This is a genomic window from Ekhidna sp., from assembly GCF_965227465.1.
GTDB lineage: Bacteria > Bacteroidota > Bacteroidia > Cytophagales > Cyclobacteriaceae > Ekhidna.
The window spans coordinates 1,518,087-1,633,429 of the sequence record NZ_OZ245746.1 but is presented as its reverse complement, the minus strand read 5'-3'; the positions used below and the strand labels follow the sequence as shown (position 1 = coordinate 1,633,429).

The 115,343-nt window shown below is 40.1% G+C and carries 79 protein-coding genes (2 of these 79 cut by a window edge); 38 read left to right on the top strand and 41 right to left on the bottom strand.

The window, feature by feature from the left end; translation table 11 throughout:
- The 3 genes from ACO05G_RS07245 to ACO05G_RS07235 form a co-directional block, all read right to left on the bottom strand.
- Positions 1-765, bottom strand: the 5' portion of a protein-coding gene (locus ACO05G_RS07245; protein ID WP_421765350.1) for a hypothetical protein. 207 nt of this gene lie to the left of the window's left edge; 765 of the gene's 972 nt are visible here — the first part of the coding sequence; the start codon lies at positions 763-765; the stop codon falls past the left edge of the window.
- 22 nt (positions 766-787) lie between these two features.
- Positions 788-1,972, bottom strand: a complete 1,185-nt coding sequence (locus ACO05G_RS07240) for a hypothetical protein (protein WP_421765349.1) — start codon at positions 1,970-1,972, stop codon at positions 788-790.
- Positions 1,973-2,273: 301 nt separating this feature from the next.
- Entirely contained in the window at positions 2,274-2,876 is a 603-nt protein-coding gene (locus ACO05G_RS07235; protein WP_421765348.1) for a hypothetical protein, read from the bottom strand.
- A gap of 128 nt (positions 2,877-3,004) precedes the next feature.
- On the opposite strand from ACO05G_RS07235, the gene ACO05G_RS07230 reads away from it, so the two are divergent.
- The 3 genes from ACO05G_RS07230 to ACO05G_RS07220 all read left to right on the top strand — a co-directional run bounded on the left by ACO05G_RS07230 (position 3,005) and on the right by ACO05G_RS07220 (position 4,343).
- A complete protein-coding gene (locus tag ACO05G_RS07230; protein ID WP_421765347.1) occupies positions 3,005-3,778 on the top strand; it encodes a DNA/RNA non-specific endonuclease in 774 nt (257 codons plus the stop codon).
- Positions 3,779-3,880: 102 nt separating this feature from the next.
- Positions 3,881-4,060, top strand: coding sequence for a hypothetical protein (locus ACO05G_RS07225; protein WP_421765346.1), 180 nt, complete (start codon positions 3,881-3,883; stop codon positions 4,058-4,060).
- 46 nt (positions 4,061-4,106) lie between these two features.
- Positions 4,107-4,343, top strand: a complete 237-nt coding sequence (locus ACO05G_RS07220) for a type II toxin-antitoxin system RelE/ParE family toxin (protein ID WP_421765708.1) — start codon at positions 4,107-4,109, stop codon at positions 4,341-4,343.
- Between the two features lie 291 nt (positions 4,344-4,634).
- On the opposite strand, the gene ACO05G_RS07215 is transcribed toward ACO05G_RS07220, so the two are convergent.
- Positions 4,635-6,170, bottom strand: a complete 1,536-nt coding sequence (locus tag ACO05G_RS07215; RefSeq protein ID WP_421765345.1) for a M20/M25/M40 family metallo-hydrolase — start codon at positions 6,168-6,170, stop codon at positions 4,635-4,637.
- A 149-nt stretch (positions 6,171-6,319) separates the two neighbouring features.
- Positions 6,320-6,982, bottom strand: a complete 663-nt coding sequence (locus ACO05G_RS07210) for a DUF4386 domain-containing protein (RefSeq protein ID WP_421765344.1) — start codon at positions 6,980-6,982, stop codon at positions 6,320-6,322.
- 165 nt (positions 6,983-7,147) lie between these two features.
- Here ACO05G_RS07210 and ACO05G_RS07205 point away from each other — a divergent pair, with 165 nt between their 5' ends.
- From ACO05G_RS07205 to ACO05G_RS07185, 5 genes are read left to right on the top strand one after another with little or no spacing between them, the layout of a single operon-like run.
- Positions 7,148-9,754: a sensor histidine kinase gene (locus ACO05G_RS07205; RefSeq protein WP_421765343.1), complete on the top strand. Its 2,607-nt coding sequence runs from the start codon at positions 7,148-7,150 to the stop codon at positions 9,752-9,754.
- Positions 9,744-11,894 carry a sensor histidine kinase gene (locus ACO05G_RS07200; protein WP_421765342.1) on the top strand — a complete coding sequence of 717 codons (2,151 nt, stop codon included), beginning with the start codon at positions 9,744-9,746 and terminating at the stop codon, positions 11,892-11,894. Before ACO05G_RS07205 ends, ACO05G_RS07200 begins: the two co-directional genes overlap by 11 nt.
- 10 nt (positions 11,895-11,904) lie before the next feature.
- On the top strand, positions 11,905-13,926 hold the full coding sequence (locus ACO05G_RS07195; protein WP_421765341.1) for a tetratricopeptide repeat-containing sensor histidine kinase: 2,022 nt from the start codon (positions 11,905-11,907) through the stop codon (positions 13,924-13,926).
- Between the two features lie 5 nt (positions 13,927-13,931).
- Positions 13,932-14,309 (top strand): response regulator, encoded by a 378-nt coding sequence (locus ACO05G_RS07190; protein WP_421765340.1) that lies wholly within the window; start codon positions 13,932-13,934, stop codon positions 14,307-14,309.
- Entirely contained in the window at positions 14,306-15,445 is a 1,140-nt protein-coding gene (locus ACO05G_RS07185) for a response regulator (RefSeq protein WP_421765339.1), read from the top strand. Before ACO05G_RS07190 ends, ACO05G_RS07185 begins: the two co-directional genes overlap by 4 nt.
- Here ACO05G_RS07185 and ACO05G_RS07180 read toward each other — a convergent pair.
- Positions 15,437-15,814 (bottom strand): LytR/AlgR family response regulator transcription factor, encoded by a 378-nt coding sequence (locus ACO05G_RS07180; protein WP_348282423.1) that lies wholly within the window; start codon positions 15,812-15,814, stop codon positions 15,437-15,439. The genes ACO05G_RS07185 and ACO05G_RS07180 overlap by 9 nt on opposite strands.
- Positions 15,815-15,898: 84 nt before the next feature.
- Here ACO05G_RS07180 and ACO05G_RS07175 point away from each other — a divergent pair, with 84 nt between their 5' ends.
- On the top strand, positions 15,899-16,957 hold the full coding sequence (locus tag ACO05G_RS07175) for a hypothetical protein (protein WP_421765338.1): 1,059 nt from the start codon (positions 15,899-15,901) through the stop codon (positions 16,955-16,957).
- An 11-nt stretch (positions 16,958-16,968) separates the two neighbouring features.
- Here the strand turns inward: ACO05G_RS07175 and ACO05G_RS07170 are convergent, their stop codons facing one another.
- Complete coding sequence (locus ACO05G_RS07170; protein ID WP_421765337.1) at positions 16,969-17,448, bottom strand: CIA30 family protein; 480 nt, start codon at positions 17,446-17,448, stop codon at positions 16,969-16,971.
- Between the two features lie 283 nt (positions 17,449-17,731).
- Between ACO05G_RS07170 and ACO05G_RS07165 the strand changes: the two genes are divergently transcribed.
- Positions 17,732-19,237 carry a tetratricopeptide repeat protein gene (locus ACO05G_RS07165; RefSeq protein ID WP_421765336.1) on the top strand — a complete coding sequence of 502 codons (1,506 nt, stop codon included), beginning with the start codon at positions 17,732-17,734 and terminating at the stop codon, positions 19,235-19,237.
- Between the two features lie 67 nt (positions 19,238-19,304).
- Positions 19,305-19,772, top strand: coding sequence for a DUF4199 domain-containing protein (locus tag ACO05G_RS07160; protein ID WP_421765335.1), 468 nt, complete (start codon positions 19,305-19,307; stop codon positions 19,770-19,772).
- Positions 19,773-19,820: 48 nt separating this feature from the next.
- Here ACO05G_RS07160 and ACO05G_RS07155 read toward each other — a convergent pair whose 3' ends face one another.
- Positions 19,821-21,194 carry a hypothetical protein gene (locus tag ACO05G_RS07155; RefSeq protein ID WP_421765334.1) on the bottom strand — a complete coding sequence of 458 codons (1,374 nt, stop codon included), beginning with the start codon at positions 21,192-21,194 and terminating at the stop codon, positions 19,821-19,823.
- A gap of 89 nt (positions 21,195-21,283) precedes the next feature.
- Here ACO05G_RS07155 and ACO05G_RS07150 point away from each other — a divergent pair, with 89 nt between their 5' ends.
- Positions 21,284-21,640, top strand: a complete 357-nt coding sequence (locus ACO05G_RS07150) for a DoxX family protein (protein WP_421765333.1) — start codon at positions 21,284-21,286, stop codon at positions 21,638-21,640.
- Here ACO05G_RS07150 and ACO05G_RS07145 read toward each other — a convergent pair.
- Positions 21,628-21,990 carry a DoxX family protein gene (locus ACO05G_RS07145; RefSeq protein WP_421765332.1) on the bottom strand — a complete coding sequence of 121 codons (363 nt, stop codon included), beginning with the start codon at positions 21,988-21,990 and terminating at the stop codon, positions 21,628-21,630. The genes ACO05G_RS07150 and ACO05G_RS07145 overlap by 13 nt on opposite strands.
- 84 nt (positions 21,991-22,074) lie before the next feature.
- Between ACO05G_RS07145 and ACO05G_RS07140 the strand changes: the two genes are divergently transcribed.
- Positions 22,075-22,287 carry a hypothetical protein gene (locus ACO05G_RS07140; protein WP_421765331.1) on the top strand — a complete coding sequence of 71 codons (213 nt, stop codon included), beginning with the start codon at positions 22,075-22,077 and terminating at the stop codon, positions 22,285-22,287.
- 91 nt (positions 22,288-22,378) lie between these two features.
- Positions 22,379-24,244: a hypothetical protein gene (locus ACO05G_RS07135; RefSeq protein ID WP_421765330.1), complete on the top strand. Its 1,866-nt coding sequence runs from the start codon at positions 22,379-22,381 to the stop codon at positions 24,242-24,244.
- A gap of 3 nt (positions 24,245-24,247) precedes the next feature.
- Here the strand turns inward: ACO05G_RS07135 and ACO05G_RS07130 are convergent, their stop codons facing one another.
- Positions 24,248-25,171 (bottom strand): SRPBCC family protein, encoded by a 924-nt coding sequence (locus tag ACO05G_RS07130; protein ID WP_421765329.1) that lies wholly within the window; start codon positions 25,169-25,171, stop codon positions 24,248-24,250.
- Between the two features lie 71 nt (positions 25,172-25,242).
- On the opposite strand from ACO05G_RS07130, the gene ACO05G_RS07125 reads away from it, so the two are divergent.
- From ACO05G_RS07125 to ACO05G_RS07115, 3 genes are all read left to right on the top strand, one after another.
- A complete protein-coding gene (locus ACO05G_RS07125; RefSeq protein WP_421765328.1) occupies positions 25,243-26,145 on the top strand; it encodes a histone deacetylase in 903 nt (300 codons plus the stop codon).
- A 217-nt stretch (positions 26,146-26,362) separates the two neighbouring features.
- The gene (gene hutH / locus ACO05G_RS07120; protein ID WP_421765327.1) at positions 26,363-27,925 is read left to right on the top strand and encodes a histidine ammonia-lyase; all 1,563 of its coding nucleotides are present in this window, start codon (positions 26,363-26,365) and stop codon (positions 27,923-27,925) included.
- Positions 27,926-27,937: 12 nt separating this feature from the next.
- On the top strand, positions 27,938-29,938 hold the full coding sequence (locus tag ACO05G_RS07115; protein WP_421765326.1) for a urocanate hydratase: 2,001 nt from the start codon (positions 27,938-27,940) through the stop codon (positions 29,936-29,938).
- Here ACO05G_RS07115 and ACO05G_RS07110 read toward each other — a convergent pair.
- Genes ACO05G_RS07110 through ACO05G_RS07085 form a run of 6 tightly spaced genes read right to left on the bottom strand, consistent with a single transcriptional unit; the run spans position 29,935 to position 35,771 of the window.
- Positions 29,935-30,516 carry an EF-hand domain-containing protein gene (locus ACO05G_RS07110; protein ID WP_421765325.1) on the bottom strand — a complete coding sequence of 194 codons (582 nt, stop codon included), beginning with the start codon at positions 30,514-30,516 and terminating at the stop codon, positions 29,935-29,937. The genes ACO05G_RS07115 and ACO05G_RS07110 overlap by 4 nt on opposite strands.
- A gap of 44 nt (positions 30,517-30,560) precedes the next feature.
- Positions 30,561-31,631 carry an alanine racemase gene (locus ACO05G_RS07105; protein ID WP_421765324.1) on the bottom strand — a complete coding sequence of 357 codons (1,071 nt, stop codon included), beginning with the start codon at positions 31,629-31,631 and terminating at the stop codon, positions 30,561-30,563.
- Entirely contained in the window at positions 31,631-32,785 is a 1,155-nt protein-coding gene (alr, locus tag ACO05G_RS07100; protein ID WP_421765323.1) for an alanine racemase, read from the bottom strand. The genes ACO05G_RS07105 and alr overlap by 1 nt, the downstream gene beginning before the upstream one ends.
- On the bottom strand, positions 32,778-33,914 hold the full coding sequence (locus ACO05G_RS07095; RefSeq protein WP_421765322.1) for an amidohydrolase: 1,137 nt from the start codon (positions 33,912-33,914) through the stop codon (positions 32,778-32,780). Before ACO05G_RS07095 ends, alr begins: the two co-directional genes overlap by 8 nt.
- Positions 33,899-34,345, bottom strand: a complete 447-nt coding sequence (locus ACO05G_RS07090; protein WP_421765321.1) for a GNAT family N-acetyltransferase — start codon at positions 34,343-34,345, stop codon at positions 33,899-33,901. The genes ACO05G_RS07095 and ACO05G_RS07090 overlap by 16 nt, the downstream gene beginning before the upstream one ends.
- Positions 34,329-35,771 carry a sodium:solute symporter family protein gene (locus ACO05G_RS07085; RefSeq protein ID WP_421765320.1) on the bottom strand — a complete coding sequence of 481 codons (1,443 nt, stop codon included), beginning with the start codon at positions 35,769-35,771 and terminating at the stop codon, positions 34,329-34,331. Before ACO05G_RS07085 ends, ACO05G_RS07090 begins: the two co-directional genes overlap by 17 nt.
- A 265-nt stretch (positions 35,772-36,036) precedes the next feature.
- Between ACO05G_RS07085 and ACO05G_RS07080 the strand changes: the two genes are divergently transcribed.
- Positions 36,037-36,837, top strand: coding sequence for a hypothetical protein (locus ACO05G_RS07080; RefSeq protein WP_421765319.1), 801 nt, complete (start codon positions 36,037-36,039; stop codon positions 36,835-36,837).
- Positions 36,838-36,880: 43 nt separating this feature from the next.
- Here ACO05G_RS07080 and ACO05G_RS07075 read toward each other — a convergent pair whose 3' ends face one another.
- A complete protein-coding gene (locus ACO05G_RS07075) occupies positions 36,881-37,444 on the bottom strand; it encodes a carbonic anhydrase (protein ID WP_421765318.1) in 564 nt (187 codons plus the stop codon).
- 399 nt (positions 37,445-37,843) lie between these two features.
- Positions 37,844-38,218 carry a rhodanese-like domain-containing protein gene (locus ACO05G_RS07070; RefSeq protein WP_421765317.1) on the bottom strand — a complete coding sequence of 125 codons (375 nt, stop codon included), beginning with the start codon at positions 38,216-38,218 and terminating at the stop codon, positions 37,844-37,846.
- Positions 38,219-38,361: 143 nt separating this feature from the next.
- Between ACO05G_RS07070 and ACO05G_RS07065 the strand changes: the two genes are divergently transcribed.
- Positions 38,362-38,892, top strand: a complete 531-nt coding sequence (locus tag ACO05G_RS07065) for a hypothetical protein (protein ID WP_348282450.1) — start codon at positions 38,362-38,364, stop codon at positions 38,890-38,892.
- On the opposite strand, the gene msrA is transcribed toward ACO05G_RS07065, so the two are convergent.
- Complete coding sequence (gene msrA, locus ACO05G_RS07060) at positions 38,889-39,416, bottom strand: peptide-methionine (S)-S-oxide reductase MsrA (protein ID WP_421765316.1); 528 nt, start codon at positions 39,414-39,416, stop codon at positions 38,889-38,891. The two genes, ACO05G_RS07065 and msrA, sit on opposite strands and share 4 nt — an antisense overlap.
- A 107-nt stretch (positions 39,417-39,523) precedes the next feature.
- Here msrA and ACO05G_RS07055 point away from each other — a divergent pair, with 107 nt between their 5' ends.
- Positions 39,524-40,744, top strand: coding sequence for a cation:proton antiporter (locus ACO05G_RS07055; RefSeq protein ID WP_421765315.1), 1,221 nt, complete (start codon positions 39,524-39,526; stop codon positions 40,742-40,744).
- Positions 40,745-40,774: 30 nt separating this feature from the next.
- Positions 40,775-41,230: an SRPBCC family protein gene (locus tag ACO05G_RS07050; protein WP_348282453.1), complete on the top strand. Its 456-nt coding sequence runs from the start codon at positions 40,775-40,777 to the stop codon at positions 41,228-41,230.
- Between the two features lie 3 nt (positions 41,231-41,233).
- Here the strand turns inward: ACO05G_RS07050 and ACO05G_RS07045 are convergent, their stop codons facing one another.
- The 3 genes from ACO05G_RS07045 to ACO05G_RS07035 are packed head-to-tail and all read right to left on the bottom strand — an operon-like array spanning position 41,234 to position 44,109.
- Positions 41,234-41,947, bottom strand: a complete 714-nt coding sequence (locus ACO05G_RS07045; protein ID WP_421765314.1) for a tetratricopeptide repeat protein — start codon at positions 41,945-41,947, stop codon at positions 41,234-41,236.
- Between the two features lie 35 nt (positions 41,948-41,982).
- Positions 41,983-43,434, bottom strand: coding sequence for a CCA tRNA nucleotidyltransferase (locus ACO05G_RS07040; RefSeq protein ID WP_348282455.1), 1,452 nt, complete (start codon positions 43,432-43,434; stop codon positions 41,983-41,985).
- Positions 43,435-43,446: 12 nt separating this feature from the next.
- On the bottom strand, positions 43,447-44,109 hold the full coding sequence (locus tag ACO05G_RS07035) for a TetR/AcrR family transcriptional regulator (protein WP_348282456.1): 663 nt from the start codon (positions 44,107-44,109) through the stop codon (positions 43,447-43,449).
- Between the two features lie 81 nt (positions 44,110-44,190).
- Between ACO05G_RS07035 and ligA the strand changes: the two genes are divergently transcribed.
- The 4 genes from ligA to ACO05G_RS07015 all read left to right on the top strand — a co-directional run bounded on the left by ligA (position 44,191) and on the right by ACO05G_RS07015 (position 48,966).
- Positions 44,191-46,272, top strand: a complete 2,082-nt coding sequence (gene ligA, locus ACO05G_RS07030) for an NAD-dependent DNA ligase LigA (protein WP_421765313.1) — start codon at positions 44,191-44,193, stop codon at positions 46,270-46,272.
- Complete coding sequence (locus tag ACO05G_RS07025; protein WP_421765312.1) at positions 46,265-46,747, top strand: DUF6913 domain-containing protein; 483 nt, start codon at positions 46,265-46,267, stop codon at positions 46,745-46,747. The genes ligA and ACO05G_RS07025 overlap by 8 nt, the downstream gene beginning before the upstream one ends.
- The gene (gene dapA / locus ACO05G_RS07020; protein WP_421765311.1) at positions 46,747-47,637 is read left to right on the top strand and encodes a 4-hydroxy-tetrahydrodipicolinate synthase; all 891 of its coding nucleotides are present in this window, start codon (positions 46,747-46,749) and stop codon (positions 47,635-47,637) included. Before ACO05G_RS07025 ends, dapA begins: the two co-directional genes overlap by 1 nt.
- A gap of 99 nt (positions 47,638-47,736) precedes the next feature.
- A complete protein-coding gene (locus ACO05G_RS07015; RefSeq protein WP_421765310.1) occupies positions 47,737-48,966 on the top strand; it encodes a carboxypeptidase-like regulatory domain-containing protein in 1,230 nt (409 codons plus the stop codon).
- Between the two features lie 58 nt (positions 48,967-49,024).
- Here ACO05G_RS07015 and ACO05G_RS07010 read toward each other — a convergent pair whose 3' ends face one another.
- Positions 49,025-49,201 (bottom strand): histone H1, encoded by a 177-nt coding sequence (locus ACO05G_RS07010; protein WP_089355656.1) that lies wholly within the window; start codon positions 49,199-49,201, stop codon positions 49,025-49,027.
- An 89-nt stretch (positions 49,202-49,290) separates the two neighbouring features.
- Positions 49,291-50,553 (bottom strand): aminotransferase class I/II-fold pyridoxal phosphate-dependent enzyme, encoded by a 1,263-nt coding sequence (locus ACO05G_RS07005; protein ID WP_348282461.1) that lies wholly within the window; start codon positions 50,551-50,553, stop codon positions 49,291-49,293.
- Between the two features lie 96 nt (positions 50,554-50,649).
- Here ACO05G_RS07005 and accC point away from each other — a divergent pair, with 96 nt between their 5' ends.
- The 3 genes from accC to ACO05G_RS06990 are packed head-to-tail and all read left to right on the top strand — an operon-like array spanning position 50,650 to position 54,001.
- The gene (accC, locus tag ACO05G_RS07000; protein WP_348282493.1) at positions 50,650-52,146 is read left to right on the top strand and encodes an acetyl-CoA carboxylase biotin carboxylase subunit; all 1,497 of its coding nucleotides are present in this window, start codon (positions 50,650-50,652) and stop codon (positions 52,144-52,146) included.
- Entirely contained in the window at positions 52,147-53,451 is a 1,305-nt protein-coding gene (locus tag ACO05G_RS06995) for a DUF1015 domain-containing protein (RefSeq protein WP_348282462.1), read from the top strand.
- Entirely contained in the window at positions 53,435-54,001 is a 567-nt protein-coding gene (locus tag ACO05G_RS06990) for a Maf family nucleotide pyrophosphatase (protein WP_348282463.1), read from the top strand. The genes ACO05G_RS06995 and ACO05G_RS06990 overlap by 17 nt, the downstream gene beginning before the upstream one ends.
- Here the strand turns inward: ACO05G_RS06990 and ACO05G_RS06985 are convergent.
- The gene (locus ACO05G_RS06985) at positions 53,998-54,840 is read right to left on the bottom strand and encodes a reprolysin-like metallopeptidase (protein ID WP_348282464.1); all 843 of its coding nucleotides are present in this window, start codon (positions 54,838-54,840) and stop codon (positions 53,998-54,000) included. The genes ACO05G_RS06990 and ACO05G_RS06985 overlap by 4 nt on opposite strands.
- Before the next feature lie 91 nt (positions 54,841-54,931).
- Here ACO05G_RS06985 and ACO05G_RS06980 point away from each other — a divergent pair, with 91 nt between their 5' ends.
- Positions 54,932-55,507: a hypothetical protein gene (locus tag ACO05G_RS06980; protein WP_348282465.1), complete on the top strand. Its 576-nt coding sequence runs from the start codon at positions 54,932-54,934 to the stop codon at positions 55,505-55,507.
- Here ACO05G_RS06980 and ACO05G_RS06975 read toward each other — a convergent pair.
- Positions 55,495-57,015, bottom strand: a complete 1,521-nt coding sequence (locus tag ACO05G_RS06975) for a GH3 family domain-containing protein (RefSeq protein ID WP_421765309.1) — start codon at positions 57,013-57,015, stop codon at positions 55,495-55,497. The genes ACO05G_RS06980 and ACO05G_RS06975 overlap by 13 nt on opposite strands.
- A gap of 55 nt (positions 57,016-57,070) precedes the next feature.
- Here ACO05G_RS06975 and ACO05G_RS06970 point away from each other — a divergent pair, with 55 nt between their 5' ends.
- On the top strand, positions 57,071-57,433 hold the full coding sequence (locus ACO05G_RS06970) for a DUF5615 family PIN-like protein (protein WP_421765308.1): 363 nt from the start codon (positions 57,071-57,073) through the stop codon (positions 57,431-57,433).
- Here ACO05G_RS06970 and ACO05G_RS06965 read toward each other — a convergent pair.
- Positions 57,430-59,352 carry an OmpA family protein gene (locus tag ACO05G_RS06965; protein WP_421765307.1) on the bottom strand — a complete coding sequence of 641 codons (1,923 nt, stop codon included), beginning with the start codon at positions 59,350-59,352 and terminating at the stop codon, positions 57,430-57,432. The genes ACO05G_RS06970 and ACO05G_RS06965 overlap by 4 nt on opposite strands.
- A 103-nt stretch (positions 59,353-59,455) precedes the next feature.
- Here ACO05G_RS06965 and ACO05G_RS06960 point away from each other — a divergent pair, with 103 nt between their 5' ends.
- Positions 59,456-60,019: a hypothetical protein gene (locus tag ACO05G_RS06960; RefSeq protein WP_348282469.1), complete on the top strand. Its 564-nt coding sequence runs from the start codon at positions 59,456-59,458 to the stop codon at positions 60,017-60,019.
- 37 nt (positions 60,020-60,056) lie between these two features.
- Here the strand turns inward: ACO05G_RS06960 and ACO05G_RS06955 are convergent, their stop codons facing one another.
- The 5 genes from ACO05G_RS06955 to ACO05G_RS06935 form a co-directional block, all read right to left on the bottom strand.
- Positions 60,057-62,885: a M16 family metallopeptidase gene (locus ACO05G_RS06955; RefSeq protein ID WP_421765306.1), complete on the bottom strand. Its 2,829-nt coding sequence runs from the start codon at positions 62,883-62,885 to the stop codon at positions 60,057-60,059.
- Positions 62,886-63,018: 133 nt separating this feature from the next.
- Positions 63,019-64,377, bottom strand: a complete 1,359-nt coding sequence (locus ACO05G_RS06950; protein WP_348282471.1) for an efflux RND transporter periplasmic adaptor subunit — start codon at positions 64,375-64,377, stop codon at positions 63,019-63,021.
- Positions 64,378-64,409: 32 nt separating this feature from the next.
- Positions 64,410-65,843, bottom strand: a complete 1,434-nt coding sequence (locus ACO05G_RS06945) for a TolC family protein (protein ID WP_421765305.1) — start codon at positions 65,841-65,843, stop codon at positions 64,410-64,412.
- Positions 65,844-65,917: 74 nt separating this feature from the next.
- Positions 65,918-66,595, bottom strand: coding sequence for an L-serine ammonia-lyase, iron-sulfur-dependent subunit beta (gene sdaAB / locus ACO05G_RS06940; RefSeq protein ID WP_421765304.1), 678 nt, complete (start codon positions 66,593-66,595; stop codon positions 65,918-65,920).
- Positions 66,596-66,637: 42 nt separating this feature from the next.
- Entirely contained in the window at positions 66,638-67,432 is a 795-nt protein-coding gene (locus ACO05G_RS06935; protein ID WP_421765303.1) for a thymidylate synthase, read from the bottom strand.
- A 106-nt stretch (positions 67,433-67,538) separates the two neighbouring features.
- On the opposite strand from ACO05G_RS06935, the gene ACO05G_RS06930 reads away from it, so the two are divergent.
- Both ACO05G_RS06930 and ACO05G_RS06925 read left to right on the top strand, forming a co-directional pair.
- The gene (locus ACO05G_RS06930; protein WP_421765302.1) at positions 67,539-69,734 is read left to right on the top strand and encodes an efflux RND transporter permease subunit; all 2,196 of its coding nucleotides are present in this window, start codon (positions 67,539-67,541) and stop codon (positions 69,732-69,734) included.
- Positions 69,724-70,170, top strand: a complete 447-nt coding sequence (locus tag ACO05G_RS06925; RefSeq protein ID WP_421765301.1) for a peroxiredoxin — start codon at positions 69,724-69,726, stop codon at positions 70,168-70,170. The genes ACO05G_RS06930 and ACO05G_RS06925 overlap by 11 nt, the downstream gene beginning before the upstream one ends.
- Positions 70,171-70,175: 5 nt before the next feature.
- Here ACO05G_RS06925 and ACO05G_RS06920 read toward each other — a convergent pair whose 3' ends face one another.
- Positions 70,176-72,626: an ABC transporter permease gene (locus tag ACO05G_RS06920; protein WP_421765300.1), complete on the bottom strand. Its 2,451-nt coding sequence runs from the start codon at positions 72,624-72,626 to the stop codon at positions 70,176-70,178.
- 211 nt (positions 72,627-72,837) lie between these two features.
- Between ACO05G_RS06920 and ACO05G_RS06915 the strand changes: the two genes are divergently transcribed.
- Positions 72,838-75,345: a DUF7151 family protein gene (locus ACO05G_RS06915; RefSeq protein WP_421765299.1), complete on the top strand. Its 2,508-nt coding sequence runs from the start codon at positions 72,838-72,840 to the stop codon at positions 75,343-75,345.
- A gap of 82 nt (positions 75,346-75,427) precedes the next feature.
- On the opposite strand, the gene ACO05G_RS06910 is transcribed toward ACO05G_RS06915, so the two are convergent.
- Positions 75,428-76,183 (bottom strand): hypothetical protein, encoded by a 756-nt coding sequence (locus ACO05G_RS06910; RefSeq protein WP_421765298.1) that lies wholly within the window; start codon positions 76,181-76,183, stop codon positions 75,428-75,430.
- A 124-nt stretch (positions 76,184-76,307) separates the two neighbouring features.
- On the opposite strand from ACO05G_RS06910, the gene leuS reads away from it, so the two are divergent.
- Positions 76,308-79,073: a leucine--tRNA ligase gene (gene leuS / locus ACO05G_RS06905; protein ID WP_421765297.1), complete on the top strand. Its 2,766-nt coding sequence runs from the start codon at positions 76,308-76,310 to the stop codon at positions 79,071-79,073.
- Between the two features lie 72 nt (positions 79,074-79,145).
- On the opposite strand, the gene ACO05G_RS06900 is transcribed toward leuS, so the two are convergent.
- The 7 genes from ACO05G_RS06900 to ACO05G_RS06870 all read right to left on the bottom strand — a co-directional run bounded on the left by ACO05G_RS06900 (position 79,146) and on the right by ACO05G_RS06870 (position 105,848).
- Positions 79,146-94,004 (bottom strand): T9SS type A sorting domain-containing protein, encoded by a 14,859-nt coding sequence (locus ACO05G_RS06900; protein ID WP_421765296.1) that lies wholly within the window; start codon positions 94,002-94,004, stop codon positions 79,146-79,148.
- Positions 94,005-94,184: 180 nt separating this feature from the next.
- A complete protein-coding gene (locus tag ACO05G_RS06895; protein ID WP_421765295.1) occupies positions 94,185-95,636 on the bottom strand; it encodes a hypothetical protein in 1,452 nt (483 codons plus the stop codon).
- A gap of 3 nt (positions 95,637-95,639) precedes the next feature.
- Positions 95,640-96,755: an outer membrane beta-barrel protein gene (locus ACO05G_RS06890; RefSeq protein ID WP_421765294.1), complete on the bottom strand. Its 1,116-nt coding sequence runs from the start codon at positions 96,753-96,755 to the stop codon at positions 95,640-95,642.
- Between the two features lie 9 nt (positions 96,756-96,764).
- Positions 96,765-100,064: a High-affnity carbon uptake protein Hat/HatR gene (locus ACO05G_RS06885; protein ID WP_421765293.1), complete on the bottom strand. Its 3,300-nt coding sequence runs from the start codon at positions 100,062-100,064 to the stop codon at positions 96,765-96,767.
- Positions 100,064-101,578 (bottom strand): DUF4062 domain-containing protein, encoded by a 1,515-nt coding sequence (locus ACO05G_RS06880; protein WP_421765292.1) that lies wholly within the window; start codon positions 101,576-101,578, stop codon positions 100,064-100,066. Before ACO05G_RS06880 ends, ACO05G_RS06885 begins: the two co-directional genes overlap by 1 nt.
- 77 nt (positions 101,579-101,655) lie before the next feature.
- The gene (locus ACO05G_RS06875; RefSeq protein ID WP_421765291.1) at positions 101,656-104,913 is read right to left on the bottom strand and encodes a HEAT repeat domain-containing protein; all 3,258 of its coding nucleotides are present in this window, start codon (positions 104,911-104,913) and stop codon (positions 101,656-101,658) included.
- 107 nt (positions 104,914-105,020) lie between these two features.
- On the bottom strand, positions 105,021-105,848 hold the full coding sequence (locus ACO05G_RS06870) for a hypothetical protein (RefSeq protein WP_421765290.1): 828 nt from the start codon (positions 105,846-105,848) through the stop codon (positions 105,021-105,023).
- Between the two features lie 202 nt (positions 105,849-106,050).
- Here ACO05G_RS06870 and ACO05G_RS06865 point away from each other — a divergent pair, with 202 nt between their 5' ends.
- From ACO05G_RS06865 to ACO05G_RS06855, 3 genes are all read left to right on the top strand, one after another.
- Entirely contained in the window at positions 106,051-107,883 is a 1,833-nt protein-coding gene (locus ACO05G_RS06865; protein WP_421765289.1) for a PorP/SprF family type IX secretion system membrane protein, read from the top strand.
- 44 nt (positions 107,884-107,927) lie between these two features.
- Positions 107,928-111,251 carry an FG-GAP-like repeat-containing protein gene (locus ACO05G_RS06860; protein WP_421765288.1) on the top strand — a complete coding sequence of 1,108 codons (3,324 nt, stop codon included), beginning with the start codon at positions 107,928-107,930 and terminating at the stop codon, positions 111,249-111,251.
- Positions 111,252-111,447: 196 nt separating this feature from the next.
- Positions 111,448-115,343, top strand: the beginning of a protein-coding gene (locus ACO05G_RS06855; protein ID WP_421765287.1) for a gliding motility-associated C-terminal domain-containing protein. Its footprint extends 19,651 nt past the window's final position; 3,896 of the gene's 23,547 nt are visible here — the first part of the coding sequence; the start codon lies at positions 111,448-111,450; its stop codon lies beyond the right edge, outside the window.

Genomic DNA, 115,343 nt, shown 5'->3' with positions numbered 1-115,343 from the left:
GTCCACGCTTTTCAATAGCTCCACTTCTTCTTTAAAAAAGGCATCATAAATCACCTTCTTCAATTCTCTATCAGGATTGTCCAGTAAATCAGGACTGATGCCTGTTAGCTCAAAAAGCTTGTTATCTGCTAGTTTGTCTAGTCCCAATGCTTCTTTCTCGCTGGCAACCTCCGCCTCTTCCGCTTCTTTGCGTAGCTTTTCCAAAAGGATCTTTATTCGCTCCAGCAATAATTCCGGAGGTGGGATTGGTACGATTTTCGTACGCATTAGACTGGAAGCTGACAAGTCCTGACTGTATTTCTGAGAGCTTGTACTGTCCAAAGACCTGGAATATGCAGAGGTCGCTTTTCTTCCGTAGCTGGCACTCATACTCATCTTTGCTTTGAAAAAACCTACGTTGTAGCTAGCACTACCTGACATTGAAGCACTCATACTTGTCTCAACACTACCCGATTGTGACGCCTTTATGTTGGTTGAGGAGCTTTCTTCTTCACGAACATTTACTTCAATTTTCATTTCCAGAATCGTATCTACGAAGTGATAAAAGGAAGGAGTGAATCCGGCATCCAGCATGGAAATCTGATCCCCACCAATGGTGACCGTGCCAGGTGCACCCATCATTTTGGTGATGTCTACACCTACCCGATCAAGTTCATACTGGCCCCAGGCAATACCTTTTGCCAGGTTTACAATCATCTCATCTATTCGTACGCTCGCAAGTGCATTTCCAACCTTAAGTGTTTCCTGTGCTATATCTCGTGCCATGTGTCAATTGATTTTGTTAAAATTAAGTGGTCGGATTATCCTGCACATCATCATCCTTTTTCTGATCTGCTTCTGCCTGTTCTTCTGGAGTCAATGGTAGTCGCTCCATGATTTCATCTACTTTTGATTGCATGCTATCCAGATTATCGAAGCACATTTGCAGGTCGCTATTTAATTCATCCGCATCGATATCAGATTTACGTGCTTGCTTATCTGCGTCATAGTTTTTCATGATCTTGCCTAGGGTTTTCAATAGATTCTCAAAAAGATTATCTAACAATCGTCTGTCTTTTACATTTTCAATGACTGACCAATGGTCATTGGTTAGTTTGGTAAACTCATCGTTTAAGCTCTCCAGCCCTATTTTGATATCTGTTACTTGTGAATATGAAGGTGCACTTTTGGTTTGAGTAATAGCACCATCACCATCTTTCAACTCAAGGAATGGATTAATTAATTCATTGGTTTTGCTACCAGATGTGGCAATAGCTGGTAATAGGTTTTTTGAATACCTTAATAAGGCAAAACGTTTCGCCCATTCTTTACGCTCCTTAGCCGCATTTTGAACCGCCTCTTCCAGCACCTGTGGTGGAGGAATGGGAACAATTTTAGTCTTAATGACAGATGCTGCTGCAACTTCATATCCATACTTCGATGCAAATGAGGCATCCACTGTATGTACCTTTACAGTTTTTGATTTTTGTGCGGTGTTTTCTTTATATGCCGTACTGCTACCTCCTGAGTATCCATAGCCATAGCCTCCATATCCCCATCTTCCCCAGCCCCAACCCCAGTTATGACCATAACCATAACCTGAATAATTGTTGCTACGTTGGTGTGCATATTGGGTTTGAGTCTGTTTCTCATCCGTTTGCTGATCTATATCAGACGTCACTGTTTCCTTTTCTTCCTCATACTGACTGGTAACAGAGACATTGATTTCTAAGATGGTATCGACAAACTGATAAAAATTTGGTGTGAAACCAAGCTCTACCAGACTGATCAGATCAGGTTCATCTGTTCCAGGTATCTTTCCGAATTCTATTTGTGCGTCACCCATTTGAACCGCCAGATCCATACAGGTTTGATCCAGACGTGCCTGACCATCAGCAATTCCTTTGGCCATATTAAAGATGAGTTCATCTATCCCCATACTGGCGATAGCTCCGGCCACTTTTTGTGTTTCAACAGAACTTTTTGAAGACATAATTGGTGAGTATTTTAAATGAAACTTCAAACAATCGATTGACCTGCTGATGGTGGACAGATAAACCTTAATTAAAAGTTATCAATCGATTGAATGAGCAAGAAGTATATTTTACGGATAGGCCTCTTTCATTTGTAAAGCAGGGCTTTTACTTTAGAAATGATTTTAACTTCAGAAAAGGAAGGATTTGATTTAGCTATATGTAGTCAGATCTGCATTTGGTTCGGTACAAGAACCTTACGATAGGAGCAATAAAAGTGCAGTGATATACAGGTTTCTCATAACCTGGTAATGAGCTTGTCTATGAGCTAAGAATCATTCTTTGCTCATGCTTAATCTCTTGATAAAAATTCAGGATTAAGAAAATCAGAATCAGCGCATCACCAAACCTACTGGTCCAAAGTTGGATTGCCAGTATCAGATTCAATGTCTCTCCTTTTGCCAGGTTAAGGCCATAGATGTGTGTGAGAAGCACAATACTACCTAAAACAATACCTAAAGCACCTGCCAGTTTCAAAATTTTTTGTTTAGAGGCTTTAGAAAGTACGAGACCTACTGAAAATGTAATTGCTGCTACCAAATGAACCGAAACAAAGAGATTGATTAACTCACCCGATCCTATGCCTTTGTAGAAGCTAAAAACGGATGTATAAAGAACCATAAAGGTGATCATAGAGATCAAACTGGTTACAAAAGCTACCTTGTACTTTTTCGCATGAAAGTATTTTAGTAGTAAAAGTTCGCAAAGTATCATGATGACCCAATCCACGACCACCAGATCAGGGTGTGTGGTGAATTCATTGAAAGCCAAACCACCCACTAGGTTGTTGAAAATCCAGAAGAACATAAATACCAGCGCTATGCCATAACTAATGATAGCTGCCATGTACAGATTTCGGTTCATAATAGAAAGATACGGTATCTAATTTATTGTCATTTTGACTTTGAATTCATTTTCTGCAATGTTTATTCAATAATACGGTACTTGTAAAATAATTTACAAACATTAATTTAGTAAAAAACTGAACTACTATGAGTGACTATGCAACAATCCAAAAGGAATGTAAATTTGGTATTCCCGCTGCAGATCAAATCGTATTTAATCGGTATTATACCGTCGGATATTCTTATTTTTTACGTCAGCCAAAATGGGTTTTGGAAATAGTAGATCCATTGAAAATCCATGAATTTGAAGAAGAACATGTAGAACGTCAGGATACCTTTCGTCCAGATTTTCGTATCCCTATGCGCTTTAGGGCAGACCTAATCGACTTTAAAAAGTCTGGGTATGACAGAGGTCATTTGGTTCCAAATGCCGACCAAAGTCAGCTAGGTGTGCAGAATAGTGAAACATTCTTGCTTACTAATATGACCCCTCAGACTGGTGGACTCAATCGCTATAAGTGGAGATATCTGGAGGAGGCCGTCAGAAAATTGGATATGCAACCGCACATCCATGAAACGTATGTAATGACCGGTCCGATTATAGATCTTTCTAAACCAACAAAATTCATCGGCGTGGATAGAGATCGAAAAAAGGAGCTTAAAGAAGAGTATAATGACGTAGATGTCACTATTCCAGTTCCACATAAATTTTTCAAATCCATCTTAATTGAAAACGATAAAGGGAAGCACTATATGTGGAACTTTATTATGGAGAATAAAAAGGAGGAGAAAGCGTTAAAAGAGTATCAGGTTACCACTAAAAAAGTAGAATTGCTAGCTGGCATAAAACTATGGCCAAACCTCATGGGTGATTGGATTGAGTGGGAAAAAACAAACATTAGAAATTTTTGGGATGATTAAACACACCTTGTTTTTAAACATAAAAAATGTCCCTTAGCTATAAGTTAGTCATCATACTTCCTATGAGCAACCTTTATCGTACTTCTTCAGTATCTTTATATTATGAATAAGCAATTGGCTATAGATTCTCTTAAGGACATGCCTCAAGATTTCGAACTTGACGAACTAATTGAAAGATTGGTTGTCCTTGAAAAAATTGAGAAAGGAAAAAAAGACATACAAGCAGGGAACACTTTTTCTCATGAAGAGGCTAAAAGTAAACTTGACAAGTGGCTGAAATAGTCTGGACAAGTAATGCGTTAACTGACTTAAGTGAAATTGGTGATACATAGCCACTGATTCACCGAAATATGCCGAATTAACGGTATCTAAACTTTTTAATAAGGTTAAAATTCTATCAACTCATCCAAGAGTTGGGCGCAGTGTTCCTGAAACCGAACAAGAGAATTTAAGAGAACTCATTGAGGGTAACTACAGAATTATCTATGAGGTTATCAACGACAACATTTTCATCTTAACTGTCCATCACAGCTCTAGAATCCTAAGGTTAAAAAACAATGACTAACAAGCTAGCAATGCAGATGACTAGGCATCCCCGTCAACTGCTACTAGCAACCATTGCAGTAACCTACCACTCCCTGCCCCTTCTGTGACTTTCTGTTCGTTGAAGAACTGTGGGCAGTTCTGGCGGATGTCTTGGTTAACGCAGTACTTCGCAGATAGCGCTGTGAGTGTGATTCAGGTTCGCTACTTTTATCAGAAATTGCTCAGTTCGGGACATCTGCCCGCTAGTTGAGCGGAGCACTTCATGTTGTATTTTACTCAAGCGGGCTGGTAAATTGGAAGTTACTCCACTTTAATCCCCTTCAGTAACTTCCACCTCTTCTCTCGGTAACATTTCATCACGCATTGCAGTGTTATAAACAAAGCCTGCAACGATAGTAGCTATCTGTTGAAGATCTTCAATAACCAGTCGCTCATAGGTATCCATGTTGGTATGGTGTGTTCGTGACCAATACTCTACCGGATCTTGAATAAACTGAAATCCCGGGATTCCAATCGCATCAAAACCTAAATGGTCTGTACCTCCAGTATTTCTTTTAGTAATAGTGGTATTCTCCATGATGTCTTCATATGAGCCAAACCAATCCTTGAAAATGGGACCTACTTCCTCATTTCCCTGCAAATAGATGCCTCGGATCCTTCCCGTACCATTGTCAATGTTATAGTAAGCAGATATTTGGCCATGTTCTGGCTTTAGCGCCATTGTTTCTGCATCGCCAAAATGGTTTTTCACATAGTTGCGAGAACCAAAAATTCCTTGCTCTTCCCCGCCCCATAAGGCGATGCGTACCGTTCGTTTAGGCTGAAGACCTGCAGCTTGCAGAATGCGTACGGCTTCCATCATCACAATACAGCCAGCACCATTATCGGTTGCACCAGTTCCTCCATGCCAGGAATCTAAATGTCCACCTAACATTACAATTTCATCTTTTAAATCGGGATCTGAACCTGGTATTTCTGCTACTACATTATATCCTGCAAGATCGTCCGTTTTAAACGTAGTTTTCACTTCAGCTTCTACTTCCACTGATACTCCGTTCTCAACAAGGCGAGCCATTAGATTGACGTGTTCCGGAGCTGTCTCCAATTCACAAACACCCGTTGGCGTATCTTTACCGTAGCTTCTCGGGCTACTGGTAAAAAGTGTGCCGTGTCGTCCCCTCACGCCTTTAATAATCAAAGCAACCCCTTCATCTTTAAGAAATGTATTCAAAGTAGTGCCAAAAGCCCTTCGCTTACGAAAGGCAGCAATTTCATCTTCTGTCCATTGCCTTCTTTCTGCACGAGGTTCGGTCATTTCACCCAGGTCTTCTTCAGTATATCGTAGCGCATCTGCCTCAAAAGTGGGTGACTGATCTCCTCTTGGTTTGAATGCGACAATTGCCCCTTTTAACTTTCCTCTGTACTTCTCAAAATCTTCTTCATTATTAATCTCTACGAAAAGTACTTCACCAGAAACTGCACCATCTGTACTTTCTGTCCATGCTTCCGGTACAGCTATGAATGGCATATAATATGGTTTGGTCATTGCGATGTAGCTTTTATTTACTTCCCATCCTCTACCAAACTCACCCCAGGCTTCCTTTTGCGCATTTTCAAGACCCCACTCGGTTAGCTGTTTGATGGCATAGGAAGCAGCCCGATCGTATCCGGGAGAATTGGAAAGCCTGGGTCCTGCCTTGTCAATCAGTTCAAAAGCAATCTGTTGTACCTGAGAGTTTTCAAGACCTTCTTTTTTGATTTTTTCAATGGCCTCTTGATCAATTGTTTCCTGGCTTATGGCCAAAAAAGCGATAAGAAGTGCGGGAATGAATAGTAATCGTTTCATGAGATTCTGTTTAGGGTTGAATTAGATACAATCAAATATACCTATCTAAATCCAGGCACGAATCAATTTTGTGATGAGTGGAACAGTTTTGATATTGCTTCCACCAAAAAAAACTAACAGACGTCTGGAACTTCTCGAATCGATTGAGTTTAGTGGTGTTCCAGAGCTTTCCAACGCGCACCCATGATCAACACCCAAAGCATCCAGATCACCTCTCCCATGGTCAGCGTATCTAATATTTCCATCAAAAGTGAATCTTTAAATCCAAGGAAATAGAGAAATGCAGATAATGTGTAACCAATGCCTGCAAGGATTAAAAACCAACCCATTATTTTCGGAAAAAGAGGTGACTTCATAACCATATAGGCCTGCGGCAATAACCACAATCCCCAAAAAATAGTAGCAATCACAGTCCCATAAGTCTGCTGATTCAATAGGGCAATTACCTGATCTGGTTTATCCAATACATCTAATACTTCAAGTTGTTTGGCAACACTAAGCATGGTAATTGGCACACCCAAAAAATTGAATAATGCTGTCAAAATCACTGGTTCTTTGAATGAATCGTAGAAAAGACGGTACAGAAACCAAACGGCGATAATACTGATTAGCTGAGTAAACAAACTTCCAGCAATCCCAACCCGAAAGAGCCACTCATTATTGAGTATGTTTTCAGCGGTGAGGGCTGGATTACTTTTATCAATCAATTGTGACGGAATGTACAGGAGATTGATTATTCCTATGATCGCCCAAAGGGGGTAAACAATTCTTAATCCAAGTACTGCCCTTTTTTGTTTATTGAGATCTTCCATTTTGTTAGGTTTTGGAGGTAGATGATCGAATAGTCCGAATGGTTGCATTTAATAATTGACAATGCTTGAAACAGAAATAGCTTGGTTGATTCCTTAAACTCAGGTAAATTAAAGGTTTACACTGCCTAGCGAATCCTAAAAGAGAACTTCGGTTCCGCCAACTGTATGTCTTCACCAAAAGCAACAACGTCTAAAGGCTCCTCAAAAGAGGATAAGGCTCTATTGACCAAAATAGAAGCACTTGAAAGGGAGCAGGAATTAGAAGCGGCACTAGAGCGAATCAGAGCACAAGCCACTGCTATGACGGAATCCCGTGACCTTCAGGATATTGTGGTAGCCATGCGGAAAGAGTTTGTGAAGCTGGGACATGAAGCCCATTACTTCTGGCACATGCGTTGGCTTCCGGACCGATATGATAAGGCCATGACAGCCGGTGATGGTGCACGAATAGGAATGGTGATGAAACTTCCCCGACATATCCATGGTGACATTCCTTTGGTCGCTAAGTGGGAAAAAAAGAAGGATTCTACGTTGGTCTTTCCCATGGATGCGGATACAGCAGTCACCTATGTAGACAAGATGATTTCCTTGGGCGATTTCGAACAATTGGACCCGAATGCACCGACTCTGGAAGATGTGCGTAATCTGGGCGGGCTTACCTTTATTATGGCCCGGACCACCCATGGAGAAATTGGCTACAGTTTACCGGGAAATATTCCTGATCCTCCAAAAGAAGGAATCCAAACATTGGCCAGGTTTGCCGGAGCTTTTGATCTAGCCTACCGAAGGTTCGAAGATCTGAAACAGGCAGAGCAACAAGCCCGTGAAGCGCAGATCGAAGCGGCAGTTGAGCGTGTGCGATCAGAAGCCATGGCCATGCATCATCCAAGTGACCTGGTCAAGGTTACGCAAACCTTAATCATGGAGATTACCAATCTGGGCATTAAAGGCATCACAGGCGCGGCTTTTATACTGATTGATGAAAATGACATAGTGACCATGTGGGACATCTCCGATCCTGGCAACATGGGATACACCAGAGACCACAAGTCCACCTATGATCCCAGGGAATTCAATATGCTGGGTGAATTCTGGCGCAAGTGGAAGAAAGGCGAAGAGTATTTTGTGATTGAATACGACCTGGAGAAAAACAAGAAAGAACTGGAAGAGTGGAAACTGGTAGATGAGGAAAATTATCAAAGTCTCAAGCGAGCCATTGAGAATAATAAGCTGAAAACACAATGGAATCCATTCGGCAGCTTTTCCAGTGGTTTATTGACGCTTGATATGATGACCGAGCCAGACACGGATACCGAGAAAATTGTTATTAAGATGGCACGTACGTTTGATCTGGCCTACCAACGTTTTGATGACCTTCAAAAAGCAGCGGAACAGGCTAAAGAAGCTCGAAAACAAGCATCGTTAGACCGCATACGTGCAGAAATTGCTTCCATGAGAAACCAGTCCGATCTGGAGCGAATCACACCGATGATTTGGTCAGAGCTAAGTGACCTGGATGTATCCTTTTTCCGTTGTGGAATCTTTATCATGGATGATCAGTCAAAGGAGATTCACATGTATCTCTCTACTCCTACCGGAAAGTCCATTGCTGTGCTTTCACTGGACTTCAATAATAGCAATATCACGAAAGCTGCTTCGAAGCATTGGAAAAAGCAAACTATTTACCGTGAAGAGTGGGACAAGCAGCAGTTTGTAGAATGGTCTGAGGATCTGGCAAGACAAGGACTGGTTAAAAGTCCAAAATCCTATCAGTATTCATCCTTCCCTCCAGAAAAGCTTTGCCTCCAGTTCGTCCCTTTCAAACAAGGCATGCTCTATATCGGAACAGAAGAGTTTCTGACTGATACTAATTTAGACTTAATCCATGATGTAGGAAATGCATTCTCAATCGCATATACTCGGTATGAGGATTTCCTCCAACTGGAAAAAGCCAAGCGAATGGCTGAAGACGCACTCGGTGAACTCCGCTCCACGCAAAGTCAATTGGTGCATGCAGAAAAGATGGCTTCACTTGGAGAGCTTACTGCCGGAATTGCGCATGAAATTCAAAACCCACTAAACTTTGTCAATAACTTCTCTGACCTAAATACCGAGTTGGTGGATGAATTAAGAGAAGCATTGGCTTCCGGTGACATGGAAGAAGCCAACGAAATCCTGGCGGACTTAAAAGCCAACGAAGAAAAAATCATCCATCACGGCAGACGAGCTGAAGGCATTGTAAAAGGGATGCTTCAACATTCCAGAGGCGGTGATGGCAAGAAGGAGCTGACAGACATCAATGCCTTAGCAGACGAATTTCTCCGTCTCTCTTACCATGGGCTAAGGGCCAAGGACAAGTCGTTCAATGCAGAATTTAAGTGTTCACTTGATGAGAATCTCCCAAAAATAAAAGTGCTTTCTCAGGATATTGGTAGGGTATTCCTCAACCTGATCAATAATGCCTTCCATGCTACAGCTGAACAAAGTAAAAAAGATACAAAGCACAAACCTTCAGTAGAAGTTGTCACGCAGAAAGAAGAAGATCACATCAAAATTCAGGTGAAAGACAATGGTGCCGGCATTCCTGATAAAATCAAAGACAAAATATTTCAGCCATTTTTTACTACCAAAGCCACCGGATCAGGAACCGGACTTGGCTTATCGCTTAGTCATGACATCATATCAAAAGGACATGGCGGTACCATTGAGCTGGAAAGTAAGGTAGGAAAAGGATCCACGTTTACCATACGACTACCAATCCATGCATCATAAATCTCTTTTGATATTGCTTGTTGTACTCTGTGGCTTCCATTTAGTGATAAGCCAGGATAAGGTAATCGTACTTGACCGCTCCATGTTTCACTCTCACCAACGCCTGTTTTTGGCACCTTTAGATGGTTGGTTGTTTAAACAAGGGCATGATCCTGAGTGGGCTCAATCTGCTCTGGATGTATCAGATTGGAAGACATTCAGACCAAACCAACTCACTGCAAAGATGGATGCTACAGGAAGACTGGAAGGTTGGTTTCGCCTTAAGATCAAACTGAACGAATCATTTGATGGTATTCCACTGTCAATCAGTAGGGATCTTTGGGCCGCTACTGATATCTACATTAATGGGGAATTGATTCATTCGTTCGGTGATACCGGCAATCCCTACGAACCATACAATCCAGTACTAAAATATCCTATACCCATTAGTCTGGAAATTGGGAAAGAATACCTACTAGCCATCCATTTTGTGGATTATGAAACCACATTCCTGCAACGAGAGCTCAGGTTGAAACCTGAAAATCTTAAAAGTCTCCTTGCGATTACCGGGCCGGCATATATCGATTATGTGGATCGGCACTCCAAGTCATCATACATCTTTGGCTCATTGAGCATTGGGTTAAGTGCCCTTTTATTCTTTTTGTTTTGGTTTCTCTACTTTCTAAATAAGAGTCAAACACTTTTCAAACTCATTGCCTGGCTGATCACATTTGTTTTACTCACTTCCATCGCGATTTTTTACAATTCGTTTTTTGAGATTTCTTATGTTGTAGAGAGGATTCGATTTCTATTTCTGATTAACCTGCAAGCAATCACAACCATTCTTGGGCTGTTCATTTTGGAATGGATGCTGACACAAAAAAATTCAATTTGGTCTAAAGTGATCTTCTGTGTCTTGATAATAACAAATACTCCTGCGCATCTTTTTTCTATTTCATTGCCTTTTGGAATCGCATTTACTTTCATGTTGGGATATTATGGGAGTCTATTATATAAACATTGGAAAACGATTAAAGGTGCTCAATGGGCAGTTGTCATAGGAGTGATAGCTTCAACACTTGCAACCCTGCAGTACATCAGTATACATAAGTACTTACTAGATTTTTACAATGAATTTGATAAGCCAATTATTTCGCTAGCCAATCTAATTACCCCATTGTTTTTACTCGGTTACGTTTCTGCACGATTGAATGAAAGTCTAAAGGAAGTTTATGAAGAAAGTCAGAAGGTATTAAAAGTAAACGAGGAAAAGCGTGAGCTACTTGCCAACCAGAATGTGCTATTGGAGAAGCAAGTAAACGAACGAACATCAGCCCTTAATCAATCCATTGAAGATTTAAAATCCACCCAAAACCAACTCATCCATTCCGAAAAAATGGCTTCTCTGGGAGAACTGACCGCCGGGATTGCTCACGAAATACAAAACCCACTCAATTTCGTGAATAATTTTTCTGAGCTCAATAAAGAGTTGATTGAGGAACTGAAGGATGCAGTAGCTAAAAATAATCAGGAAGAAGTCCAGGCCATCCTCAAAGATCTACTCGAGAACGAAACGAAGATTGCCCATCATGGCAGACGAGCTGAAGAGATAGTAAAAAGCATGCTTCAGCATTCCCGCAGTGGCAATTCCGAAAAAGAGCTTACTGACATCAATCAGTTAGCAGATGAGTACTTACGGCTGGCTTATCATGGTTTACGAGCTAAGGATAAGTACTTTAATGCAGATTTTAAAACTGAGTTAGATCCTTCCCTACCCAAGGTCAATGTAATACCACAGGATATTGGAAGAGTCTTGTTGAATTTGATTAATAATGCTTTTCAGGCGGTTAGGGATGTAGAGAATGCCACCGTTACCGTAAACACAACAAGGAAGAATTCCCCCTTTGAAGGGGGCAAGGGGGATGTAGATGCAATCATCATCACCGTCTCCGACAATGGACCTGGCATCCCGGACAACATTCAGGATAAAATTTTCCAACCGTTCTTTACTACCAAAGCAACTGGAGAAGGAACTGGGTTAGGGTTGAGTATGAGCTATGACATTGTGACCAAGGGTCATGATGGAGAAATTATGTTTGAATCCAAGCCAATGAGTAGAACTTCATTTGTCATTAAATTACCTGTAAGAGGAAACACATAAATGAATTAATATGTGTGCCATATTAAAAGATATACTTGATTACCGCATGATAAGAGTCGTTTCACTTATCATTATCCTGTTTTCTTTCAGCTTTTCAAGCAGCGGGCAAGTACCTGCTGATCAACTGTCCTTAATCAAAAAGAAATTTTCCGAATCGAAACATGATTCAACTAAACTTAGGCTTAGCACCGCTATAGCAACTGGATATCGATTTTCAAATATTGATTCATCACTTCACTACTATAATACAGCATTAGCAATAGCGGAAAAATTGAATTTAACAAATCAGAAAGCGTATCTGCTTTCTTTGATTGGGGCAGTTTTTTTAGAGAATGGCAAACTGCCTGAGTCACTGGCTTATCAATTTGAAGCATTAAGAATTGGCGAAGAATTAAGAGATACAGTAGTAACAAGTAATGCACTTAATAGAATTGGAAATGTGTATATGGAGTTAGCAGACTACCGTCGAGCTATAGAATATTATGAATTATCAAAAGCTCAGTTTTGGTCAATAGGCGATACTGGAATGTATCACAATGAAATTTCAAATATTGGAAACATTTATTCCTTAATGAATCAGCCAGATTCAGCTTTGTATTATCAAAAAATAGTTTACAAGGCATCTTTAAGTGCAACTGATAGATATGATTATACATTCCCAGAAATCATGTTTAGGTATGGAAATGCATTTAAGCTTAAGCAAAGTTTGGACAGTGCTCTTTTTTACTATCAGAGGGCCATTCAAGAGGCTCAATTTGATAACGATTTGAGAAATCTTGCTATGAGCTATTATTCAATAGCGGAACTCTATCTTGAACTTCAAATGACAGATTCAGCACTCAATTATGCCCAAAATGCAATTCTAACGGCTGAAAAAATCTCATTCAAGAAGATTATTCGTGAGTCTGCTTTGCTTATTAGTAGTGTATTCAAAGAGCGAAAGAACTATGAAGATGCTTATAGTTATCTCCTAATGGCAAACGAAGTACAAGAAGATATTGCTGGGACAAAGAAATTGCAGGAATTGCAGCAAATAATTCTAGACGAGCAAGAAAGAAATAAGGAGGAAAATATTCAGCGAATTGCCAATCAAAGTAGAAATCGACAAATAGCACTGCTTACAGGATCTTCAATTCTTGTACTTATTGGGTTAATTCTCTTTAGGAATAATCGTCAAAAGCAGAAAGCAAATCGAGCATTAAAAGAGTCAATTTCAAAACTCAAATCAGCCCAAACCAAACTCATTCACTCCGAAAAGATGGCCTCCCTCGGCGAGCTGACGGCAGGCATTGCTCATGAGATCCAAAATCCACTCAACTTCGTGAATAATTTCTCTGAACTCAATAAAGAGTTGGTAGATGAATTGAAGGAAGCAGTCGCTAAAAATGATCAGGAGGAAATTCAAGCTATACTTGATGATCTCCATGAGAATGAAACGAAGATTGCCCATCATGGCAAACGAGCAGAAGAGATAGTTAAGAGCATGCTCCAGCATTCCCGTACTGGCAATGACGAAAAAGAGCTCACTGATATCAACCAGTTAGCAGATGAGTACTTACGTCTCGCATATCATGGATTACGAGCAAAAGATAAGTCCTTTAATGCGGATTTTAAAACTGAGCTAGCTCCTGGTTTACCAAAGGTCAATGTAATCCCACAGGATATTGGTCGTGTACTATTGAATCTGATTAATAATGCTTTTCAGGCGGTAAGAGAAACCGAAAAGCCAATTGTAACTGTCTCTACTAAATACCTCCCCCTACCCCCCTCCAAAGGGGGAATTATTGCAGATGATGATAGTACAAAAGGTATCCAAATCACCGTCACCGACAATGGACCCGGAATCCCAGACAACATCCGGGATAAAATCTTTCAGCCCTTCTTCACCACAAAAGCTGCTGGAGAAGGAACTGGATTAGGTTTGAGTATGAGCTACGACATTGTGACCAAAGGGCATGGAGGAACATTAGAAGTTGAGAGTGAAGAAGGAAAAGGAAGCAGTTTTATCATTAAATTACCAATAACCAAGTAACCGCCATGAAAATATTAGTAGTCGATGATGAACAAGATGTTCAGCCGCTTTTTGAGCAGCGATTCAGGCGAGAAATCAAATCTCATGAATTTGAAATGGAGTTTGTCTTATCAGGCGAAGCAGCACTGGAATATCTGAATAATAATGGATTCCAGGACAAACTCATTTTATCCGATATTAATATGCCTGGTATGAGTGGCTTGGAGCTCCTGGATAAAATCCAAAAGTCATGCAATCCCCCACCTCCAATTGTGATGATGATATCTGCCTACGGGGACGATGAAAATAAAAACACTGCACAGAAATTAGGGGCAAACGATTTCCTTACCAAGCCATTGGATTTTGCCCTGCTAAAAGAAAAGATTAAATCTTTAAGCATATGACACGGATTCTTGTAGTAGATGACGAACCTGATTTAGAAGCCCTGGTCAAGCAAAAGTTCAGGAAGAACATCAGAAACGGTGAATATCAATTCTTTTTTGCTGAGAATGGCCAAAAAGCATTGGACTTGCTGAATGAAACGGAAGTAGACCTGGTCCTGACCGACATCAATATGCCGGAAATGGATGGCCTCACATTACTTTCTAAGCTCAATGAGACCAATTACTTCCTTAAAACAGTCATTGTATCTGCGTACGGTGACATGGAGAACATCCGCACCGCCATGAATCTGGGAGCATTTGATTTTATCACCAAGCCCATCGACTTTAAGGATCTGGAAATCACGATGGTAAAGACCATCAAGCACATCCTACAATTGAGGGAGAATGCCGAGACGCTGCGGGAAAATGACACGTTGAAAATCTACCTTCGAGAGATCAAAGCGCAAAAAAGATTGAAGGACAGGTTTTTTGCAATTATTTCCCATGACTTAAGAGGGCCGGTTAGTTCCTTTCAGGGTATTAGTCAGGTGATCTCGCTCTATCTGCAGCAAGCTAAATACGAAGACCTACAGAAGATGATGAGCGAAGTAGATAAAGCAACGGATCATCTTTCCAAGCTTTTGGATAATCTCCTAAACTGGGCCTCTTCAGAACTAAGCCAAATTCCTTATAACCCGGAAAAAATCAACCTCTCCGAAATGATTCATGATGTGGTAGAAATTTTTGAATTAATAGCGAAAAGTAAAAACATCACAATCGAATCAGAGATTGATCCATCAGCTGTAGTCCATGTTGATCTTAACAGTACGGTCACAATCTTTAGGAACCTCATTAACAATGCGTTAAAATTCACACCTGAAGGAGGAAAAGTCACAATCAAATCTGAACAAAATGGCGCTTTCAATAAAATTTCCGTGCATGATTCGGGTGTAGGGATCAACGAAGAACAACTTCAAACCCTTTTCATATTGAGTGAAAAATCAAGCACCTATGGTACCAAAGGTGAAAAAGGAATTGGGCTTGGACTACAGCTGGTAAACGAATTCACCAAACTAAATAAAGGCGAAGTTGAAGTAACCAGCGAAGTAGGAAAAGGGACTACTTTCAGTATCAGTCTCCCGACCAAATTAACCTAAAATTGCTTTGAGGCTTTTCTCAAATGCCTCAGGGTCAGTCACCGTTGACTTATTTATGAATCCGGCAGTGTTTGCAAGCAATTCCTCAGGGGGTTCAGTCACCGAAGAAATGACAATAATTTGAGGGGGGTTATCCATCATTTCCAGCTTTGGTTTGATCCAATCTGCGAGATACTCCCCATCGATATAGGGCATTTCAATGTCAAGAAATACGACATCCGGTTTATTATTGACAATAGCAGTGGCTCCCTGAATAGGATTATCGTATGAATCAACGATTGAAATCCAATCCAATGATTCTGTAAAAGCTTCTAGTTTTCGGGTAAAAAGAGGATTATCATCAATAGAAATACATGTTAGCGGCTTCATGTAATTAAAGTACAACAATTAATTGATTTTAAACTGGTTGTACATCGGTATTAATTTTAGTTTTGCGGCAGAAACTACATCTCTATGAGACTAGGACAGTTCGCCCGTAAATATGACATCCGTGTACAGGACCTTATCTCCTACTTAGAAGGAGATACCAAGGAGGAAGTGCATTCCAATACCAAACTAAGTGATGACGTGGAGGCGGACATACTGGATTTTTTTGGAATAGAAGCAGAAGTCATTCAAACGGCACCATCCATAGCTGTAGAACCACCGATAGCCGAAGAAGAACCGGAAACTGAGTCGGATTTCGTTGAGGATGAAACTGAGGTAATTAATGAAGAAGAAACTGAGGTAATCAATAAGGAGTCTGAGTCCATCACAGAAGAAGAGACTGAATGGGATGCTGCTGACTCTGATTATGTAATTAAGGAAGAAAAGAAACCTGTACTGCCGGAAACACCCCTGGATGATATTGCATCTGTAGAGGGCGAAATAGTAGAATCGCCAGAAACTGAAACTGTAAAAGAAGAATCAGAGGAAGCTTCTCTCGAAGAAGTAAAAGTAGAGGAAAAGGAAGCGATTAATGAGGATGAGGTTATTCAAACTGATAAGCTCCTGGAAATGCTGGAGTCTGAGGAACGACCTGCTGACCTGGATAAAATCAAACTCATCAAAGCGCCAAAAAAAGAACTCTCCGGACTGAAGGTGGTGGGCAAGGTAGATTTACCTGAACCTAAGAAGAAAGAAGAAAAGGAAGAGAAAAAAGAAAAAGAGGAAAACGAAAGTAACATTGTAACGGAGAAAGACCTCAGAGAATACCGATATCCTAAAAAGAAGAAACGACCACCACTCACACCAGAAGAGAGAGAGCAACGCCGACTGAGAGCAAAACGCAAGCAGGAGGAATACGAGGCTCGTCAGGAAAAACGCAGAAAAGAACAAGAAGCCAGAAAGCTTAAAGAACTAAGAGCATCTCACTATCAGGAAAAACTTCAGGAAGTAAAGCCGAAGAGTAACAAGCGCAAAATAAAAAGTGAGATTAAACCTGAAGAACCAAAAGCAAAAGTGGAGGCTCTCCCTAAACCTAAGCCAAAGACCATGCTAGGAAGACTTTGGCGGTGGCTTAATACTGCCTGAGCGAAACCTCATTAATTAAACTCGACCATCGCTACTTCAAATTTGAAGTCCCCTGCCCTCTTCTCATTAGTGATAAATCCAACTCGTATAATTTCATCTTTAACCTCATCCGAAAAAGACTTTCCTGTAGGATCTCCTAGCCTGTATTGTTTGAAATCTTCAAGCTGAAAAGTCTCAGTGATCCATTCTTCAGAATTGGACAATCCTACTTTATAATTTGGAATCCAGAATCGTTGACTAGTTTCCATGACAAATGCCAGACGCATTCCCTCACTTCGATATCGAATGGTTACCTCTTTATAGTTAGTTAGATCATATTCATCCCATGGTGCCCTGAAAGAGGTAAAACCTCCATTGTTTTCCAAAGACACACTTCCATAAAAAGTAACTCCATCATCTGTTTTAGTTGTTTTTCCTTTGGATAGTCCACCCATCACACCATCATTTATGATATACCAATCATCATTTTCAAGAGACGTAAAATCAATCATGAGTGCGTTAGATATTTGAATAATTAGTAAGACGAATTGAAAAATCATAATGTATAAACACTAGCAATGAAAAAGTGTTTAATAACAGACTGAAACAATTGAATATCAGGTGCCTTTCTATTTAATAAGTTAATACCAGGTATTAATGAATGGTTTGTTTTCAGCCATAAGAAACAAAAAACTTATATAGTTATTTGCAATTTTTTTTTCGATTTTAATAATGGTTTAGGGGTTGTTCCTGCTAAATTTTTTCATTAATTTATACTTTCCATCGTCTTTTAACTTGCTGAAAATAAGAATATTCATAGCGTCCGTTTTATGTGTTTATGCAGCCATCCTATTCGCTCAGGATGAAATAAAAAAACACATTGATATTATTGAAACCTCTACCGATATGATCCGAAAAGTTGAGGCAATGAATGAGCTAAGCTATGCACTACGAAATAGTAACCCTGACAGCAGCATTTTACTATCTAACCAGGCTGAGCAGCTCGCCCGTTCAATGAAGCACCCTCTTGGTGAAGCTAATGCCATCATGAATAGAGGAATCGGTCACACATCTCTTGGTGAATATTACACCGCGTTGCAGGAATTTTTGGTTGCTCTAAGTATTTATGAACGCCTAAATGAGACAAATAGTCAAGCCAAAATTTACAATAACATTGGTCGCGTGTACAATTTTATTGGTGATACATCCCTTGCGCTTTCATACTATGAAAAATCAGCAACACTGTATGAAAAGCTAAATAATAAGGCACGACAGGGAGTAATGCTAAATAATATTGGATTTATCTATAAGCAAAAACAAGATTATAATCGTGCATTAGAGTATTTCAGGAGGTCACTCAATCGGGCCATGTCTCTGAATATCCCGGACAATGCATTTTATGCCACCTATAATATAGGAAGCACTTACATGCACTTAGATGAACTCGACTCAGCATTCAGATACTTGAACTTGACGATAAATTTGGCTGAGAAATATCGAGATCAATACGTGCTCAGTCTAACCTATATTGACCTGGGGCAGATGTACCGCAAACAGGATCAACTCTTAAAGGCAGAACTGTATTTCAAAAAGGCGTATAATCTTTCAAATGGAGCTGGATTACGTGCTGAAACAAGAGAAGCAGCAAAGAATCTTGCAGAGCTATACGATCAATCCCAAAATTTTAAGGAGGCACTTGGCTATTTCAAGAAATATAAAGCATTGAACGACTCACTAATTAATATGGATGTGACTCGACGCATAGCATTCAAAGAGGCACAAGATGCTTTTGAACAACAGCGCATAGAGGAGGAAATAGAAAGGCGTAAAATTGAACTTGAGAATGAAAAGCAATTAGCTAATGCCATCTGGATGAGAAATACATCTCTAGCAGGTTTGGTTTGTATGTTGTTGATATCCTATCTCCTGTATAAGAACTTCAGCCGTAAACGAAGGGCTAACGAAGAACTTAAAAAACTTAATCGCCAGATTCAATCTCAGGCCAAAGAACTTCGTAGGGCTAATGATGAAATCAGTCAAATGAATAGCAACCTTGAAAGTATGGTTCAACAACGTACGGTAGAGCTTGAGAAGAAAAATCAACAGCTAAAGGATTACTTATCCTCTAATTCGCACATAGTACGTGCTCCGCTGGCACGTATTTTAGGGCTCGTGGACCTATATGAACCGGGAGATTCCCAAAATCTTGATTTCATTAATGAAAGCCTTCACTTGTCAGCTAAAGAATTGGATGACGCACTACGGGAAATCAATGAAAACCTTAGCGCTAACGACGTGTAGGCATTGACTGAATCGTACCTCAGCTAATTCTTTCAAACAATATGTCTACTGTATTGTTAATCTAAACATGGAATCACTAGAAAAACACATCTTACGTTATGGTATTTATACCACAATAGCACTTATTGGATTTTTCTTTCTAATGAAGTTTTTAGGTCTCATATACATCATTGAATTAAGAGCGTTTAATTCGATCATTATGTTCACTGGTGCATTTACTGCTATCAAAAAATTCAGAAATAATAAATCAAATCTGGAGTTCAACTACCTCTCAGGTATAGCAACAGGTTTTTCTGTTGGCCTAATGACCGCTACACTATTTTCTATTTTTGTTGCGATCTATCTTTTCGCAGATGCCTCATTTCTTGCGGCTATTATAGAGCAACAAACCCAAAAATTGTTCATGAATGAAATAACCATCTCGATGGTCATTTTTGTAGAAGCGATGGCATCAGGATTTTTATTCTCATACATATCCATGCAATGGCTAAAAGCAGATAAAACTGTTCCGCTTAAAAAAGCATCAAAAGCATAATAGTTTAATAGCTATGGAATAAAGTAAGCCCTCTCAGGGCTTGCTTTATTAATCCCTAATACCAAAGGGCTTTGGTTGGAAATCAGGATCTGATTTTTCACTCTCATCGGCCCTTCTTGAAGGGAAATCAGTTAGTGCGACATCTTTATAAAATGGTATTATAGCAAATGCTGAGCTATACCTTTCCTTTGGTCCACTCACTTTAAGCATATGTGATCCTTCATTTAATGTTCCAATATCGATATAAGCGAGATATCCTCGCTGTTTTGTATGTGCTTTGTAATGGAAAAACCAACGATCAATTGGAACTGAATTATCATCAATTTCAATCTTGTAAAAATCTGAAATTATCATCAGCTTAAGAGCTGCTCCAGTGGTGTCAGGATAAACCTCTTCTAATGAATCAAGCGGCATACGTTTGAGCATAGCGTCTTCACTTGTAATATTAGCAACCACAAATAGTCTGAGTACATCCCCTGTTATAATATCCGAAGGTATCTGTGCTCTGCTTGAAAACTTATCTTTATTTTGATCGTCGTAGTATCCACTGTAGGCCGTATAACCTTGGTTGCTTCCCCATAATTCGAGCTGAGAAAATGATTCGCCCGAATACGTATTGTTTGCTATGGATCCAGCTCCAGCAATACTGACAAATGTAAAGACCAGGAGAAATAAGAAAAGCGCCCATTTATTAAAATGTGTAACCACCCCATAGTAAATGGGTCGATAAAATCGAGAGAGGGTTAAAATGCTAATAACTCTGTGAACGGGCCAGTAGATTTTAGCAAACCAATTGAAACGTCTCAGATAACCCAAGCTCAGGAAATCCGCTAACCCTATAAAAGCAATGCTCACGATTATTAAAACATAAATTTGAAATATTTCAAACGTAGTGCCACTAAATCCAAGGTCAAAATAGACATAGAGTATGGTGAAAGGAATAACTATAAGAATTAAAAAAAAGAAGTAGCCTCCAATCACGCTCATGAATAACATGAAAGAAATACTGAATAATGAACTACTGATCTTTTCAAGCCTAATTACAATAAGTTCATAAGATGGCGTTCGATTCACTTTCTCTTTAAACCTGCCTTTATATTTCAGTTTCTTGTGACGTATACCATCAGAAAAAGTGTAACTCAACCCAACCATGCCTATCCAGACTCCTCGACATATTAAATGAAGAATCAATCCAGTGATCAACCAGTATATGCCCATTTTAAAAAGGGCGACCAGGTTATCAATATCCTGAGAGTTTCCAAAAATGTTTAATTTAAAAAAGATCAGAAATTCATCCAGAATATCCGGCACTTTAAACATTCCATATAGCACAATACCGGATAATAAGATTTCAGGTTCCCAGCTATGCTGTTGAAGCTTTGTTAGCCACTTGGGAGTGGAAGGTTGGTTAGAGGCGTCCATCAGGATAAAACTAAATAAATAGTCCTATTAGTAAATAAATACCGATCAGAAAAAGCAAAACTATTCCATGGTGTGCGGGTTGAAGATGTATGACATTTAATACAGTTCTAGCTGTTTTTACCTCAATTGCCTTTTTCTATTATGGATTTACTTGCCTATTCTCAGATTCTATGGTGAAGGAATTTTATCGATTTGGTTTAACGGATCAACAAAGAATCCTAACCAGCATACTTCAATTTCTGGGAGCTATCGGAATTGTGGTTGGGATAAAACTTCCGTTTGCAGGATTGATGGCAACCATAGGGTTGTCTCTACTAATGTTAATGGGATTTATCGTACGAATAAGAATAAGAGATGATATACGTCAATCAACGCCCTCGTTCGCATTCATGCTCATTAATGCGTACCTCTTTTACTTCTATTATCTAAGCGCTTATATGAAATAAATTATTAGTGATAATGTCATGAAAAGTGCCGCAGGAAATGCCTTTTTAATGGGATCCCCTATTTTAAAATGCATTGTTACTGCTCCTGCCATCAGAAAAGCTATTCCCAATGCCGCATACATTTCAAAGGCCGGATACCAAATTGAAGCAATAAGTAAAATGGACAATGCAACTTTTAAAGTACCTATGAGAACCATAAACCAGGATGGCAATCCATAGGCCTGAAACTCTTCTTTGATATTGGAGGCCGAGCCACCTCTATACTGTGTAGATTTTTTAGATCTAAGTAGCCACACATTTAAAATGCTCAAACCAATCACTAATTTTAATACGATTTCTAAGTATAGCATAACTCAATTGTTAGTTAATAGTATTTCTAACTCGCTAGAGGTAAGGATGTTTAAAATTTATAAAAGAGCATTACTTGATTACAGATGGATGGATTAATTGAATGGTTACCAGAGATGGCATTTGTTTCGTTACTTATCATATTTGTAGCCGGCGTGTTAGCGTTTATATTATCCACTATCTCAGGTGGTGGCGGTACACTTGTCCTTGTGCCTATCGTCAATTGGTTATTAGGTGTTTCTAACACCGCTCCTGTACTCAACCTTCGAATTAAATTATTACAACCAGCCGGTTCTTAATTATCATTGCCTCGTGTTTAAAAAGGATTATTTATATGGACTCATCCGACTAAGTTTCATAGCGGCCATTTTTTTTAGTGCCTTTCTTTCTATGGCTCAAACGAAAGAGGTCAGAATCAAGAAAAATCAAGTCCTTGTCATTGCTGACTCACTATATATTCCAAAGAAGGATACTACTATTTCCTTACCTAAGGACACCCAGTACGATGTTTATGACAATAATTACATCTTATCAGATAATTTTTATGACTCCATTTACAAAGTGGCGAAAAAAAATAGGGTTACAAAAGAACTTTTTGACTTGCTTATTACCAATCGTACAGCCCGGGATCCGATAGAAAATAAAGAGCCGAAAGAAAGTGAATCATTCTTTGAACCATTCAAGGGAAAGACAATCAGTTCTATTAACTATACTTCTGTCGACCTCTTTGGCGGATCAGTAAATGATACCACTTTAAAGGCTACTTCAAGTATAGGTAAGCTCACCAACGAATTACATAAGAGCACATCTAATTCAGTTCTTAAAAAACATTTGCTTTTTAATGAAGGTGATGAAGTCAATCCATTTGACCTTGCAGATTCCGAACGTATCATTCGTTCACTCCCATACATCGAGGATGCCAGAATCATTTTAACTTATGATCCCCAAAATCTAGGCTCTGTTCGAGCGGATGTAATAGTTAAGGATCGCTTTCCATGGACAATTGATCTTTCTTCGGATGATAACGATGGATATAGGGCAGGATTTACCAATCAGAATATATTGGGTACAGGAAACGAGTTTGGTGTGGGTTATTTACTCAACCGAAATGAAATCCCAACCCATGGATACGACGCACACTATACAATTAGGAATATCAAAAATTCATTCATTGATGGGACTGTATTTGTCTCAGATAACTACCTGGGAAAAAGTAAGGGCATTTCCTTCACACGTAATTTTTTATCTCCTAATATTAAATATTTTGGAGAAGCTACATTCGAGCATGTGGAGCCCATCAGAGATCTCATATTTGCAGATTCACTTTACGAAAAAGACTTTGAAATAGATCGCAAAAGTTATGATGTTTGGGCTGGCAAGTCTTTCAAAATAAGTCAGCGAAAATCCATTAACGCTGCGCTCAGATTACAGCATGATAAATTTGATGAGCGCCCACAGGTACAGCTGGATAGTAATGTGATCTATCACAACCATCATTTTCTTGTCGGTGCAATTTCCTACAACAAAATCAATTTCTTAAAAGCAAAAAACATTCTTTCATTCAATATTACCGAGGATATTCCTGTCGGATTTCTTTATTCTATCTTGATAGGGAAAGACTGGACTGAATTTGGAGAGCGAGACTATCGTGGCATTCAAATGAGTTATTCTGTTTATAATAATCGTTACGGATACTTTTTGACAAACTTTGAATCTGGCTATTTTACCATGGAGGATAAACGATCAAATCAGGTATATCAGTTTGATGGTAGACATTTCACGCCTTTATTTGATTTAGGGGCGGCTTTCTCCCGGATATTTACCCAATTTCATTACTTCAGTGGAAATAGACTTTCTATCCCCTATTCACAAAGTCTGGCTGTGCAAAATAGAATCAGAAGCATTGAGGGAAACCAGATAAGGGGCAATAAACTGGTATCGCTAACCACAGAATATGTAGTCTTTCAACCTTGGTATTTCTATGGCTTTAGATTTGCTACCTATGGTCATTTGGGAGTGGGTAATGTCCAGGAAACACGAATTGAAGACCCCTACAATAAGACCTATTTCACCATGGGTGGTGGAGTACGCGTTAGGAATGAAAGCTTAGTATTTAATACGTTTGAATTTGGAATATCCATGTTTCCTAATGCGCCGACAGAGGGTAAGTTCTTTTACTTTAAAGTCTCTTTGTCAACCCCGCAATTCTTTCAAAGCCCAAATGTGAGAAAGCCAAAAATTGTAGGTCTTGATTAAGGGCTATTTGACTGGAAAATGTAGAACGGTTACTAAATCTTTTTCTTTCGTTTCTTGAGGATTATTATGATAAACCTCAAAAGGATCTACCTTTTTTAGGTGTTTAAATTCTTTATTTCGCATCATTGAATAGCCGGCACTCCATGCATTCCCAAGATGCTTATAAGCACCTGTATGTTTTAGTCGATAGACTTTAATGGAAGGGATTTGACCGGATGTCAAATTATCGGGTAGTGTTTTCGGTATTTCACTGACGGGCATTGCCGCTGTATATGCTACGCTATCTCTGATAATATCCCACTTGTGATAAATCGTAAAGAAGTTTCCAGCTGGAGCATCAATATTTCCATCAGCATATGCCCGCAGTATGGCATAATCCGCCTCCATTTGAGTTGCGATTGTATCAAGTCCGCAAGATGTCTTAATCCCGATCCAATGACCACCATCAAAAGAAGAAAAACCTTCAAAGTCTAGTTTAGACAGTACTTCTCCTTCTTCAACATATGCTTTCAGCATGTCCAAGCCACGTTCATAATCAGCTCCCACATAAGCAGTCATCATTTTCTTCATCCAAAAAATGAAAAATGGGAGTGTGCTATCCATCGACCATGTTACTTCAGTGCCGTCATTTTCTCGATTGAGTACAAATTTTGTTGAACTCACGGACTTCCAAGGCTTCAAAAAATTCAGATCAAAGACGATATATTTATTTGGTTCCTCTTCTCTTACTTTCATATTGCCTTCGCCTACTCGATCTCCTTTCCATGTATAGGATTTCGCATCAGCTGCTACATCAACTTCAGCATCCGGATCTATGATTAGCCAGGGGGACCATTTAATCCATTTATTGAAATCATTAAGTGCAGAATACACCACCTCGGCTGGTGCATTAATCTTTATAGATCGCTCAACGGTAAGTCTTGGCATACGCAAATAGTTTGTATAAGCTTACAAGATAATAGGAACAAACATTACGAAAAAAAATATGTTAAGCGGATATGTTAAAGGTTGCCTGGTCTGAAATATATAATCACCCATTGCCAGATGGCCACCGATTTCCAATGGAAAAATATGACCTGCTCCCGGAACAACTTCTACATGAAGGTACTATTAAACAGAATAACCTATTTGCACCACGAGAACTAACTACCGAAGAAATTCTTGCGGTACATGAATCATCCTACTGGAAGAAATTACAAACACTAGATTTTACTCGACAAGAAGAACGCAGAAGTGGGTTTCCGATTACTAAAGAACTTGTGAAAAGAGAAGTCACCATCAATGCGGGAACCATTCAGTGTGCTGATTATGCCTTATCATATGGAGTCGCTATGAATATTGCTGGTGGTACTCACCATGCATTTACAGACCGAGCAGAGGGCTTTTGTTTACTCAATGACATTGCCATCGCTTCCAGGTATTTAATTGATTCAAATAAAGCGAAACAAATTCTGGTCGTTGATCTGGATGTCCATCAGGGGAATGGCACTGCCGAAATTTTTAAGAATGAAACAAAAGTATTCACTTTCAGCATGCACGGAGAACACAACTATCCCCTTCAGAAGGAACAGTCTGATTTAGATGTTCCGCTAAAAGACGGAACTGACGATTCGACCTACCTAAACTTACTTGACAATCACTTAAAAAAGTTGTTGGATGAGGTGCAACCAGATTTTATATTTTTCCAATCTGGTGTAGATGTGTTGGCTACAGATAAACTGGGGCGGCTAGGGTTATCAATAAATGGGTGTCGTAGCAGAGATAAACTTGTGCTATCGGAGGCAAAAAGACATCAAATCCCCATTGTAGCTTCCATGGGTGGTGGTTATTCAAAAGAAATTAAAGACATTCTGGAAGCACACGCCAATACGTATAGATTAGCCCAGGAGCTTTTTTTTTAGGAATCTGGTAAGATCTATTGTAAAAAAGCGTGTAACAATTCACACTAACCTCAGTTATACCTGTTAATAATCCTCTTCATACGAGATGGATTAGGTTACTAAAAAACGCCGGATGGTCCAGGACCATCCGGTTTTTTATTTTCTGACTATTTTTTCCTTCTCTTAACCGATTAACTTTGTTGCATCAACAACTTTCAGGAAAGTAAATCAAGCGCATATGTTCCATTATGGAGAAGATCATTTAACGGTTGGCAAAGCCCTTTCGATTGCTAATGGAGAATTGAAAGGAATTCTTTCCGATCAATCTCGAGAGTCGATCAGAGCCAGTGCTTCTCATGTCAAGAAAATAGCTGAGGGTGATAAAGCCGTCTATGGCATCAATACAGGCTTTGGCCCTCTTTGTACAACCCGTATTTCCAAGGAGGAAACAAGCACGCTTCAAAAGAATCTGTTAATGAGTCATGCGGTTGGTCTTGGTCAACCAATAAATAACGAGATCGCTAAGTTGATGCTGATCCTAAAAGTCCATGCGTTGGCAAAAGGATTTTCCGGCGTTCAGGAGACAACAATTGATCGAATCATCTACCACATTGATAATGATATTATTCCTTTAGTTCCTGAGCAGGGATCGGTTGGAGCCTCTGGAGATTTAGCGCCATTGTCTCATCTTTTTCTGCCCTTAATAGGCCTTGGAAAAGTAAGCGTGAATAATGAGTTTATCGAAACCAAAGATTGGATGAAGTCAACTGGACTTCCTGCGATTGAACTTGGAGCAAAGGAAGGACTTGGCCTAATAAACGGGACACAATTTATCGCTGCTCACGCGGTAAAAGTGGTTGAAAAGCTACAAAATGTATTGGTTCATGCAGACATATCAGGTGCTATGATGGTAGAAGGTTTGCTTGCATCTGTCAAACCTTTTTCGCCTGAGTTGCACGATGTAAGGGCTTATAAAGGGAGTCGGCATGTCGCCTCATTTATCAGCAATCTGCTGGATGGATCAGAAATCGTTCACTCGCATACCAATTGTGCAAGAGTGCAAGACCCCTATTCGCTCAGGTGCATGCCTCAGGTTCATGGCGCATCCAGAAATGCCTGGCTTCATGTGAAGGAGATGCTTGAGATTGAAATTAATTCAGTCACGGATAATCCAATCGTATTTAGCGAAGAACATACCATAAGTGGTGGTAATTTTCATGGTCAACCCATGGCGTTACCCATGGATTATGCATGTTTAGCGGCTGCAGAAGTTGGCAATATATCAGATAGACGAATTTATTTATCACTAGAAGGAGATACACCAGGGGTTCCCAAGCTTTTGCTGAAGGAAACAGGTACCAACTCCGGCTTCATGATTCCTCAGTATACCACTGCTGCTTTAGTAAGTGAAAATAAAGGACTCTGTTTTCCTGCAAGCGCTGATAGTATTCCTACCTCTTTGGGTCAGGAGGATCATGTAAGTATGGGGTCCATTGGTGCCAGGAAAGCATTGAGAGTGGTAGAAAATGTAGAAAAAATCATTGGAGTAGAAATCTTCTGTGCAGCTCAGGCTTTGGACTTTCACAGACCTCTGAAGTCTAGCAAAGTGATGGCTGCCATTCACGATCATATTAGATCAAAAATCGAGCATATAACAAAGGATGGAGTGATGAATGAAATCATGGAAACTGCTATCGAAATGATTAAGAACAAAGAGTTAATCAATGTGGCACTGGAATCGGCCAAAAAGAATTCGGTATCACTTCAGACGGATTTCAGTTCAGACTTTGACCAATACTAATTAGAGGTGCTTATGACATTCCAAGAACAAATATTGCAGGGAATTCCAGACAAACTTCCTGTCAAAAGAGCATTAAAAGAGGGCGTAAATAGAGCTCCGAAACGAAAGGATATTCTTACCCCTGATGAAAAGAAGCTGGCCTTAAGAAACGCATTACGGTACTTTCCAGCTTCCTGGCACGAGGAGCTGGCCGCCGAGTTCTTTCAAGAGTTAAATGATTTTGGCCGGATCTACATGTATCGATTGATCCCTGAGTATAACATGTATGCCAGGCCAATTGATGAGTATCCAGCTACATCCAGACAAGCCGCTGGGATCATGCTTATGATCCAAAACAATCTGGATCCGGCAGTTGCTCAACACCCAGAAGAGCTCATTACTTATGGCGGTAATGGTGCAGTTTTTCAAAACTGGGCTCAATACCTGCTTACCATGCAATACTTATCCACTATGACTGATGAGCAGACTTTACACATATACTCCGGTCATCCCATGGGACTATTCCCCTCTCATAAAGATGCACCACGTGTAGTTGTAACTAATGGCATGATGATCCCTAACTATTCACAGCCGGATGACTGGGAGAGATTCAATGCACTTGGAGTCACCCAATATGGTCAGATGACCGCAGGATCTTACATGTATATAGGGCCTCAAGGAATTGTTCACGGTACTACCATTACGGTGATGAATGCCTTTAGAAAGAAACTGGGGCCTGGTGTATCTCCTGCAGGAAAAATCTTCTTAACTGCCGGGTTAGGAGGCATGAGCGGGGCTCAACCAAAGGCCGGCAACATTGCCGGATGTGTAACTGTATGTGCAGAAGTAAATCCAAGTGCTGCGCATAAACGACATGACCAAGGATGGGTTGACGAGATCATTGAAGAGATGGATCAGTTGGTTGATCGGGTAAAAAGGGCGAAACAAAATAAAGAAGTTGTTTCTATTGCCTTTGTTGGAAATGTAGTGGATATCTGGGAGCGATTTTATGATGAAAATATCCTCATTGAATTGGGGTCAGATCAAACTTCCTTGCATAATCCATGGTCTGGCGGTTACTACCCGGTCGGTTTAAGTTTTGAAGAATCGAATGGCTTGATCCGTAACAACCCGGATAAATTCAAAGAACATGTACAAGAATCGCTCAGGAGACATGCCTCTGCCGTGAATAAACATGCTGAGAGAGGTACTTATTTCTTTGATTACGGGAACGCATTTTTATTGGAAGCTTCCCGAGCTGGTGGAGAAGTACTAGCTGAAAATGGAATCGATTTTAAGTATCCTTCCTATGTACAGGACATCCTCGGGCCCATGTGCTTTGATTATGGGTTTGGTCCGTTTCGGTGGGTGTGTACATCAGGCAAAGCAGAAGACCTGAGAAAGTCAGATCAGATTGCATTGGATGTGATGAGAGTGATTAAGTCAAACTCCCCTACTGAGATACAGCAACAGATGCAGGATAACATTCGCTGGATTGAGGAAGCTGAGAATAATAAACTAGTTGTAGGTTCACAGGCACGTATTCTTTACGCTGATGCGGAGGGCAGATCAAAGATTGCAGAAGCATTTAACAAGGCGATCAAGGATGGCGATATCTCTGCACCCATTGTGCTCGGAAGAGACCATCATGATGTAAGTGGTACTGATTCACCTTATCGTGAGACAAGCAACATCTATGACGGCAGTAGATACACTGCTGATATGGCCATCCAAAATGTGATTGGTGATAGTTTTCGAGGTGCTACCTGGGTATCCATCCACAATGGTGGAGGTGTTGGCTGGGGCGAGGTAATTAATGGTGGATTTGGAATGTTGCTCGACGGATCGGACGAAGCAGATCGCAGACTAAAATCCATGTTGTTTTATGATGTAAACAATGGAATCGCCAGAAGAAGCTGGGCGCGAAATGATGAGGCAATATTTGCAATTAAACGAGAGATGGAGCGTACCCCGGAGTTGAAGGTGACAATCCCGAATTTGGTGGATGATGGCATTATCAACAGACTAAATTAGAGATCAGCTACATGCGGCTCTGATTCCCAGTTTCCAAAAATCCAGTTCCCAGGTACAGTGGTGTCATCAGAAGCTAAAAACTCCTCAACTGCATTCATAAGATCGTACCTGGAGAGTTTGTAGCTTTGGGTTTTATCTAGTAAGCTGAACGCTTTATCGCTGAAAGTGCGGTCGATTCCAAAAATGTCATAGAAGTCTTCATATTCTTTCTTAGAGATGAACCCATCCCTGTTTTGATCAAAAAAGTCAAACATGAAATTGAAAATCAACTCTTTGTAATCGTCAAGCGTATCTTCATCACCTGAAAGAATCACCTTCTTAATGAAAAAGCCAATCCATTCCTCTTCCGTTACCTGATTGAAGCTGAATGGCTTGATGTCTTTGACGAGAGAATTGAAAAGCTTGACTGCTTTATTTGTTATTCGGGTATGTTCTTTACTACCAGGCTCGTAATCGAGTCGGACCCGGACTTTTTCTACCATTTCGGTAAAATCATCCATTTGAAGACTCCCATTGCTATTTAGGTCAAGAATGCGGAAAAAGTATCCGAGCTTTTTTTGCTGAAATTCTGAAGACATTGGTTAGGCGTTTGCCTGCAAAAATATCAACAATTAAGCTAATATCAGACGACTCGTTTTTCAATATAGTCGGAGTTGAAAATTCCCAATGCACCCATGTACTTGAGTTTGAATGAAATAAGATCACCGACCTTGTACTTTTCACTAGACTCCCCTAAATCTACAATCAGCATGTCGGAGCTTGCCCCAGTTATTTTAATTGATTCATCCTCAGGTATTAAAAAGTCTTCAGAGACATCCAAGAGACCAATATCAAGAATGGCACGGTATGACATTTTTCCATAGTCTTCCTCATTTATTTCGAAGGTTTCCCCAGATGGATTCGAATCCATATAGCCAATTGGCACACGTGGCTTTTCGGTTATTTCTATAATTTCTGAGTGTAATCTAAAAACGTCACTTTCCATGCCAGGCACGGTCTCCTGTGTAAACAGGTCCAGGCCAAAAAATAACATTTCACCGATTCGAAAGTGATTGATTCCATCAGGAATTTGTTTCTTAAAAATCAAAGGAACCACAACAGAAGTACCTCCAGTGACCCAAGGTATTTTTTGATTGAACTTAGCCTCTATAAGTTGCTCATAAAGAGATAGTTGTATGAGTTTATCTTCAGAGGGCATCACGCCATAAAGGCAATTCAGATTAGCTCCAATTCCGGTAACTTCAATATTCGGTAAGTTGAAAACGGATTCATAAAAATCCATCAAATGATCCCCCATCACACCTTCTCTCAAATCACCTAACTCGATCATAATGATCACTTTGTGTTTCTTGTTCTGCTTTACCGCCTCATCTGAAATCCACTTGATAGTTTTGAATTCGGTATTAAAGCTGGCATCCGCATATTTCACCAGGCGATGGATACTCCGTTTGGCAGGAGGCTTAATGTAGACCGTTTGAACCGTAGGGTCTAGCTTTTTTACCTGTTCAAGATTGCTGATTCTGGAATCACATATTTCCTTGGTACCCAGGTCAATAACCTCTTTTAGATATTTTTCATTGCCACACAGTAGTTTAGATACCACTGCCCATGCTATATTATTTTCTTTGAACAGTTTATCAAGGAACTGGTAATTGTTCTTCAGTTTGTCTTTATATAGTTCTATAAATGCCATTACTGTTTTATTACACGTGGTATTTTCAATGGTAACCTTGTCAATAGTTCATAGTTAAGTTGGTCGCTTAACTCGCTGAATGAGGACACGCTAATTTCAATATCTCCATTTCTTCCGATCAACGTTACCTCATCACCTTTTTGTACCTCTTCGAGTTCAGAAACATCTATGGCGAGGTTATTCATATTCACCATCCCTATCACTGACGTTCTGATCCCATTGATCAACACTCTTCCGGTATTACTCAGAGAACGGCTAAACCCATGCGAATAACCAATGGGAACAATCGCAATCTTCATGTCTTTTTGAGCTAAAAATGTAGTTCCATACCCAATAAACTCACCCATCTCCACATTTTTCACGCTCATGACCGTGCTTTTCCAGGTAATTAGCCTTCGAAGTGGTTCCGTTTTATCCTCTCTACCCTTTAGAAATTCGATAAATATCTCTCTGCTTGGCCAAAATCCATATTGAAGTATTCCAATTCTAACCATATCGTCATGCATATCCGGCAGCCGAATCGAGGCTGCAGAACAACAGGAATGCCGCATCTTCGGTTCAATTCCATTATCAACCATTAATTGAACCATGTGTTTGTAATTTTTCTTCTGCTCTTCCACCCGAATGTAATTGGCAATGCTCTCTGCTCCAGCGTAGTGCGTGCAAACCCCTGCTACTATTAGATTTTCCTGATAATCTTTCAGCATCGAAATGAGCTTATTAAGCTCTTCTTGATCAAATCCAGTCCGATTCATTCCGGTCTCAAGTTCAACATGAACCTGAGCCTTTTTTCCAATCATTTTGGCCGTTTTTGCTGCAGTTTCTAAGCGATCAAATTCAAATACAAAAAAAGAAATATCATTCGCTATGGCCCACTCAATATCTTCATTGGAAATATACCCCATGATCATAATATCAGTGGAGGAATTATTTCGCGCCTCTAGAACCTCCATTGCTTCATCAGCACTGTGAACAGAAAAGTGGTCAATGCCAAGAGATTCCGCCATCGGCACAAAATCGATGATCCCATGGCCATAAGCGTTCCCTTTCACAACCGAAGAAATCCTTGTTCCCTCGTTTATATAAGACCTTAGGAATTGAAGGTTATTTTCATAAGCCTGTTGACTCAGCTCTATGTAAGAAGGACTATTCATTTATTGCTTTTTGTGCTATTGATGTAAACATTTTAATTCCTGTTCCAATGATCTCATCCGGAAAATCATAATCAGGATTATGAAGCGCAGGACAATTTTCACCGGAACCAATGCCAAACATAGCACCCGGAAATCTTTGAGTGAATAATCCAAAATCTTCACCCCATTTGAATGGCCACTCCCTCATCTCAGAATCCAATGAATTCGCTGAAATAGCCTGACTTACATAGTCAACTGCTTTTGGATCATTTTTATTAGAATCAAACTCCTCTGTCCAACTTATGGAGGTAGAAATTTGGTGTTTTGCTGCTATGTCATCAATTCTATTCAAAATTCTTTCAGTCAACTCATTCATAACTTCACTACTCCACGTTCTCAACGTATAGTGAATCTCTCCATGTCCCGCTGACACACCATATGAAAGTTCACCCATATGTATGTAAATAGGCGTAGTAAGTGCAAAATCATCCCTTTCCAGATCTGGTTGACTTACCTCATCAAACATTGCAATTAGTTCTGAAATGGTTGCCGCAGGATTAATTCCTAATTCAGGTTCAGCAGCATGCGCTGTTTTTCCGTCAAGCTTCACAATGATACTCTTAACAGCTGGCGTGAAATTTCCTTCTTTATAAACAACCTTATTGAGTGGGTATCCGGGAAGGTTATGCAATGCAAAGACCAAATCAGGTTGAAATTCAAATTGCTCATCCACTAAAATGGCTTTTGCCCCTTCCCCATTTTCTTCAGCAGGCTGAAACATCAGTATGATCTTACCTCTTTCAATTGGGTTTTCATTAAAATGCTTAGCAACTCCACACATAATAGCGGTGTGCCCATCATGCCCACATTTGTGTGAAACACCATCATAAATCGACTGATGTTCAAATGAATTTATTTCCTGAATAGGAAGCGCATCATGATCAGATCTCAACATGATGGTCTTACCCTCGTTCCCAGAATCAAAGACAACAAATACGCCTGTACCTCCAATTTCCTTCCCCTCGATACCAAGCGTTTTCAAAAACGAAATAATTCTACCTTGAGTCTGAAATTCATTCCCTGATACTTCAGGATGCATATGAAGCTCTCTTCTAAAATCGATTAAATCATTTATCATGATCTTTTCCATCTCATTTCTAAATACTTATTCGTAAACCCAAGTTTTTCATATAGCTTTTTTGCCGGATTATCTGGCTCAACATGTAGTGCAATATCCCCTTCTGTTTCTTTAAAGGCCCTCTCCATGAGTTGCCTTCCAACGCCCTTTCCCCGGTATTCCGAATGCGTAGCAATGTATACGAGAATGTTTTCCGGGATATAGCCTTCCATGCCAGTCTTGTTAATTATTGTAGCTCCTACAATTGTATCTCCATCCCATGCAGAAAGAATTAATCCACCGGGATGTTTTCCTGCGTTCAAAGCGTATTCTATACACTTTCTAATGTCTTCTTTTGGGTCGCCAAACTCATCTAAAAACCGATGGAGAAAGCTTACTATTTCTTCTTTTTCGTATAGCCCCACCGTTTGTGCCGGAGCATATTTTTTAATTGCTATATCCATTTTTAACATTTTTAATTAATCCAAAGCTTATAAATACAATTAGTGCACATATAATTCCGTAAAGGTTGGGATCTAGTCCAAACCATTTAATATTTAGGAGCGTAAGACACGTTGTAACCAACCCGCCTGTGATCATAGCTGCAAAAGCACCAATCTTAGATGCCTTTTTCCAATAAAAAGCTCCCACAATAGGGACGAATAGCCCGGATACCATAAATGCATAGGAGAAAAGCATCGCTTCAAGCACGTTTTCAAGAAATAGGGCGATTACTAACGCTATAATCCCTAAAGTTAATGTAGCAGCTTGGGAGGCCTTTAAAGATTTTTTGTCCATTGCAGTACTTCCTTCATCCTTAAATCGTAAAATATCAGTAATAAAAGAACCCGAACAAGCCATCAGGCAGCTATCTGCTGTTGACATCACGGCTGAAAAGTAGGCAGCCAATACTAACCCCATCAATCCATGCGGGAGTACAGTTCGGAGTAAAAGAGGTAATCCTAATTCAGGGTCCATGGCCGTAAAAGCAGCAAAGCCGACAACTTCAAAAATCCCTTGTTCATAAGCTACCCTGCTAAATAATCCCAATATCACACCTAAAAAAGCCATCATTGGCCACTCGAATAGACCTGCAATAAACCAGGCTTTCTTGGCTTGTTTTTCACCTCTACTTGCAAATATTCGCTGATATAAGGTCATGCCAACAAACCAGATAGGAATGATTGTTACCGACCAATTAATCAAATCTTTCCATGTCAGATTTGACAGTGTTAGAAAATCATCATCAAGAGTCATATTGATAGCATCCCAGCCACCAATGGCATTATAGGCAAAAGGTATACCCGCAAATAATAAGCCCGCCATCAGAATGATCCACTGAAAGGTATCTGTGTAAATAACAGCCTTCAGGCCTCCTAATATGGTATATCCGATAGCCACAATGCCCATGACCAGCACAGCATGAGTAAAGGAAAAATCCACAAAAGTTCCGGAGGCAAGTTTAGCCCCAGCAATTATCTGAGAACTTGTAAATCCAAGGTATCCTATGGTAGTGATAAGTCCAGCCAGGATAGCTACCTGTTTCCCGTAGAAAAACTCAAATATCTGAGGGAGGGTAGTTAAACGTTTAATTCCCGGAAGGGCGTATACTTTAGGAATTAGTAACACAGCCGCCATCCATGCACCAATTAGTCCGGTGAAAAGCAGCCAGGAACCTGAGAGTCCCATGGTAAAGCCTAATCCTCCCAAACCAATGGAAAAGCCTCCTCCAACATCTGTAGCTACTACAGATAACCCAATGTGCCAACTGGAGATGTTTCGACCTGCTACATAGTAATCATCACTGGTTTTATTTTTACGATAGAAATGGAGTCCTACGAGAAAAACCAAAACGACGTAAATAGCAAATATTGCTATATCAAAAATCACAGAACACTCCTTTCTTTTAGGAGATGTGGAAATAGCTCAACGGTGACTTTTTTGGTTCTTAGAAAGAAGATAACTTCTTGTCGATTTTTGGTTTTTTAAAGAAGAGCAAAGGTAAAACATCGACCACCCTCATAAAAGTTTTATTGGGATAATCGCATATTACCTAAATAGTTGTGAGATTTAAAGGATGAAGTTTCGGTTATTTATCCTTCTAGGTTCTTTAGCAACATTTTCGTGTGCACCACTAAGCAAAAGTCAATTGAAGATGTCTCACAATTACTTTGAAGCAATTACCAATCACCCAAGGTATTTTCAACAATTAAATGTCCGTGTTGCAGACCTGAATCTGGAAGCTAAAAATCTGGAGAGCTCACTCCATAGCTCAGATTCATTGCGAATTGCCACCATAATTTCCTCTATAAATGAATATGAGGCGTCCATGCAAATACCTGACAGTATCCTCGTGTATGCAAAGTTTATAGACAAATACATCCAAAATTATTATCTCTTGATTCCCAATGGCTTTAGTATTTATCGTGCACTAAAAGGAACCACTGAAACTATCAGTGGAATATTTGGACTTGGGGGGTTGGTTAGTGGGATATTGCCAAGCAACATTAACGGACTAAATCCTACCAAAAAGCGAAAAATACAAGCACATATACTTTCTTCTGAGCAGGAGTTAATTATTGCCTTAATAGCACTTAAGGAGTATATGAATACCTCCTACCTGCCCAGACTTAATGAGATAGATAAGAAATCAATTGCTGATTTTGAAGTGTTGCTGGCGAGTATTAATCAAAAAACACCACCACTTGAATATTATACTAAACATAACAGGATGTTGACGGAATTTTATCAAAGGCTTTATCATACCAAGAATCTGGTCAGACACCTGTCGAAATCGATCGACACTTTTATGGCCGTTGAAAAAGAGATCACCAAAAGCTTTCAGGAAAAAGAAAAGGTTGATATGGAGAGGACTCGAATGAACGAACTGATCAATGACATGCAAAAAATCAAATTTATTATCATTGACCTGAATGAAAGAAAAATGGAAAATTAAAGAGTTCACCATCATAAGTGAACTCTTTATGTTCTGTCAAAAGCTACAGAAAATCAACCTTGCCGCTACCCAAATTATAAAAAGCTGTCACAATTTTCAGTTTACCTTCGTCAACAGCTACTTTAATAATCGAAGACCTATCGTACAGGTCCTTCGCGGAAAGTTCAGCATTCTTTTTTACAACTACATTTACGTCAGTGCTTCCAGCCTGGGCTTTTGCCGGCGCTATTTGTGCCAGTAAGTGATTCAGGTTATACCCATTATCGCCCCCTGCTAAAGCTGCTCCAACTGCGCCACAGCTCTCATGCCCCATCACTACAATAACACCTGTCCCTAAATGAGCAACCGCATATTCAATACTAGCTATAGTATCTGTATTTGCTATATTTCCTGCCACGCGAAGGACAAAAAGTTCACCCAAACCAGTGTCAAAAGCTACTTCAGGTACCACTCTGCTATCCGCACAGCTTAGAACAATGGCCCATGGTGCCTGGCCTCCTACCAGCTCAGACCTTCTCTTATCATCCTGAAGGTTTCCATTTAAATTGTTTGAGGCAAAACGCTCATTTCCCTCTTTTAATCGCTTTAATACTTCGTCTTGGTTCATATGCTAAAATTATTTAATAACCGTTAATGTAAAATAATATAACTATTTCAATAAAATTCGTTCTATTTGCATCAGGATTCATCACTAATTATTAATCTTCTCATAATAAAAACGTTGGATCCGAACCGCTTCGGCCCAACGAAGCGGTTCTTTTTTTACCTTAGTTTTCTTTCCCAAGACAGACCCCTTCGTTCATTTTCTATTCTTTTAATCACTGAATCATCTTCGAAAAAAGCATTTCTGGGACCCTTTGAGGTGAAATGCCAATTCCCACAGTCTATGCACTGATAAACATTGACAGGTCCCTGACCACCCTTGTAATCATTTATAATATGATGTTGAATCAAGGCTTCTACCGCTAATGCCTCATCAGAAAAGCACCTTTTACCTGTTACACAACTATTTTTCAATGCTTAATCCTTTTGCGCTCCAATCATTAAATCCACCACCATAATCGTATACCCGGACAAAACCAGCTTCTATTAACTTCTTCGCAGCATTTGAGCTCCTACGACCACTCGCGCAATGTATCACAATAGCTTCATTTTGATTATGCTTTCTCATTTGATCTATAAAGTCTTTATCAAAATAATTGACGTGAATTACATTGGGTATATGACCACTTTTGTACTCGTCGGGCGTTCTTATATCGAAGACAAGAACTCCCTCCTGTTGCAATTCGAGCAACTTTTCGGCGGTAATAACTTCCACAGCTGCTTGGTCTACAGAAGCACAACTCGCAATAATCAATAAAAAATATATTCCTCGTATCATCGTATTATAGGTATAAGTTGTATAAACAGTCATTCAAAAATCAGGCTTTATACGTAGAAAGTATATATGATTTGCTATTTAACTTAGCATTTGATAATTAATTTGGTTCGAAATTTGATAAACCAGCTATATAAACATAGATAATGAAAACTATTTTAGCTAGTGCAATATTTATCTTTCCATTGCTGCTGTGGTCGCAGGAGGAACGGTTAGATGAAAAAGTAGATCAAATCACCTACGATTGGGATCTTGAAGCGGACAAGCTTTCGACCTATGCGGGATTGCAACAACTATGCTCCGATACAGAATATCGTTCAAAAATTTTAATGCTTCTGGATCAAATCCACCATTATGATACAGTGCTGTATGGTGTGCTTATAAAGTTGTCTAGAACCTCAACTGATAAAGAGGTGAAGAAAACACTAAAAGACATAAAGAAGTTTGAAGAAGAATACGACACAAAAAGCTTTGTTCACTTCATGAATGAAGAATGTAAGGCGATGCGTGAAATCGAAAAAGATTCGGAAGCTACCGCAAATGATGTAGGAATTAACTCTTATTCTGGACAAGTCTATCTTTTAGAGACAGAGCTTTATAAGTACGTTAAACATGTAACGGCCAGAGTAGACAAGATTCGGGTACATGTTCATCACCTAAGTAAGCATTACAATTAAGCTAGCTTATCAGCAAAGATCTTCTTTAACTTTGCAACCTTTGGTGCTACAACAAACGCACAATAAGGCTGACTACTATTCTGATTATAATAATCATCGTGATCAACCTCAGCTGGATAAAAAGTTTCTAAAGGACTTATTTCGGTAACGATTGGATCGTTCCATATATCGGAGGTATCCAACTTATGCTTGTAGGCCTCAGCTAACTCCTTTTGTTCTTCGTTGTGATAAAAAACAACAGATCGGTATTGTGATCCAACATCATTCCCTTGTCTATTGAGTGTGGTTGGATCATGCGTTTTCCAAAATACCTCTAGCAGGTCTTTATATGAGATAATTTCTGGATCGAATTCCAACTGAATGACTTCTGCATGGCCGGATTGGCCGGAGCAAACCTCCCTGTAGGTTGGATTATTACTTTCTCCACCTGAATATCCGGACTTTACATTATAAACACCTTTGAGCCGCTGAAACATAGCCTCAGTGCACCAAAAACAACCCGATCCAAATGTCGCTTTCTCCATATTAATCACTAATTAAGTCGGCAAATCTAACTTCTAATGAAATCATTTAGTTCCTTCACTCATTCACAAAGTTTCAATTATTAATTTCGTCAATCTAATCATCAAAAATGGAGTATTATATAATCATTGCAGCCTCACTGATAATCATACTTTCTTATCTATTTAACCGTTTTTCGGAAAAATCAAATATTCCTTCTGTTTTACTCTTGATTTTACTCGGTATAGTTGGTCGTGAATTAATTGGATTATTTGGAATTGAGAAAGAACGGATACTCGAAATATTTACCCGTATTCGGATTTTGGAGGTCCTTGGTACACTAGGGCTAATTCTGATCGTACTGGAAGCTGCTTTAGAGCTCAAGATTGCGAAAGATAAGCTAAAGCTAATTTCAAAATCTTTCTTTATAGCCCTTTCAGGCTTGTTACTCTGCATGTTTTCAATTGCTGGTATCCTTTCTCTATCATTTGATAACATGGATTGGTTTACCGCACTTATTTATGCAACTCCCTTATCAATATTGAGCAGTGCTATAGTAATACCCTCTGTTGTTAACCTAAATGAAAAGGATGAAGAATTTCATATTTATGAAAGTACATTTTCCGACATTCTAGGGATTATGATTTTCTACTTTTTAGTGCAGTTGGGGAATGCAAGCAGCAATATAGTGGCCTTAGGAGACTTCTCATTTGGTCTGGCCGTAACTATCCTGTTATCTGTGATCCTCTCTTATATACTCATTTATGTATTTCAGAATTTAGAAACTAAGGTGAAGTTATTTCTGATGATTGGAGTGCTTTTTCTGCTCTTCAGTATCGGTAAGTTGATGCACTTATCCTCACTGCTAATCATTCTGGTATTTGGGTTGATATTAAATAACTATAAGTTGTTTTTTGTAGGTAGACTGAAGAAGTATTTGCGTCCATTAGCAATAGAAAACATTCGGGAAACTTTTTTAATGATTACAATCGAATCTGCATTCGTTGTAAGAACCTTCTTTTTCGTCATTTTTGGTTTTTCAATTGCATTGACAGCTTTGTTGGATATTAAGGTAGCGATTGTCAGTGCTATTATCCTGATTATTATATATATCACACGATTCCTTTCATTCTTACCTTATAAGCATAAAAATCTTAAAAGAGCGATTGCAATTGCTCCACGAGGGCTTATCACCTTGCTTCTATTTTATTCGATTCCTGAGGAATATTTCTTCGAGGACTTTAAATCAGGTATCTTATTGTTCATTATCATAGTGACTAGTCTTATTATGACCTCCGGTTTACTCAAGAAGGATGTAAAAAATGAAGAAGAAATTTCGGAAGTTGAATAACTTAGCTTTAGAAGCCTATAAGAAATATGAATGAAAAAGCTTAATGAACTTGCTAAAAAAGGTAGAATAAACGAAAACGCAAGTATTCGTGACTCTCACTCTACGATCATTAACGCTGATCTTGAAAAAGTATGGGATATCCTAATCAAGATTGAAGATTGGCCATCCTGGAATCCTGATATTAAAAAAGTCACATTGGAAGGTGAAGTAGCTGAAGGCACGATTTTCAAATGGACCCAGGGCAGAACCCATGGTGTATCTCAAATCCAGGCATTAACCAAACCTTCTACCCTTTCATGGACCAGTAAAGCCAAAATGGTGAAAAGAATCTATGTTTGGAATCTGGAGGCCGATGAAGGACAGACTATTGCTACACTAAGTGCCTCTTTCCAGGGTACTATGGTCATATTAGCTCAGAATCATCAAAAGGTGTATGATGAGCTTCTTGGATGGTTGGAGCGGCTTAAGAATTTGGCAGAAGAGTAGAACCTACTCTCCTGATTTAGGTTTTGTTAATTCCCTTAACTGCTGTTGAACAATTTGGAACCCTGGATGCATTCCTAGTACCTCTAAATATTTGGCTTTTGCTCCTTCCACATCACCTTTATCCTGAATGATCATTGCTTTCACTCGATGAGCTGCCACCTTTAGCGGTACATCTTGTCCATTACCATCTGCTGTAGGAAATCGAATAGTAATACTCTCAGATTGAGGATCCTCAATGATTATATCCAATGAAGTCCCCGCTTCAGCATATCTTTTCAATTCAAATTGAAGAAACGATACCTTGTAAAGTGTATTAATATCTCCATTCGCCAGGTAAAGCTTTTCGTAATTATTCAAAGCTCTGTCTTTTGCTCCAAGCTTATCAAAACCTGTAGCAGCTATTTCCATTGCGAATTGATTTTGAGGGTCTAATTGGAGCGCTTGTTGAGCTACCAGTGCAGCAGAAGCATTTTGATTGTATTGCAGATATAAAATGGCAAGAGAATCGTAAAGAGCAACATTTCCCGGATTTTCTGACAATAAATTGTAAAGTGCTGTTCTCGCGACTACAGGATCACTAAACATTTTTGCAGTGTTATAAATGAAAGCTTGCTTTCTTAGTTCCCACGGAATAGAATCGCCAGGTGCTTTTTCTAAACTTTGGGCGTTCAACAAACCTGATCCAATGATGAATACACCAAAAAATATTTTTTTCATAGTTATAAGATTAGCCAATAGGCGTGCAAACATAGTTATTTGTCTTTAGAGGCGGAAAGGTATTTTTCTCTTGGTGTTAAACCATGTTTTTTACCAATTTTTAACATAAAAATGAAGGCTTCTTTTTCTTCATTTTTGATGCTTCCATTGAGAATCGCCTCTTTTATTTCATTTTTTATGTCACCAATCAGTTTTGATGGTTTAATATCAAACGCTTCAATTATTTGTTCTCCTGAAACGGGTGGATTAAAGTTCATGACTTTATCCCGCTCCTCTACCTCGCGGATCTTTTTCTCAACTTTCTTAAAATTGGCTTGATATTTCTTAACTCTTTCAGGGTTTTTAGAGGTTACATCTGCTTTACAAAGTGTCATCAGGTCATTGACATCCTCCCCGGCCTCAAATACCATTCGCCGAATCGCAGAATCAGTTACCCGGTCATTAACCAAAGCTATAGGCCTTAAATGTAGCTTAACTAGCTTTTGTACGTATCGCATCCGATCATCAAGTGGGAGTTTCATACGCTTGAATATTTTGGGAACCCATTTTGCCCCAAGATCCTCATGACCATGAAAGGTCCATCCTACCTTTTCATTAAAGCGTTGTGTAGCAGGTTTTGCTATGTCATGCAATATAGCAGACCATCTCAACCATAGGTTATCTGTCATACCACAGATATTGTCAAGTACTTGAAGTGTATGAAAAAAATTATCCTTATGACCCTTTCCGTTAATCTTTTCTACTCCATGCAGGTCTACCATCTCCGGAAAAATCAACTTCAACAATCCTGAATGGAACAGTAGTTGAAAGCCATAGGAGGGTTTATCTGCCAGAATGATTTTATTGAGTTCTTCGCTTATTCGCTCCTGAGAGATGATCTTAATACGATCTACATGATCAATAATGCCCTGAAAAGTATCGGGCTCAACATCAAAATGAAGCTGGGTTGCAAACCGAATAGCTCTCAACATGCGTAACGGGTCATCCGAAAAAGTAATTCCTGGCTCTAAAGGGGTACGAATAATCATATTGCGCAAATCTTCAGAACCATTAAACGGATCAAGCAACTCACCGTAAGATTCTTCACTTAAGCTGATCGCCATCGCATTAATCGTAAAATCACGTCTATTTTGGTCATCCGCTAAAGTTCCATTTTCCACTGTTGGATTCCTGGATTCTTCTCGATATGATTCCTTTCTGGCCCCTACAAATTCATATTCATATCCATTAAAATGAATGGCAGCTGTGCCAAAGTTTTTGAAAACGGATAGTTTAGCTTCATTTCCTAACTGCTTAGCTACTTCTGTTGCGAGTTTTATCCCACTACCAACACAGACAAAATCGATATCTTTTGATGGACGCTTCAGAATCAAATCTCTCACATATCCACCTATCACGTAAGCAGGAAATCCAAGACTTTTACTGACAGCTGAAACTATCGAAAATATGGTGTTCGACTGAAGGTGTTCTTCGAATTGCTGGGACATTAGGCAAAGATATTAATTCAAATCAGCGTGCTGGCTTAAATTCACATCGTTAATAATAATATCTAACTTTTCAATGCCGTCCTGAGTTAAAAACCCTTTATAGAGACTGATTAGTTGCTTTCGCAATATATCACTAAGAGAGATGGCATTTTTTAATTCATTAGGCACATCCTTTTTTAGGTCCATAAAAAGGTAGGGGCTCAGCATATTCCAATAAGTCATCAATGAACTGCCTATTTCAGTACCTGGCTTGAAATAGCCTTCAGCCTTCACTTGCTCCAAAAGTTTGTTGAAACGAATGAAAACCGCTCTTTTCATGTACTCATTTGCTGCATTTTTTGAGAGACTTCTTAACTGAGATAAGTCGTAAAAGGCTTTTATTGAAATATCGCTTATTCTATCGCAAATAACATATAAGTACCTGCCCATTTTATCAATTGCGGGCAAATCCATCTCAATTACTTCATCAACGGCTTTAGAAACTCCCGACATCTTCCAACTGAATGCTTCCTTAATCAGAGTTTCCTTTGATCTGAAATGAAAATAGATTGTTTTTTTACTGACTTTAGCATAAGATGCTATACGATCAACAGATGTATCCGCCAGACCATTTTTAGCGAACAGCTCTAGTGCATGTTGAATTATATATACTTTCTTATCCACAGTCCTTGTCATTAAGACTCGAAATTAGAGTGATGAATCAGACTTAGCAAAAAATCCTAGAGATTCTCCGTGAATGGAATAGATTTGTTTTTGATGAAAAAAGAGGAGGCAAAAATCAGGATAGAAAAGCTCACTGAGGAGCTCAATCACCACAATTACCTGTATTACCAGAAAAGTGAGCCAACTATATCAGACTTTGACTTTGATAATTTACTCAAAGAACTTGAAGGACTAGAAAAGCAATATCCAGAATTTAAATTAAGCCACTCTCCTACCACTCGGGTTGGAGGTGATATCACGAAGGATTTTGAGACAATTGTTCATACCTATCCCATGCTATCCTTGGGTAATACTTACTCGAAAGAGGAACTCACAGATTTTGATGGGAGGATTAAGAAAGGACTTGGAACCAATGATTATGAATATATCTGTGAGTTAAAATTTGATGGGGTGGCTATCAGTTTGAAGTACGAGAATGGCATCTTAGACAAAGCGATAACACGAGGTGATGGAACTAAGGGTGATGATATAACTGCAAATGTTAAGACAATAAGAACCATTCCGTTAAAAATTAATACGAAGAATTACCCGGCTTCTTTTGAAGTTCGAGGAGAGGTTTTTATGCCAAAAAAACAATTTTCCAAGCTTAACGAACAAGTAAGCATTGAAAATGAGCAAAGAGAAGCTGAGGGTAAAGCTCCACTTACTTTGTATGCAAACGCACGAAATACGACATCCGGCACGCTAAAAATGCAGGACTCAGCAATTGTTTCCAGCAGAAAACTAGATTGCTATTTGTACTCTTATCTGGATGACCTGAATACCTTTGGTACGCATGAAGAGTCCCTTCACTTTTTGGAGCAATCTGGGTTTAATGTATCTCAGACCTATCAAAAGTGTCAAACGATAGATGAGGTGTTTGATTACATAAATCTATGGGATCAAAAAAGACATGAATTAAGTGTTGAGACTGATGGGATTGTCATTAAAGTCAATAGCATCTCACAACAATCAGAGTTAGGTTTCACCGCCAAAAATCCCAGATGGGCTATCTCTTTCAAGTTTAAAGCAGAGTCTGCAATCACTACCTTAAATGATATTACGTATCAAGTTGGAAGAACCGGAGCAATAACACCTGTGGCCGAATTGGAGCCTGTATTGCTTGCTGGCACTACTGTTAAACGTGCATCCTTGCACAATGCCAATGAGATAGAAAGACTTGATGTCCGCATAGGTGATAGTGTTAACGTGGAGAAAGGCGGAGAAATAATCCCAAAAATTACCGGTGTAAATACGAATAGCCGGTCGAATGATGCTAAAAAGGTGATTTATATCTCTGAGTGTCCGGAGTGCAAAACAGCACTCATCCGTAAGGAAGGTGAAGCTCAACATTATTGTCCAAACAAGGAGACCTGCCCGCCACAGGTATTGGGAAGGATTGAGCACTTTATCAGCAGAAATGCCATGAATATTGAATCTCTCGGTCCACGGACGATAAAAGGGTTTCTAACCAAAGGTCTTATTAAAAATCTGGCTGATTTGTATCACCTTTCATTTGAAGACATCAATAATTTACAGTTTGAAGAAGTTGATGATACGTCCGGAGAAGTTACAAAACGATCAATCAAGGAAAAATCCGCTCATAACATTATTGAGTCCATTGAAAATTCAAAAAAAATTCCGTTTGAACGTGTTTTATTCGGACTTGGAATTCGATATGTTGGCAAGACCGTCGCTGAAAAATTAGCTCAACATTTTGTGACAATTGATCGTCTAAAGAGTGCGTCTTTTGAAGAAATAGTTGCTGTGCATGAAATCGGAGATCGGATAGCTGAGAGTGTTGTCGCCTATTTTAATGATCCGGAAAACATGAAAATGATTGAAGGACTCAAAAGTGCAGGATTATCGTTTGAAGTTGAAAAAAAAGAAGGAACGGGTGATGCCTTCAAAGGCCTTACATTCGTAGTTTCAGGTGTGTTTGAAACGTTTGGTAGAGACGAATTGAAGAATGTAATTAAGCAACAAGGGGGTAAGATTTCAAGCAGTATTTCATCAAAAACCAATTACCTTGTAGCCGGCGAAAACATGGGGCCGGCAAAGAAAGAAAAAGCTGATTCGTTGGGAATTACTATTTTGGACGAGTCATCATTTAGAGAACTTTTACAAAATGATTAAAAACCTATTCCTTAATTATAAAGGCAAGCCAACCATTGCCACTAAGGAAAATTGCACGTATGCTGAAGCTTCTTCAATCGGGATATTATATAATGTTGATGAATTTAACCCGGAATCGATTGGGAAACTCGAAGAGTTACTTACCACTGACGGGAAAGAAGTGGAGAAAATTGGCTTTGTTGAAAAGCCCACAGACGAAAAATTCATATTTCATAAAAAGGATATTTCAGGAACGGGTACAATTAGAAAAGCTAATCTTTCTAAATTCATCAACCGCTCATTTGATTTCCTGATTTCCCTGGACACATCAGAAAACATCAATTTTAAATATGTCCTTGCACTAAGTAAAGCCACTTGCAAAGTAGGGTTTGAAACTGATCAGTATTACGACTTGTTACAACTATCGTTAAAGATGGATGAAAGCAAGCCGAAAGCAATTGCAAATATCGTCCGATACCTTAAAATGATCCATTGATGAAGGAAGAATTAAAGGGCACAGGTGTTGCATTAGTAACGCCAATGAATGATGATTATACTACTGATTATCAATCACTTAAAAAGCTACTAAACCACATTAAAAATGGAAAGGCGGACTATGTTGTCGTGCAGGGCACCACTGGTGAATCACCGGTAATAAGTTGGTTAGAAAAGTTAAAAATTCTTCAATTTGTACTTGATCACTTCAATGGAAGCATGCCTGTAGTATTTGGACACGGGGGTAACGATACGTTTGATCTAATTGAGAAATCCAAAGATCTAAAAGCATTTAATCTTGCGGCAATATTATCCGCAAGCCCCTATTACAATAAACCTTCCCAAAAAGGAATAATTCGACACTATCAGCTGCTTGGTGATGCTTTCCCACATCCAATCATTTTGTATAATGTTCCGTCACGCACAGCTTCTAATATGGAAGCATCAACAACATTAGCATTGGCAAAACATCCCAATATCATTGCGATGAAGGAAGCTTCGGGGGATTTGCAACAATGTAAAAAAATAGCGAAGAATAAACCTGATGATTTCATGCTTCTCTCAGGAGACGATGCATTGGCTTATGATATTATCAAAATGGGTGGTGAAGGGGTTATTTCTGTTATTGGAAATATTATGCCTGGCGCTTTTACCAACATGGTAAACACCGCACTCAATCTAGATTTTCTGGGTGCTAAAAAAATGAATGAAGAGCTAAAGTCTGCCTACAATATGCTTTCTGAGGAAGGAAATCCGAGCTCTTTAAAAGCTGGATTAGAGGCATTAGGTCTTTGTAAAAGGACGGTAAAGCCACCTTTATTTGATGCTTCAGATTCGTTGGTAAAAAAGTGGAAGGAATACTTTGAATCAACGCCACCACGAAATATCTAACATTTACTCTCACCCAGAAGCAACCTTTTACCACATCTGATCATTAATAATGAAATGATAATGCATTAAGCATTGTCTTAGATTATTAAATGTCAGACTATGCGAAAAATACTATTCCTGATTGTTACGCTTTTTAGTACCATCTCTACCAACGCTCAAGAATCAAAAAGGATTGTGGGAAAGGTGATTGATGAAGTTAGTGGCAAACCACTTGCATTCGCACATGTTGGCATTTTCAACTCTAGCTATGGGACGATCACAAACATGAATGGAGATTTCAACCTCATCGTCCCAGCTAAGTACAATCAGGAAAAGCTCTCTGCCTCCTACCTTGGCTATGAGTTAAAATCAACTCTCGTATCATCGATAGACGCTGATAAAGACCTAATCATCGAACTTAAATCTACCGTTACTCAATTACCCGAATTGGTTATTCGCTCAGATGAAAAGTCAATTATAGAAGAAGCTATTGATGCCATCCCTAAAAATCATGATCAGCATGGAATGCAGTTAAGGGCTTTTTGGCGAGCAACGATTCGCGATGAAACAGAAAAGTATGTTCAAATGACAGAGTATGCATTTGATATGTTTCGACATGGATTGATTGGTGAGGAAGAGAATGCGATGAAGATTCTAAGAGGAAGAGTTGCTAGAGATACCTCCTTTTTTGCTGACATTGGAGGAATGCAGATAGGAGTAACTCCTCCGAGTTTATTTGTTAGCTCACTTTTGAAAGAACATCCACTATTAGATCAAAAAATCTTAAAAAAGCATTCTTACAAGATCATAGATGCAACCTCATACAATGGAAGAGCAGTATTTGTCGTAGGCTTTCAGCCAAAAAAGAAAGCAAAAGGAAAATTATTTGAAGGAAAAATCCTCCTGGATACGGAGACCCTGGCTTTCGTAAAAATTTCTTACAAAAAGCTAATAAGCCCAGAGAATCCTGAAAAAGTATTTAATAAACTTAGAATGGCTGCTATGGCCGTAGGTCTGGGTAAGAGTACAATGGACAAATACGAAAATGAACTCAATTACCAACTAATTGAGGGTAAATGGTACTTAAGCCACGCCAAATACGACATCAACTGGACGATGAGAAGAGCGAAACAAGGTATTACCAAACCTGTAACCTTTAAAGCGGACTTTGTAGTAACTGAAATAGAAAAAGAAAACATAGTTGTACCTCCTGAAGAGGAGTTAGCATCTAAATCTATTCTAGAGCGTCAGGTAACAGCAAATACCAATGAATTCTGGAAGGAGTACAATTACCTCAAAGCCGATAATAACTTTGAAGAATTGTTTCAGGAGATTTTAAATCGTTATTAAAACAAAAAAGGGAGCCAAATGGCTCCCTAATTTCTTTATCGGTTCGATTAATAATCGATTATCCTTTGTTCTTGATATCCTGAACTTCTAGTCTGATCTCTTGAGCAAGATTCTTCATGTCCTGCATACCTTTTCTAACTCTAGTACCGGCGGCATTATTGTTTTTATCGTAGAACTTTTCGAAATCAGCTTCAAGTGATTCAACCATTGATTTTAGTTGTTCAAATCTTTTCATGTTATAAGGTAATTAAGGTTATCGATAAATTTTAAAGTTGAGGCAATATAGCCCAAATTCGTTAATAAACAGATTTTTTAGCAGAAATATTAAGATTTTGCAATCATGGCTCCTTCCACTCCCGCTTCTCTGTAAACTCCACTATCCAGTTTTTTCTTAATAGCTTCAAAAGCATTTAATGTTTCCTCCACATCTTCCAGCGTATGCATGGCTGTCGGAATTATTCTTAAAATAAGCATCCCCTTTGGAATAACTGGATATGAAATCAGCGAACAGAATATATGATAGTTTTCACGTAAATCCACTACCATATTACATGCTTCCATCACATCGCCATTCATCACTACAGGTGTAACAGGAGAGTTTGTTGAACCTATATTGAAACCACGTTCTTTAAATCCATTTTGCAATGCATTTACGATGGTCCAAAGTTTTTCTCTGAGCTCTGGCATAGTTCTGAGCATTTCCAGTCGCTTCAAGGCTCCTACGACCAATGGCATTGGAAGAGATTTGGCAAAAATCTGAGACCTTACTTTATATCTTAAATGATCAATGATATTCTTTTCTCCTGCTATAAAAGCACCAATACTAGCCATAGATTTAGCAAATGTGGAGAAGTAGATATCAATCCCATCCTGGCAATTGTAATGCTCACCTGCACCAGCACCGGTTTTACCCATGGTCCCAAACCCGTGTGCATCATCTACCAGTAATCTGAAATTGTACTTGTCCTTTAACTCAACGATCTTATCGAGCTTGCCGGTGTTTCCACTCATCCCAAAGACCCCTTCGGTGATGACCAAAACACCACCACCTTGCTCATTCGCTAGTTTTACAGCTCTTTTCAGTTGTTTTTCACAACTTTCAATATCATTATGTGGGAACACAAATCGCTTTCCGATGTGCATTCTAAGCGCATCGATGATACAAGCATGACATTCTGCATCATATACCACTACGTCTTTTCTATCAACCAGTGCATCTATGACAGACATGATTCCCTGATAGCCGTAGTTTAGTAGCATACCGGCAGGTTTACTCACAAAATCAGCAAGCTCTTGCTCTAGCTGATCATGATAATCGGAATTACCAGTCATCATACGAGCACCCATGGGATATCCTAATCCCCACTTTTCAGTAGCCTCAGTATCCGCTTTTCTAATATCAGGATGATTAGCGAGTCCTAAATAGTTATTCAAGCTCCACGCTAATACCTCTTTCCCTTTGAACGTCATTCGTGGCTTTATTTCGCCTTCGAGTTTCGGAAAGAAATAGTAATTCAAATCCTGATCTAGAAAGGAGTATTGACCTAACGCTCCTTTGTCACTGAGTAATTTCTCAAATAAATCCATTTACTTGTGTTCTCCTTTTTTCAAACAAGTTGCAAATTTAGCAGAATACGCATATAATGAATGTAGCCTTTTGAATAAACTTGCGCTAACGATTGAATTATGTCTATAAAGAAAATATTAGTAGCCAATAGAGGTGAAATTGCCATTCGAGTAATGAGGTCAGCCAAAGAGCTGGGAATCAAGACCGTAGCTGTCTATAGTGATGCCGACAAATTACTTCCGCATGCATCATACGCTGATGAGGCAGTAAATATCGGCCCAGCAGCAGCTTCTGAGTCCTACCTCGTTCAGGATAAAATAATTGAAGCATGTAAACAAACGGGTGCTGATGCAATTCATCCGGGATACGGATTTCTATCCGAGAATGCCTCTTTTGCGGAAAGAGTGGAAAAAGAAGGACTCATTTTTATAGGACCATCTCCGGAAGCCATCCGTATCATGGGGGATAAACTGACATCAAAACAGACGGTTCAAAAGTTTAATGTTCCACTCGTCCCTGGAATGGATGAACCAATAAATGATGTTGAAAAAGCGAAGAAGGTCGCTAATGAAATTGGATATCCGGTCATGATAAAAGCAAGCGCTGGAGGTGGAGGTAAAGGGATGCGGATTGTGAATGATCCCAAAGATTTTGAAGAACAAATGGATCGAGCGATGAGCGAAGCACGGAATTCATTCGGTAATGATGAAGTATTTATTGAAAAATTCATCTCCTCTCCCAAGCACATTGAAGTTCAGGTACTGGGTGATCAACATGGGAATATCATTCATCTCTTTGAACGTGAATGCAGTATCCAACGTAGGCATCAAAAAGTAATTGAAGAGGCGCCTTCTGCCCTGCTAACAGAGGAACGACGAAAGCAAATAGGTGAAGCCGCTGTAAATGTGGCAAAATCATGCAGCTACTTTGGAGCTGGTACTGTCGAATTTATTGCTGATGAAAACCTGGACTTCTACTTTTTGGAAATGAATACCCGCTTGCAAGTGGAACATCCGGTAACTGAATTAATTACGGGTGTTGACCTTGTCAAAGAGCAAATCAAAATAGCGAACGGGGAAAAAATCGGCTTTTCACAAAATGACTTATCGATAAATGGACATAGCCTGGAGGTAAGAGTATATGCTGAAGATCCGGAAAACAACTTCCTCCCTGACACAGGTAAGCTTAAGACATACATACGTCCACAAGGGGCAGGTGTTCGTGTTGATGATGGGTATGAGCAAGGACACGAGGTGTCAATATATTATGATCCCATGATTGCCAAATTGATAACATATGGCAAAGACCGAACGGAGGCTATTGACAGAATGCGAAGAGCAATAGCTGAATATCAAATCACCGGAGTAAAAACAACACTTCCTTTTTGTGATTTTGTGCTTACCCATAAAGAGTTTGTTGACGGATCATTCACCACCAAATTTGTTGAGTCTCATTACGATCCTGAAGCATTAAAGAAGATACCTGACGATGAAATAGCTGGAATAGCGGCTCTAATCGCTCATGAATTAAAGAACTCATCTGCCAAGCAAGTGTCGGCTTCATCAAATGGTAGCGAATCTAAAAGTAAGTGGAAAGAAAGGATGCGAGATTAAATGGCAGAAATAAAACCGCTGAGAGCCTGGAGGTATAATTCGCAACTCATTGAAAACATCGATGGATTGGTATCGCCATTATTTGATGTTGTATCGGAAAGCCAACGAGAGGCTCTTTACAGTGAAGAATTTAATAGTATCCACTTATCAGTTCCATTGGAAGACGACTCTGGTTTCCACGCCTCAAAAAGGTTAGACCAGTGGAAAAGCGATGGTGTCATCAAGCAGGATGACCTTCCTGCTATCTATGTCTATTATCAATATTTCACGTTACCAGGCTCAGATCGTGAGCACATTCGAAAAGGATTCATCGCAAATCTGCGTGTTTATGACTGGCACGAAAAAGTGTTATTGAGGCATGAGAATACTATGCCATTCTCAGTTAATGATCGAATGGAGATTCTTGATAAGACACAATTAAATGTGAGCCCTACACATGGACTCTATACAGACACCTCACATGAGATAGAAGAATATCTCGATGAAGCGATTTTGGATCCTCTGTATGAAACAGAAGATTATCAGGGTGTTCGCGACGTGTTTAGTGTTATCCATGATGTGAAGGTGATCCGAAGAATCATGGATATCATCAAAGACAAGCAGATTATTTTAGCTGACGGACATCACAGGTACGAAGGATCTTTGCTTTATCAAAAAGAACGAGCACAAAACAACCCAAACCATACCGGTAAAGAAGGTTATAATTATCATCTCATGTATTTCACCAATACTGAGTCTGATGATTTGAGGATATTACCTACACATAGAATGGTCAATGGGATCGAAAAATTTTCCAAGACAGAACTGCTTGAAAAGCTTGATAAATATTTCTTCATCAAACCCATTGCTGAAGCAATGGACGTAAATGAGGTGATACTAGGAAAGCAATGGGCCTTTGGACTGCTTATAGAAAATGAAGCTTATAAGATTCGATTGAAACCCGAAATGATAGATTTCTTAGACTGGGATTTTCCACGTACAATCAAAGAGCTGGACCTGACTGTGATGCACTACTTTGTATTCGAAAAATGCCTAGGAATACCAGGTAAAGAGCAAAGAGGAAGTAAAAATCTTACGTTCGAGCGAAATTTTACAAAGTGTTTAACAGCTGTGATAAAAAATGAAGCACAGTGTGCCATTATAACCAAAGACATCTCGATTGATACTGTAAAAGAAGTGTGCTATAGCGGCTACACGCTACCTCAAAAAAGTACGTATTTCTACCCTAAAGTGATCTGTGGTTTTTTATTTGGGTCTATAAAAGAAGATGAATTCAATTCCTTTTTTGATGAAGCATTTCAATGATCTGATTCTAGCATCTAAATCACCAAGGCGTAAGCAACTATTAGCTGCCGCAGGTTTCCAATTTGAGGTAAAAACTATTGAATTTGAGGAGAACTTTCCTGCTGATATGGCATCTACAGAAGTGGCTGAATATTTAGCTGTTGAAAAGAATAAAGCTCATAGAGAAGCATTCAAAACCGGCACAATCCTGACCTCAGATACTGTGGTTATTTTCAATGATCGCATTTTAGGAAAACCTAATAACGCAGCAGAGGCATTTGATGTACTAAAAACACTTAGCGGTAAAATACATCTGGTGATGTCAGGAGTATGCATAAGCAATTCAGAAAAACAAGTTGCTTTCTCAAGCACAACAGAAGTTAAATTCAAGGATTTGACAGAAGATGAAATCAGCCATTATATCGAGATAGCTTCTCCCATGGACAAAGCGGGCAGTTATGGCATCCAGGAATGGATAGGCATGATAGGTGTAGAGTGGATTAAAGGATCATTTTATAACGTCGTTGGTTTGCCTGTTGACAAGGTATACCAAGCCCTTTCTGCTTTTTAATATTGATTTTCATCAATTATTTCAGGCACCCCGTTTCCATTAATATCGGACCATCCAAAAAGTGACGGTTCGGTAATAAATCCCCCATTATTATCATAAGGGTCAGTCCATTCATGCTCCCACCCCCACACATGCCCAATTTCATGATGATAGGCTGCATAGGCTATGCCATTTAATCTTTCTACCGATAAATCAGTGTCCTCATAAAACCATCCCACTTTCGCAAAAGCAGATTCCCAGGAACCCACTCCACCATTTGGATTGTTTATGTCCAAATCCAGTAAAAGCAGGATATCATAAGTCGCAATATCGATTTGATTATTCGCTGCAAACAACTTAAAATCCTCAATTGAATTTCTGTTGGGATCCCAGGCTGGAAAATCATTCTGACTGACGTAATAATTATCATTTTTGAATGAGACCAATGAATTTTCAAGTCCATTTTGTTGGGCTAAAGTTGCGTGCTGTTCATTGATCGCCGTTTGAGCAGACTCCCATTCCCTAATGAAGAAATCCAAATTTTGCTCAAAAAGTGATGGAAGTCTTACAATGCACAAAACACGCTGTTGGCCTTTTGGAAATAATGGGGTGATTCGATTGGTTAGGATTTGTCCTGAATTAGTTAAGTAGATTCTGTATCTGGTACCATTGAGGTAAATAACACTAACGTAATGAGAATTGAATTCATTAAATACAACCGGCACTTGCTGTACTTCCAAACCAAATCTGTTTCGAAACTCGGAAGCAATTGATTCTTGGGTTGGTGGAAATACCAGCCCATCATCTTTTTCACAAGAAATAAGAAATGATAGTAAAATGAATACGACGAAGCATCTCATAAGAGTGCAATCGAATTTATTCAACTAAAGGTTTCAGTTTGTTAAATCAGATTTTTATGAACTGTTTAAGTCTTAACTTGTTGCTTATCATATGGAGACAGTCATATTCCAAGGTGTTGAAGAAGAACGTACAAGGAAAATATTTCTGGAGACGCTCAATCAGTTCGATGATTTAAAAAAATACAAACTCATTCTCAGGCAAAAGAAAATTAAGGGCACCACCATGCAGGCACAACCTGTTATTTCAATTGCGAATCTCTTGGGCGGACCTGATACTTACAAGATTAAATTAGCCAGATACGTACGAAACAGTGAATCTATTAAGATATCAAACCTTCCAGAAAACGTACTTAAAGGGTGGTTTGCACATGAATTGGGTCATGTGGTGGATTATGCCCCTCATTCTACATTCCAAATGATAACCTATGGCTTGAAATATCTCTTTTCAGATTCATTTAAAAAAGCTGTTGAGCATAGAGCAGATGAAATAGCGATAGATGCTGGTTTTCATCAAGAGATTCTCGCAACAAAGGAATTCGTTTTTAATCATGATTTAATAGATGAACCTTATAAGGATCAAATGAGAAAATACTATATGTCAATCGAGGCGGTTGAAATGTGTGTGAAAGAAAAATCACTGATGCAACCTACTTCTCAAGAGATATAATTCATTAGCTTTTTCATCTTTTTCTCTCCCATTACCTTAGGCGTTTTTACCTGACCACCTTTCTTCTTATTCCTATCGAGATAGCTATGATACTGCTCTTTACTGATTTTCTTGACTGAAATACCTTTGAGTGCTTTACTTCGTGCTACTCCGTAGTTTTTATTTGCATTCTTTAACGCCTTATCCAGTTTTTCCTGAAAAGACGAAGTATCAAAATCACTTTCTGAAACGACCACCCATTGGTGAATGTATTCTTCATCTTCATTCTTTATAGCTCCTACACAATATTCATTTACGCTGACATCCATAGCTTTTGAAACTTCGAGTATTGCAGCATCCATTTTTTCCTCCGAAAGCTGTGAGCCAACGACATTTAGGAAGAATTTCGTTCGGCCGGTAATTTTAATCTCATGAGGATCTAAGCTTGTAAACTTAATGGTATCGCCAATGATGTACCTCCAGGCCCCAGCACAGGTACTGATCACCAGGACATAATCCTGATTGGACTCCACTTCACCAATTCCTAGAGACACAGGATTCTCCAGAAGCTGGCCCGTCTCATCCACCCCACGTTCGTCGAATGGAATAAACTCATAGTAATAGCCATGAGATAGTGCAAGTCTCATATCCATACTTCCCGGATTAGAAGTGTAGGAAAAAAAGCCTTCAGAAGCCAGGTAAGTATCCATGATGGTTAATGGCTTTCCGCTTATTGCTTCAAAATCTTTTCTATAAGTCTCAAATGCAACCCCACCACTTGCGTAAACAGTCAAATTCGGCCATATCTCATGAATGTTTTTCAAACCGTGACCTTTGACGACTTCCTGCAGCATTAGCAATACCCAAGATGGAATTCCTGCAATGGCTCCTATATTCCAGTTCGGTGCTTCCTCTACTATTCTTGCTACTCGTTCATCCCAGTTTGAAATACTAGCGATTTCCTTTCCTGGGCGATAAAACAAGTCATACCAATCTGGAAAGTTGCTTACATTAATCCCACTAATTTCTCCCTCCAAATGTCCATAATCATGTTTTGATAAATTGGCACTGCTGCTTAGCATAAGAATCTCACTTTCGAATAACTCGTCCGGGAAATCATAGTTTGGGAGTTCCTTTACCAAGGAAGTTCCTACGTCCCTCATGCTTTGCAAAAAATCATCGGTAATAGGAATTCGCTTACTGGATTTACCGGTAGTGCCACTACTTAGGGCAAAAAATGAAGGTTTACCCGGCCAGGTAATGTCTGGTGTATTTTGCTGCTGATGCCACCATCTATCATGAATCTGCTTGTAATTATGGATTGGAACCCGTTGTTTGTACTCTTTTACCAACTCATCTGTTTCAAGCAAGCCTCTAAAATCATAGAATTTTCCAAAAGAAGTGTCTTTAGCTTTTTCAAGGAGAGATTTTAGCTGATTTTCCTGTTGTTTTTCTGGAGTTGATAATTCAAATTGAATTTTCTGATTTAATTCAATTCCTTTCTTAATGAGAGTGCCTAGTAGGGACATATTTAATTAGGTTTAATGTAAGTAACCTGATTTGAAATGATTTGTTCTTTTTAAAATGAGATTCATTGTAGATGAAAACCTTCCTCCCGAACTGGCAATTGATTTAAGAGAAAATGGAATCACTGCCCACCACGTTAATGAGATGAAATCAAATCAAAAACAACGAATCACGGACGACCAGCTGCGTCGATTGACTATTCGCAAAGGATACGTGATCATTACCAAAGATGATGATTTCGTTAAAAGCTACGTTAGCCGAAAAATTCCTGAACAGATGGTCTTTATTTATGGTCTTGAAAAAAAGGAATCACTTCTTAAACGAATGAAAGAAGTGATTCCTCAGTTATTGAATCTTTTGACAATACATGACTTTATCGAAATCAAGGAAGATGAGATGAAATTTCCTTTCTCCGGTTAGAATTCTACAATTACGAACTCGGTTCTCCTATTTTTTGCTCTTCCCTCTATTGTATTATTATCAGCGATTGGCACGGTCTCTCCATACCCTTTGGCAATGAGTCGTCCACGCTCAATCCCAGCCAAGACCATATATTCCACAACAGATTGCGCTCTTTTTTGTGAAAGACTGAGGTTGTTAGCATCTGCACCTTGACTATCAGTATGACCCCCTACCTCGATTTTCATCGTTTTATTGTTCTTCATAAGCGTTACAGCCTTGTTTAGCTCCACATAGGAAATAGGCTTTAGTTCTGCCTTCCCAACTTCAAAGAAGATGTTATTCAATACCACTTTTGTTCCCTTCTTAATTGGCTCTAGTGGAATGTCATTCATTATTTCAACATATGTGGTGTCTTTTGGCAACTCAAAGCTTTGAGAATAGAAAAAGAATCCCTTAGCATTTGCAGACACACTGTAATCACGACCCGCAGGTAAAACTACCAGGTATTCACCCGTAGCTTCATTACTCTTATTCGTTGCGATTAATTCGCCCGTATTAAGGTCTTCCACCAAAACCAGAGCACTTAGTGGTTGCTTATCTTCCGAGTTGGAGACGATACCTTGAACAATAATTGTTGGCTTTGGCTTGAGCTCATCGGGTAATTCAGCTTTGAAAATATCAAAGTTGTTTTCATCCAATCTTGAAGATGCCAAATAAGCATTTCCGGATGCCGAAATACTGAAATTTGTATCATTCCCTTCGGAGTTTATTGGCTTCCCTAAATTCTTGGGAGTAGACCATTTTCCGTTCTCAAAAACGGTATAAAAAACATCAGCTCCTCCCATTCCAGGGTGCCCGGTTGAAGAGAAATAGAGCGTTTTACCATCAGCTGCCAGGAATGGGCTATTCTCAGTAAGCGGGGTATTAACGATACTTCCCATATTTTGAGGGATTCCCCACAGTCCCAGGTGATTTTTCTCAACCATATAAAGGTCCGAATTTCCATAACCTCCAGGTCTGCGTGAAGTGAAAATGATTCGATTACCATCAGAATTGATGGTTGGCTGGCTGTCCCATTCCTCGTGGTTCACTACATTTCCCATGTTCTCAGGGTCACTCCATGTATTTCCATTCAACTGCGTAATGTAAAGATCGCAGCTACCAATCGCTCCATTCTCATCACATCGTACAAATACCATATTCTGACCATCTCCAGTAAACGCAGAGCCAAAATCATTGGCCATTGAATTAATCGGCTTAGGTAATAATTCCGGAGCACTCCATTGATCGCCTTCTAGTTTTGAATAATAGATATCCTCTCCAAAATCAAGTTCTGCACTGTTCTCGTCCTTAAAATCAAACCCTCCCTTTCGCACACTTGTAAAGTACAAACGAGTGCCTGTTGGATTAACTGATGGCATGTAATCACCTGAAATACTATTTACCGAGGCAATCGGCACAGGTTCAGAGGTGTTTGGAGACATGGCTCTCAATTCCTGGCTAATGTCAATGTAGTTTAACCGATTCATTGCCAGGTGAATAAGCTTTGCAGCTTTTGGGCTCTTTGGTGCTTTTTCTAGATATCGTTTGATGTAAATACGAGCACTTCTCAAATTATCTAGTTCGATATAAGCTCTTGCTATATCATAATAGATGCTAATGTTATAATCTGCATCTACCTTTTCAAGATTTCTGAATGCGTTAATGGTTTCCTCTGTTCTATTTAAGAAATCATACGTTTTACCCAAGTAAAACCATGCGTCTGCATATTGAGGATAGAGCTTAATAGCCTCCTGAAACTTATCAATAGCTGTTTCATACTTTTGAAACTTGATTGCTTGCATGCCTTGGTTGTAGGCGTCTCTATGTGCTTGAGAGAAACTCACAAGTGCACAAAGCATGAAAATGACTGAATAGCTGATTCTTTTAAATTGCATGGTTGTTATCGTTAAAAATTGGATGAAATTTAGAAAAATAATGATAGAAACAAGATTCTTTCGTTAATGATAAATAGTTTAACTACTTAAAAAAGTAACCTCAATGAAAAAGATATCCTCGTTAATCATAGTTGGAATATTCATTTGTAACACTACAACATTGGCTCAGGTTGGAAATATGTTTCCAAATATGGAAGCTGAAACACTTACGAATGAATTTGTAAATATCCCGGAAGACATTGGAGGCAAGTATACACTTATTGGAATTGCCTACTCGAAAAAGGCAGAAGACTACCTGAAGGGATGGTTTGAGCCAACTTACAATCAGTTTATCTATAAAAATCCCAACCCGGGACCCTTTGATTTTTCGTTTGACGTTTATACGTATTTCATCCCCATGTTTACGGGAGCAAAAAGACCAGCATATAAAAAGGTGATGAATAAGCTCAAAAAAACCATTGATAAACGGATGCAGGGAAATATCCTTTTCTATAAAGGAACACTTAATCAGTATAAAGACGCGCTTAAATTTGACGGAAAGGAACTACCTTATTTTTTTGTTTTAAACCCGGAAGGAAAAATAGTATATGCCACTTCTGGCAGGTATACCCGTGCTAAGATGCAGGAAATAACAGATGCGGTTGAAAGTGCAATGGAAATGGAATAGATAAAAAAGCCCAGCTTTAACAACTGGGCTTTGATTCTTATTGATTAAGAGGGTTCCCTTTGATGTCTAATACAATCGGGTCACCCATTCCTAGTTTACTTACTTCCTCATATTGTGTTTCGCCATCTCCTACCACCAAATAAATCATCTTATCCTCGTTCATATATTTTTTAATGAGGCGCTGGTAATCGCTCAACTTCATAGAGGTTAGCTCATCTTGCTCTTTTTCCATAAAATTTGGAGTCTTACCAAACTTGGTGATTTCATGGAGCATATTCAACTTGGCACCCAAACTCTCAAATGCCCTGGTATTTGCCTTCAATACTTTGGTTTTTGTTACCTCTACGTCTTCATCTGTGAAATTTTCTGCATAATTCGCTATCATTTCTTTCATGATTTCTAACGACGGTAATGTAGCGTTGGCTCTAACACTTGACGTAGCGGTGAAAGGAGCAACCGCTGTTCGTTGGGGTATGAAAGCATACGCTCCATAGGTATATCCTTTTTCAATTCGCAAGGTCTGAAATAATTGTCCGCTCGATCCTCCACCTAATTTTTCGTTAGCATATGTCAGTTCATTGTATTCTGGATTCATGCCTGAAATCGCCAATTTACCTATGTAAATAACGGATTGTTTTGCCCCAGGAAAATCAATGAAATAGATCTTTCCTCCATTTGCTGATTGAGGTGGATCATAAGCTACTATTTCTACATCCTTTGACTCCCACGCAAAACCTTCAAGTTGGTCCATTACATCTGATTTATCAATACTTCCTGCAACATGGAAGCTTGCTATTGAAGGTGAGAAGTTTGTATCGTAATAGTTTTTTAAATCAGCTAATGAGATATTTTCTGCCGTTTCCAATGTGCCAGTGGTTGAATACCCTAAAATATGGTTATCTCCATACAAGAGTTTGTTGTAAACAGTAGAAGCTATAGCTGTTGGGCTGGCTTCTCTTCCTTTCAAACGAGTAATTAATGATTGTTTCAACCTATCAAACTCCTTCTCATCCCATCTAGGCTCCAACAGAATTTCTTGAACGAGTTTAAATGTTTCTTCAAAATTTCTTGAAAGACATGATGCAGAAATGGTGATCTCTTCTGGTCCCGCATACATCCTGATTGATGCTCCAAGAAGACCAATTGCTTCTTCAAGCTCCGCAGGTGTTTTAGTCTGAGTACCTTCAGTCATTAGGTCAGATAACAAATCAGCTGTTCCTGATTTTTCAATCGGATCATGATAATGCCCACCCTTCAGCGTGATATCAAAATAGACCAATGGCAACTCCTTATTTTCAATGCCAAACACCTGCATCCCATTATCCAAATATGCATTCCAGACTTTAGGCGACTTTAACAATGGCAACTCTCCAAAATCAGGCTCTGATCTATCATATTTTGAAGGAGTTTTTTCGTACTCGGCCACCTCTCCTCTTGAAGTATTCTCAGATGCTACGTCTGAAACAATTTCTTCAATATAAACTTCTGCTTTTTCACTTCCCTCTACCGCCAGATCTAATTGTCCTGAAGGCACCACACTTGTCATCACATAGTTCTGATCTTTTATATACTTATTATAAACCCTCATCACATCCTCGGCTGTTACTGCCTGAGTCAGTTTGGCTGTTTTCGTTATGTAGCTGGGGTCTCCACCAAATTCATTGTCTGTTACTAGCTGAAAAGCTTTGTTTAAAACTGTGCTTATACCTTGATACAAATTTGTTTCCAACTCTGCTTTGATGCGTTGCAAATCTTTCTCATCGATTCCATTGGTTTCGAAGCGGTTTAATCCTTCTTCTACAGCAGACTTTACCTCGTCAAGGTCTTTACCCTCATTTGCTCGCACTCTGAAAACAAACTCACCTGCAACTTCATTAGAGCTTTGATAAGTTGAAGCATTAGGAGCAAGCTTATTTTCCTCAACAATTACCTGATACAGAGGGGCTTTTTTGCTTCCACTTAACAGTTGACCAAGTACGTTTAATGCATACATGTCTCCATGATAATCTTCGACTGTCGGGTAAACCATTCGCAGCTCTGGTAACTTTGCAAAGTTGTCTTCGAAATAGAGGGATTTAGTCTCTGAAAGTGTAACTGGCATTGGCTCAGGCTTTTCTACCTCCGGGCCTTTTCTTATTTCGCCAAACCATTGCTTCACTTTCTCTTTTGTTTCTTCAGGGTCAATATCTCCGGCAATTACTAATGTTGCATTACCAGCTCCATACCACTGTTCATAAAATTCCTTTACATCGTCTAATGTTGCGGCCTGAAGATCTGGTAGCGATCCAATCACCGTCCAACTGTATGGGTGGCCCTCTGGATACAAGTTTTTACGGATAATCTCATCGGTATATCCATAAGGAGCGTTATCCACTCGTTGACGCTTTTCGTTCTTCACTACCTGCTTCTCAGCTTCCAACGCATCTTCAGTGACCGTATTGATCATGTATCCGAATCTGTCTGAATCGATCCATAGAATTTTATCAAACGCATCTTTTGGTACTACTTCATAATAGATGGTACCGTCAGACCAGGTACCTCCGTTCCGACTTCCTCCCCATTCCGGTATCATTTTTCTATTTGCTCCTCTTGGAACGTTTTCAGAATCATTGAAAGACATGTGTTCGAAGAAATGTGCAAATCCAGTTCTGCCGGGTTTTTCACGGTTCGATCCCACATGCATAAGCGTGGCAACTGCTACTATTGGGTCTGAATGATCTTCATGGATTACTACCTCCAGACCATTATCCAAGGTAAATTTTTCATATGCTATGTTAAATTCTTTTTCTTCCATATTGTCCGGAGAGCCACAACTAAAAATCAATAGTGAGGCAAGAGATAGTGATAGAATGTGAGTGAGTTTCATGTTTCTTAATTTTTAGAGTTACAAGATGTTAGAATCTATTGGAAATGAAAAACATGTTTTGATAATCGGTAAAAAGCATTCTTACAAAAAAACCCGCCAAAAGCGGGTTTTCAATTAAAATTTCATTTTGTAATTAATCTTCGGGTTCATCTACCTTTTTGTCACCTTTCTTTGATTTAGGCTCTACATCTTCTCCGTCCTTTAGTCTCTTGGATACTGCTAAAAATGGACCGGAAATTACTTCTGTTCCCTCTTCAACACCTGATATAATTTCAATTCGATCAAAATCACTTATTCCTGTTTCGACCTTTGTCTGTACGGCTTTCCCTTCAGACACTACAAAAATGACTTCATCCACTTCTTCATCTTCTAAACTTCCGGAAGAAGAATTATCATCATCGCTATCATCTTTATCTTTTTCAGATCGGGTAGTAACAGCAGCAAGCGGCACTGTAAGGATATCTCTTTTTACCTCCGTAATGATGTCAACACTTGCAGTCATTCCTGGTCTGAATGGATATCGAATTCCCTGCTCCTTAACCAGGTCTTGATAAGAGCTATTTAAAATCCGAATACGAACTTCAAATTCGGTTACTGCATCAGCTGATATTTTATCATTGGCTGTATTAGCAATGTTTGTAACCACCCCTTTGAAGGTCTTGTCCATGTATGAATAAGAGTCTACATCGATTATTGCAGTATCTCCTACATTGATACGAATGATGTCGTTTTCATTCACATCGACTTTTACCTCCATTTTAGAAAGGTCAGCAATTCGCATGACTTCTGTTCCCTGGAATTGTGATGTTCCAAGAACTGTTTCTCCCAATTCAACCGGAAGTTTTGACACGATTCCGCTCATTGGAGCAGTAAGACTGGTAAGTCGAAGATTTTCCTTTGCATCCGCAACTCTGGCTTCTGCACTTGTGAGAATGTACTCTCCTGCGTTAACACTTTCTTTTGCGGACTCATAATCCTGCTCGGCTATTTGATAGTTAGCTTCAGCCAGCTGGAAATCAGCCTCTGAAATCACCTTTTGATCATAAAGTGTCTGTTGTCGTTTATAATCTTGCTCTGCTCGCTTGAAGTTAGCCGCAGCTCTTGCTCGAGCAGCTTTTGCTTGAGCTAATGCAGCTTTTTGCTGATTTAAACCCGCGACTGCCTGATCGTACGCAGATTGAAAGTTGTCAGGTCTAATTCTTAGGAGAAAATCTCCCTTGCTAACAGAGTCGCCTTCCTGGATTTTAAGTTCGATTATTTCTCCGGAGACTTCCGGGCTGAGTTGCACCTCTACTACAGGCTGAACCTGACCGGAAGCACTAACCTTTTCTATGATGGTGTTTCTCTCAGCATTGGCAACATCTACAGCTATTTTCTTTTTCTGACCTACCCAGCCCTGTGACTTTCCAATTAATGCGAATAGCACGAGAACTACCACTAATCCGCCCAGGATATAGAGTATTTTATTGTTTGATTTTTTCTTTTTAGCCATGATAATTTAGATATATAAAATTGGTGATCAGTTTAAAATGTTAATGCTTTTCCTTGATAAAACTCGAGTACCTTTTGTTTGAATACGAAATCGTATTTAGCACGAGATAGATCAGTTCTTGCCTGAAATAAATTATTGGAAGCAACCTGATAATCTGTAAAGTTGGCAGCTCCGTTATTGTATTGATTTTCTACCGCCCTGAAAGTTTCTTCCAGTGATTCCACTTGTCTTTGTGATGCCGAAAAAGTCTTTGCCGCTGCTACTGCATTACGGTATGACGACTCGATTGTTTGATAAAGAATATTACGTTGCTCAGTTGATGCAATCTCTGCTTGTTGAAGGGCAATCTTAGAACGTTGAATATCGCTTCGTGTTCTAAAACCATTCATAATAGGAATATTCAAGCTAAGCGTCAGCCTTTTACTCAGGTTATTATCATATTGAGTTGATAATGGAACTGTACTTTCTTGTAGTTCAAAATCGAATTCTTGCTCAAAAATTGCTTCACCAGAAGCTGTTTCAAAAACCGTAGGGCTCAATCCGCTTGGTGTTGCATTAATTATTGCAAAATCTTTAAATGCATCAGAATAATTAGTACTCATACTTCCACTTAAATTAAGTGTGGGAAACATGCCACCTTTAGAAACATCCAATCCTAAATCAGCACTTTTTACTCGCAGGTCAGCACTCTGAATTTCCGGCATTTGAGAAAGCGCTTCATTGTAGATATCAATTATTCTGCTATTTTCAATTTCAGCTTGATCAATGTCAATTTCAGGGATTTCAATATCGATTTCTTGTCCAGGCTGCAATAAAAGTGATTGTTTTAAAGCGAGAAGCGCTAAATCAAGATTATTTTGTGCGTTTACTAAAGCCACTTCATTGGTAGCCACCTGACTCACCAGCTGAAGCTCATTTGATATCGGTAAAGCACCCGATTCAACTAATTTTTTAGTACGATCCAGCTGTTGCTGGCTTGATTCCAGTTGAAATTTTGCGTTTTCTAAAAGCTCCTTATTAAAAATTACATTTAAGTAATTTAATGCAGTGTTTAGGGATATATCATTAATCGATTTTTTCAAATCATATTGAGAAGCATCTCTATTCAACTTACTCTGCTTTATGGAATTGGTTGTTTGTAAACCATTAATAATAGGCATGGAGGAGCTCGCACTAACACCGTTGAAGTTGATACGTTGAGTTGTAAACTGGTTAGTAGTCGGGTCAATACCTCTACCCCAGTTATATCCATAATTTCCATTTGCATTCAAAGTTGGATATCGCTGTGCCTGAGATTGCAACAAGTTGACTTCTGCGCTTTGCAAATTCAGCTCGCTGCGTTGAACAGAAAGGTTGTTTTCCACAGCTATCTCAATACACTCTTGTAGCGAGAGAATGCGTTTTTGCTGACTCATTGTCGCAAAACTTATTAATACCAATATGGTGACTAGTCCTATTTTTTTCATTTTGAATTATTTGATTTTGGATGGCTGATTATAAAAGCCCCTTAACTGAAAAATGTTCGTTTTTTTGATTTGAACTATTTATCAATATCCGGGATATAAATAACCTTATGTACCCATTTCCTCTTCTTTAAATACTGTAATGTTATCTCATCAATTCCGGAATCCATCTCCAGAATTAAACATGCTAAATCATTTCTTCCTTTCCTGGAAACCGTCATTGTCGCTATGTTGCATTCATCTTGTGAGAGTACCTCAGTAAAAAAAGCAATGCTTCCCTTTACGTCATCAGCCTCTATAATGAGCGTATGCAAACTAGCTGTGAAATTTGAATCAAATCCGTTTACTTCTTTGATTCGTATTACTCCCCCACCTCTACTCTCTCCTAAAACCTCTACATTCTTATCACCCTTCCTGGCAAGCACTCTAACTGTATTTGGGTGAAACGTAGATGCGCTTCCAATCGAACGGAATTTATAATTCAAATTAGCTTCTGTAGCTAATTCGAGTGCCGTCTTTATCCTTTTGTCATCTGTTCTATAATCCATCAGACCTGCCAGAATTGCCCGATTACTTCCATGGCCCTCATATGTTCTGGCAAAGGAGTTATAAAAGGTGATATCTGCTTGTTCAGGCACACCTCCCAAAATCTTATTGGTCACTCTTCCAATTCTTACCACCCCTGCGGTATGCGAACTTGAAGGACCTATCATAACAGGTCCAATCATGTCAAATATTCCACTACTTTCCGCCATCGATGATTATCTTATTAATTGACATGTATACGCCTCAAAATGTTACACAGCAACCGCACCTTTAATATGCGGATGTGGATCATAGTTTACTAATTCGAAATCTTCAAACTTGAAATCAAAAATGTCTTTAACATCAGGATTGATTTTCATCGTAGGTAACTCTCTTGTTTCTCTACTCAACTGCAAATGGGCTTGTTCGAGATGATTATTATACAGATGTGCGTCTCCAAATGTGTGAACAAAATCTCCCGGTTGTAAGTCACATACCTGGGCAACCATCATGGTAAATAATGCATAAGAAGCGATGTTGAACGGAACCCCTAAAAAAACATCAGCACTTCTTTGATAAAGCTGACAGCTCAATTTTCCATCAGCAACATAAAACTGGAATAAGGTGTGGCATGGTGGCAGGGCCATATCATCCACATCAGCCACATTCCAGGCACTTACTATATGTCTTCTGCTATTGGGGTTATTCTTGATACCGTCAATAAGCTTTTTTATTTGATCTATCTTTCTACCATCAGGTGTTTCCCAACTACGCCATTGTACCCCATAAACGGGCCCTAAATTTCCATTTTCATCTGCCCACTCATCCCAAATAGAAACTCCATTTTCCTTCAGGTATCTTATATTTTGATCTCCTTGTAAAAACCACAGTAATTCATGAATGATGGATCGGAGATGAAGTTTCTTTGTGGTGACACAAGGGAAACCCTCGCTAAGATCAAATCTCATCTGATATCCAAATACACTTTTTGTTCCTGTACCGGTCCTGTCTCCTTTTTCAGAGCCCTTGTCCAGGATATGTTGCATTAGGTTCAGGTATTGTTGCATTCTGTTCGTAGTTTGGTAACAAAATTAACTTTTAAACGAAGAAACTCTGAGCTCACGATTAGATAAATATGTCGAGCGGTTAATTACCCCAAAGGGAAAGGTGATAATGAGCAGTTTACTGGTCGCCATAACCATCTTCTTTGGCTGGAATCTACAATATGTGGCCTTTGACTTTGAGTTTGAAAAGTTTTTCCCTAACAATCACCCAGACAGTAAAGCTTACGCTGAGCATGTTGAGCAATTTGGATATGATAATGATTACCTGCATATCATCATCGAAAATGATGAGTGGGTTTTTAATGAAGAGTTTCTTAAAAATGCACACACTTTTGAAAAATCGTTGATCAAAATTCCAGACATCAAAAATGTCTATTCACCCCTCTCCTTACAACATGTTGTAAAAACCCCAACAGGACTTGTGATCTTTCCGCTTATGCATACGGATAATCCCAATGCTTATCAATTGAGACAGGACAGTCTTCGAATCTTTGGGAATCCCTTTTACAAATCCGCTTTTAGCAAAAACAGAAAAGCATTAAGTATCTATTTAAACCACGAACACTTTAACGATCAAAAAAGAAGTGAGCGAATACTGGAGGCTATAAAGCTGAAAGGTGAAATATACGAGATCCCTGAAATCAAATTGGTGGGTAAGTTGAGCGCAGCTGGAGAGTTTATATCCTACATTCAAAATGATTTTGGTAAGTTTCTATTGGGCTCACTGGGTTTAAGCTTTTTATTGCTTCTCCTCATTTTTAAGAATTTTAAATCAGCGCTACTTCCCTTTCTAATTAGTCTCCTTTCAATTATTTGGCTGTTTGGGTTGATCGGATTGGTTGGCTTCAAAATAAACTTACTCAGCTCTTTGCTACCGCCTATATTATTCTTTGTATCCATGTCTGACGCAGTGCATTTGATGAATGCACTAAAGAAATCCGAAGAGGTTCAAGGAGGAGAAAAAATCAAGAAAGCGCTGAAGATTGTGTGGATTCCAACACTGCTTACCTCGGTAACTACAGCAATCGGCTTCCTCAGCCTCATATGGATTAACACAGAACCTGTGCAATTATTAGGACTATTCGCAGCAATAGGAATTTTAATTGCCTTCATTGTTACGTTCTCATTTGGACTCCTGATCGCATCATTTACCAATTATTCCTCTGATAAGAAGATTATCGAAGTACCTGAAAAATGGCTTACTTTTCTCCTTAAGAACAAGAAAGCAGTAATTGTATCCTCGTTTGCATTATTGATTGTGCTTATTCCCGGAATAAATCAATTAAAAATTAATTCATTTCTACTTGATGACCTTCCTGAAGACTCCCAGGTTAGAAAAGATTTCGAATATGCGGATAGTCAGCTGGGAGGTTCTAAACCCTATGAGGTACGTGTTGAGGTTGCGGACACCTCTCTCTCCATCTGGGACAAAACCGTAATGGATCAAATTGTTAAGATTGAAGAGTATTTGCTCAACGATTATCCCATTGCGAAAGTCCAATCACCTGCCACAATCATTAAGTACTTAAATATGGTAAATCAGGGTGGGTTAAATGAAAATTATGTCTATCCTCAAGCAGCTAATAAATATAATCAGGTATTAAGGTTAAAAAACAGAATAGATCCGAAGAGACTAGATAAATTGGTAACCGAAGACGGCAAAGTCGGTAGGCTTATTGGTTTCTTTCCTGAACTTGGATCACATGAAACAGATATCAGGAATAAGAAAATGTTGGCATTCCTAAATAGTCACATCGATCAACAGATCATTTCTTATCGTATCACGGGAACGACTTACCTCATTGACAAAAGCCATGAACTATTATCCATTAACCTTTTAAAGGGGCTTCTCACTGCAATTGGTGTTATTGGGTTAATCCTGGGTATATATTTTAAATCATGGAAGCTGCTAATTATCAGCCTCATTCCAAACATTATACCACTGATCGTTGTTGCAGGTATCTTGGGTTGGTTAGGAATTTCCTTGAAAATGACCACCTCAATCATTTTTACGATTGCCTTTGGTATAGCAGTAGATGATACAATTCACATGATGAGCTACTATTTAAAAAATAAAGAAACTGATCCAATCCAGAGAATGAAAATGACATTCAAGCATGCAGGAAGTGCTATGCTAATTACCTCACTAATCATGAGTGCAGGCTTTTCGTTATACCTGTTTTCAAATTTTGGAGCCACGTTTTATCTCGGCCTGTTTGTAAGTTTATCTCTGATCATAGCTTTAATTATTGACCTGAGTCTACTCCCTATTTTACTGATAACCTTCCAGAAAAATGCTAAGTAAAGGTGACCAGCTTCCTGATTTAGAGCTAGAAGATCAAAATGGAGCCTTAGTTTCATTCTCAGATTTCAAAGGCAAGCCTCTCGTTATTTATTTCTATCCAAAGGATAATACCAGCGTTTGCACCGCACAGGCTTGTGGCTTCCGCGATAATTACGAGCAATTTCAAGAAGCTGGTGCAGAAGTCATTGGGATCAGTCAGGATAGTTCTGCATCACATAAAAAGGTAGCAGACAAAAGAAGACTTCCTTTTATTCTTTTAAGCGATCCAAAGAAGAAAGCGCTGAAAGCATTCGGCGTACCCACAACACTCTTTGGTTTGGTTCCCGGACGAGTCACCTTTGTAGCTGATTCCAAGGGACAGATAATTCATACTTTCAGGGCTGACTTTAGTGCTGCAGGTCATATTAAAGAAGCACTGAAAGCATTAAGTAATTGAATTGACTATTCGTCTTTTAGTATTTCTGATGGGTTCATCAGTGATGCTTTCATTGTTTGCAGCATTGAAATTGCTAGTGTAACGATCATAAGCACCAAGAAAGCCATCACAAAAATTCCAACTCCCAATTCAATCTTGTATTCAAAATCTGAGAGCCAGGAGTTCATAAAGTAGTAGCCTATTGGTGTAGCAATGGCAAAGGCTATGACCAGTAGCTTGACATAGCTCTTTGAAAAAAGGATGACAATACTAGATACCGATGCACCAAGAACCTTACGGACACCAATTTCCTTGAGCTTCTGCTCCAATGAAAAAACTACGATTCCGAAAAGACCTAAAGAAGCAATAATTATGGTAAGGATCGCAAAAAATGAAAGCACATTTCCAAACCTTTCCTCTGTTTGATACGAACGGGCAAAATGATCAGCTATTACTATTTCTTCGTAAGGTCTGGCCGGGGCAAATTCTTCCCATTTTGCTTTAATTTTTTCCTTTAATTCTTTCTGAACAGTTAAGGGACCGGAGGATTTAACTAAAATCCGAGTGAGCGGTCTTCCCCCTTGTGCATTCGATTTTGAATGAAAAATAGCGAATGGTTCAATAGGTGCATGTAACGTCCAAAAATTGAAATCACGGGTAACGCCAATAACATGATAAGTGCCACTCCAGTTAGTGACTTTTTTATTGATGATAGATTCATCAATTGGCCACCCTATAGTTCTTGCAGCCGTCTCATTCAACACAATTGCGGTCGTGTCACTAGAAAAGGTTTCATTAAAATATCTACCCACTATCATCTCCACATCCAGCAAATCCACATAATTTTCATCCGCTAATGCATAGTTCAAGGGTACGGACCCAGCATCGGGTTCGTCTGGAATAAACTGGTCCCCATTGGATATCAATAATGGAACAGCATCACAAACAGAGGTCCCTTTTACTCCTTCTAACTCTCCCAGTTCATTTGCAAATTCCTCCAATGAACCAGTCCAGTGAGCATTTTCAATCGATAATAGATTTTCTTTCTCAAATCCCAGATTAGCATTCATCCAATGATTTAGCTGCTTGTAGATAGTGACTGTACCGATAATCAAAAGGAAGGACAGGACATATTGAGTCACCAACATGCCATTTCTAATACCGACTCCTTTTCTGCCAGTCTTCAATTCCCCTTTCATAGCGCTGACAGGCTTAAAGGAATCAAAGAAAACAAACGGATAAAAGCCAGCTACTATGCTCACAATTACAATAAGTAATCCGATAAACAGTATTAAGAAAGGATGGGCGGACATAGAAAACTGAAGATCAGTACCCAATGATTGATTGATCATAGGAACTGTATAAAACACAAGTGCAATCGATACCATCGTGGCTACCAGGCAATAAATTAGCGATTCCCCAAAAAATCGCTTTATAAAAGTAGCTCTACTACCCCCTAATACTTTCCTTAAAGCAACATCCTGAGCCCTGCTTGTGAATTTAGCTGTACTTAGATTAATAAAATTGATGCACGACAAGATCAACAAGAAAACAGCAGAGCCAATCAACGCTGCAACAATCTTTATGTCACCAACTCCACTGATTCTATTGTAAATATTCTGTGAGTGAAGGTAGATATCCGTAAAAGGTTGCATATACAAATTCCACTCTTTGCCAGCAGCAAGGTAATCGTCATAGGTATAACCCATTGCCTTTAAGGTTTGACCTGCATGCTTACGCGGAAGCTCATCCAGCTTCGCTTGAACCACTTCTGAATCAACCCCTTTGTTAATCAGTATATATGTCTCAAACATCGTCCACATCCAATTCCAGTCACTGGTTTTGATTCGTTCAATACTATTTAGGGAAATCAACAGGTCAACGTCATCCAAATAGGAGTTTTTATCGAATGGTGCAAAAACACCGGTTACTTTAAATAAATCTCCATGATTCATTTCAACCGTTTCACCTATCACATCCACTCTTCCAAAAAACTTCATCGCTACATCATAACTTAATATGACAGAACGAGGATTTGTGAGGCAGTTAGATTTATCACCATGCAAAAGCGGAAAGGAGAAAACATCAAAAAATGTAGAATCTGCTGCTAAAACATACTCATCATTGTAAAATGATTCTTGTCCGCCCTTTTCAAAAGTTATAGGTAACATATCATTAGCCGTATAGATACGGACAACTTGCTCTACCTCTGGTACATCTGCAAGAATGGAATATCCAACTCCTGGACCGGTGCTGGAGAACAGGTTGGGGTTATCTTCTCCCCAAATAAAGGTCTGATTGACACGATAGATTCGATCACCATTTACATGAAAATCATCATAGCTCATTTCGTTTTGCACATACATGTAAATCAGGATGGAAGAGAAGAACCCAACGGTTAATCCCAATATATTGATGGAGGAAAAAAGCTTATTCCTTTTTAAGGATCGAATGAATAGCTTGATCGATGTAATCATGAATGTAATATTAGGTTTTCATCTATCATAGTGTCATAAAGGATGCCAAAAATTATAATCAACTGATATCCTACAAGTTAACCATCCACTACTGCCTTATATTGTTCAATATTGAACAGGATGTGTTCGTCGAAAAAAATTGCATATCAATATAAAATTATATTTTTTAGCAGAATCATTATATTAATTACCCTATAATCTCACTATCACAATGTTTAATTTCACCCAAAACATTTTAAAAACCGTCCTATTAGTATTCATTTTCATTTCTTGCTCAGAAGACCCTACAGAGCCGACCAACGGAGTTGATGGCCTTAATGGTTTTAATGCCTTAGTTGCTGTATCAGATGAACCAGCTGGTGAAAACTGTACCAACGGTGGCGTAAAAATTGCAGTTGGCCAGGATTCGAATGCCAACGGAACATTAGATGAATCGGAAATCACCTCCATCAATTTTATTTGCAACGGATCAGACGGAAGTAGCAATGAGGCTCCAATGCTTGTAGCTCGAACATCACCGGAAAACCCAGGGGAAAATTGTCCTCAGGGAGGAACAATAGTAGAAGTTGGTACGGATCTCAACACGAATAACATTTTAGACGATAATGAAATACAAACCTCATTCTTTGTCTGCAACGGGGAAGACGGGTCTGATGGAAGCAATGGGACGGACGGATCTGATGGGACGAATGGGCTTACAAGTCTTATTCGTGTTACCGCTAGCACTTCCTGTGATAACGGCGGAATCACCATTGAAATAGGTTTAGATGATGATCAAAACGGATCTCTCGGAGATGATGAAGTTGATGCTACCTATGACATCTGCGATGGAGCAAACGGAAGCAATGGAACAGATGGTAGCCACGGATACAATACCTTATCAAATGTTGTTACCGAACCTTCTGGGAGTAATTGTCCCAATGGAGGTATTTTAATTCAACTGGGATTAGACACTGACAGTAATGGCGCACTCGACTCAGACGAAATTGTTTCTGAAAATTACATCTGTAATGGAACTGATGGATCAGATGGTAGCGATGGAAATGACGGTGTAGACGGCATGTCAAGTATCACAAAGGTCACTACCGAAAATCCGGGATCAAATTGTTCCAATGGTGGCTTAATGATCGAGATCGGTTTGGATGATGTAACCGTTGATGGTGTATTGCAAAGCGATGAGGTAGACTTTACCTACTTCGTTTGTAATGGTGTTGATGGAAATGATGGAACAAACGGATCAGATGGGTTAAACTCCTTAATTAGGACAACAACAGAGGAACCTGGTGTCAACTGTACATCAGGTGGAATTCAAATTGAAATTGGATTAGATAATAACTCAAATGGCATCTTAGATGCTGGTGAAGTAATAGGCAGTCCTGTATATACCTGTAATGGAGCAGATGGAACAAATGGAGTGGATGGAACGAATGGAAGAGACGTGTTTGTAATCTCTGAAAGCGATAGATCCTGCACAAATGGAGGAGTTAAATTAACATTTGGATATGATAATAATAACGATGGTGACCTGGAAGATGCAGGTGATGAAATCTTAACTTCTCATACGGTTTGCAATGGTAATGATGGAGCAGATGGAAGTAATGGAAAAAACAGCATCATCCGAATTACTGCTGAAGATCCGGGTCTTAACTGTACCAATGGCGGAACGCTCGTACAAGTGGGAATTGATGACAATGAAAATAACAATTTGGAGGATCCTGCAGAAGTAGACGCATCTTTTTACGTGTGTAACGGAGAAGATGGAACTGATGGATCGGACGGCTCAAATGGAAATAACAGTCTTATTTCCGTATCCTCATTCTCTGGTAGTCAGGGAGGATGTACCAACGGCGGAATAATTATCCGAACAGGTGTTGATGATAATGGAAACGGTTCGCTTGATGCGGGCGAGATCGATGCAACTTCCTATGTCTGTGATGGTAATGATGGAACCAATGGATCAGACGGTAATGACGGAAATTCTGATAACATATACGAATTTTACTTTCAGGAAGGATTTGATGGATATACCGGAGTATTGGATGTGTCTATCACAGATAAAAATCCGACAGAAAGAGGTGAGTCTTTGAGTGTTGATCGTGGATCAACGGACAGTCACGGACTTCTTATGTTTCCTGATATCGATCAAATAATTGCAGAAGTTGCCAAGACAGCAGAGTTTGAGGTAGTCGAGGCAATTCTTTATTTGAGAGGTTCCTCGGTACTACAAGATGGCGTTACTGATGACAATTGGATTGGAGCTAAAATTATTCTACCCGATGCTCCGGCATTTACCGAAGATGGTGTTACATGGACAACATCTGGCAATGGGGACTGGAGTTTGCCGGGAGTTTCCTCAAGAGGAAGTGATGGAGACGCGTATAGTTATTCAGACATGTACAGGCTTCCAAGTCCTTTTGAATTTAATGGCTTCATTCCGCTGCTCCTGAGTAAAAGCGAAGTTGCAGCATGGACTGATCCTGTTACTGGTAAGGATGATAATAAAGGAATCGTTTTATTGATGGCCAATGCTTCTGTTCAATATGAACTAGATGTTTTCACTTCTAACTATGCAAAAGATGTAAATTATCGACCTACGCTTTATGTTAAAGTGAAGACAGGCGTTAAAGCCCGATTCTCAACTGAAACAGAAGAAGAATATTTTAAGAGATGGAACGCTATGAGTTTTGAGGAGAAGCTAGCTCCACTTTATCGAAAGTAATACAAGAATTTACCTAATCGTTAACTGAAAAAGCCTCAACCATTTCTGGAAGAGGCTTTTTCTATTTCATTTATCGGCAGAACTAAAATCCCCCTATTTTCAGCGTTATGAAATAGTTTAAGTTATCAAAGGCATCAGAGTCCGTGAACACCAGCTCCAGGTCTTGAGTAAAGCGTTTACTTACCCCCATCGCCAGTCTGAAATTTCGACTGATGTTGAACTCTAGATCTGCACCGGGCTCCACGTACCAAAAAACGTCACTATCAATCTCACTATCCATAGGGCCTGGCATGGTGTTATCCTCATTTGTGCGGTGATATCCCAGCCAACCAGCTCCTCCTGAAACAGGAAATGTAATGTGGACCACCTCATTGGAGAAGAAGATTAACTCTAAAAACATTCCACCATACCCACCCAGGATATTCACTTCAGAACCTGCTTCGATATCCGAAAATTTAGCAGTTGGTATGATGCCGTGCCCCTCAAATCCAATCCCAAGCGTACGGTTAATAATCCATCCACCTCTTAGACCCGCCAGCACCATAGCCTCATCTCTAAATTCGGTGCTTCTAAACGACAATGCGCCAAACCCGCCACTGTGGCTCATGGATCCGCTCAACGTCTTTATATCCTGTCTTCTTTTTCGCTTTTTTTCAGGCTCTGTGCTCTGATAATAGATGATCTTAGGAGCATCATCTTCTGAGTTTACCTGTTCTGAAGGTTTAGGTATGGTGTCCGATGCAACAGGTTTTTGTTCCGTTTTTGTTGAGTCCGGTTCCTGCGCCATTACCGTATTCACAGTGATTAGTCCTATTAGTAAAATCAAGATATTCTTCATTCCAAATTTTTATTGAGTGTGTTTGAGTTAATGACAGCAAAAACAATCAAGGGTTTCCGCAATTTGTAAACCTATTTCTTCTTTTCATCTTTTACCTTTGCGAGCTTTAAATTTTTAGAAACCTATGGCGGAATACAGTTTTCAAGAGATCGAGAGGAAATGGCAGCAATACTGGAAAGATGAGAAAGTATATGAGGTGTCAAATGGATCCGACAAACCAAAGTATTACATCATGGATATGTTTCCATATCCTTCAGGTGCTGGTCTGCATGTAGGTCATCCGCTGGGATATATTGCTTCTGATATAGTCGCAAGATTTAAAAGACTCAATGGCTATAATGTTCTTCACCCAATGGGCTTTGATAGCTTCGGTCTTCCTGCTGAACAGTATGCTATACAAACGGGCCAACATCCTTCCATAACCACGGACGAAAACATTGCCCGATACAAAGAGCAACTACAGGCATTAGGTTTTTCTTATGATTGGTCCAGAGAACTGAGAACAAGTGATCCTAAATTTTATAAGTGGACGCAGTGGATTTTTAAACTGATATACAACAGTTGGTACAATACTGAGTCAGACAAAGCAGAACACATTGATACGCTTGTGGCCGCTCTGACAACAGACGGTAATGCAGATATAAAAGCCGCATGCGATGAAGACACTCCAACTATTACTGCAGATGATTGGAATGGATTCAGCGAAAAAGAGAAACAACTTTTTCTATTAAAATATCGACTTACTTATCAGGCAGAAACCACAGTAAACTGGTGCCCGGCATTAGGAACTGTTTTGTCTAATGATGAAGTCAAAGATGGCTTTTCAGAGCGAGGTGGACATCCGGTGGTGAGAAAAAAGATGCCACAATGGAGCATGAGAATTACGGCTTATTCGGATCGACTACTTCAGGGATTGGAAAAAATAGATTGGCCGGAACCCATCAAAGAGATGCAACGAAATTGGATTGGAAAATCCTTTGGTGCTGAAATAGACTTTTCAGTTGTCAATTCCAGCCACAAAATCAGAGTCTTTACTACACGGATTGACACCATATTTGGCGTTTCCTTTATGGTTCTGGCTCCTGAGAGTGAGCTGGTTGTAGAATTAACGACTGAAGAGCAAAAGACAGAGATCGAAGAATATGTAGTCGCTGCAAAAAACAGATCGGAGCGCGAGCGAATGAGTGACGCCAAAAATGTTACAGGTGTCTTTACTGGTAGCTATGCAGCGCATCCATTCTCAGGTGAAAAAATACCTGTTTACATTGCTGACTATGTACTAGCTGGTTATGGCACAGGGGCTGTTATGGCCGTTCCCAGTGGTGATCAAAGAGATTTTGACTTTGCGAAGAAATTTAATCTTCCAATCCCGCTAATCAATGATGCACAAAAGCTAACAGAAACAGAAGCAGATCCTACCAAAGAAGGCAAGATTATAAATTCTGATTTCCTTGATGGACTATCTCCTACTGAAGCGATGGAGAGAGGTATTGAAGAAGTGGAGAAGCGCGGCATAGGTGTTCGAAAAGTAAATTATAAACTCAGAGACGCCATTTTTGGTCGTCAAAGGTATTGGGGTGAACCTATTCCGGTCTACTACGAAGAAGGCATTCCAAAACTGGTGCCTGATGAAAAACTTCCGTTGGTGCTTCCGGAAGTTGATGAGTACCTGCCAACAGAGGACGGTGACCCGCCGCTTGGAAGAGCAAAGGATTGGAACTATAATGGTCATCCTTATGAACTGAGTACTATGCCCGGCTGGGCTGGCAGTAGCTGGTATTTCTTTCGATACATGGACCCGGAGAATGAAAGTGAATTCTGTAGTCAGGAAGCACTGAAATACTGGAAAGATGTCGACTTCTACCTGGGAGGTAGCGAACATGCGACCGGACACCTACTCTACTCCCGATTCTGGGTAAAGTTTCTTTACGACGTGGGGATCATTGAGGTGGATGAGTTTGCAAAGAAGCTGATCAACCAGGGGATGATTCAGGGCAGATCAAACTTTGCTTATCGGGTCAATGGAGAAAACACCTATGTTTCAAAGGGTTTAAAGGACCAATACAATACATCAGCGATCCATGTAGATGTTAATCTTGTCAAAGATGATATTTTAGATGTTGAAGCATTTAAAAACTCTCGACCTGATGCTGCTGATGCTCAATTCATATTAGAAGACGGAAAATATCATTGCGGCTGGGAAGTGGAGAAGATGTCCAAGTCCAAGTACAATGTGGTGAACCCGGATGACCTGGTGCAAAAATATGGTGCGGATACGCTAAGAATGTATGAAATGTTCCTCGGTCCCATCGAGCAGAGTAAACCCTGGAACACGAATGGTATAGAAGGTGTCTACAAGTTTTTGAGAAAATTCTGGTCGCTATTCCATCAGGGTGAGGCATTTCAGGTTTCTGATGAAGAACCAACAAAAGATGAATTAAAAGTGCTTCATGGTACGATCAAAAAAATAGCTGAAGATGTTGAAAGACTTTCATTAAATACTTCGGTGAGTACATTTATGATTGCGGTGAATGAACTCTCATCCATAAAATGTAACAAACGTGCAATATTGGAGCCGATGACCATAATCCTCTCTCCTTTCGCTCCTCACCTTGCGGAAGAATTATGGCATTTGCTTGGAAATGAGGGTACGGTAGTAGATGCACCGTATCCGGAATTTCAGGAAAAATACCTGGTCGAAGATTCTATTGAATACCCCGTATCAGTTAATGGTAAAATGAGAGCCAAGATCAGCTTCGCTGCAGACGCAAGTAAAGAAGAGGTAGAAACAGGAGCATTAGCAAATGAAACAATCCAAAAGTGGCTTGATGGAAAAGACCCAAAGAAAGTGATTGTGGTGCCTAAGAAGATTGTGAATATAGTGGTATGATTTTTACCACCTGACAAAATAAAAGCCCTGATGAGCAATCTCACCAGGGCTTTTTTCATAGCTTGATTATTATCAATGAAGGACTATAACTCGTTTAGACTGACGCTTAGCATCCTCCCCGTACAGGTGAATGAAATACAACCCTGATGGTAGATCAGTGGTTTGCACCGTCATGGTTTTCGTACCTATACTCATGGCTCCTTTCAGCACTTCTCGTCCTGCTTGATCATATATAATCCAGTCAGTTTCTTCTGAAAGCGGATTAGCAAATTCAACGGTTACTTCTTTATCAGCAGGGTTCGGATAAAGCGAGAAGTCTTCCAGCTCATTATCCAATCCAAGAACGTTATCTCCTCCAATTAACAATGTGTCTTTTGCCTGGTAAATCTTTTTTGTATTTAAATCCTGAGCAAATGCAATCACCTGGAAGTTTTCTGGTGTGTACATGTTGTTTATCGACCAAAACAAAGTGTCTATTGTCAAAACATCATCTTGTAATATTGGAGCAGCTTCATATTGTCCTGCAGCGCTTGGAAGAAGCTTTCTCAGCACATTATTCAGCGTTACATTGGTTTGATTTAACATCACTGTCACTTGTGGTTCCACAACTGCTAAAAATAGACCTACTTTAGCATTAGCTGCCAAGTCTGTTGTAGCTCTAAAGCTGGCTGCAACTTTTAAATCATTATCCGAATTTACTTCCGCACTTAAGTTAATGTTAAATATTGGCTCTTCTAACTTGGCATTATCCAGACGTGCTTCCAATTCTGATGTCGGATCTGAAAGATTTTCAACAAGGAAAGCATCTCCACTTATTGCAATGCTAGGAACATCTGCTACTCCATAGAAGGAGCTTTTTGCTCCCGGATCTTTTGTATTCCTACTGTTCAGTTGATCTCCAAGTGTGCCTTCGTTGGCAAAATCAGTAAAATAATTGATGATCAAAACATCTGTACCGTTAAAATCAGGATTGGCATCAATGGCGTTATTGAAGTTCATACTTTCCGGCTTTAATGTCGACGAGAATAACTCCACTAAAACGATCTGATCTCTGTCATAGATTCTGAAATCATCAAAACCAAAACCCTCAGCATCCCCTTTTTCTCCCGCTTGACCTGAAAGTGAAAATCTAAAACGAACATATGCTGGATCATTAACCCCTAAAGGTGAAATTCCCAGTTGCCAATCACTACCCTCTGCTCCTTTTTCTGTAGCCCATCCTATTCCCTGGTTATTTTGGCCAACTTCATCTGCTGGTGCTAGTGAACCCGGGGCAGCAGTAATTGCCTCTCGGTCATACCAGCCAGGAGTCGACGCAAGTCCCTCTTCTTCTAGAAGTGGATCATAAGAACCCACATTTAGCCAGGTACGTCCATCATCTTCAGAGTATTGAAGGACAGCCCCATCTCTAAAGGAATCAAATCCTGAATAGCGATTAATACTGATTGTCGGTGAACTGAATCCGGAAATATCAAATGATGGCGAATAGACAAATGAAATCTCTCTGTCGTCATCTGAATTTGTTAGCGAGTTATACAAGGTATAAACCGCATCTGTATTATTTCCGGTTCCAATAGGTGTAGACCTTTGATCCCAGGTAGTGATTAGATCATCACTTTTTCCATCTAAGCTTCGGGTTTCGATATGCCATCCTCCAACTGCGGAGGTCAAATCAAATGCAGTAGCTGCATTGAAATCCTGGTCATAAACACTCGTTGCATTGAAATTGGTAAAGTGAGGTAAAATATGAACATCTCTTGTCAGTATAACGTCACATCCTGCCGTAGTGGTGATTCGTAAATCTACGGTATGTGTACCACTAGCTGTAAATGAATAGTTAAAGTTTAATGGAAATGATAGTGGATTCCCAGGATCTCCATCCCAGCTGTTCACGAGAATCCCATCAATATACAGTTCTACTATATCGACATCAGCAGCAGCCAACGCAGTATTATCTTGATAAATGGTAAATTCAGTGCCCTGCGGATGATTAGCAGTTAAACCAATCCAGGTAAATGCAGGAACCGGCTCTTGACCAACCGTGACTGATTTACTCAATGATACTGCTGCGCATTGAGTTGAAAAAGTAGACCCTGCAGCCGAAGGATCGTAAGTAGCAGAAACCGAGAAATTAGCAGTCGTTTCACCTTGGCTAAGCGCATAAACTAACGTATCTCCCTCTGCGGATCCACTTAGTGTTTGTTCTACATTACCATTGACCGACCATTCAAAAATGTATAAGTCTTTGTTATCCGTCATTTCTACAAAGACCTTAATAGCTGATGATGCACAAGAATTAGCCACCTGAATACCATCTATGTCATCATTGATATTAGTTCCAACAAATTCAGGTCTTGGGTTAACAGAGAATGTCTTGCTTACGGTATGTTCACATCCATTATCGTCTTGATAAGTATACTCAACAGTATGACTTGATTGACCAAGATACGGGTCTGCTCCATTGGCATCAGAAGCAGCAAATACAGCCTCTCCATTATTTGTTGAAAGTGAAACGCCCGGAATACTAAATACTCCACCCCCCAGAGGAGCCATGGTCGATGCATCAACTCCCACTAAAGTTATTCCGCTTTGATCATAGCAGAATTGTTGTCCATCCGAATTATCAGGAGTAACTCCCGTGTATTCAAATGTGAAATCAATGTCCGGACTAGGATTTATGATAATCGTCTCCGCGTACGTGACTTCACAACTGGTCGGTAAATTTTGATACGTTCTATTTGGATCACGATAAGTAATATAAATAGAGTGCACCGTAGAAGAACCTCCAATACTTTTTCCTCCAACAAACGGATTACCCCCTGCTCCTTCATGCCATGTTTGAAGATCAATTTGCGGAATAGATCCGCCAGCTGGATCCTGTGCCACAGTTGCATCTGCCCAAGCTACTTGAATAGGGTCAAACCCAACCGTATCAATATTATTGGTAGCATATGAAAGCACCTCCCAGCTTATAACATCTGCAGCATTTACTTGGACACTTTCATCCTCTAGTGTTAAGGTCATGGTCACAAAATCATCCGAACAGTACTCATCTAAAACGAAGATTTCAGGAAAATCCAAACTTGGCAAGTCTTGCTTTTGATGGGTCTCCGTTACAGAGTTAAAGCATCCTATTGGATCAGTCACGAATACTTCAATGGTAAACTCTTCAGCATCCGTATTGAATGATAAGGTGTTATCATCATTTACTGTCTGATTAATACTACCAATGGTCCAGTCAAAGATGTAGCCGGTATAATCAGTAAGCATAGTTACTCCTGCTCCATCTGTCGGATCAATTAATTGAACCTCTACATCTACGGTATTCCCTTGAATGTTACAAATGGAAGTGAATAAGATTTGGTCACCCGCTTCAGAACCACCAACAACTGCATTAAACTCTGGAAGTGGATTTACAAAAATACTTTTCTGGAAAAAATGAGAACATCGCGTACCATTGACATCCGTATACCTATACTCAATATCGAATTGAGTTCTCAAGGCGAATTCATCTCCCAATAACTCAGCTGCATTTATGGTAGCTTCGCCATTGTTGGTAGGAACACTAACACCACTCACGAAAAATTGACCTCTTGAAAGAGAAACGGTATCATTAGCGAAAATTTCAACACCTCTTAGCGTAATATTTCCGGCGTTTCCTGTTTGATAGCAAAACTCAATATTGTCATCATATGACCCGTCAACAGTGAAATTCACATTCGGATTTGGGAAAATGGTCAGTGTTCTTGTTACGGTATTTGAACAGTTGGTATTAACCCCTTGATATTCAATTTCAGGATCTGTGTAAACAATGGAAATCTCATGATACGTTGTATCACCTCCTACACTTCGAAGGATACCACCTCCAAAATCCACAAATGCGTTACCTCCGGCATTTTCATGCAAAGTTTGGAGATCAAGATCTGAAGTAGCTGGAAGTGTTCCTGCACCTGTTCCTGCAGCTAAACCAGTAACTGAACCGCTGCTATTACTTGAAGTAATACTCCAACTCACAACATCAGCAGGGTTTATGGAGCTTCCTGGGCTTGCCAGATCACTATTATTGTCCAAGACGTCTACAGTTGGATTTGCATCATCCGAACAAAGCTCAAAATCTCTTGCCGTAGAAGATCCGTTCATGTTCATTATCAGAACTGGCAATGATTGCTTCGTATGATTTTCCTCAACCAACACCGTACACCCGTTTGGATCTTCAACAAGAACGTCAATCTCCAGGTCCACATTACTGGAGGTGAAACTAAAATTATTATCATCATCTACCGCAGGAAATGTTGTTGTTCCAACGGTCCAGGTAAACGTGTATCCTGTATAGTCTGTAATTTCTGTTACTCCATCAGCAGGATCAATCATTCGCACATACACATCAATATTGCCACCATCATTACAGATAGCATTGAAGTGGATTTCATCACCATCCTCAGGACTTCCATTACTTACCGGAATCGTCTCAGGTCTAGGATCTACAAAGAAGGTTTTTGAAATCACGTATTGACAACCACTACTACCATTATCATCTGTATAGGTAAAGTTGATGGTGTGGGTTGATCGTGTGGCAAATGCATCCCCTCCATGTGCTGAAGTTGGATCAAAAACAACCTCGTTGTTACTGGTTGTACCTAAGCCAGCTCCTGTTTTTGAAAATACGCCGGTTGCTAAACTTAAGTTGGCACCAGTGGTCGAGTTTAATGTAGCTGTTTCCGTACTGGTCTGCCCTGCGATTGTTTCATTGGTTACTGCATCAAATGATCCTGTAACATTCGTTAAAATCAAATTGGAACCATCATCTAATACGACTTCCCCGGATGCTCCACTTGTTTGACCTAATACAGTTTCACCTATGGTAAATGTGCCAGTAGCCGCTGAATACCCAAGCGTCCTTTCATTAAAAATTCCTCTTAGGGTAATTGGGTCGTCATCGTAACAGAAAGCCGTACCATCAGGATCTGCATTATTCGTTCCTGAAATTGTGAATGTAATATCAGGATCAGGAAAGATCGTAAGTGCTGTCGAAAGGGTATTGGTACACCCGTTGCTATTGATAAAGTCCATTGTAATGACATGAATGGTGGATAAACCACCTACCGTATTACCTCCTACAAGAGCATCTGTATGTAAGTCACTTAAATCTAATGTTGGATTTCCAGAACCTGTTTGTGTTCTTAAAATAGCTCCCAGGTAATCATTGCTCAGGTAGGATTCAATGGTATAACTCAGACCAGCTAGTTCTCCACCTGTAATCGAACCTCCATCTGCTTGCAGATCTATTACAATATTTGCTTCATCATAACAGTATTGATTATTAGAAGAAACCTCAGCCTGGTTAGAAACATCAACATCTGTAAGAACAGGCTCAAAAGAAAGCGCCGCATCATCTACAAACTCCACTTGAATAAATGCTTTTCCAGTGGTGAAATTTTCACAACCAGCAAAATCATCAACGTCTGTTTGCTGCGTCACGACAAAATAGCGTGACTGAGAAGAAGTAATATTGGAAGAGTTAAGGCCTAAATCATTAAAAGTAGGATCCGTCGCATTTGGATCTGGATCAGTGTACAAAAGGGCCCCTACGGTGGCACCTGCATCTGATGAATACCATTTGAAGTCTTTTGGATCTCCAAACGCTGAGCTAGCCTCTAAAACTTGAGTTTGATCAAGCTCACTCAAACAAATCACATAATGGTAATTATCATCAGATGCGTTTCCATCTGTATCCGCAAAAGTACCTCCTTGAACAGCGATCGTTGGTGGTCCTTCCACGCTGTGTACCTCTATTGTCACCGTGGTTTGTGCGCTTTCACAACCAAGGAATCCCCTTGACTCATTGGTACCTTGAATTCTTGATACCTGGAATGTGTAGATTCCGGGTGTGTTATTATCATACTGAGCCAATGTCGCATCAGTCAGCAGGTTTGCAGAGGTAAGGTTTGAACCATTGCTTACACGCAAAATTTCATCCGTTCCATTGGCGGCATACCATACGTATTCATCAATACCAGAAGCTGAGTTAACAAATGAGGAGAATGCCCCTCCCTCACAAACATGAAGATCAAGTGATGAAAGTGTAGCAAAATCCCCTGCAATAGAAGGAGCAACTGGTATATCAGAAGCTTCTATAAACACGGTTGTAAGATTACTAAGACAACCCTGGAAATTAGAAGCTGGATTAATATCACTTCTTAAATAGACGTAATATCGATAGGTCTCTATAGCTGTTGGTTGATCGGCGGATATCGGGATGATGTTGGTTGTGTAATCATTAAATCCTAAGTAATTAAAACCATTAACCCCATCACCTCCAGCTCCGGCAGCCAATCCATCATCCAGATAACTAAACACACGGTATTCATCATTGCCAGTAAGAGCCGGTAGCGTCATGTCATCGGGAGTCGCTACTCCTCCTGGTGCATTTGTACAGTAATCAAGGGTGTACGTCAGACTCGTCTCAACAGCTCCTGTCCGGACCAAATCTTCATCAAAAGCTCCAGGTAAAGTGAGCTCAACTGCATCCTCACGACCATACACCGTTACCGTCACTTTTCGAAGTTCAGATTCACAGTTATTTGCGGATGTTGTACTAAAGTAAAACTCTTTAGTTTCAGCAGCTGCAAACCTTCTCAGTGCGTCCATGTTTAATCCGGCATTCGTTGCACTTAGTACTGGAATATCCTCGGTTCCGGGGATTTCCTGCATACCCTCATCATACCATTTAACATCCGCAGCTGAATATGTGATATTCGTTATTTCAGCAGAAACAGAGCTTGTTCGTATGTGTGTTCCAACTAAAAATTCACCAGTGAAATTAGTCATCGTCAGACTCGTTCCGTTATCTGTGAGTACCGTGCCTATCGCTGAACTACCAGGGAGACCTGCAAATGTGGAAAATGAGAACACGGTATTGCCAACCGCAAATGAACCACCGGTTAGGTTGGTATAGTCAATGGTAATTGTTGTTCCATCTAAAACAAACCCGCTATTATACGCATCATTAATACAGTATTCAAGTAAATACTCGTCCGTATTCACAAAACCTACTGCTCCACCATCTGCAACTGTTCGTGTATTCAATTCCAACTTTGAAGGAAGCGGATTAATGGTAAAATCTATCGACGTAGAACCGGAACAGGTCACCGGCGTAAGATCGTCTTCAGTGACATATACAATTCGGTAGTTACCAGTCTCATCTTCTGTTGTATTTAAGTCTTGATCCGGATCTGTGGGATCAAACTCATTTCGTAGCGTCATTCCAGATCCAAGCGCATCTGCTCCTGTAAAGTCTTCATACAGCGCATAAATACCCGGAGTGGCAGTTTCTTTCCATAACTCATATCCATTGGTAATACCTGCGTTAGTCTCATTCATGTAATTTGGCAACCAGGCGGTGTACTGATCATCCGGATTTTCTGCAGTGAAACTGGTAATGTATTGAGCATCTCTTTGTAAGGTGAAGGAAGCTTCGTCTTCACAATACGTCGGGTTCACATTTGCAATGGATACATCAGGCTGACCGTACACTTCCATGTAATCAAACTCTATTGTGGTGGTACCAAGTGTATTATCGAAGCGATATCGCTCTACATAAAAGACACTACCTTCTCCCGGATTAGGGAAGTAGTCGTTTGCCCCACCAAATCCACCATGATCTAACGTAGACCAGGTTGTTGGATCAAAAGGAATCTCATAGCCCCCATAGGTAATATTGAATTGATTAAGTGCATTGTTGAAAAAGTACATGAATGAACTATTTTCATTTCCATCCCTTACGTTTTGTGAAAAACTATTATCAAAGAGTACTTGGAACGTATTGGCTGGATTAGATACCCAGAAATTCGCATCTTCTATGGTCAAATTTCCAGCAAGTGGGAAGTCATCTATGCAATAAGCATCCGCTAATGCAGGAGCAAAAAATTCCGTTTCAGGTACTACTTCAAAGGTCACTGTGCGAGAAATGGACTCAAGCGTTGTGTTATTGGTTACACTGTAAGTAATGATATGCGATTGCGGACCACCAGCCCCATCATCCCCGGCAACAGCCGGATCGAAAATAGCTAACAATGGATCCGCTCCACCTCCTACAATTGAAATTCCATTTCCAGTAACATTGACTGTATGTCCTGCAGGATTACTTAAGAAAATGGTATCTCGAGCTGCTACGACAGAATAAGATCTATTCACAAAAGTGCTCTCATCATTATCCGGATGCACGTCATCGTAGACAAGTACGTTGAATTGCAACGCTTGACTCTCACATCCACCAGCTAAATCTGTTATTTGATACGTATATAAGCCAGGACTGGTGGCGGCTAAAGTAGTATTGTTATTGCTTGAGGAGGAATTAATAAGTCCTCCAACTGAGTTATACCAGTTGGCAGTGCCGGTAGGACTGGCTACTAGTGTAAATGGTCTCAATACTTCAGATACACCTACAGCTGCCGTATTGGTGGTCCCCACTTGAGCACTTGTTTGTCCCGTGATTGTCTCTCCTGATCCGACCGTTCCAGAATTGAGGTAGACATCCATTTGGGTTCCCGTATTGGTTCCGGTAACCATGGTGCCTGTAGCTCCTCCGGAGAATACAAAATTTTCACCATTCGCAAATGTTGGACCAGCATTATAATTAATCGTAACTCTAGGCAGATAACGCGCAGTGTAACTGGTAATGGGCGTGCCTGGCGCAGTTGATTCTTCTAAAGAGGTAAGAGCCGCTGGAGATAATTGGCTGCTTAAATCTCCAATACTCGTTTGACTTGTAAGCATGATGTTATCACCTCCTATTGAGATGAGGCTATTCGATCGCGCCGTAGTTCCGGTTGCCTCAACTATCAATCCATCTATTGTAATCACATCATCTGCGTCACCTGTCCCATCATCTACCAATGCAATACTGATAGAAGAATTACCGATGTATTCAACAGTACCAATTGAGATATCTGGAGTACCAGCCGTGTTAACAATAGTAGGAGTAGCGCCTGTATCAAAAATAAATCCTGCAGGAAGATTGAATATTAAATCACCACTCGCACTGAAGTCAGTTGTGGCCGTTTCATTAAGTTCTATTGTGGAAAGAGTCTCTGTTGCTCCAATACAAAGATTAATGACATTAGGTCCTGTAAAAACAACGCCTCCTTGTACATCAATAACATTCGGAATAGTTGCCGAACGTATATTAATTGGGGAAGCCAAATCAAAAGTGGTGTAAGACACAGAATAAACCTGTAAATCAAGAGGTGTCGATAAAGCGCTACCGTCTAAGGTCCAGTTACCCACACCGTCATTAGTGGCAGAAAGTGCTGAGTTAGCTCCTATGCTTATCAGAACTGTCGCATTTGGATCATCAATTGTACCTGACAGATCAGGTGTAGGGTCATTCGTAACCGTAGGACTGGCTGTATTTATGGTAAAGTACGGCGCAGCTCCATCGTCCGTATTAGTAAAAGAGGCAATGGCATTTCCAGCACCTGCGGCATCTTCCAATATTGCTGCAACGTCAATATTTACACCTGGCGTGATATAGGTGTCCTCAACCCCACTCTCGACAAGTGTTAAAGTTACATCTGGTGAGGAAACAGCAAAACCACCACCTGCAATTGAATAACTATCTGTTAATGAAAAATCTGTGTCATCAATACTGTTGTCAACAAACGCTTCAGAGAATGTGACTGTAATTTCATCTATTTGACCATTAAGGTCGTTATCGGCTGTAATTGCGCTAAGAATGGCTGGACCAGCACCATCTGTAATAGATCCGGAAACAATTGTACCTCCATCACTTGCATTGGCTGCAGTATCTAATAAAGAAACTCCAGGCGTATAAACAAAATCTCCTTCAACAGCAGTACCACTACCATTTACCGTAAGCGTAAAGCTCTGATCGGTATTATCTACGTTAGCAACACCCGTAGCAGCTACTCCATTATAAGTAAACTCAGAGGGGTCAATAGCCGAATCATCGATATTATCTTGAGCATCTATCTGAATACGATCGACGTTTCCATCCGCATCATTATCAAGTATAGTCGCAGTGAAATTAACAAATCTTGGAGCTGCAAAATCGAAATGTTGATCAGGTGTATCACCCGGTACGGCATCATCTTCAGTAGCTTGAGATTCTATCCTGTCCGTAGTTCCCGTTTGATAAGTAACCTGGAGGTTAGCAATACTTGTGCCTGGCTGAGGGTCTCCGGTGAACTGAATCGTGACGGTTTGTCCTGCATTAAAAAATCCATTCGTAGGAAAAGGGCTACTGTCATAATCAACATTATCCTGAGTGACTGGCGTGGCACCATTCGTAATTGCAATACAGTCTAGACCATCGGCACCATCTGAACCGCTAAACTCATCAATATCCCAGTCTACATTAAAGCTTATTGAAACACCATCAATCTGACCATCACCATTTTGGTCAAGCCACTCGGCTATTGACATATCAGGAATTGCAGGAGGAGCCAAATTCTGCTCGTTATCGGTCGGATATTGAGTAGCGTCTGCTGTATTGCCTGCCTCATCATAAATGTTACCGTCTGTATTCCATTGGGTAGTTTCTCCTCCTACTGCACTTCCAGTATAAGAAAAGAAAACCCTAATATCTGTTTCGCCTCCAAGCAAATTATCCGAGCCTAGTCCTGCTTCACCTGTTCCGGTGGAGTTCACCTCAACCACTGTTGGAACGGTTAAGGAACCACTTTGGAAATTGAAACTAAAGTTTGGCTCATCTACCGGTATAGTATTTCCTGAATCTCCCCAAACTCCTTCACTAAATACGATATCAGCCGTACTGTTACCCGTTATAGTAACACTCATGATTCTTGGCTTAGCCAGATCAAGTATTGCTTCAGTGATCTCTACACCAGCCTGGGCTTGATCATCTTCAAAATTACTTGCTGCACCTGTCACATCCGATGAGCCAGCAGTAGTCCCTACGGTGGAGTAACCTGCAGCTGCAACATCCATAACTAAAAGTCCATAAGTGCCATCGTTTGTGAGTGATACATTTGCGTCACCAAGGGCGTTACCTCCGCCTCCATCATATGTAGAAGCATCTGGCATAGTCAACGTACCTATATCATCATCAAGTACTCCTCCAACAACATCAAAAACAATTTCACTGAATACGTAGGTCATCTGATCAATTGTGCCATCATTGTCCGTATCTTCAATTCTTAGCTCGGTCAGCACCGGAGCGGCAGCATCTATTTCCGTAATTGTTAAGTCATTAGAAGCTTCATTTCCTAAGAGATCCGACAATTCGTTATTCGCATTATCTTGTATGTATTCCAGAGAAAGATCATCAGTTGTCCCAAGATCCACTTCCAATGTAAAAAATTCATCAATTGTTAAAAGATCCGAACCATTATCTACCCCAGGGGACCCACCAGGAGAAAGGGTAAATACTGCTGGTGAACCATCAATCTGGAAATCTGCAGCCTCCACTGAGGATTCATTAACAGGCTCAGACATTTCAACTAAGATCTCATCAACACTTCCATCACCATCAAAATCATAGTAAGTGGCATCTACGAAAAAGATATTCTCTGTGTCAATACTAAAAAGATCATCTTGATTTGTGTTTGTCGCAGTAATACCATTTCCAGTAGCATCCTGACCCCCGCTTACTAAAACATCAACATCTGGTAAATCTACATTGGCATCTGCCACATCATAGGTAACCACAAAGGTTTGATCATTAGGCCAAGAAACGCCATTTACCGATAATGTAGTTGATGGATCTTCCGCCCCATTATCAAACGTAATGGAAGGGTCTTGCGAACCATCATCAATCATTGATTCATCAAATGCTACAGTTATCGTAAACGTACCAGTTCCTACATCTGAATCAGATATTACTGATATGTTGGGAGTAACAGTAGTGATTGAAGGTAATTGCGTATCTAACACAAAAGCAGGAGAACTATCTCCTACATCAGCATTGCCAACGACATCTGTGGCTCCACTGGTAGAGGATACATCCGCAGTTTCGGTAAAGGATTGCTCAGAAGTGCCATCATGGGTAAATGTTTCTGTCCAGGTATCATTCGTGAAAGTTGTAGTAGACCAGGCTCCATCTGCATTTGAAGTGAAATTCGCACTTGAACTGAAGGTAATCGCTGGATTAGTTCCTGCATTCATCGCCTCATCATAAGTCACCGTCACAACCTGTGTCAGATCACTCGGAAAAATCGGATCACTATCTATTGTCACCGTCGCTGTGGGTGATTGCGTATCTATCTGGAATGATGGTGAGGTATCTCCTAAATCGGCATTGCCAGCAACATCTGTTGCTCCACTCGAGGATGCTACAGTTACCGTTTCTGCTGCGATCTCTTCTGCAGTACCGTCATGATTAAAGGTCTCCGTCCAGGTGTCATTCGTAAAGGTCGTCGTGGACCAGGCTCCATCTGCCGCTGAAGTGAAATTCGCACTGTTATCAAAACCAATGGTTGGTGTTGTTCCTGCATCCATTGACTCATCATAGGTAATCGTAACTACCTGGATCAAATCTCCTTGTGATATCGGATCACTGTCCACTGTTACAGTGGCGGTCGGCGATTGAGTGTCAACTACAAATGAAGGTGATGTATCTCCAATATCCGCTATACCAACCACATCCGTAGCTCCACTTGAAGAGGCCACTACTGCAGTCTCTGAAGCAATCTCTTCAGCCGTTCCATCATGATTAAATGTTTCTGTCCAGGTATCATTAGTAAAGGTCGTTGTAGACCAAGCCCCATCTGCGGCTGAAGTGAAATTAGCACTAGTAGTAATAGAGATCGTTGGTGTTGACCCAGCGTTCATAGACTCATCATAAGTCACCGTCACAATTTGTGCCAAATCACCAGAAAAAATGGGATCACTGTCTACTGTCACCGTCGCTGTTGGTGCTTGCGTATCTAATACAAAAGCAGGAGAACTATCTCCTACATCAGCATTGCCAACGACATCTGTGGCTCCACTGGTAGAGGATACATCTGCAGTTTCGGTAAAGGATTGCTCTGAAGTGCCATCATGGGTAAATGTTTCTGTCCAGGTATCATTCGTGAAAGTTGTAGTAGACCAGGCTCCATCTGCATTTGAAGTGAAATTCGCACTTGAACTGAAGGTAATCGCTGGATTAGTTCCTGCATTCATCGCCTCATCATAAGTCACCGTCACAACCTGGGTCAGATCACTCGGAAAAATCGGATCACTATCTATTGTCACCGTCGCTGTGGGTGATTGCGTATCTATCTGAAATGATGGTGAGGTATCTCCTAAATCGGCATTGCCAGCAACATCTGTTGCTCCACTTGAGGGTGCTACAGTTACCGTTTCTGCTGCGATCTCTTCTGCAGTACCGTCATGATTAAAGGTTTCCGTCCAGGTGTCATTCGTAAAGGTCGTCGTGGACCAGGCTCCATCTGCAGCTGAAGTGAAATTCGCACTGTTATCAAAACCAATGGTTGGTGTTGAACCTGCATCCATTGACTCATCATAGGTAATCGTAACTACCTGGGTCAAATCTCCTTGTGATATCGGATCACTATCCACTGTTACAGTGGCGGTCGGCGATTGAGTGTCAACTACAAATGAAGGTGATGTATCTCCAATATCCGCTATACCTACCACATCCGTAGCTCCACTTGAAGAGGCCACTACTGCAGTCTCTGAAGCAATCTCTTCAGCCGTTCCATCATGATTAAATGTTTCTGTCCAGGTATCATTAGTAAAGGTCGTTGTGGACCAAGCCCCATCTGCGGCTGAAGTGAAATTCGCACTAGTAGTAATAGAGATCGTTGGTGTTGACCCAGCGTTCATAGACTCATCATAAGTCACCGTCACAATTTGTGCCAAATCACCAGAAAAAATGGGATCACTGTCTACTGTCACCGTCGCTGTGGGTGCTTGAGTATCTAATACAAAAGCAGGCGAACTATCTCCTACATCAGCATTGCCAACGACATCTGTGGCTCCACTGGTAGAGCTTACATCTGCAGTTTCGGTAAAGGATTGCTCAGAAGTGCCATCATGGGTAAATGTTTCTGTCCAGGTATCATTCGTGAAAGTTGTAGTAGACCAGGCTCCATCCGCATTTGAACTGAAATTCGCACTTGAACTGAAGGTAATCGTTGGATTGGTTCCTGCATTCATCGCCTCATCATAAGTCACCGTCACAACCTGTGTCAAATCACTCGGGAAAATCGGATCACTATCTATTGTCACCGTCGCTGTGGGTGATTGCGTATCTATCTGAAATGATGGTGAGGTATCTCCTAAATCGGCATTCCCGGCAACATCTGTTGCTCCACTCGATGAAGCTACTGTTACCGTCTCAGCCGCAATCTCTTCTGCAGTACCGTCATGATTAAAGGTTTCCGTCCAGGTGTCATTCGCAAAGGTCGTCGTGGACCAGGCTCCATCTGCAGCTGAAGTGAAATTCGCACTGTTATCAAAACCAATGGTTGGTGTTGAACCTGCATCCATTGACTCATTATAGGTAATCGTAACTACCTGGGTCAAATCTCCTTGTGATATCGGATCACTATCAACTGTAACTGTAGCTGTCGGTGAGCCTTGATCAAGTGTAATTCCATGGTTATTATTAGTCGCAACTATTGCTGCACCACCCGGATCATAGACCGCACTGACTGTGAGGGCACCATCTGTTTCACCTGATATATTCAAATCCACTGTCCATGGACCATCGGCCCCAGAAATTGTAGCTGATTGCGTAACACCCCCTATCGTCACATCTACTGTGGTACCTCCAACAGCCCCTCCAGCACTTGTTCCAGCAACAGTAACTGTTGTAGCTTCAGATGCATTGACGATATCATCTATCTCAATGGGTGTTGTTATGGTGATTGTTTGTGCTAATCCAGAAACAGAAAAGCAAACAAACAGTAATGTGAAAAATAAAGAATATCCAATCTTTCTCATGATCAGTAGTTTAGAGGAAAATAAAGGTGACAACAGCTACGGTATAATTTAGACCAAAATAAACGAAAAGATGAAGTTCCTTAATCCGAAAATCATATCAAAGCACTCATTCGTTTTTTCGATATAGGCTTTGAATAATAGGATAAGAATAAAGAAGGTTTAAATTGAACTATTTCAAGATTAATCAAGGGATCCATCTGCATTCAGTTTGATAATCGATATCAATTTAACTCCTCCACCAAAATCAACATTTGCAACCGCGACGATCTTTCCATCCGGGAGTGTCACCGCATCCACAATTTCATCATTCCCATCGGCTAATCCGAAAAAAGATTCTTCAGCTGGTAAGTGAGCACCCCCTTGACCAAACTTGGCAAACATACCCTCAGCACTGCGAGCATACGATACATTAGACGCATCGGTAAAGGAAAAGGATGGATACTGTCCTACCATAATAATCTTATTATCAAGTGCTTGAGTCACCCCAATTCCCCTTGTTTCTATACTAGCAACTGTTGTGCCTCCATGATCCTGATAGACTGAACTATCATGACTGTTTCCACTTAAGTAAACTCCATTATTGCTTAGGTTGATCAGAAATCCGAACTCCTGATTTGCTGAGGTACTTGAGGTTCCAACAATACTAAAGCCTGAGCTCGACTTAATGGCGTCACTTGCAAAGTCATCAAATATTGCATTAGTTGGATCTTCTAATCCATACGCTGCTGAATTAAATGGTGTACCATTTGGATCGGTCTCTAAATAGAAAACGTTCGTACCATTATCTCCTCCATTCTCCCCCAGGAGACTGGGTGTATTACTAGTTCCAATCATCACCAGATTCCCGTTGGTCTTTTCAAAACCACGAATAAGCTGGTCATCTTCATCGTCACCCACAATTCCTTGTGTTTCTTCAAAAATTATGGTTTCATTAACTAAATCGACTTTTATGAAATAATTATCAAAATCTGAGTCACCGCCACCCCTATCGAACTCGCGAGATCCAACAACTAAAATTCCAGGATTTACAGAAAGTTCGATAACATCTTTACCCTCAAAATCCAATAATTCATCCGCCGTACGAGCAGAACGTGCAAATAAAGTGTCACGATTAAATGTTCTTGGTTCCAGCTCCGTGCTCAATAAACCAAACGTAAGTCTTTTCCAATCAGACACTTGCAGTGCATTAATAGTAATAGAGGAAGTTCCTACAATGGCATAGCCTGGAGATCCATCTCCAATGTCAGTGACATATTGAATTTGACCGGCCGTCTCATCAGCTCTGAAACGATCTCTAACATCATCCCCGGTCCAATCATCAGCTCCTGGCTCATCATCAATATCCAATGTATCTGAGTAACCAAACGAAGTAGAGTTGATCAAATTTCCATCTAAATCTGTTCGCAGCACATAATAGTCTTTGTCTCCAAAATCCGAAACAACGCTCCCAAACACGACCAGCCCAACCGGAAGCCCGGCTTCATACACGATCTCAATGTCACTGGCCTCATAGCTTGATAGTTCTCCATAGTATTTAATGAAAGCTTCATCAGGTGCAGGAGCATTATCGTCTTCAATCTGGCATGAAACCACGAGCAAAGACACTAAAAATATGTATAGAAAGTATCTCATCGATTATCGGTACTGCTTACGTTTTCTTGGGAAATAAATAGATTTTGTGTATCCAACGGAGAAGGATAAGGTGTTTAGTGTCAAATCGTCCTCCACATGGCCAATTCCAAAATTCACATCTTTATTTGCCCATCGATTATCAGGGTTTATATAGTTGAAAAGTGCGTTATCGTATCGCAGCTCAAGGGAGAAAAAGTCGACCTTCGCACGACCTACCCGGGCTCTAATTCCTGCGCCAAGCATGACCGATACATTGGAGGTAGATACCTGATCGGCTGACTTTAAGTCATCACTTCCCGCTGGTAGTGTATAGGCTGTTCCACCCGTTCGTCTGGTGTCAATATATTTTGCCTGGAGTAATAAATCATAGGATCCGCCAATGAAAAAATACGGTAATAAGCCTACTCTATTTCCGTCTTGATCCTTTTTATCATAATTCATGCTGTAACGCACCATCAGCGGAAACCTCAACATATTGTTGGTATTCTTCGCTACATAATTCAAATCTTCCGCAATCATCTCACCTTCTATTTCGTAGGAAGTGATTCTGTATTGAAATCCAGCTGCAACTTCAATTCCTTTTGTGATGTGCCTTTCTGCAAGGACTTCACCCCAAAAACCTATACCAAGTCCCGTATCATTACCATTTTCATTGTACCGCTTGTCCCCTTCCTGAAAAGAATCAAATGTTTGCATGACGGTTGGGAGTGATTTGTTTACTCCAGCCCTTACAGCCACTCTTAAAATAGGTTCGGTTTTGAATTTATCCTTTAACAGATAAAGCTCTGCAGGATCTTCAGCAGCAAGGTTGTGCTCCTTATCGACTTTTAAGAGCTTGACAAACATCTCTTCCGCCATCGTTTCATTATCCTGGAAAAGATACGCTTTGGTTAAAAGCTTATACGCCCGAATCTCCTCATCTACGGAGAAAACTCCCTGATCCAAACATCTGGTAAATCCACTATTATCGTCTGTATAGGTGCCTATGATATCTGAGAGTCTACCCTGCTCAAAAGCCAACTCCGCCTGAGATAAAGCACGTGCACATTGTGAGGAGGATTGAGAGTGAGCCCATAAGGCACAAGTCAACAAACAAAAGGTGATAAGGTGTTGCTTCATATAGGCGCTTTAGATATCGTTTGGTCTTCTAGGCTGACCTTTGCAAGTTTCCACATACTTAATGTCTTCAGGATCCCCGACATATTGTCTCCATTCATTTTCAGACATATTTCCTAGTGTAATGTGTGAACAAATCTCACTGGCAAGTTTACCTACATTCGTAGGATAAATTCGAATGTTTCCATCATTAGCTGCAGTGACAAAATTTTGACCATCCGGGCTAAAATCGGCATCATTAACCCAGCCTAAATTATCGCCTCCAGATCCTTTATAATCCTGTAAAATAATAGGGAGATCAAATGGATTTTCTAAATCCCACATTCTTACTTGCTTATTTCTGGAAGTAGCCAAAAGCAATCGGTCATTCGGGCTAAATTCGATATCTGTAACCGTAGATCGGTACCCGGTCAAGGTAGGAGGAATTTGTGTGTCTGTCTCCATGTCCCAAATTTTGATTCGACCATCGTCGGTACCGTAGGCAAGTAACTTCCCATTGTTGCTAAACTTCACTGATTTGACCGGGCTGATTTTATTGGAGGTAACAACCGCCCCGGTTGAATCAACTGTGGAAGCCTTATTGACCAAAGTAGTAGCCCCTTTGCCCATGTCAGTCAAATCCCAGATATATACGTTCCCGTCATTACCACCACCGACAAGGGTTTTGGCGTCCGGTGAAAGCGTAATCTTATTGATTCTGACATTGGATTTAACCAGTTCAGTGCTACTTCTGAAATCACTGCGCAAGATTCGATTATCCGCTCCCACAGATATGAATCCAGAGTTATCCGGTAAGAATTGCAAATCATACACGGTTCCCCCTATGTGTCCATCTATTCGTGTGGGTTCCGAATCAATGTTATTTACATCAAACAGCATGATGTTATTTTGATCGGTACCGAGGGCCAGGTATTGTTCATTTGGACTGATGTTTACCACACGAGCCACGTCTTCATTCTGGAAAATTAGCTGCCAGTCCCTGGTCGCTACATTCCACTTGATCACCTCTCCATCGCCATTAGCCGTATAGAAATAATCTCCATCATTTGAATATACGATCGATTTAACAGAAATCACGGTATTTTGAGATTCCAGATCGATCGGTTTGTGATATTGGTTAAAGACCGAATCTCCGGTAGCCGGATCTCCATACTCTACCTCATAGAGTCCTTGTAGGGCGTTATACACACCGGCATAAATATCTCCATTGTAGTTCTTGCCCTGATCTTTATATTCCTGATGGAAAAAGAATGCCTGCAAAGCAACCAAACCTTTCAGTTCAGCTAGAGGCCGATCATCCGGTACTATAGTCTTCGCTTTGATTGCCATGGATTGCGCAATCGCCTGATACCTAAGACGCTCTGCTTTCTTTTGTTCCTCAAGAGCTTGAGCTTGAGCTATTTTAGCTGCCTGCTCTTGTTTTCTTGCTTCATCGGCGGCTTCCTCTGCAAGTTTTTGTTGATTCAGTGCATCTTTTCTAGCCTCTTCAGCAAGTGATTGTTGCCTTCTTGCTTCTACCGCATTTTGATCAGCAGCAATTCTTTGCCTATCAGCTTCCTCTTTTTGAGCCTCTGCATCAGCTCTAGCTTCATTTGCTTCAGCTGCCGCGTCAATTGCTTTTTCTCTCTGCAAATCTGCTTCTTCTTGAAGTTTAACGGCTCTATCCCTTTGTTCCTGCGCAGCAGCTTTTTCTTTCTCAGCCTCATCCGCTTTAATGAATGAGAAAATCAAGAAACTTAATGAAACAAGTACTGCAATGGCCAAAACAACTGCAGTTGTCCGCATCCGTTTGACCTGACGTTTCTGAAGGATTTCTTTATTACGCTGTTCGGTCAGATACGCTTTCTCAGAAGTCTCCAGGAACACCATGGTTCGCTCAAAGGCCGGGTTGTAGCGTTGACCCCACACCAAGGTAGGTCGGTTCTCTTCTCTCCAGTTTAAGGCAAGCTGTAAGTCCGGCATCTGCCAAAGGCCTGCTTTTCCTTCCTGGTAACGCTCTGCTGCCTCAGACAACTTCAGGTACATCTCAGCCGCTTTGGATTCCTCATCCAACCAACGTTTCAGTCGTACCCAGATACGCATCAAACTCTCATGAGAGATATCAACTACGATCTCAGACTCCAGTCTCACGCCATATGGAGGCATCAAAAGTGATCTTCCGGGTTCACGGAACCGCTCGACAACTCTTCCTACCTCTTCTTCATTCACCCCGGCAATCGCTGCAATAGTGGCCAGCTTTGTTGGTCGCCTGATCCCCTGATTTTCAGATCCTCGCTCCGTCAAGGCCTTAAACATGACCTCACAAATTTCTTTTTCACGCTTGCTTAGTGAGTCATACGCCTCATTGGCATGCATGGAGAGCGCCTCTCGAAGCGTCCCTATGGAATTGTAGTGACGTAAATCAATTGGCTCGCCAATTTTACGATTATCAGTCCAGTACGACCAGGTACGCATCAAGGCATGTTGGAGAATCGGTAACTGATCCGGATTATCCCCCACATCATTAAGCAATTGCTGTGTCAATCGTGGTGCAATTTTACCACCTCCCACAGCTACAGGGCCTTCAATGGCTGTACGCTTCTGATCCCTGGTCATCTGCGGAATCAGGTAGTGAGAATCATTGATCATCTGCGTCAGATCCGGAAACTGCGCACACTCTCCAATAAAATCTGACCGCATCGTCAATGCGATATATACAGGCTCATCGTACTGATGAATGGCCTCTAATAATAAGTTTACAAAAGCTGAGGACTCGTCCAGATCGGATGTGGCCGACTCCAGCTTGCGGTATCTGAAAAGTTCTTCAAACTGGTCAACCAGGATGAGTACATTTTGAAAGTCATCTGTTTTCAGTTGCCTTACCACTTCAACTAACCCTAATGAGCTACTGCGAAGCACCGTACTGATGATCGTTTTGCGAATTAGCTTATCCTCATCTCCAAGATTGGTGTATTCCTTATCTCGGATTAAGAGTGATTCTGCCAGGTTGTCGATTGGACCACCACCCGGACGGGTAACGACAATTCGCCAGTTCGAACCTGCTTCTGTCATAAAACCTCCATACAGGGTTGGGATGAGCCCGCAAAACATTAGCGAGGACTTACCACTACCAGAGGCACCAAGAATGGCTACAAATTTATTTTCAGAGAGTTTGACAAGTACCTCGTCACTTTGTCCCTCTCTTCCAAAGAAGAGGTGACTTTCCTCAATCCCGAAAGGCCGGAGGCCCGGAAAGGGATTTATTAACTGGGTAATGTCAACAATGTCCTGAACCTCTTCATGGCCCTGAACATCAATTTCTTTATCGCTCATCAGCTTTCTATTTTAGTTAGAAAAGGCTTGAGGTGATCGGGACTAAATGTCCCCCCATTATTCCCCAAAACCATGGCGTTATTTTTCTTGTAGTGCTCCATATCCACATCCTTCTGCCCCTTAAAGTAAACCGCTTTAGCTGTTAAAGGCTTTTCACGGCCAAATCCAGGAGCTTTTAACAGATCCTGTAGTTTCGTTTTGATCCAGTCTTCAGTAGCCTGACCAAAATATATGATGGATGCGTCGCATCTTCTCAAATTTTCCTGATGTATGTACCTTAAATCTACTAAGTCTCCCTCATAGCTGGGAGAAACCACATTGAATCCTTCGCCCTTTAAATACGTCTGAATGTCATCAATTTCTTCTACATCACGCTTATCAGCGATTAAGTAGATCATCTTGGTTTTCTCATCCTGTTCTTCCTGATTTAAGCCTTTGATATCACGGCGGATATTGAATCTTCCGCCTGTTACCAGCTCCTCCCGAATGATGGTTTTAAGCTCCTGCAATTGGATTTGCAGTACTTCTGCTTCTTCCAGGGCAGCAGCATCACTCTTTAAATCCTCAATAAATATTTTTTGACGCTCAGTAACGTTTTTAAGGTCTGGTGAAACCCAAATAAGTCGGCTAAAAGGCTTCTTTTCATCTTGCTTGGCGTCCTTATTCTTTTCAACCATTTGATAGGTGTGATCAGATGCCACTCGATTTTGAATGTCAACGACCGATAACTCAGACCCTCTGGGTTTATACCCATAATCCTCACCTACCAGGTGAATGGAAAGCCTGCATCGATCCAGGTCATCTCTAACCATGCGATCCAATGCCTTAGCCTCCTTTGGAAGACTGTGATCAGGAAGTACTTTGTATCCGTGACGGATCAACTCCCTTTTAATAATGTCTCTTTGGATAACCATGTCAACACCTGTGCTGGCCAGGTAGACCGTTTTCTCCCGAGGAATCGTTTCGTATGTTCCACTGCCTTCGCTTATCTCCTTAGCATGCAATACATGATTGATATCATAAGCCATATCAACCAACTTCATCCAGTAACTACGTTCAGCATCTGAGCCAAAAAAGCGTGTGAATTCCTGAGGATCTCCGGTTAAAGGATCTACCAGGTAAAAATCATAAGTCAGCAAATCTTCAAGCTCCGGAAGCGATTCGTCCGGATCATATGGACGCTTCAGAACTTTGAATATCCTTGCAACTCCATCAGCAATCAGTTTATTATGATCTTTCCATTTCTTTGCGTGCGAGTTCAATCCACTCATAATGACCTTGTCTTTAGCAAGGTTTGAAGTGGCTACCGCAAGAATAACATTGTAATCATCCAATTCAGTTATTGAGAAACTTAATTCGTTGATGAGTTTGATTTCAGGATTTTCCCGGGTAATCTGAAACATCAAAGTAGATAAGAACTTGTGGAAGTTGGTGACCCAACCTTTTACTCCACCCTCTATCATCGCATCGTCGTGTTCCGAATATATTAATGCTATGGTGCGATTACTGCTCATTTTATGCGATTAGGAGAGGTTTAATATAGTGAAATAACTTAATTTTTTATTCTATCCAAAGTGTGTTCATCGAAATCTTAACCAAACAGGACATCTACAATCTCAGGTTCTTCCTGATCAACTACTCCATTCATGATGTCAATCCAACAGTCCAAAATCTCAATGTGCTTCGACATAAGATTTAAGAGTTCTTCTTTTCTCATCAACAATAAGGTACATTCTGTTCGAGCCAATGCGGTGAAAGAAAATGTGTCTGTGTTATTGATATTCTTCTCTCCAAAAACTCCTCCCTTATCTCTTTCGGCAACTTTATTGTCGCCTTCATATATATCTACTGCCCCATCAAGAACTATGTACATAGGTTCCATACCACCATCACCTTCGCGGATAATGGTAGATCCTAGCTTAACTCTTATTTCCTCAAGATTTTCTGCCATGTAAGTAATTAACTCACCTGGGATCGGCTTAAACATTTCGATCTTCTTAAGCTCAATGACACGCTCGATCATCAACAGTTTCTGATGATATTCCTCATCTTCATCTCTGAAAACTGGTGGTAGTATCGCTTTATCCAATTCCTTTTTGGTAACAGGCCTTAGTCGCTTGGTATGTTCGTGATAAGCCTCCTGATTAATTCGATACATCACAAAGGCAGCCGTTTGTAATAGCAGCGGGTCCGGATTGAACAGGTTGGCTATTAAATCTGCAGTGACATGCCCGCTCAACTGGCTAAATCGGTACATGGCCAGGGCCTTGGTGTATCGATTAATTCTATTATAGTCTCTGTTTATGATTTGAAGAAGTAAATCCTCGTAAGAATCAAAATCCTCAGGTGGATAATGGTTTTGAAGTTTTGTTAACCTTTCTGAGACCTTTAACTCATCGAGCACCGGGATTAATTTAGGCTTCAATTCTTCCTCTACAAAAATATCCAACATCTCAACAGCAAATGTGATACTTTCAGTGGTGCCGCTCTGAATATTCTCTTTTGCCAAAAGCACATTTTGAGGATCATAAATCATGCCCAATAGCATGAAGATATTATCATAATTTTTGATGTCCTCTTCCAGCATGGCCTCCTTAATCAGATGATCAATTGGATCCTCATCGGGTATTTCCTGTGTTGATTTTATGTTCCAGGCAATATCTCCTATTTCGCCTTCTACTGCGATCTTAATCCTGGCCGCCTGGAAGTCTCTTGCAACAAAACCTATATAACTTAATGACAATAAGAGTTGAGAGACAATTTTTCTGTCCGGGAAATCGATTTTCTTCCAAAGTAACTCTGTAGCTCCACGACCACCAATTCGACCCAATACCTGGATAATCCGTATCATAGTAGGATGATATTGACCGGTCTTATAGAATGCGGTATCAACGGTGTGAAATGCTGATTCGCCAGAAGCCTTGAGTGCTGACATAGCTACATTTCCATAAGTAGAAAGGTGTAGGTTTTCAATCAGTATTGGCCATAACTCAGGACGCTTGATCTTTCCAGCTGAAATCATGGCGGCAGATCGGACGTTTGGATTAATATCTCTGAGTAACTCGACAATAAACGCCACATGACGATCTTCAGATGCTTTTGCAAGCAAACGAGCACCACGTTCCCGATCATTGGCATCTGTTGATCTAACTAACTCTTTAATCGCCACGTCAGTCAGATTGAAATCAGCAGCTTTTTTGAGCCTTTTGAAAGCCTCTTCCGCCACCTTCAGTACGTCTTCATTACCCTCCGTTTTCAGATCTTTTTCAATAATCTCAACAGCTTCCCAGCATAGACGATCTCCTAATTTTTGATAGGCATACGATCTTAAAACAGGAGATCGATGATTCAATAAGTCCAGTAAGGCAAACTCAAACTCTATGGGCTCTAATTTTTCAAAAAGACGAAGGCCATTCAGCACCCGTTCAACATCTCTGGAAGAAACCTCATCTTTCAATATTTTGAGCGTATTGTTTTCATTACGCTTGCCCTGACCTTCCAGATTTGCCTTCTGTTTTTCAAGAGTCGTCTTCAGTGTCTTTTTGTATTCTTCAAAAAGCTTTCCAGCCATGTAGATAATACCGGCCGCTAGCGCGAGAATGAAATAGGAATAATGAATAAGTTTGAAGAAAACCAACAACCCTAAGGCCATTTGAGCAGCTCCAGCAATAAAAACTGCGATTTCATTAACAACCCCTTCTATTCGGGTTTGGATATCGAACCGTATTTTAATGTCTAATGGAAGGAAGAATAATTTAAATGCAGGACTTTCCAGTGCGTCCTTAAGTGCCGCAGTAAACAACTTACCTGCTGAAATCAACACGAAGAACATAATGTACTCGGGCGTCTTTATCTCGTACCCGAAAATATGTCCGACAATTATCGCTCCTATGGTAAAGAGGATTAAGATTAAAGGCATGGTCATCAAGGCTACCCTTAAACCAAACTTTCCAATGATAATATCATTAACAAAACTTTGAATAAGGAATGAGAAAACGATTACCAGTCCTGAAAAGAAGGATAGAAAGTTAGCCAAGTCTGTTTCATCCGGATACATGGTTTCCGTGGCACTCAGAAACGTATAATCCATAAAAACAGCAGATCCCATAGAAAAAATCAGGAATATCGAAAGTAATCTTAGGTACTTGTTTTTCATGAGACTGAAGAAATTTACTTTCTCAACCTCTTCGCCTTCAAGCACTTTTGTTGCCCTATTCAAATTGTAATTGATGACGAGCAGTAGTGTGAATATGAATACCCCTAATCCTGCGATTCCAGAGACAAACAAAAGATCATACGTGGCATTAAAATTGGTTGCTGAAATTATTAGAGGAATACTGAAAAAGGCGATCATGGTTGCCATCAGTTGTCCAGTATCTATTCCTCCTATTATTCTTTTACTTGCACGAAGGTCAAACACTCGACCAAACACACCCCAAAAACCTAATAAAGTAATAGATGTAACAGGTCCGATCATCACAAAAAGGATGAATGGAAGCATTTGAAATTGGCCTGTTATGCTTTCATCATAACCTATGAATTCAAAAGCAGCTCGAATTCCTCCTATAAATAACAGGATAAGAAATGTGGTGGAAACTACAAGTGTTGAAAAGTTAATCTTACGCTGGAGGTATACAAATATGGCTGTAGAAATAATGCCGGCTGCACCAGCTGCAAAGAATGCATTGTCTAACCACTCATCACCCATTACGGTTAGGAAAAGTGTTTCAGCTCCAATCTGATAAGTAGCAAGGAGAATCCCCATAAAAAAGCCCTTGCCAAGCAAGAGCAACATTTGCTTCTCTTCTCCCTCTTCTCCTCCCAGGAATTTTAAGAATGCTTTTACCACAGCTAGTGAATTTTACAGGCCCTATTGTAAGTTAGATTATTTAAAGTCAATTGTAGGAATAAATCAATAAAAGACCCAGTTTGACCCGTATTTAACTTTAAATAGTGCTATTTTTTCTTCTTTTTATTACTTTCCTTACTTGTGCTTTTACCTTTTCTTTTCAATTCACTGTTATAGCCGAATAGATATGCAATGCTCACCGTGCCAATATTATGATAGTACTCAAAATTTTCCCGATAATTTTCACCTCCAAAATTGGTGTCTCTGGAACCAGAATTGGTACCCATGTTGCTATGAACCCAGGTGTATCTTGCATCAATTTGGAGGCGGGTACCATTAGCAAGATCAAAATACATCCCCGATCCAACTGTCAGCCCAAACTGTAATCGGTTAGGATCACGGACCAGCGCAGTGCTTCTATTTCCTTCCAGTGCCTTATCGGAATTAAAAGTAATCTTATAGGGTTTTATCGCTTCTTCTATATTGTCTGGGTCAGGCAAGTTTTCAACAAATTCTTCTAGAAAAATCGTTCCCTTCCCTCCAAGCCAGTACGCAAGTCTTGGCCCTCCGTTAACATAATAATGAAAGGGAACCCTACCCAAGGTAATTCGAAGCATTACTGGGGCCGAAATAAAATGATTGATCATGCTTGCGTTGACATCTTCACCATCGGTTTGGATATCCTTGACCCGCTTACCTACTCGCTCGTAGTTTATTTCTCCATAAACGGAGTACCGATCCGTAGCAGTATACATAAGCGCAAATCCATATTGCATATTTATATCGGTCGCGACGTTAAATGAATCACGCTCATAGGTTTTGTCCTGATAGACATGATCGATGTAGCTGACGCCAACTTTTGGGCCAAACCAATATTGACCATAAGAAGTAGCAACAATTCCAAGTACACAACAAAAAAGGAGAACGGATTTCATCTGCAGGTTTAATTCTTTCTAGTGTAATAATACGAAATCAAAGTGAGTCATATTATGCATGTGATTAATTTCTTCACAAAATAGCATTTAGATAACTGATAAAGTGATTATTATGCAAACAAAAGCAGGATATTTGTTACGGGTGATGCGAAATACAATAAATTCTCTAATTTAGGGTTTAGATCAATAGAATCATCAATACTTGAAACGATTACTTCTCTCTAAAATGGTCTGTGCGAAATGGATGTGCCAACTTTTCTATATTGGCTTATTCATTACCTCATTTTATAACGCACATGCTCAGCAACCACAGGTTTACAATCAGTTCTTCATGAATCCTTATATGTACAATCCCGCATATGCGGGTGTAGAAGGACACGCTGCAGTATTCGTGATGTATAGGGACCAGTGGACCAATGTAGAAGGAGCACCTCAAATATCGCATGCCAGCTTTCACGTCCCCTTAAAAGGTGGAATTGCAGTTGGTGGAGCTGCGTTTAATATTACTCAAGGCTTATTGGCGACATCAGCAGCAAAAGCCTCAGCCTCTTATTTATTAAATATTGATAGGACTCATTTTTTACGATTTGGGATGTCACTAGGTGCGGGAATTAACTCTGTGAACATTACAGAATTCGATTCACCGGGTGATCCAGCCTTCAATAACTTTCTTGACCAGTCAACTTTCTTCATAGGAGATGTTGGAGTTGCTTATCATTTCGGGCATTTCAACGTTGGTATTTCATTACCGAATTTATTTAACTACAATCCCATTACACAATCTGAAGTAGCGGACATTGAATTTTCACCAACTGATAACGTCCTTTTCAAAATGAATTATAGAGGGCACGTTAGTGATGATTTTGCCTTTGAACCTCACATTATATATAGATACAGTAACGTGATACCTCATCAATTTGAAGGTGTCATGATTGCACACCTTTATCACATCGTTTGGGTTGGTGCCTCTTACAGGCAAGACGCTGGAGTAATAGGTCTGGCTGGAGCCAAAATAAAAGAGAAATTTGCGGTCGGTTTTGCCTATGAATTAGGTAATTCAAATATTTCGTCGGAGTTGGGGCCTACCCTTGAAGTAAATCTTGGATATCACCTTGGAACCAAGAAGGATCATGCTGAGCATGTCTCTTCATTTATAAAAAGTCATAGACTATCTGCCGAGGAAAGAGCAAGAAAAGCAGAATTAGAAAGACAAAAACAACTTGCAGCTCTACAGCAAAGCAGGCCTTCTGAAACAGAGCCTGAAGATGAGGATGCATTAAGTATTGCTCAACCAACAGTTCTTGATGATCCTGAACCAGAGGCGGAGGTACCAACCGAGAAAGCAGACGATTGGGACCATCAGGAAGAGCATGAAGAAATCACTCGTGTCAACCAGTTTGGAGAGGAAGAAACAGGAATTAGGTTAGAAAAACCCAGTGATACCGGTGAGAAAAACGTTGTGATCAGCTGGGTTCCAACAGCAGAGGCCGCTAGCTTATCAGTCGCTTCTGAAGGTCATCTTGAACGGGAGCTTCCTGATGGGTCTAAAGAAGTGGGTATTAAATATGAAAAACAACAGCCGGATGGCAGTGTAGAACATATCATTAAATGGGATAAAGCCATCAATGAATCTCAGGCAGCAACTATAGCCGAAAACCCTGAGCTGACAGAGGAACATCATGATGAGGTGGCCAAAGGTGATCCTGAACTAACCCAAGACTTTAGGACGCACGATGAATTAGGTAATGCTGATGATCATGTAGTGACCAAAAGAGGAACACATCTATTGGAACTGCCTGCGGGTAATTACGTGATAGCAGGAGCTTTTTCAGTATTCCAGTATGCTGAAAACTATAGTGATGAATTATTCCAAATGGGATTTCATGACACACTGGTAGGATATAACAGTGGTAGAGGGTACTATTATGTAGTCGTTTATGAATCAGGAAGTTTGAGACAAACGAGAACAAAAAGGGATGAATTCAGAAAAATGCCTAAGCTTTCAAAGGCCTGGGTGCTTCAAGTGACAGAATGATGAGGAAATTTTTAGCCATACTAGGTCTTTGTCCAATTCTTTTAATGGCACAGCAAAGACCATTTATCAATACCATATCTCCTACTCATGTTGAAGTTGGAGAGAAAGTAACTATTTCCGGATCTAATCTGACCAACGTTAATCTTGTTTCGTTTGGTGGAGTTTCAGTTTCTGGTGGAAATATCAATATAATCTCAGATAATCTGATTGAGGCAATTGTTCCTGCTGGTGCTACCAGAGGATCGATAATCGTTAGAAATACCAGCAACCTGACATCTGAGTCCAGTCAGCAGTTTTTCATAAGCTTTTCAGGTGAAGCCAATAGCTCATGGAAAGCTGAATACCTGGAGAGTATTTCACCAAAATCAAATGTCTATGATATCTGTCTTTGCGATTTAAACAACGATGGCAAGAATGATGTAATCATGACCCACAACCTTGTCTCCGGCACAGGGGTAGAGGCAACCGTTTTTGAAAACCAAAGCACTTTTGCTACCGAGTCTTTCTCAGATATAGGTTTGGGTGATAATGGTGACAACAGTACAGGAGGGTTTGTATCCACCACATGTGCAGACCTGGATAATGATGGTGACAGAGAGGTCATATTCACGACTGACAATACCACCAACATCAAGCAAATTTATATTTATGAAAATAATGGCGGTGCAGCTGTTTCTTTAAGCTATCTGGGGAGTCTAAGTCTTAGTCTTCCAACAATTGGTGGTGGAGATAAACGAGTTCCAAGAAGAGTCAAAGCAGCTGATATAGATGGAGATGGGAAAAAAGATTTAGTCGTTGGAAATGAAAATGACAACACGATCCATATTTTTCCAAATAATAGTACTCCAGGCAGTTTCGCATTTAGTTCTCCAGTAGAAATAAGTGTTGGAAATGCTGGTACTACGGGAGGACTGGATATTGGAGACTTAGACAATGATGGGAAACCCGATGTGGTCGTTATACCTGCTGTGCAATCCAATGAACAAATCTATGTGTTAAGAAATGAAAGTATTCCAGGCACATTTAATCTATCCCTACAAGCCGGTATCACATCCACTGATCAAAGAAGAAATGTAATCATTGCTGACTTTGACAATGACGGCCTTAATGATATAGCCTCAACTTCAGATGCTACTTTGGGAAGTGTTTCAGGTAATGAAGCAGTGACGATATATCAAAATACAAGCAGTGGAAGTAACATAACTTTTGGATTGGCAGAGGCGGTTATCATACCAAGTAATTTACCGTGGGGCCTTGATGCTGGGGACATTAATGGTGATGGACTAGTTGACTTTGTTGTCGCAACCCTTGGAACAAGTACTGGAGCCGTATTTGTTGTCGAAAATAATTCGACTGGAGGATCAATAAGCTTTGAAACGCCAGTTGAGCTTACCGTAACCGCAGACGCACGCAATATTTGCGTTGGTGACATTAACGGAGACTCAAAACCTGACATAGTATACTCGCATGATACAAGAACAGCAAGTCTAGGAGATTTAGGTGTGCGAATTAACGAGACATGCGTAGACCCAGTTATTGAGCCTGAGACTTTTTCTTTTTGTACTGGTGAAAATTTCACTTTATCATCCACAAATATTGTGGATGGAACATATAGCTGGAGCATCACAACTGGTACTGGCACTGTGGTTTCTCAAAGTGGAAATGAAGCTACATTCAACATAACATCGGCCGCTGACGCTGTGATTGATTTACAAATTACTGCACAAGCCGGGTGCGCTTCCCCTCCTACCACACAATACACTGTAAATTATGAGCCGGGCTCGGTTACTACTACTCCCGTTATTTCGGTCAATGATGCTAACGGCGGTTCACTTTGTTTTGGTGACCAGGTAACTTTATCAACGACCACAACATTCGATGAGTACTTATGGAGGCTTCCTGACGGATCAACCAGCACATCAGCAACTATTAATATTTCTTCAGCAAGCTCCATCAATTCCGGGGAATATGAATTAAGAGTCAGAAACGCGGGAGGATGTTCAAGCGTAAGCGTTTCGCAAAATCTAAGTGTTAGCGAACCCCCTACGCTTGAAATTATTAATCAGGATCTGGACAACTTCTGTGATGGCTCAACAATTTCTCTTCAGGTAGCTGATTACACATCTGATTTTAATTATCAGTGGAAGAGAGACGGAAGTGTTGTATCCGGGGCAACAGGCACCTCTCTAACAGTGGATCAGTCTGGTGACTACACAGTCGAAATAACCGATCAGATTACCTCATGTACTGCTGAAACAGTAGCATACACGGTGAGCGAAATAGCCGAGCCAAGTTCAATAGTAAATGGTCCGACAGAAACGTGTATTAATACAGAAACGACTTTTACAGCAGCGAGCACAGGAGCATCTGGATTTACGCTCAACTATGCTTGGCAAGTAGATGGTAGCCCAGTGACTCCTTCTGATCCAACACAGCTTTTGACGACTTTTTCAACAACAGGAAATCACACGGTTACGCTTACCACAGCTTATGATCCAACAGAGGTGGTCAGCTGTAGTGATGTACAGGTTTTTAACGTCACTGTATCGGATCCACCTACGATCACATTCGATCAAACAGATTTGACTGCTAAATGCCAAGCGGATGTTGTTACTGTAGCACTTTCTAATCCGGCAGGATCTACCGTTTCCGCGTATTCGTGGACAGTCAGAAATGCTTCTGACAACAGTTTTATCAGCAATGCGACTGGTGAAACGCTAGATGTGACAACTCCTGTCGGGGTAGATACTGTATGGGCGGTATTAGATATTACCACTAATATTGGATGTCAAGTGAAGGACAGCATTCGCATTCGAAACTTTCAATCCGATCTCGATATAAGTTCTACAGATTTTACAAGTATCGTTTCATTTGATTCGGCTCTTTTGGAAGATGCTACCTCAATAAACTTAACAGCTGATAACGCTGCGTCCAATATATCCTGGGAACCAGCGGAAAATTTTAGTGACCCATCTAGCTCAAGTACAATTTTCTTTCCTCAAAATCCAACCAGTGTGGTTACACTAACAGCTACCGATAATGATGGCTGTTTGGTCTCCACTGAAGTGAGAATTATACTGGATAATATTAGGCCAAAACGGACTTTCTCTCCTAACGGTGATGGCATGAATGATTGCTGGGAGATTCTAAACATTGGTGATCTCGGAAATGATAACGAATGTAAAGTCTTTGTATTCGATTCCAGGGGAAGAAACATCTTGGTTAAAGAAAATTTTGAAAACGGAATTAACTGCGTTTGGGATGGTAATTTCAACAATTCACCAGTACCAGAGGGGGTCTATTATTACGTTTTAAAGTGTAATGCTGCGGAATTTACCAAATCAGGTAGTATATTATTGGCCAGATAGGCACCCGCTTCTAAAGATTCACCTATAAAATTCATCGATTGATCTAATTTTCATCCTTCGAATATTTATATTTTTTATTGATATAGTTCTGCTTTGAATTATAACAGTAACTTTACCATGACTCGATATATCTTTTGATTTTCAGGGGGTTTATCTACATTGCTAAAGGGTTACATTATGCCTTAAAAGTGTATCTATGACCGTATCCATTTCAACTAATACCATGAATAACTATCGGAATTCGATTTTAACATTCCTTTTATTCTTTTCAACACTTATACTTCAGGCACAAACAGAAGACTGTAGTAACGGAACAGACGATGATGGTGATGGCCTCATTGACTGTTACGATGGCGACTGTTCCACAGATGGAGCTTGTGATGATTTCTTCTTCGGGAATGAAGTTATATGTGCAGATGATATCGATGTTACAACATTTGCTATTAGAGAACAGTGGGGATCTGCCGATGAAACAGCTACGAGTCACGTCACTCCGGCAATTGGTGACCTTGATGGAAATGGTATTCCGGAAGTAATTTCTGTTAATAATTATGGTACACTAGATCTATTCGTACTCAATGGAGCTACCGGAGCAACGATCGCTTCTGCAGACATTGGGTTTACTCCAGAGAATGCACCTATTGTTGCTGAAATAGACGGGGATGAAATTGGAGATATTATCGTATCTCAAAACAAGGGCGATGACCTTGCGCTATACAACGTAGATTTTGTCACTGGAACTTTGACTCAGAGATGGAGAGAGAGAGCCTCTGTAAATCAATCAATCGGTCTGCCTGGTGTCGCGGATTTTGATGAAGATGGTGATGTAGAAATATATTATAGAAACGAAGTGATGGATGCACTAACTGGTAATGTAATAATTGCTGGTGATGGGAATTGGGAAGAAGATTATTTGCATGGAACAATTGCCGTGGATCTTTTTCCAGATACTTTTTGCGCTGATTGTAATGGTTTAGAGTTAGTCTCTGGTAATGAAGTTTGGTCTATAAATGAGGCAGCTGGTACAAGGACTTTAATTGCTGATATGGATGATGACATTCATAGTGACATAGATCCCCTACTCAACTACTATCCTAAATATTATCCAAACTGGGATGACCAGTGGTCTACTGTTTCAGCCGCAGATTATAACCTGGATGGAAATATTGATTTGATCATGACTGGTGCCCTTGGTACAGTTGCAGAAAAGTATAATGGTGAAACAACGATTTTCTATTGGGATGTTACAAATGGTAATGTCATAACCTATCATGATCCTACAAATGACTTTGTGAGGGGGCCTGGACGAGTAAACATTGGAGACGTTGACGGAGATGGTCAACTCAATGCCAATTTCGTAATGGACCAAAAACTTTACTCATTAGACGAAAACTTCAATATTCACTGGATCCATCCGATTAAGGAAGGATCTTCTGGTTTTACCGGTTGTTCGCTTTTTGATTTTGATGGTGATGGCGCTGTTGAAGTTGTCTACAGAAGTGAGGAGTCTCTTTTAATTGTTGATGGGGTTGGTAACGGTGACAATACAACTTCAGAGAGAAGAGAGATTGCTTGTGTATCAAGAACACAGGAAGAATATCCGGTTATTGCAGATGTTGATGGAGATGGAAGTAGTGAGATATGCGTTTCATGCTACTTTAATAACTCAACGCCATTCAGCCCTTACAGTAATACACGATTTTCACAAATAAGAGTATATGAATCGGATGGTGAGGCATGGATGCCTGCACGTGGGGTTTGGAATCAGCATGGATACTATAATGTTAATATCAATGATGACCTGACAATACCAACTGAAGTTCAAGATCACTCGGTGGTTTTCTCCTCCGGAACATGTGAATATGCGGATGGAACACTTGTTCCGTTTCCTTCAAGACCTCTTAATACATTTTTGAATCAAGCTCCCATCCTAAATGAAGAAGGTTGTGTAGAGTTTGCTTCTCCAGATATTGATTTTGTGGGTATTCTTTCCGCGACAGATGCTGCTTGCCCGGACGCGGAAATAACTGTTGCATTTGAAATAACAAATATTGGAGATGTAGATATTTCCGGTAACCTGCCTGTGTCTTATTATGCAGGCGATCCAAGAACATCAGACGGTGTTCTATTGGATACAGAAGTAACTTTATTAGTCGGTTTCGATGTGGGCGAAACGCTCACAATTACCCAAACTATCAGTGGTGTTGGTGGTGACTTTGAACTATTTGTCGTAATCAATGACAATGGTGGTACTCCACCATTGTCAGTACCTCTTCCCACTGCTACCATACCAGAATGTGAAACAGGAAATAATATTCAAAGCACATTAGTTGGATATCAGGCTTTTGATCTTACCGTCGAGAAAATTGATGATAACAGAAAATGTGATCCATCAAAACCAGATAATGGAAGTGCGCGCGCCTACTATTTTGGTCCTACTCCTGGCAACAACGAAACTTTTTGGATAGAAAATTTTGAAGATAGAGCTGCAGCAGCAAAATCTGATACTGATGAGACCGCATGGACTTCAGATGGTGGCAGCCAGACACCAGATTTTTATGGTGTCACTTCTTACAATGGCTCCAACATGTTCGGAACAACTAAAACGGGTGGTGCCAATGATGCTGGGATTGTTACCTGGACATCTGAAGATATTGACGTTTCTAACTATACAGATCTAAACATCTCCTTGGACATTTTTGAGAATGGTAACCAGGAAAGCTCTGGGCAGTGGAGAGATTTTGTGAATGCCTATTATGAGCTTAGAGATGAAAATAATGTAGTAACTGAATCTGGATTACTCAATAATGGTTCACAGTTTGGTGATTTCACCTATGAGCCTGCATTTCTATCAAACCTAAACTCAGATGGAGTTGATTCCATTCTTGTTATAAGAGTTGAGATTCATAGTACTAGTTCATCTGAACATCATTATATCGATAATATTTCGGTAAATGGAACTGGACCAAATATCACCAGGGAGTTTACCGAACCAGATGGTTTTGTTTTCAGATGGTATAACGACGATGACTACTCATCAATAGTCTATGAAGGAAGTCAGTATCCACAAATGGCTACAGGCACATATGACGTAGTAGGTTACTATGCAACTACTGAATGTTATTCAGATACAGTTGAATTAACAATCAACTTGATAAACACTCCTACTTTTAACGTGGAAGTTTATGAAATAAGTGCATTGACGGAATGTAGTACACCTGATGGTTCATTAGGAGCATTCGCTTATACAACGGTTGATGGTGGAGGTATTCCTCAGGATACATTAACCACCGGAGATGGTTACGCCTTCACCTGGTTTATTCAATCAGAGGGCGTTACACCAATCGGAACTGGTAATATCCTCTCAAACCTGGATGCGATTGGGTATACGGTTGAAGTTACGGAAGATGTAACGGGATGTACGGTTTCAGAAAGTAGAACAGTTTCTACTACAGTTTCAAATCCTCCTGACCCAACTGTCGCGATAACTGACATTTCCACGTGTGGTGGCACAGGTGAACTTTCAGCTGACGTGGGGGGAAATACTGCAGATTATACATTTGAATGGTACGATGGCCCTTCCATTAAACCTTCTTCAGACTTCACCGGAATAACCTATACGGTACCAGATCCTGGACAATATACTGTGACCGCAACTTTAAATTCCTCAGGATGTACATCCGACCCGGTAACAGTCACTGTAAATGACAATTCCACAGCTCCGAATCCAGGTACCACTCTTGTTCAGGACAACACTTCATGTGTTGCTGGAAATGGTATCGTTAGAGCAGACGGAGACGGTGCTGGAACGGTAAGTGGTTATACGTTTGAGTGGTTTTTAGGAGCCAATACTTTGGCAGCAAATGCCTTACCAGGCACTGCAGCTCCAGGTGCATTCCTTGTTAATGACAACACCTATGAGTTGGGTGGCCTTGAGGAAGCTACTTATACGGTTCGTGTAACAGATAATTCAACGAGCTGCTTTGAAACAAGGACTATCGACGTAACTGATACTCCAGGTTCATTATCAGTGACTCCAGGAAATTTGATACAAAACAATATCAACAGTTGTGATGCAGCTGTTTTAGGCTC

What these genes read in the sequence shown, in the direction of transcription:
- ligA (WP_421765313.1), top strand. Translation starts at nt 44,191, where the DNA reads ATGAAAAAAGAGGAGGCAAAAATCAGGATAGAAAAGCTCACTGAGGAG.
- ACO05G_RS07185 (WP_421765339.1), top strand. Translation starts at nt 14,306, where the DNA reads ATGACACGGATTCTTGTAGTAGATGACGAACCTGATTTAGAAGCCCTG.
- ACO05G_RS07210 (WP_421765344.1), bottom strand. Translation starts at nt 6,982, where the DNA reads ATGGAAGATCTCAATAAACAAAAAAGGGCAGTACTTGGATTAAGAATT.
- hutH (WP_421765327.1), top strand. Translation starts at nt 26,363, where the DNA reads ATGTTCCATTATGGAGAAGATCATTTAACGGTTGGCAAAGCCCTTTCG.
- leuS (WP_421765297.1), top strand. Translation starts at nt 76,308, where the DNA reads ATGGCGGAATACAGTTTTCAAGAGATCGAGAGGAAATGGCAGCAATAC.
- ACO05G_RS06900 (WP_421765296.1), bottom strand. Translation starts at nt 94,004, where the DNA reads ATGAGAAAGATTGGATATTCTTTATTTTTCACATTACTGTTTGTTTGC.
- ACO05G_RS06915 (WP_421765299.1), top strand. Translation starts at nt 72,838, where the DNA reads ATGTTTAATTTCACCCAAAACATTTTAAAAACCGTCCTATTAGTATTC.
- ACO05G_RS06960 (WP_348282469.1), top strand. Translation starts at nt 59,456, where the DNA reads ATGAAAAAGATATCCTCGTTAATCATAGTTGGAATATTCATTTGTAAC.
- ACO05G_RS06965 (WP_421765307.1), bottom strand. Translation starts at nt 59,352, where the DNA reads ATGCAATTTAAAAGAATCAGCTATTCAGTCATTTTCATGCTTTGTGCA.
- ACO05G_RS07050 (WP_348282453.1), top strand. Translation starts at nt 40,775, where the DNA reads ATGAAAAAGCTTAATGAACTTGCTAAAAAAGGTAGAATAAACGAAAAC.
- ACO05G_RS06890 (WP_421765294.1), bottom strand. Translation starts at nt 96,755, where the DNA reads ATGAAGCAACACCTTATCACCTTTTGTTTGTTGACTTGTGCCTTATGG.
- ACO05G_RS07160 (WP_421765335.1), top strand. Translation starts at nt 19,305, where the DNA reads ATGGAATCACTAGAAAAACACATCTTACGTTATGGTATTTATACCACA.
- ACO05G_RS06860 (WP_421765288.1), top strand. Translation starts at nt 107,928, where the DNA reads ATGGCACAGCAAAGACCATTTATCAATACCATATCTCCTACTCATGTT.
- ACO05G_RS07195 (WP_421765341.1), top strand. Translation starts at nt 11,905, where the DNA reads ATGTGTGCCATATTAAAAGATATACTTGATTACCGCATGATAAGAGTC.
- ACO05G_RS07130 (WP_421765329.1), bottom strand. Translation starts at nt 25,171, where the DNA reads ATGCCAAGACTTACCGTTGAGCGATCTATAAAGATTAATGCACCAGCC.
- msrA (WP_421765316.1), bottom strand. Translation starts at nt 39,416, where the DNA reads ATGGAGAAAGCGACATTTGGATCGGGTTGTTTTTGGTGCACTGAGGCT.
- ACO05G_RS07170 (WP_421765337.1), bottom strand. Translation starts at nt 17,448, where the DNA reads ATGATTGATTTTACGTCTCTTGAAAATGATGATTGGTATATCATAAAT.
- alr (WP_421765323.1), bottom strand. Translation starts at nt 32,785, where the DNA reads ATGAATAGTCCTTCTTACATAGAGCTGAGTCAACAGGCTTATGAAAAT.
- ACO05G_RS06990 (WP_348282463.1), top strand. Translation starts at nt 53,435, where the DNA reads ATGAAGCATTTCAATGATCTGATTCTAGCATCTAAATCACCAAGGCGT.
- ACO05G_RS06985 (WP_348282464.1), bottom strand. Translation starts at nt 54,840, where the DNA reads ATGAGATGCTTCGTCGTATTCATTTTACTATCATTTCTTATTTCTTGT.
- ACO05G_RS07075 (WP_421765318.1), bottom strand. Translation starts at nt 37,444, where the DNA reads ATGAACCAAGACGAAGTATTAAAGCGATTAAAAGAGGGAAATGAGCGT.
- ACO05G_RS06970 (WP_421765308.1), top strand. Translation starts at nt 57,071, where the DNA reads ATGAGATTCATTGTAGATGAAAACCTTCCTCCCGAACTGGCAATTGAT.
- ACO05G_RS07190 (WP_421765340.1), top strand. Translation starts at nt 13,932, where the DNA reads ATGAAAATATTAGTAGTCGATGATGAACAAGATGTTCAGCCGCTTTTT.
- ACO05G_RS07155 (WP_421765334.1), bottom strand. Translation starts at nt 21,194, where the DNA reads ATGGACGCCTCTAACCAACCTTCCACTCCCAAGTGGCTAACAAAGCTT.
- ACO05G_RS07175 (WP_421765338.1), top strand. Translation starts at nt 15,899, where the DNA reads ATGAGACTAGGACAGTTCGCCCGTAAATATGACATCCGTGTACAGGAC.
- ACO05G_RS07235 (WP_421765348.1), bottom strand. Translation starts at nt 2,876, where the DNA reads ATGAACCGAAATCTGTACATGGCAGCTATCATTAGTTATGGCATAGCG.
- ACO05G_RS06995 (WP_348282462.1), top strand. Translation starts at nt 52,147, where the DNA reads ATGGCAGAAATAAAACCGCTGAGAGCCTGGAGGTATAATTCGCAACTC.
- ACO05G_RS06870 (WP_421765290.1), bottom strand. Translation starts at nt 105,848, where the DNA reads ATGAAATCCGTTCTCCTTTTTTGTTGTGTACTTGGAATTGTTGCTACT.
- ACO05G_RS06975 (WP_421765309.1), bottom strand. Translation starts at nt 57,015, where the DNA reads ATGTCCCTACTAGGCACTCTCATTAAGAAAGGAATTGAATTAAATCAG.
- ACO05G_RS06945 (WP_421765305.1), bottom strand. Translation starts at nt 65,843, where the DNA reads ATGAAAAAAATAGGACTAGTCACCATATTGGTATTAATAAGTTTTGCG.
- ACO05G_RS06910 (WP_421765298.1), bottom strand. Translation starts at nt 76,183, where the DNA reads ATGAAGAATATCTTGATTTTACTAATAGGACTAATCACTGTGAATACG.
- ACO05G_RS07065 (WP_348282450.1), top strand. Translation starts at nt 38,362, where the DNA reads ATGAAAACTATTTTAGCTAGTGCAATATTTATCTTTCCATTGCTGCTG.
- ACO05G_RS06935 (WP_421765303.1), bottom strand. Translation starts at nt 67,432, where the DNA reads ATGCAACAATACCTGAACCTAATGCAACATATCCTGGACAAGGGCTCT.
- ACO05G_RS07095 (WP_421765322.1), bottom strand. Translation starts at nt 33,914, where the DNA reads ATGGAAAAGATCATGATAAATGATTTAATCGATTTTAGAAGAGAGCTT.
- ACO05G_RS06930 (WP_421765302.1), top strand. Translation starts at nt 67,539, where the DNA reads ATGAGCAGTTTACTGGTCGCCATAACCATCTTCTTTGGCTGGAATCTA.
- ACO05G_RS07205 (WP_421765343.1), top strand. Translation starts at nt 7,148, where the DNA reads ATGTCTTCACCAAAAGCAACAACGTCTAAAGGCTCCTCAAAAGAGGAT.
- ACO05G_RS07005 (WP_348282461.1), bottom strand. Translation starts at nt 50,553, where the DNA reads ATGGATTTATTTGAGAAATTACTCAGTGACAAAGGAGCGTTAGGTCAA.
- ACO05G_RS07180 (WP_348282423.1), bottom strand. Translation starts at nt 15,814, where the DNA reads ATGAAGCCGCTAACATGTATTTCTATTGATGATAATCCTCTTTTTACC.
- ACO05G_RS07115 (WP_421765326.1), top strand. Translation starts at nt 27,938, where the DNA reads ATGACATTCCAAGAACAAATATTGCAGGGAATTCCAGACAAACTTCCT.
- ACO05G_RS06885 (WP_421765293.1), bottom strand. Translation starts at nt 100,064, where the DNA reads ATGAGCGATAAAGAAATTGATGTTCAGGGCCATGAAGAGGTTCAGGAC.
- ACO05G_RS06925 (WP_421765301.1), top strand. Translation starts at nt 69,724, where the DNA reads ATGCTAAGTAAAGGTGACCAGCTTCCTGATTTAGAGCTAGAAGATCAA.
- ACO05G_RS07225 (WP_421765346.1), top strand. Translation starts at nt 3,881, where the DNA reads ATGAATAAGCAATTGGCTATAGATTCTCTTAAGGACATGCCTCAAGAT.
- ACO05G_RS07215 (WP_421765345.1), bottom strand. Translation starts at nt 6,170, where the DNA reads ATGAAACGATTACTATTCATTCCCGCACTTCTTATCGCTTTTTTGGCC.
- ACO05G_RS07110 (WP_421765325.1), bottom strand. Translation starts at nt 30,516, where the DNA reads ATGTCTTCAGAATTTCAGCAAAAAAAGCTCGGATACTTTTTCCGCATT.
- ACO05G_RS07015 (WP_421765310.1), top strand. Translation starts at nt 47,737, where the DNA reads ATGCGAAAAATACTATTCCTGATTGTTACGCTTTTTAGTACCATCTCT.
- ACO05G_RS07105 (WP_421765324.1), bottom strand. Translation starts at nt 31,631, where the DNA reads ATGGCATTTATAGAACTATATAAAGACAAACTGAAGAACAATTACCAG.
- ACO05G_RS06880 (WP_421765292.1), bottom strand. Translation starts at nt 101,578, where the DNA reads ATGAGCAGTAATCGCACCATAGCATTAATATATTCGGAACACGACGAT.
- ACO05G_RS07135 (WP_421765330.1), top strand. Translation starts at nt 22,379, where the DNA reads ATGGCTCAAACGAAAGAGGTCAGAATCAAGAAAAATCAAGTCCTTGTC.
- ACO05G_RS06895 (WP_421765295.1), bottom strand. Translation starts at nt 95,636, where the DNA reads ATGAGATACTTTCTATACATATTTTTAGTGTCTTTGCTCGTGGTTTCA.
- ACO05G_RS07080 (WP_421765319.1), top strand. Translation starts at nt 36,037, where the DNA reads ATGTCTCACAATTACTTTGAAGCAATTACCAATCACCCAAGGTATTTT.
- sdaAB (WP_421765304.1), bottom strand. Translation starts at nt 66,595, where the DNA reads ATGGCGGAAAGTAGTGGAATATTTGACATGATTGGACCTGTTATGATA.
- ACO05G_RS06955 (WP_421765306.1), bottom strand. Translation starts at nt 62,885, where the DNA reads ATGAAACTCACTCACATTCTATCACTATCTCTTGCCTCACTATTGATT.
- ACO05G_RS07200 (WP_421765342.1), top strand. Translation starts at nt 9,744, where the DNA reads ATGCATCATAAATCTCTTTTGATATTGCTTGTTGTACTCTGTGGCTTC.
- ACO05G_RS07125 (WP_421765328.1), top strand. Translation starts at nt 25,243, where the DNA reads ATGTTAAAGGTTGCCTGGTCTGAAATATATAATCACCCATTGCCAGAT.
- ACO05G_RS07010 (WP_089355656.1), bottom strand. Translation starts at nt 49,201, where the DNA reads ATGAAAAGATTTGAACAACTAAAATCAATGGTTGAATCACTTGAAGCT.
- ACO05G_RS07025 (WP_421765312.1), top strand. Translation starts at nt 46,265, where the DNA reads ATGATTAAAAACCTATTCCTTAATTATAAAGGCAAGCCAACCATTGCC.
- ACO05G_RS07070 (WP_421765317.1), bottom strand. Translation starts at nt 38,218, where the DNA reads ATGATACGAGGAATATATTTTTTATTGATTATTGCGAGTTGTGCTTCT.
- ACO05G_RS06950 (WP_348282471.1), bottom strand. Translation starts at nt 64,377, where the DNA reads ATGGCTAAAAAGAAAAAATCAAACAATAAAATACTCTATATCCTGGGC.
- ACO05G_RS07055 (WP_421765315.1), top strand. Translation starts at nt 39,524, where the DNA reads ATGGAGTATTATATAATCATTGCAGCCTCACTGATAATCATACTTTCT.
- ACO05G_RS07150 (WP_421765333.1), top strand. Translation starts at nt 21,284, where the DNA reads ATGACATTTAATACAGTTCTAGCTGTTTTTACCTCAATTGCCTTTTTC.
- ACO05G_RS07140 (WP_421765331.1), top strand. Translation starts at nt 22,075, where the DNA reads ATGGATGGATTAATTGAATGGTTACCAGAGATGGCATTTGTTTCGTTA.
- ACO05G_RS07090 (WP_421765321.1), bottom strand. Translation starts at nt 34,345, where the DNA reads ATGGATATAGCAATTAAAAAATATGCTCCGGCACAAACGGTGGGGCTA.
- ACO05G_RS06920 (WP_421765300.1), bottom strand. Translation starts at nt 72,626, where the DNA reads ATGATTACATCGATCAAGCTATTCATTCGATCCTTAAAAAGGAATAAG.
- ACO05G_RS07040 (WP_348282455.1), bottom strand. Translation starts at nt 43,434, where the DNA reads ATGTCCCAGCAATTCGAAGAACACCTTCAGTCGAACACCATATTTTCG.
- ACO05G_RS07230 (WP_421765347.1), top strand. Translation starts at nt 3,005, where the DNA reads ATGAGTGACTATGCAACAATCCAAAAGGAATGTAAATTTGGTATTCCC.
- ACO05G_RS07035 (WP_348282456.1), bottom strand. Translation starts at nt 44,109, where the DNA reads ATGACAAGGACTGTGGATAAGAAAGTATATATAATTCAACATGCACTA.
- ACO05G_RS07045 (WP_421765314.1), bottom strand. Translation starts at nt 41,947, where the DNA reads ATGAAAAAAATATTTTTTGGTGTATTCATCATTGGATCAGGTTTGTTG.
- ACO05G_RS07145 (WP_421765332.1), bottom strand. Translation starts at nt 21,990, where the DNA reads ATGCTATACTTAGAAATCGTATTAAAATTAGTGATTGGTTTGAGCATT.
- dapA (WP_421765311.1), top strand. Translation starts at nt 46,747, where the DNA reads ATGAAGGAAGAATTAAAGGGCACAGGTGTTGCATTAGTAACGCCAATG.
- ACO05G_RS06980 (WP_348282465.1), top strand. Translation starts at nt 54,932, where the DNA reads ATGGAGACAGTCATATTCCAAGGTGTTGAAGAAGAACGTACAAGGAAA.
- ACO05G_RS07240 (WP_421765349.1), bottom strand. Translation starts at nt 1,972, where the DNA reads ATGTCTTCAAAAAGTTCTGTTGAAACACAAAAAGTGGCCGGAGCTATC.